Origin of the sequence: Prosthecodimorpha staleyi, assembly GCF_018729455.1 — a bacterium.
In the GTDB taxonomy this organism is placed as follows: Bacteria; Pseudomonadota; Alphaproteobacteria; order Rhizobiales; family Ancalomicrobiaceae; genus Prosthecodimorpha; species Prosthecodimorpha staleyi.
Genome location: NZ_JAHHZF010000014.1, coordinates 1 through 115,093 on the forward strand (window position 1 = coordinate 1; position 115,093 = coordinate 115,093).

The following is a 115,093-nucleotide window of genomic DNA, read 5'->3' on the forward strand; positions in this document are numbered from 1 at the left end:
CCCCCCCCCCCCTTGCCTGTTTCGACCGTACCGAGTAGGAGCCGAGAGCATTTCCGGATCGGATGGAATCATCCGATCCATAAGGAAATGCTCCAGTATCAACACCTTGAGCCAGCCCTTCTCGTCTGGATCGCTTCGATCCAGACGAGAAGGGCTGGCTCTAGAGCCGGCCGCAAGGCGGCCAGCGTCGTCCGGCGTCGGGGCTCAGGACGGATCCCAGGTGATGTCGACCCGTCGGTTGAGGATATCGATCGCACCACGCGGATAAATGTCGGTTTGCTCGATCGGGCGCGGCTCGCGCTTGCCCTGACCGACGATGTCGTATCGCGCCGCGACCCCTGCCGACGTCAGATAGCGTGCGACCGCTTCGGCCCGCCGCTTCGAGATCGCCAGGTTGCGGGCATCAGGGCCGCGGCCATCGGTGTGGCCGACGATTCGGATCACCGGCGTCTCGGCAGTCCGCAGCCTCGCCGCAAGGGCATCGAGTTCGCGGCGGGCTGCCGGCCCCAGAGCGATCGACCCGTTGCCGAAGAGAACACTGATCGCCCGGCGGGTGGCGTGGCAGCACCCGCACCGGCACCTCACATCCTGTGGGGCTTTCAGGTCGGCGCCCTGCCCGGCGGTGCTTGCCAACAAGTAGGTCTCCTCCGCACGGTTGCGCAGGAATTTCGTCTTGGAAAGGTGATCGGCCGGCAATTCTGCCAGACTGTCGAGCCTTTCGATCGCCTGGCGAAAGGAATGATGGGCCGCCGCGTAGCGGCCGATCCGAAGATCGAGGTCGGCGAGCCGCCACCAGGCATCCCACAGGCCGCCATGTTTGGCGGCCTGTTCGACCAGGGGCCGAATGCGATCGTCGCCGGCGCCGCGTGCGGACATGTCGTCGACCTCCCGCAGCAGCATCGCGCCATAGGCGTGTCGGGCCTTGGCGGCGATTCCCTCAGGGCAGGCGTCTGCGATGGGGGCCAGCTGCGCCAGGGCATCGTCCCGGGCCCGCGTCTTGACGGCGGTGGCAAAGACCTCGAGCACGTCCCTGCAGGCGGCCGCATCGGCCGGCCCCGGCGCCAAGAGAAGGGCGCCGAATGCGATTCCCGCCAAGCCAAGTCGCTTTTGCATGGGCTGTCTCCTGGACGATACCGTCTGTCGGCAGGATCGCAGCCTTGCCGCCATCGCGTCCGGCCGCAAGTCGGTCGCGGATGCGGTGCCTTTGCAGGGTGACATTTCGATTGGCGGGGGGCGTCGGAATCGGTCGGCCGGATCGCCAAGCGTAAAAATGCAGAATAACCGTCCATACACGATATAGATATTCATAAAAATCGTAATATGAAATGTAAATATATGTAAACATGTCTTGTGTGCGAGCTTATAAGCGTCAAACAATAGCATCAATACATATTTATTTTTTTAATTTTGGTAGGAGATTGTGAAATTACTGGAAGTTCAAGGCATAAGAACGAACGGATCGATGAATGGAAGGCAAGAAAAATGCCGTGTTGTTTATTCTATAGCTCCGGGGCCTGTCTTGCCGGTTGCGCGGGTTTGGGCTCATAGTCTGGTCCAGCGGAGAGGCGCGGAGGTCGTGCCGGCTTCGGACAGAATTCAGGCCTCCAATCGAGACCGGGGGGACGACGATGGACGTGAAGCAGGTTCTGGGAACGGGCCGGCGCGCCCGCAAGGCGGCGGTGCTGGGCGTCGCATTGGTGACGGGCCTTGCCGCAGGCGAGGCGATCTCGATGCGCACCGGCGTGGCTGCCGAGGCGGATGCGGGCCTGCTGCGCATGGCGCAGGCGGACCCGATGCGCGGGCTCGGGCGGACGTCGAATTTCGACGAGGAGCCGAGCATCGACGATCTGGCGCGTAGCCGGACGCGCACCGACCGCATCCTCGACGGTACGCAGGCGGAGGCCGGCAAGTGGCCGAGCATGGCGGCGATCTTCATCCAGCGCCAGGGCGAGAAGCCGTTCAACTTCTGCGGCGGCACGGTCATTTCGGAGCGCTGGATCTTGACTGCGGCCCATTGCGCCGCCGCCATGAAGAAGCAGAGCAATGCCAGCTTCTTCATCCGCGAAGGCACCAACGATCTGAACGGCGGCAGCAAGAACGACGTGCAGGTGGCCGAGATCGTCGCCCATCCGGACTATGACGGCTCGCGCACCCTGAACGACGTGGCGCTGCTGCGCCTGTCCGGTACGGCCAAGTCGCCGCGGCAGAGTCTCGCCAGCGGGCCGCTGATGGGACAGCTGGTGGTGCCGGACCGCAAGGGCACCGTGATCGGCTTCGGAGCCACCTCGGAAGGTGGCGACGCCTCGGCCCAGCTGATGCAGGTCGACGTTCCGGTGGTCAAGCAGAACCGCTGCCAGGAAGTCTACGGCAACGACCGTATCACCAATGCCAATTATTGCGCCGGCTACGACAAGGGCGGCAAGGATTCCTGCCAGGGCGACTCGGGCGGCCCGATGTTCGTGCCCGGTCGCAACGGCGAGTTCCTGCAGGTCGGCGTGGTCAGCTGGGGCAAGGGCTGCGGCCGTCCCAACCTGCCGGGCGTCTATGCCTCGGTCGGTCATTTCGAGCGCTGGATCCGCGAACGCGTCAGCGATGCCGACTTCCAGGCGCAGCCGGGGCCGGAAAAGCCGGTCGTCGCCGGCACCGAACAGGCGCTCGGCTCCGTCACGCAGGGCGCCCAGACGACCGACAAGCCGAGCCAGAATGCCCAGGTCAAAGTCGAGATCGTGCAGGGTCTGCGGCTGAAGGTCGGCCAGTTCCTGGATATCCGCGTGATCTCGTCGGTGAGCGGCCGGCTCGCCCTGTTCAACCAGGACTCCAACGGCCGCTCCTACCAGATCTTCCCGTCCAAGGGCATGCCCAGCGGCCAGGAGAACGGGGCGATCGCCCGCATCGACGCCGGCCGGCTTCTCGGGGTTCCCTCCGCCAAGCAGCGCCAGCAGGGCTTCCGCTTCCAGGTCACCCCGCCGGTCGGCCCTAACCGTCTGATCGCGCTGGTCCTGCCCGAGCGCGTCAAGGTCGACGATGTGCTCGGCCGCTATGCCGACGGCTCGGACATTCCGAATCTCGACCAGATGCTGGCCGAACTGGTCGATCGTGAGGTCCGCACCCGCGGCATCCAGGCCGTCAAGGTCGAGGCGCCGACCGACCGTGCGGTGTCCGAGTTCGAATACGAGATCGTCCAGTGAGCCGCCCGGCGCGGCGCCCCGGAACGGGCGCTGCGCCGCCCCGCCGCCCCTGGCCCGCAGACCGGGCCGGTGCGGCGGCTTGTCTGGTCCCGAGATGAAGACAGAGCCGCGGCGGATCAGGTCCGACCGTTTGGCCCCCGACGGAGACGACTCATGAACCGCACATCGCTGTGGCTTGCCGGAGCCCTCCTGATCGCCGGCACCTCCGCCGGCCTGTCCGACGATGCTACGCCTGCGCCGGCAGCACCGCCGCCGGCCGGCACGCCAGCCCCTGCGGCAGCCCCGGCCCCATCTGTTGCCGCGACCCCGGCGCCGGCCGCCATCACGCCGGCACCGGCGACCACCGCAGCCCCGCCTGCCACGGCAGCCGCCGGGTCCGAGCCCGGCTGTGCGGCAGGCGGTCCGAGCGGATCCGTCGCCTGGCCGATCGGCGCCGCCGAGAAGGCCGTCGGCACCTCTCAGACCGGCCTCGCCCTCGGGCTCCTGGCCAAGCTGGCGCCGGCCGGCTCGGCCGAGACCGTGACCGTCTCGCCGACGGGTCTGACCGCGGTGCTGACCGCGCTCGAACTCGGTGCCGACGAGCCGATGCGCAAGGGCATCGAGAAATTTCTCGGCGGGGAGAAGACCCCCGCCAAGGCGGCCGAACTGCGCCGCGCGCTGCGCCGGTTGGGTGCCGACAAGCCCGGCACCGGGCCGCTCGCCTCCGCCGATGCGCTGTTCGTCGACGAGGGGCTGGGCCTGAAGCCTGGCATCGGCGAGACCCTGCTGGCCGAAGCCGGCGTCCCGGTCCGCACGGTCGCGCTGACGACCGACGCGGGCGTCAAGGCGGTCAACGGCTTCGTGTCCGAGGCCACCAAAGGGTTGATCCCGACCATCCTCGACACGCCCGGCGCCAACACGGCGATGGTCGCCGTCAACGCCTTCCACTTCCGCGACTGCTGGGCGGTGCCGTTCGATCCGGCCGATACGCGGCCGATGCCCTTCACCGGTGGCGACGGCAAGAAGGCCGAGGTGCCGACCATGCGGATCGACGGCAAGCCGTTCGCCATGAAGGTGCAGGGCCGCTTCGCGGCGGTCGAACTGCCCTATCGCGATGCGCGCTATGCCATGACGCTGGTCACCACAACGGATGCTCCGGCCGACGCCACCGCCTTCGCCAAGGCGCCGGCGCCCGCCCTGCTGGCCGGCGAGGGCCTCGCCGAAACCGAGATCGAACTGTCGCTGCCCGGCTTCTCGGCCGAGAACAGCCGCGATCTGCTGCCGCTCCTGAAACAGGGCGGTCTTGCCGCCGGCCTCGCCTCGCCGAAGAGCCTGGCCGGCTTCGCCGACGGCCTGTCGCTCTCCGCCATGCTGCAGAAGACGGTCGTCGCGGTCGACGAGGCCGGCACGGTGGCGGCCGGGGCGACGGCTGCGGTCGTCACCCGCTCCGCCGGCCCGCGCCTGCCGCGCGTCACCTTCGACAAACCGTTCGTCTTCGCCCTGCGCCACAAGCCGACCGGTCTCGTGGTGATGGCCGGCTATGTCGGCCTGCCCAAAGCAGCCGCCAAGTGAATGACGGCCGGACGGCGCGCGTGCGCCGTCCGGCCCCGCCACCAAGCCCCGCCACCAAGCCCCGCCACCAAGCCCCGCCACCAAGCCCCGTCACCCGGTCGAGGCCCGAGCGATCATGATCCCATCAGTCCGGAACGTCGTTCTCGCAGCCTTCCTGGCCGCCCCCTGGGCATTGGCCGCCGCGCCGGCGGCCGCGCAGGATGACTGGATGCGGTGCCGGGGCAGCGATGCGGCCGCCGCGATCGAAGCCTGCACGCGGATTGCGGACAGCGCGTCGCTCTCGGCCGAAACCCGCGCCCGCGCCCTGTTCAACCGCGCCGTCGCCTACGGATCGCGCAAGGACCGCGACCGGCAGAAGGCCGATCTCGACGCCTCGATCCGCCTGCATCCGACGGCGAGCGCCTATTTCGGGCGCGGTCTTTGGCATCGGGACGTGACACGGAGCGCCGAACGGCAGATCGCCGACTACGACGCGGCTCTGGCACTCGATCCCCAACTGGTCGGCGCTCTGATGAACAAGGCGACCGTCCTCGGCGATGCCGGCCGCACCCGCGAGGCGATCGCGCTGCTCGATCGGGCGATCGCTGCCGAGCCCGCCAATGCCGGCGCCTGGAACAATCGCGGCAATCTGAACGGCCGCGTCGACCGGGCCGCCGGCCAGCGGGACTGGAACCGCGCCGCAAAGCTCGATGCCAATCTGGCGGATCTCTACAAGCAGGGCATGCGCACGGTGGTCATTTCGGCCCCGGCCAAGTTCTTCGACGTGCCGGGCGACCTCCAGGTCGCCAAGGCGCCCGATGCTCCCGCGCCTGGACCGTCGCGACCGGAGACCGGCGTGGCCGCGGCTCCGCCGCCGGCCACCGGCAATGCCGTCGCGCCGGTGGCCGGCGCCGTCGTGCCGCGCGCCGGCCGGCGGGTCGCGCTGGTCATCGGCAACAACAACTACGTCCATATCGATCGCCTCGAGCGGGCGGTTTCGGATGCTGATGCTGTTGCCCGGGTGCTGACGGCGATCGGCTACGACGTTCGCAAGGGGACCAATCTCGACCGCAGCGCGATCAATCGCCTGGTGGCCGACTTCGAAGCCACGATCGGCAAGGCCGAGGTGGCCCTGATCTACTATGCGGGTCACGGCGTCTCGATCGACAATGCCGGCTATATCCTGCCCGTCGACATGCCGAAGGTCCCGGCCGGAGCCGCGGGCCTGATCCGCGACGAGGCCGTCTCGATCGATGCGCTCATCCAGCGCACGCGTCGCGCCGGCGGGGCGAAGGTGGTGGCGATCATCGATGCCTGCCGGGACAACCCCTTCACGATCGAGGGCGCACGCGGCGGCGTGCCGACCCGTGGCCTCGGCCGGATCGAATCCCAGAGCGGGACCTTCGTCCTGATGTCGGCCGGCTATGGCCAGCTTGCGCTCGACCGGCTGTCCGAGACCGACCGCGATCCGAACTCGATCTTCACGCGACGCCTGATCCCGCTGCTTCAGAAGCCCGGGCTGACCCACCTCCAGATCGCCAAGCAATTGCAGCGCGAGGTGCGCGACCTGGCGCAGAGCGTCAAGCACGTCCAGCAGCCTGCCTTCTATGACGAGATTGCCGAGGATGTTGTGCTGAACTGACCCGATGCCAGCACCCGGCCTCGTCCGCCGGGACCCCGCGGCCGATTGCCGGAACGGCCGCGCTGGCGACCCAAGTCCTTGTTTCCCATTGCCGCGTCGTGTCGGAATGTTTCCGTCCGGCGAGAACTTGCGCTAGGCTCGCGGCGCATTCGCCGGATGGGATGCGGCCCGGATCGCTCGGCCGCCGTTCCATCCGGTGGCCCGGGGGGAGGCGATGAGCGACAACGACATCTTTGCCGATCAGCAGGCGATCGCGGCCGATCTCGATCTGCTCGAAGGCCTGCTGTGGTCGCGGGCCACACTCTCCGAGCGGCTTGCCTCGGCGAGCCTGTCGCGCGATCCGGACGTGCTCGACACGCTGCGCATCGAATCCATGTACCAGTTCGCGGAATTCTTCTTCTTGCTGCGCGCGCGGGGGATCGAAGAGGTCGAGCAGATCGAACAGCTTGCAGACGTGCACAATGCCCATATCGTCGGGCTGACCAAGGATGCCGAGAAGATGCGGCGGCTGGGTCTGCGCAAGCAGCGCCTGCTCGACGCGATGTTCACGTCCGATACCCTACCGCGGCTGCTGCAGAACTGGCGCGATCGGCCCGGGCAGCTCGATCAGTCGAATCTCGCGCGCTTCCTGGTGACGGTCATGTCCACCGAAACCGCCCGCAAGCTGGCGGTGGCGGCCGCGGAGGGCGGCTTCCTGGATCGGGTCAAGTCGCCTTACGGCACCGTGCTGGTGCGGTCGACCGGCGTCATGGAACAGATCTTCGGCGCCACCGTGCGCGACCTGCGCACCAAGATCCTCGCATCGCGCGCCGGCGCCGGCGTCTGATCGGCGGCAAACGGCAACGGCCGCCGATCAGGCGGCCGTCGAGAGCGGTGCGGGCATGCGGTCCGGATCAGTTGCACATCCAGACCGGGCCGAAATAGCCGGGGACCCAATGGCAGGTCGGATGATAGAAGCCGTAGATATCGTAGTATCCGGCTTCAGCCATGCCGGCGGCAGCCAGCATCATGGCGGCGGCGGCGAAAGCAATGGTGGCGTATTTGCGGGTCATGGTCGTCTCCCTCAAGTGATCAGGTCGGGATCCTGTGCCCGATCCTTGGAGACGACTATGCCGATGGCTGCCGAGCGGCGGAAGGCCCGCCGGCTCCTATCGGATTGGCGGGTTCCTCGTGATTTCCCGGCGCCAGGGCAGAGGCCGGCAGACGATCAGGACTCGGTCGTCAGCCGCTTGCGGGCGAAACGCTCGAGCGCGAAGCCGATCACCGCGATGCACAGCATGGTGGTGAAGAAGTAGCCGAGGTCGACCGACTTGCTCTCATACTGGCTGTAGAAGGCTGATCGTGCCAGTTCGATCGGATGCATCAGCGGATTCCAGACGATGATCTCGCGCATGGTCGGCGGCATGTAGTCGACCACGAACATCTTACCCGAGAACAGGTACTGGGCACGGCGGACGATCGAGTAGGCCTTGCCCCAGACCGGGAAGAAGACCTCCAGCGAAGCATTGAAGACGCCGAGGACGAATCCATACAGACCGGCCATCAGGATGGCGAAATAGACGCGGAGGATATCTTTCGGCCATATGACCTGGTCGGGATAGAAGCTCTGAATGAAGAAGTTATGGCTGACCAGGAAGACATGATAGATCGTCAGCATGACGAACATGGTCATGATGAATTCGGTCGCATAGATATCGAACGGGGTGATCACCGGGAAGGCGAGGATGACCTTGTTCTTGGTCATCGAAGCCGAGATGTCGGCTTCCGTACGGTTGAAGCAGTAGAAAACCACGACGCCGTTGAGAAAGAACAGCATCATGCTGCTGCCGAGCGGCGGTGCCGGGTTCATCTCGTAGCGCAGCAGCGACATTCCGACGATGAAGGCAAGCGGTTCGATGAAGATGCCCGCAAAGCCGAGTCGTCCCCGGCTGCTCATCATCAATTCGCGATGGAACAGAGCCTTGATGTTATTGTATAGTAGTAAGGCCGGTGAGCCGTAAGGAGATTTGTGGCTCTTGGCGTGTCCCATGTGATGCGATGCTCCTCGGACAAGAGACGAGCGCCGCTTCTATCATGCGAGGACTTGAGTACAAAGCATCGAAGTATGAGATTTCGATAACATGAGATGACCGAATTGATAACTTGATTGGCCCGGACGGCGTGTTCACGGTCAAATCTGCTGTCAATTCTGCGGACTTGCGGGCAGGCAGCCCGTTCCGGTATCGCCGCAGGGCGCTCGCGCATCACCGGGTTCTGATCGGATCGGGCTCGTCCGGCCGTCGGCCGCCGATCCGGGCGGCTCAGTATCGGTAGGCGGTCCGGAAGCCGCCCCAATGACGGCCGTCGATCAGGATCGGCACGTCGATCTCCTTCATCATCACGATCTTGCCGCCGCCGAGGTCGCGCGGATAGCTTTGCACCAGGAACGGGCGCATGTTGCGCGCGGCGAGGAGGCCGGCGCGATCGTCGAAGATGCGGCGGTTGCGGGCGTTGGCCGCGTTCCAGACCGGATCGCCGCGGCGCTGCGGATGGGAATAGACCCGATTGTGTACCGGCAGCCAGCCGTTCACGTCGACGGCCGCCGCAAAGGTCATGCGCGCATCCTCCGCCAGCAGCGGCTCCTGGATCGGCGGCAGCAGTCTGTCGAGGCTGCCCAAGGCCCGGTTGGCATATTGCTGCGGGTCGCTGTCCGGGATCGGGGCATAGTCGGTATCAAACAGGTCGGCGGACGACATTTCGCCGCGCCGGATCGCGGCGGCCAGCGTCTCGCCGATCGCGCCCGCCCCGCGCTTGGCGCGCTCGATCCCCTGCTCGAAGTCGGCCGCGACCTTGACGACGCACGCCGCAACGGCGGCCGGGACCGGCGTCCGAAAGGCGATGTGGCAGCCGAGCGGACTGTTCGCCACGACATGCCCATCGACCGGTCCGATACCGGCAATGTCGAGCGAGACCGGCTCGCCGACGCGGGGCGCCTCGCCGGACACGGCAACGAGCACGCCGCCGAGCGACAGGTCGACCGTCTTCACGGTCGCGGCGTGGCGTCCGCGGAACTGGCCGGCCAGTTCGACCGGCCAACGGTCGAAGCGTCGGCGATCGGCCTCCGGCGTCTGGCGCAGCACCGTGACCAGCTGGCGCGTCATTTCCTGGACCGAGCGGCCGATCGCGTTTCCGGCGGTCTCGACGTCCTGGACGACGCGGACGGCCTGATCGGTCGCGGCCCGGATCGAATGCGCCCGTGCTGCCACGCCTTCGGTGAAGCCGGTGGTCTCCGTCGCGCTGCGGCTGGCCTCGGCGACCCGCGCCTCCTGCGCGGCGACCGCGCTGGCCACCGCGGCTGCGGCCGGGCGAATGCGGCCGATGGTTTCGATGACCCGCGATACTGCGGCAATCGAGGTCTCGGCGGTCTGGTGCAAGGTCGCGATACGGCGGGAAATCTCGTCGGTCGCCTTGCGCGTCTCGACCGACAGGGCCTTGACCTCGCTTGCCACCACGGCGAAGCCGCGGCCGGCGGCACCCGCGCGCGCCGCCTCGATGGTGGCGTTGAGGGCGAGCAGATTGGTCTGTCCGGCGACATCGGCGATCAGCGTCACGACGGACTGGATTTGTCCGACCGCCCCCTGCAGATCGGCCACGCTGCGGGTCGCCGCGGCTCCGGCATCCTCGGCCTCGGCGACGAGACGGTCGGATTGCTGGGCCTGCCGGCCGACTTCGCCGTTGGCCGCGGCGAAACTCCCGATGGCCTCGGCCAGTCCGACCATGTCGCTGCGCGCCGTCTCGGTCTCTCCGGCCAGCCTTCCGGCATCGTTGCGGATCGCGGTTGCGGCTTCCGCGCTGGTGCCGGCGGCCTGCAGCATGGCCTGCACGACGCCGGCGAGTCGGCTTTCCGCGCGCTTCAGATCCCCCTCGATCAGCGCGACGACTTCGGCGATCGCAGCCTGGGAGGCGGCCGGGCGATCCGGCGCGCCGGAATCCTCCTGCGCCGGAGGATCGGCTGCAGGCATACCGGGGGAGTGCGACCGGAAGGCGAGGAATCGTCGGAGCATAGACGGACCAGGGCAGAAGGAGGCCGAGTCAGGGTCGACCGATATGGTAAGGGAACAGTTAAGAGAATTCGAATGTACTGCCTAAGATTGTGGCATACTCGCGGGACTTATGGCCCGGACGCTACGGCATTGGTCGAATTGCATCCTCCGCTTCTTCATCCGCACGGAGAACCGACGGTGTGGGCACCGGGCCTGACCCGGACCCACTGGCCCGCGGCGGCGGGCTGGAGTATGGAGAGCCGCCGGCATCGGGCCGGCGATCGGCAGGCGGTCGGATGGCATGAGTGCGGAATTGAAGCGGAAGGCGGCCGAGGTTGCGCTGACCCATGTCCGTCCGGGCATGCGGCTTGGCCTGGGGACCGGCTCGACCGCGGAGGAGTTCGTCAAGCTGCTCGGGCCGCGCGTGGCCGCTGGGCTCGACGTGATCGGCGTGCCGACCTCGGAGCGCACGGCCGCACTGGCGGCCTCGCTCGGCATCCGCTTGGCGACGCTGGACGAACTGCCCGAGCTCGACCTGACCATCGACGGCGCGGACGAAATCGGGCCGCGGCTGGCGCTGGTCAAGGGCGGCGGCGGGGCACTGCTGCGCGAGAAGATCGTCGCCGCGGCTTCGGCCCGCATGATCGTCATTGCCGACAGCGCCAAGGTGGTGGCCGAGCTCGGCGCCTTTCCGCTGCCCATCGAGGTGGTGCCCTTCGGCCTGGAGGCGACGCGTCGCGCCATCGTGGCGCGGGCCGCGGCACTCGGCCTCGAAGGTCCGGTGCGACTGCGGATGGCCGGCGACCGACCCTACCTGACTGACGGCGGTCATCTGATTCTCGACGCATCTTTTCGCCGGATTCCGCAGCCAGAAGCGCTCGCACTGGCGCTTTCCGGCATTCCGGGTTGCGTGGAGCATGGCCTGTTCATCGGCCTCGCCAGTCTCGCCGTCGTGGCGGGACCGGGCGGGGTCTCCCTTCTCGAGCCCTGACCATCCATCGGAGTGACATCGATGATCCGAACCCTCGCCAAGCCTCTCGCCGTTCTGGGCGTTCTCGTTGCGCTCTCGAGCGGCGCCGCGGCCCAGGAGTTTGCCAAGGACCACATCGCCTCCGCCCGTGCCGCCATTGAGGCGTCGAGGGTTTCCGAGGGCTTCGACAATATCCTGCTGGTGGTCGCACAGCAGACCAAGGGCCTGTTCCAGCGCTCCAATCCGGCGCTGATGCCGACCATCGAAGAGGTCACCAACAAGGTCGCCATCGACATGGCTGCCCGTCGCGTCGACCTCGACAAGGAGATCCAGCGGATCTGGGCCTCCAAATTCTCGAAGGCCGAACTGGATGAGATCGCCAAGTTCTACAACTCTGCGGTCGGCAAGAAACTCGCCAACGAAACCCAGGGCATGGTGGCGGCCTCGGCCCAGTTCGTCGTGAAGTGGCAGCAGCAGCTGTCCCAGGACATGGTGGCGAAGGTGCGCGAGGAGATGAAGGCGCGCGGTCACGCGCTCTGACCTGATCTTCTCCAGGTCGCCGGCCGGCGGGAGGACCATCGGATTCCGGTGACCTGCCATGCCGGGCGTGAAAGTCGCATCGCCCGGTCGTAAATGAGGGCTTGGCGCCGGTTATGCGGCGCCCGGCGGATCTATTCCCGCGCCGTCGGCACGAGCCGGGCGGCCCGCTGCCCGACGGGCCGGCGGGCGATGGGGCAGCCGGACCGGTTCGGGGCAAGCGTGATGAGCCATGACTACGACCTCTTCGTGATCGGCGCCGGGTCCGGCGGCGTGCGCGCCGCCCGGATCGCGGCCCAGCACGGTGCGCGCGTCGCGATCGCCGAGGAATATCGCATCGGCGGCACCTGCGTGATCCGGGGCTGCGTGCCCAAGAAGCTGATGGTCTATGCGTCGCGCTTTGCCGACGAGTTCGCCGATGCGGCCGGCTTCGGCTGGACCGTCGGGGAGACCCGCTTCGACTGGGCGACCCTGATCGCCAACAAGGACCGCGAGATCGCGCGGCTCGAAGGGATCTACCGGTCCAATCTCGCCAAGGCCGGCGTTGTCATTCTCGAAAGCCGGGCCGTGGTCGCAGGGCCGCACGCGGTCGAACTGGTTGCCACTGGCGAGCGGATCACGGCGGGTACCATTCTGGTCGCGACGGGCGGCCGGGCCGAGGTCGACGAACGCCTCCCGGGCGTCGAGCATGTCGTCACCTCGAACGAGATGTTCCATCTGGAGCATCAGCCGCGGCGTCTGGTCGTGGCCGGCGGCGGCTATATCGCAGTCGAGTTCGCCTCGCTGATGGCCGGGCTCGGCACCGAGACGACGCTGGTCTATCGCGGCGAAGAGATTTTGCGCGGCTTCGATCGCGAGGTCCGCCGGCATGTCCATGCCGAACTCGAAAGGCGTGGCGTCCGCATCGTTTGCGGCGATATCTTCAGCCGGATCGAGAAGACCGCGGACGGTCTCGACGTGACCCTGCGCTCGGGCGGGCGGCTCGTTGCCGACACTGTCATGATGGCGATCGGGCGCCGTCCCAACACGGCCGGTCTCGGCCTGGAGGCGGCCGGCGTCGCGCTCGATGCCAAGGGCGCGGTGGTGGTCGACGCGCAGAGCCGCAGTTCGGTCCCGTCGATCTATGCGGTCGGCGACGTGACCGATCGGTTCAATCTGACCCCGGTCGCGATCCGCGAGGGCCATGCCTTTGCCGACACGGTATTCGGCGGCCGGCCGGTCACGGTCGACCACCAATTGGTTCCGACGGCGGTGTTCACCACGCCGGAGGTCGGCACGGTGGGGCTGACCGAGGATGCGGTCATCGAGACCGGCCGGGCCTACGACGTCTACCGCGCCACCTTCCGGCCGATGCGGGCGACGCTGTCGGGCCGCGAGGAACGCATGCTCATGAAGCTGCTGGTGGACGGGGAGACCGACCGGGTGCTCGGCTGCCACATCGTCGGTCCGGATGCCGGCGAGATGGTGCAACTGATCGGGATCGCGCTGAAGATGGGGGCCACCAAGGCCGATTTCGATGCCACCATGGCGGTGCATCCGACCGCCGCGGAAGAACTGGTGACGATGCGGGTCCCGTCGGAGCGGCACCCGGCTCGGATCCCGGCGGCAGGAGGCTGACCGGTCGGAGACGAAGCGGCGCGGTCCGAAAGGCCGAAGCGGGGGGCGTTGTCTTCCGCTCGCGAGCCTGCTATCAGCGCTGCGCTTGAGACGAGCCTCAAAGGAAGGCGTATGCCGGAACGCTCGAGAGCGTTCAGATGATCCGCAGCTGACGAGCGGAACCCAAAACCGAACATCGCGAAATTCGACAGGAGGTCCCGGTCCGACACGACCGGCGGCCCCTCGGCCGATCGATTTCCGGGTTCGGGCATTGTCCCGGCAGGGCTAGGAGATCAGCGCCCATGGCGCATACCGACATCGATACGGTCGCGGTCGACCCGGACCTCCCGCAGGGCGGTGCGGGCGTCGGCCCGATCCAGGGCGCCGCCGGCGCGGCCGCACCGGGTCTCGCCCATGGCGCGACGCAATCAGGCCTGCTGGCCGCGCTTGGCATCGTCTTCGGCGACATCGGGACGAGCCCGATCTACACGCTCGATACCGCCCTCAAGATCGGCGTCATCCAGCCGATCCAGGCCGACGTGCTCGGCTTCCTGTCGCTGGCCATCTGGTCGCTGCTGATCGTGGTCGGCGTCTGGTACGCGGCCTTCATCATGCGCGCCGACAATCGCGGGGAGGGCGGCATCTTCGCCCTGATGGCGCTGGCGCACCAGTCCGCCCCCAACATGGCCGGCTTCATCGCCGTGCTCGGCATCATCGGCGCCTCGCTGTTCTATGGTGATGCGGTCATCACCCCGGCCATCTCGGTGCTGTCGGCCGTCGAAGGCCTCTCGGTCACGGCGCCGGCCCTCGACCATCTGGTGCTGCCGCTCGCCCTCGTGATCCTGACCACGCTCTTCGCCGTCCAGCGCGGCGGCGCCTCGCGGGTCGGCGGCTGGTTCGGACCGATCATGATGGTCTGGTTCGGCGTCCTCGCCGTCCTCGGTCTCTGGCAGATCGTTCAGTATCCGGTCGTGCTGGCCGCCTTCGATCCGCGTTGGGGCCTTTCCTTCCTGCTGCATGCCGGCTGGGGCGCCTTCGCCATCCTGGCCGTGGTGGTTCTGGCGGTGACCGGCGCGGAGGCGCTCTATGCCGACATGGGGCATGTCGGCCGGCAGGCCGTGCGCAAGGCGTTCGTTTTCGTCGTCGCGCCTTCGCTGATCCTCAACTATCTCGGGCAGGGCGCGCATGCCCTGCGCGATCCGGTCAACGGCGCCCACGACACCTTCTTCCATCTCGTCCCGCCGGCCATGCAGCCCTTCCTGGTCGTGCTCGCGACGCTGGCGACCGTGATCGCCAGCCAGGCGGTGATCTCGGGCGCCTTCGCCGTCACCCACCAGGCGTCCCATCTCGGCTTCTGGCCGCGTGTCGAGACGCGCCACACCTCGGCCGCGGAACGCGGGCAGGTCTATGTACCGTCGGTCAATCTGGTCCTGTTCATGGCGGTGATCACCGTCGTGCTGGTATTCCAGAAATCGGAGAAGCTCGCCGAGGCCTATGGCTTCGCGGTCACCGGCACCATGGTGGTGACATCGATGCTGGCCTTCCTGGTGGCGCGCAAGGTCTGGGGCTGGCCGGCGTGGAAGGCGATTCCGGTGGTCGCCTTCTTCATGCTGTTCGACGTGTCCTTCTTCCTGTCCTGCGCCACCAAGGTGCTGCACGGAGCCTGGCTGCCGCTGGTGCTCGGCGTGCTGCTGATCCTGGTGATGGCCGGCTGGCGGATGGGCCGCACCCGGCTCGCCGCCCGGCGCCGGCATGAAGGCGTGCCGCTGAAGATCGCCCTGTCGGCCTTGCGCAGCCCGCGCGTCGAACATGTCCGCGGCACGGCGGTCTATCTGATGGAAGACAAGACGCTGGCGCCGCGCGCCTTCCTGCACAATCTGAAGCACAACAAGGCCTGCCACCAGCAGATCGTCTTCCTGTCGATCCAGACGACCGATACGCCGTGGATCGAGGATGCCTGTCGGGTCAAGGCGGAGACGCTTGGCGAGGGACTGGCTCTGGTCCAGGTCCGGTTCGGCTTCATGGAGGCACCCGACGTGCCGGCCGCCGTCAAGGCGACCGAGACCATGGGGGTCCATATCGACCGCAAGGATCTCAGCTATTTCGTCAGCCGCGCCCATCTGGTCGAGGGCGACGAGGGCGGTCTGTGGACCTGGCTGCGCGGTCTGTTCATCTTCCTCTACCGCAACCAGGCCGAACCGGCAGAATATTACAACATCCCGCATGGCCGCGTGGTCGATCTCGGCTCGCAGATCACAATCTGAAGGCCGGCGGGGTCCGATGGCTGACGACCGGCGGGGCAGGCGGCCCCGCCTTGCCCGGGCGGTCGGCGGACGGCTACACTCGGCACCTTCGTGCTGACGGCGGGCTCCAGGGCCCGGCGCCGCGGCCGGCGTTTCGCGCTCAGTCGACGAAGTATTCGGGCCGTTCGACGGAATAGCGGAGCAGGGCCTCGCCGAGCGTGTCGATATGCGCCGCAGCGACGTCGCTGGCAATCACGCTGTCATGCTTGCGCAGCGCGGCTACGATCTCCCGGTGATGCTCCTGGAAGGTCTGATTGAGCCAGATGTCGCTCGGCAGCATGCGGGCGGCGCGCGCCGTCATGGCCAGGCCGATATCGACCTGCGTGACGAGCTTTCCGAAGCCGCTGCTGCCGGCGATGGCGAGATGAAATGCGTGGTTGGCAGCCACGTATTTCGTCTCGTCACGGTTCTGGAGCGCCTCGTCGAGATCGGCCACGATGGCGTCGAGCTTGGCCAGGTCCGCCTCGGTCGCGCGCTCGGCCATCCGACGGGTGGCGTAGCTTTCGAGTGCGGCGCGAATGCCCAGGCTCTCGGCGATCGCCTTCCGGCTGAGCCGGGTGACGTAGCTGCCCCGCTGCGGCAGGACCTCGACTAGCCCTTCTCGCTCTAGCTGTGATAGTGCAGTCGTGACCGGTTGTCGGGATACGTTCATTTCTCGGCACAGGACGGACTTGTCGATGAAGGACCCCGGCGGCAGTTTCATTTCCACAATCATGCTGCGGATGGCGCGATAGCAAGATTCCGACTTCTTTTCATATCTATTTTCTTGAATAAAATCGGTATTCCCACGCGCACGAGTCATGACAAGAGACGCCCTTCTAAGTTCATTTTGTAAGAGTAAATTCCTTAAAGTTTATTGCGATGTCAACGCTGAATTGAAACTTGATAGGCTCGGATGAGGCTTTGGTCGTATAAATCTACTAGGCTCAGTGTTATTACGTTATATTGACAAGTGCCTATATGAAGTCTCTTCGGTGCTGACGCAGCGGCGAGGCGGCTGCGGCCGGATCGAAACGGGTGGCGGTAGCATCGCAGGGCCGTGGCGTGTATAAGCGTGCCCCAAATCAAGACGGGGGCTCGTTCAGGCCGGCCCGGGGTGGAGTGCGCTGTAATGACCGACAAAATGGCGGCGAGGGGTTGGTCCCCGGATAGCTGGCGGACAAAGCCGATCGTCCAGGTGCCGGACTATCCCGACAAGGCGATCCTGCACGCCGTCGAGGACGATCTCAGGACCTGGCCGCCGCTGGCCATTGCCGACGAGGCGCGCAAGCTGGAGTTGGCGCTGGCACGCGTCTGCGAACGCCGCGCCTTTCTGCTTCAGGGCGGCGATTGCGCCGAGAGCTTCTCCGAGCATTCCGCGAACAACATCCGCGACTTCTTCAAGGTATTCCTGTCGATGGCGGTCGTGCTGACCTATTCGGCGGCCTTGCCGGTCGTGAAGGTCGGTCGGATTGCAGGCCAGTTCGCCAAGCCGCGCTCGTCCAATGTCGAGAAGCGCGGCGACGTCGAACTCCCAGCCTATCGCGGCGACATCATCAACGGCTTCGACTTCTCGCCGGAAAGCCGGATCCCCGATCCGACGCGGATGCGCATGGTCTATCGGCAATCGGCCGCAACGCTGAACCTGTTGCGCGGCTTCGCGACCGGCGGCTATTCCAAGCTCGAGCGCGTCAACCGTTGGATGCTCGATTTCCTGATCGACAGCCCGGTCGCCGAGCAGTATCAGGAACTGGCGGACCGGATCACCGAGGCACTCGAATTCATGGCCTCCTGCGGCCTGACCGCCGACACGGTCCCGCAGTTGCAGGGCGTGCATTTTTATACCAGCCATGAGGCGCTGCTGCTGCCCTACGAGGAGGCGCTGACGCGCGAGGACTCCGTCGAGGGCGGCTGGTACGACACCTCGGCGCACATGCTCTGGATCGGCGACCGCACCCGCCAGCCGGATCACGCGCATATCGAGTATATGCGCGGCATCGAGAACCCGATCGGCCTGAAATGCGGCCCCTCGCTGACCCCCGACGGTCTGCTCGAACTCATCGACGTGCTCAATCCGTCGAACCGTCCGGGCCGCCTGACGCTGATCGCGCGTTTCGGCTCCGACAAGGTCGGCAAGCACCTGCCGGCCCTGATCCGCGCCGTCGAGCGGGAGGGGCGCAACGTCATCTGGTCCTGCGATCCGATGCACGGCAACACCATCACGTCGTCGTCCAGCCACAAGACCCGTCCGTTCGGCCGCATCTTGGAGGAGGTCCAGGCCTTCTTCGACATCCATCGCACGGAGGGCACCTATGCGGGTGGCGTGCATCTGGAGATGACCGGCAAGAACGTCACCGAATGCACCGGCGGCGCGGTGGCAATCCAGGATGCCGATCTCGGCAACCAGTACGACACCCTGTGCGACCCGCGTCTCAATGCCCGGCAGGCGCTGGAACTCGCCTTCCTGATCGCCGCCGAGTTGAAGAAGGACCGGTCGATGCGGCCGAGCACCCTGCTGGCGGCAGCGGAGTGAATCGGCCCGCGTGACGGCGTTCTCCGGCCCTTCGAACGGTTGACGTTGCGGAGGCCGGAGACGTAGCGGCAAGGCGCGGCGGCTCCGGCCGTAAACGGCGCCTTGTCCATACCGTTCATAAAGATTCCTGCATTTGTAAAAAATTGGTATTTTGGGCCGAGCCTCCCGGTGGAACGGGACTTTGCCATGGTCGACAGGGAAGCGCTCTACAGGGATATCGCGCTGTCGCTGGACGTCGGCTACTGGATGCTCGATTGCGCGCGCGAGAGCATCTACTGGCCGAAGGGACTGGGCGTCGAGAAGGTCCACAAGAGCTACGGGTGGACGCCGCTCGGCGAGGTGGCGCAATTCTACGACGAGCCGGAGCGGCTGCGCTTCTTCGGCTACGTGCGTGATCTCCTCGCCAATCCCAACAGCGACCGGCGTCTCGACATCGTGGCGCGCGGCCCGGCCGGTGCCCGGATTCCGCTGCGCATGTGCGGCCGGGCGGTCCGCGACGACCGCGATCTCTATATCTTCGGCATGATCGAGGTATCACCCGTTCCGCGCGAACGCGACGACGGGGCCCGGCAGTCCAGCGCCCTGCTCGACAGCGTCCTGGCCGCTACCGACAGCGGCGTTATTCTGTTCGACGAGTCCATGACCCTGCGCCGGGCCAATGCCGCAGCGCTGCAGATGTTCGCACCGGCCGGGGAGGGCGCGGCGGCACCGGCGGCGGTAGCGGAGCGGTTGCCGGCGGAGATGATGAAGACCGTCGCCGAGGCTTTCGCGCGCCGGGCCGGGACGGCCGGCCGGATCATCCTCGCCGACGGGCGGCGGGCGATGTGGCGCGCCACGCCCTATTGGCTCGGTCCCCAGGGACCGCGCGGCGGACTCCTGGTCGTCAATGCCGCGGGTGCGGCGCGCGCGCCCGCGCCGGCCGCGCCGGCCGGCCGCTTCGACGTGCTCGAAAACCTCGCCCATCCGGCGGTGATCGTCTCGGCGACCGGGGCCGATCTGAAATTCGCCAACCGGCCGGCACGGCATATGCTGCATCTGGCCGACAATGCGCGCTATCGCGTGCGCAACCTCTTTGAGGTGGCCGGCCCGATGGCTGTCGCCCGGGTGCAGCCGCCCGATCCGCGCGCCGACATCCTGCCGGTCGCCCTGCCGATGGGCGCGCGCATCGCCCGCATGGGCGAGGCCGACGAGGATTTGTTGTTCGTCGAGTATCTCTACCGCTAGGGTTCGGGACCGTCGCCGTGCGCGATGGCCGGCGGCCGGCTCAGCCGTAGTCGAAATCGATCAGTTCGTAGCGGTCGAAACGCGTCGGGGCGCTTCCGGCGGCCTCGGCGGAACCGTCGTCGCGAATGTGCAGCGTCAGCGGCGATCGGCGGAGCGCGGTCGGCACGGTGAATCCCGGAACGGCGCCGATGGCCGGATTCAGGCCCGCATAGATGAAGGCGGGGCGCCGACTGCGTCGGCATGCGGCCGCGATCGCGCCCCGGATCTCGCTGCCCACGGTTTCGGCGCCGGGCCGGGCGAACAGGCCCAGAATGCACAGGACCGGCAGCCCGCCCATCCGTGCGCGGCGGGACAGCAGGAGGACGTTGTCGGTCGCCTCGATGCCGTAGCGGTGCCGGGGTTTGCCGAGGCGGCGCAGAAGAGTTTCGGCCGTCCAGGCAATCCCGTCGCCCCGTTCGTCGGCGAGGCGGCTCTCGAACAGGGCCAGAATCTCGGCGCCGCCGAGGCGGTCGAGATCCTGCGACAGGAAAACGGCTCGCGTCGAGCCGAGCCCGAGGCCGATCCGAGCCTCCAGCCGGTGACAGGGCGGCGCCTTGGCGAAGCGCTCGACGACCGGCGCGGCGGTCGCATTGGGCACGCCGAGCATGAAGCGGATGCCTTCGGCCCGGCACTGCGTCATGCCCTCGCGATACATCCGGATCATCAGGGGACCGGAGCGATGGTCCGCCTCGACGCATTGGTCGACCACCAGCACGCCCTGATGCAGGCCGCCGCGGTGGCGGATCGTCTGGCGCAGCAGCACCAACTGGCCGACCTTGCGCTCGGCCGTCGAGACCCCGATGACGATCGCACCCTGCGAGAAGGCGTCCCGGTAGAGCCATTCCAGCGCCGCGGGCGAGAAACTGCGGCCGAAGGCTGCCGAGGCCATGCGGGCGGTCGCGGCGAAATCGACGCGCGGTTCGCGGGCGATGGTCAGGGCTGCGGTCATCGAGGCGTTCCGGTCGGTCTGAGGCCCCAACCGATAGCGCAACCGTCGGGCGCAGTGTGAAGATCCGCATTTTTGCCTTAACGGATCGCCGCGCCGCGCTCTTGCCGCTCCCGCGCCGGCGCGATAAATCCGAGGCCATGACCGACCGCCTGAAGATCGCCATCGCGCAGCTCAACCCGACCGTCGGCGATATCGCCGGCAACCTCGTCAAGGCGCGCCGGGGCCGTGCCGAGGCGGTCGCGCTCGGGGCCGATCTGGTCGTGTTCACCGAACTCTTCATTGCGGGCTATCCGCCGGAGGATTTGGTGCTGAAGCCGGCCTTCCAGGCCGCCTGCATGCGTGCGGTCGAGGATCTGGCCGGCGACACCGCGGACGGCGGGCCATCGGTCCTGATCGGCTCGCCTTGGCGTGACGGCGAACGGCTGCACAATGCGGTGGCGCTCTTGTCGGGCGGGCGCATCGATGCGGTGCGCTACAAGGTCGACCTGCCCAATTACGGACCCTTCGACGAGAAGCGGGTCTTTGCGGCGGGGCCGCTGCCCGGGCCGGTCACGGTCAAGGGTGTCCGGATCGGCGTGCCGATCTGCGAGGACATCTGGACCGACGAGGTCACGGAGTGCCTGGCCGAGACCGGCGCCGAGATCCTGATCGTACCGAACGGCTCGCCCTATTGGCGCGACAAGACGGACGAGCGCATCCAGGTGGCCGTCGCGCGCGTGGTCGAGACCGGGCTGCCGCTGATCTACGCCAACCAACTCGGCGGCCAGGACGAACTGGTCTTCGACGGCGCCTCCTTCGCGCTCAATGCCGATCGCAGCCTTGCCTTCCAGATGCCGGCCTTCGAGGAGGCCGTGGCGCTGGTCGTCTACGAGCGGGACGGGGAGGGCTGGCGCTGCACCGAGGGGCCGATGGCGCGCCTGGCCGAGGGGGCTGAGGCCGACTGGGCCGCCTGCATGCTGGGTCTGCGCGACTATGTCGACAAGAACCGGTTTCCGGGCGTCGTGCTCGGTCTCTCGGGCGGCATCGATTCCGCTGTCGTTGCCGCCCTTGCGGTCGATGCGCTCGGGCCGCAGCGCGTCCACTGCATCATGATGCCCTATCGCTACACCTCCGGCGAAAGCCTGAGCGATGCGGCCGCCTGCGCCGAGGCACTCGGCGTGCGCTACGACACGGTGCCGATCGCCCCCGCGGTTGAAGGCTTCCTCGAACTGCTGTCGCCGCTCTTTGCCGGAACCAACAGCGGGATCACGGAAGAGAATTTGCAGTCGCGCACCCGCGGCACGATCCTGATGGCGGTCTCCAACAAGTTCGGCGCCATGGTGCTGACCACCGGCAACAAGTCCGAGATGTCGGTCGGCTACGCGACCCTATACGGCGACATGAATGGCGGCTTCAACCCGATCAAGGACCTGTACAAGATGCAGGTCTTCGCGCTCGCCCGCTGGCGCAACGCGCAAGTTCCGGCCGGCGCGCTCGGCCCGGGCGGCACGGTGATCCCGGTCAACATCATCGACAAGGCGCCGTCGGCGGAACTGCGCGAGAACCAGAAGGACGAGGATTCGCTGCCGCCCTATCCGGTGCTCGACGCGATCCTGGAGGCGCTGGTCGAAAACGAGACGCCGATCGCCCAGATCGCCGCCGCCGGCTATGACCTCGACACCGTGCGCCGGGTCGAGAGCCTGCTGCGGGTGGCCGAATACAAGCGCCGGCAGGCGGCGCCGGGCGTCAAGATCACGCGCAAGAATTTCGGCCGCGACCGGCGCTACCCGATCACCAACGGCTTCCGCGATCCCGGCCTGCCGGTCGCCTTCGGCCGCAGCGTCAAGGCGCGGCTGCCGCGCGGCGATGCAGGCGATTTTTGAGGGTCGCAGCCTGGCCGGGTCGGATCGGGCCGACGCCATCCGAAATGCGGGGAGCGCCCGAAGCCTTTGGGGCCTGCGCATTTCGGCTCGCCGGCGACGGTCGCGCATGTGCGAAATGTGCGGGCGCCGTCGTCCTTCGGCAGCAAGGGTGCTAACGTCCGGGCACTCGCCGCGCCGCGCCCGGAGATTCCCATGTTCGGCCTTTCGTCCTGCACCACCTCGATCCTGCTGATCGCCGCCCTGTTCCTGCTCGCCGGCTTCCTGTTCGTGGTCGTCGGCATGGGCGGCCACCGGCTCGTCCGCGAAGCCGGGGCCAACCATTCGGTGATGATGGTCCCGCTGAACCTCTATCGGACCGGTCACTACGGCGCGAAATGCGAGGTGCCGCGCAGCCGTCTCGCCGGCCTCAACAACATTGCGATCGTGATCCTGATCGTGGCCATCCTCTGTCTGTTCGCCCGTTCGCCGGCCTGCTGATCCCGCAGGATCGCCGGCGGCGAATATCCTCCAAGGCATCCCATCCGTGACCGTCACCGTTCGCTTCGCGCCGTCTCCGACCGGCCGCATTCATATCGGCAATGCCCGCGCGGCCCTGTTCAATGCCCTGTTCGCGCTGCGCCTGGGCGGCCGCTTCGTGCTGCGCTTCGACGACACCGACCGCGAACGCTCGCGCGAGGACCTGAAGGTCGCGATCGCCGACGATCTCGGCTGGCTCGGCATCCGGCCGGACATCATGCTCAGCCAGTCGGACCGCACCGACCTCTACGATCAGTCGGCCGAACGCCTGAAGGCGGCAGGCCGGCTCTATGCCTGCTACGAGACGCCGGACGAACTGGAACGGCGCCGCCGCCGCCAGCTGGCGCGCGGCCTGCCGCCGATCTACGACCGCGCCGCGCTCAAGCTGACCGACGCCGAGCATGCCGCGTTTGCCGCGGAGGGCCGCCGCCCGCATTGGCGCTTCCGGCTCGACGGCCGGCCGGTCGGCTGGACCGATCTGGTCCGCGGCGAACAGATCGTCGATACGGCCTCGCTGTCGGATCCGGTGCTGATCCGCGAGGACGGCAGCTATCTCTACACGCTGCCCTCGGTGGTCGACGATATCGCGCTGGGCATCAGCCATGTCATCCGCGGCGAGGACCACGTCACCAATACGGGCGTCCAGATTGAGATCTTCGAGGCGCTCGGCGGCCCGGTCCCGACTTTCGGGCACTACAACCTGATCTCGACCGTGTCCGGCGAGGCGCTCTCCAAGCGGCTCGGCTCGCTCTCGATCGGCTCGTTGCGCGCGGCCGGCTACGAGCCGATGGCGGTCGCTTCGCTGTCCGTGCTGATCGGTTCGGCTGAGGACATCCACGCCTACCGGTCGCTCGCCGAACTGGCCGGCCACGTCGATCTGGCGCGGGTCTCGATGTCGACGGCGAAATTCGATCCCCACGAACTCGACATGCTGAACGCTCGTCTGGTTCACGGCCTCGCTTTCGAGGCGGTCGCGGACCGCCTCGCCGCGCTCGGCATTCCGGGCGCCAGCGGGATCGATCCGCGCGCCTTCTGGGAGGCGGTCCGGCCGAACCTCGTGACCGTGCCCGAGGCGGCGCAGTGGTGGCGGATCGTCATGGAGGGTCCGCAGGCGGAACCTCCGTCGCAGGGAGAAGCCGGGACCGCACCGATGGCGGCCGACAGGGCGTTCCTGGCCGAGGCGCGGGCGATGCTGCCGGCGGAGCCCTGGGACGAGACCACCTGGGGCACCTGGACCAAGACGCTCCAGACCGCGACCGGCCGCAAGGGCCGCGACCTGTTCCTGCCGCTGCGCCAAGCCCTGACCGGGGTCGACCACGGCCCGGAGCTCAAGAAGCTCCTGCCGCTTATCGGTTGGCGAAGAACTTCGGCCCGACTACCCTGACGCTGCGCGGCGCGTTGCCTTCGCCACCCGGGCCGCCCGCGGTCGGCGGCCGGATCGTCGCGATCGGCGCCGGGATGAAGCTGGCGATCGTGTTCAGGCGGGTATCGGGATCCTCGTCGAAGCGCGGCTTGGCGCGCGGGATCGGCAGATCGTCACGCACGTCGCCGACACGGACGGTGTTGGAGCCGGAATTGGCGCCCTCGTCCGAACTGGCGTTGACCGGCAGCATCGCCGGATCCGGCCGGCCGCAGCCGCAGCCGGAAACGACTTCGGAGCGGTAGCGCAGCGCATTGGGGATGCGCGTATAGGGCGTCTCGCCGTCGTCGGCGGAGACCGCCGCCTCGCTGTCCAGGCCGGTCTTGTGGACGAACAGGCGGGTCTCCGCACCCGGGCAGCGCGCCCGGCAGATGTCGCCGTCGAGGCTGAAGCGCGAGCGGCTGGTCGAGTAGGAAATCGGGAAATAGTAGCCGTCGCACATGCGGACGCAGAGGGTGCGGTAGGCACCGCCGTCGTCGAGCGGCAGGCCCTCGCCGTCGATCGGCTCCGGTCCGCGCGCATAGGGATCGTCCGGATCGGCCACGCCCGGCGGGCGCTCGCCGAAGATCGAACTGAAGAAGCCGCCGCCCGGGCGCGACGGCGGGACGGCGGCAACCCGCGCCCGCGGCACGCTGTCGACGCGCGTGACCCGGCCGCTGGCATCCTCGCGATAGGTTTGCGGGCCGCTCGGCCCATTCAGCGTGAAGTAGCGTTCGCCGGGACCGGCGACGATCGGGGCCGATCCATTCTGGGCTGCGCGGCCGGGTCCGGCCGCGATGGTGCCCGGCGGAATCGGGCCGCCGGCCGTCGCGGATCGCCCGGCGCCGCAGCCGGCCTGGCGCATGGCGGTCAGGATGCGGGCACGATCCTCCCCGGCAGGCGGCACTCCGGCGCTGGTGGGGCGGGCGCCGCGCGCGCGGGCTTCGAGTTGCTCGAGGTTGCGCTGCATCTCGGCAAGCTTCGCCTGGATCGCGGGACACTGCGGCGCGGCCGGCGTGAAGAAGCCGCCCTGGCAGCGGCGCTGATAGTCGGCGACGCCGCGCTGGAGCGAATCGCGCTGGCGCATGATCGCGTCCGACAGCGGATCGACGGTCGCCCCCGACTTGTCGAGCCGGGCGAGTTGCGCGGCGAGGCCGGCACAGACATCCCCCTGCGCTTGTGCCGAGGCGCCGAGCGCAAAAAGAAATCCGGCGAACAGGGCTGAAACGAAAGGTGACCTCATCGACGATCGTCTCCGCACGACCCTTTGAACGCCCCCGCCCGAAAGTCGCCTGTCGAGGGGATCGGCCTCGCTGCTCGGCCGCCGACGACCCGATATTCTACCGCTTCGCGCGCGGCAATGCCATGGCGCGCGGAGGCGGCTATCGCCATGTCCGGCGCGTGCGGTGCGCACCCGGCCCTCAACGCCGCCGGGCCCCGTCGCCGACCGGGTCGGCCGCGGCCACCGGGGCCACCGCCGCGGCGATCCCCGCGAGCGTCCGCTCGAACCCGATCCGCTCGGCCGGATCGAGCCCCGCGGCCAGCAGGGCCTCGAGGCGCTTCTCGGCTTCGCCGATCAGGCGATCCGCCTGTCGGCCCTTCTCGGTCGCGGTGAGGAAGGCCTCGCGCAGGTCGGCCCGGTTGGGGCGCCGTTCGACGAGACCCTTTCCGATCAGGGCCGCAACGGCGCGGGACACCATCGTCTTGTGCAGGCCCTCGTCCGCGGCAACCGTGCGGGCCGTAGCCTCGCCGCGCCCGACAAGGGCCGCCAGCACCCGGCGCTCGGCAAAGCCGATGCCGCCGCGCTCGACGGCGATGCGGGCCAGGGTGAAGGCGATCGCCTCGCCGGCATCGATCAACGCCAGCGCCAGTCCGCGGGCAGCGCCTGGCCCTGCGGTCGGCGCCGTCGGTTCCTGCTCTCTTGGCACCGCAACACCCCTGCTTAACCAATCGGGCAATGGAAAGGCCGGTCTGCCGGTCCCGTTAACGATCCTTACGGGGGTTTTCCGCAGCATGCTACGGCAGTGGACAAGGTGGTCCTATGCACGACGAAATTCATTGCGATGACCTGGAACGGCATCTAAGGACGCCGGAGAACAGGCAGCTTCTCGAGCGATGGCGCGCGGCTTGGCAACGGTGCGGCGCGGTCCCGACCCTGTCTCATTTCAACCAGAACCACTTCACGGTCCCCGAGATGGCCGCCGTCCTGGAGCGGCTGGTGGACGGAGAGTTCCGCTACGTCTATTTTGGCCGCGACCTTGTCCGCGCGATCCGGACCGATCTGACCGGTCGGCGCCTCGACAGCCTCGGCCGCGATGTTCCCGACAGCGTACCGGGCGCCTACAGAATGGTGGCGGAGCGGATGGCGCCGGCCTTGGCGATCTGTACCGCCGTCCGCAGCCACTCGGTCTACACCTGGGAGCGCCTGATCCTTCCGGTGCATGACGACCGCGGCCCGGTTCTTCTGGCACAATCGATGCCGCTTGTGATGCGCCTCGACCTCCTGGAGGCGATCCTGCATTCGGGACCCTCTGCCATGGTGGCCGGGACGCCCGATCGATCGCCGGACGGCGCCATGGTCGATCTCTCCCTCATTCTCGGCAATCGGGCGGCGGTCAATCTGTTCGGCTGGGATGACGACCGGCCTTACGGGATCAAGTTGAGCAGCATTCTGGTCAATCTCGACGAGCTCGAACTGATGGACTTCTGCAACCTGGTCCTGTCGACCGGTGCGGCGTCCCGGCTCGAGGCGGATTGCATCATCGGCGGGCGGCGTGGAACCTTCGAGATCGCGATATCCCGCTTCGAGGGCGGCGTCACGCTGACCTTCTCCGACCTCGGCGAATTGCGCAGCGCCTACAACGCGCTCGAACAGCAGAAGACCGAACTCGTCCTCGCCAATCGCGCCCTCGAGGCGCAGAAGGCCGAACTGGCCGCACTGGCGGAGGAGATGCGCGCCGCGCGCAGCGCGCTGGACGAGGAGATGGCACAGCGCATCGCCCTCGAAGGCGAATTGCGTCGTCTCGCGAGCGTCGACGATCTGACCGGAGCGATCAACCGGCGCGCCTTCATGGAGATTCTGCAGCGCGAGGTCGCGCGCAGCGTCCGCTACGGCCACCCGCTGTCGTTGATCACGCTCGATGTCGATCACTTCAAGAGGATCAACGACGCCTACGGCCATGCCGTCGGCGATGACGTCCTGCGTCAGGTGGCCGGCGCGCTGGTCGGAGCGGTGCGCACCGGTGTCGACGAGGTCGCCCGGGTCGGCGGCGAGGAATTCGCGGTCATCCTGCCGGAGACCCACATGGAGGGGGCCTGCATTCTGGCCGATCGCCTGCGCGAGCGCCTGGCCGAGATCGAGATCGACGGCTGCGACGCCTCCCCCGTCACGGCGAGCTTCGGCATCGCCACCTGGGACAATCGCTTCGAGACCATCGAGAGCTGGCTGGCGGGCGCCGATGCCGCGCTCTACCGGGCCAAGCAGGGCGGGCGCGACCGGGTCGAGATGGCCATGTTGCCACCGGCAGCATCGCAAAGCCGCGCGGCCTGAACCGCGACCTCTCGATTTGGCGGCCCGGATACCCCATATCCGGACCATGGAGCCGGCGGCAACCCGTCTTCACCGGGCCGCGGGGCTGGTGTCGGCGCGGTCAGGCCACCGGCCACGGAGCCCGATCATGACCTTTCGTCCTGCCGTCCTCGTCGCAACCCTGCTGGCCCTGGTGTCCATCGGCGCCGCGCGGGCCGAGGAGCCGGACCTGATCTTCAAGAAGTCGACGGTCTGGAAGCTGCTCACACCTGACCACAAGCTGGCCGTCTACGGCATCGACGATCCCGACGTGGAGGGCGTCGCCTGCCACTATACGGTACCCGAGAAGGGCGGTCTGGAAGGCATGTTCGGCGTCGCCGAGGAGGTCTCCGACATCTCGCTCGCCTGCCGGCAGATCGGCCCGATCCGCTTCAAGGCCAAGACCGAGCAGGGCGCGGAAGTGTTTCGGGCCCGACGCTCGCTGATCTTCAAGAAGATGCAGATCGTGCGTGGCTGCGACGCCAAGCGCAACGTGCTGGTCTACATGGTCTATACGGACAAGATCGTCGAGGGCAGCCCGAAGAACTCGACCAGTTCGGTCCCGGTCATGCCCTGGGGCAGCGACGCGCCGCCGCGCTGCGGTGACTGGATCAAGTGACGACCGGCTGCGGCGCAGCGTGGCCAGGCCGCCGTCGCGGCGCGGCCCCGCTGCCGGCCGGCGTTTCGGGCCGCGGCCGGCCCTTGACGGCACCGGACAAATCCATCACACCAGCATCATGACGACCGGTCACGGCATCGACGCGATCAGCAAGATCGCCAACATCATTTGCGGCTAGCGCTCGCGCTGGCCCGGTTCCGTCTGCTCGCCCTGAAGACCAGATGAAACCCCGGCCAGCCGGCATGGGAGGTTTCTGCATGGTTCCGCGGTTCTACAACACGCTGACGCGCGACAAGGCGGATTTCCGCCCGCTCGATCCCTCGCACGTGCGCATGTATGTCTGCGGTCCGACCGTCTACGACCGCGCCCATATCGGCAACGCGCGCCCGCTGATCGTCTTCGACGTGCTGTTCCGGCTGCTGCAGGAAATCTACCGGACCTCGGCGCGCGTCACCTATGTCCGCAACATCACGGACGTGGAAGACAAGATCAACGCGCGCGCCGCCGAGCGCTTCCCCGAGATGGAGCCGGTCGCCGGCATCCGCCGCCTGACCGAGGAGACCTACCAGGGCTTCCGCGAGGATGTCGGTGCGCTCGGCTGCCTGCCGCCGACCGTGGAGCCGCGCGCCACCGAGCATATCGCCGAGATGATCGCCATCAACGAGCGGCTGCTCGCGTCCGGCAACGCCTATCTGTCCGAAGGCCATGTGCTGTTCAGCGTGCCGTCGATGGCCGACTACGGCCGCCTGTCGCAGCGCCCGCTCGACGAGATGCAGGCGGGGGCCCGCGTCGAGGTCGAGAGCTACAAGCGCGATCCGATGGATTTCGTGCTCTGGAAGCCGTCCAGCCCGAACGAGCCGGGCTGGAACTCGCCCTGGGGCTACGGCCGGCCGGGCTGGCACATCGAATGCTCGGCCATGGCCTGGAAGCATCTCGGCGAGACCTTCGACATCCACGGCGGCGGCATCGACCTGGTCTTCCCGCACCACGAGAACGAGATCGCCCAGTCGCGCTGCGCCTTCCACCAGCCGGTGATGGCCAGTGTCTGGATGCATAACGGCTTCCTGCAGGCCGAAGGCGAGAAGATGTCGAAATCGCTCGGCAACTTCGTCACCATCCGGGAGCTGCTGGCCGACTGGCCGGGCGAGGTGCTGCGCCTGACCATGCTCAAGACGCACTATCGCCAGCCGATCGACTGGACCCTGAAGAGCCTGGAGGAGAGCGCCCGCACGCTCGACGACTGGTATTGGTTCGCCCGCGATCTGACCGCGTCGTCCCCCGACCACGCCGTGCTCGAGGCGCTCGCCGACGATCTCAACACCCCGAAGGCGATCGCCGAACTGCACGGCCTGCGCAATGCCGCGCAGCGCTCGGGCTCGGAGGCCGATCTCGCCCGCTTCGTCGGCTCGCTGCGCTTCCTCGGCTTCCTGGGCGAAAGCGCGGAAGCCTGGGCGGCGCGCAAGAAGGAGGCCGCCGGCGTCGACCAGGCGGCGGTCGAGGCGCTCGTCGCCGCACGCCTCGCCGCGCGCAACGCCAAGAACTTCGCCGAATCCGACCGCCTGCGCGACGAACTCGCCGCGCTCGGCGTCATCCTGAAGGACTCCAAGGACCCGAAGACCGGCGCGTTCCGGACGGAATGGGAGGTCAGGCGATGAGCGAGGCGGAACGTCTCGAGCCGGCAGCGGAACGCGAGCGGGCGGTGCGGCGTGGGGATCCTGCCGCACGGCCGCCGGAGGCCGTTGCCGTGCGGAACGGGTTCGCGCGGTCGTCGCGCGCGCGGCCGCCGTCCTGTCCGAGTTCGGTCGGCTGATCGGTCCCGACCTCCAGCCCGGAGCCGCCCCATGACTCTCCCATCTCCCGTCACCGGCGGGTGCCAGTGCGGCGCGGTGCGGTTTGCCGCGCCGGCGCTCGGGCGGGCCTCGATCTGCCATTGCCGGATGTGCCAGAAGGCCTTCGGCGGCTATTTCGGACCGCTGGTTGGCGCGCCCGGACTGGTTTGGACGCGCGGCGCTCCGGCCGAATTCCGCTCCTCCAACAAGGTCCGGCGCGGCTTCTGTGCCACTTGCGGCACGCCGCTGACCTACCAGGCCGACGACTCGACGGTGGTCGACGTGGCGCTCGGCGCGCTCGACCGCCCCGAGGACGTGCCGCCGACCGTGCAACTGGCCGTGGAAAGCCGTGTCTCCTTCTTCGCCGCCCTGGCCGGCCTGTCGGAGGAGCGCACCGGCGCCGATCCGCGCGATGCGCCGTTCCAGGACGGCCTCGTCTCGTATCAGCATCCCGACCACGACACCGCAATCTGGCCGGCCGCCCGGCCGCCGACCGACGAGATCTGAGATCCGACATGAAGTCCCGCGTCCATCTCTTTGATACGACGCTGCGCGATGGGGCGCAGACCAGCGGCATCGACTTCTCGCTCGAGGACAAGTGCCTCGTCGCGCGCATGCTGGACGAGTTCGGCATCGACTATGTCGAGGGCGGCTATCCGGGCGCCAATCCGCTCGACGATGCCTTCTTCGCGCAGAAGCGCACCCGCCGCGCGGCCTTCACGGCCTTCGGCATGACCAAGCGGCCGGGCGTCTCGGTCTCCAACGATCCGGGCATCGCGGCGCTTCTGGCCGCCTCGGCCGACGCCATCTGCTATGTCGCCAAGTCCTGGGACTACCACGTGCATGTGGCGCTCGGCACGACGCTGGAGGAGAATCTCGACGGCATCCGCCGCTCGGTCGAGGCGGCCGTGGCGCGCGGCCGGGAGGTGCTGGTCGATTGCGAGCACTTCTTCGACGGCTACAAGGCCAATCCCGACTATGCGCGCGCCTGCGCGGTGGCGGCCTCGGAGGCCGGTGCCCGCTGGGTCGTGCTGTGCGACACCAATGGCGGCACCCTGCCGCACGAGATCGAGCGGATCGTCGGCGAACTGACCGCGCATGTGCCGGGCGACCGGCTCGGCATCCATGCCCATGACGATACCGGCCAGGCGGTCGCCAATTCGCTCGCGGCCGTGCGCGCCGGCGTACGCCAGATCCAGGGCACCCTCAACGGCATCGGCGAGCGCTGCGGCAACGCCAATCTGATCACGCTGATCGGCACCCTGAAGCTGAAGCCCGACTATGCCGACCGCTTCGAGATCGGCGTGCCGGATGCCAAGCTGCGCGAGCTGACCACGCTGTCGCGCGCCTTCGACGAGGTGCTGAACCGCGCGCCGAACCGCCACGCGCCCTATGTCGGCGCCTCGGCCTTCGCCACCAAGGCCGGCATCCATGCCTCGGCCCTGATGAAGGACCCGCGCACCTACGAGCATGTCGAGCCGGAGGCCGTCGGCAACCGGCGCCGGGTGCTGGTCTCCGACCAGGCCGGCAAGTCCAACCTGATGGCCGAACTGGCCCGTTTCGGCATCGCGGCCGACCGCGACGATCCGCGCGTCGACCGGCTTCTCGCCGAAGTCAAGGAACGCGAGGCGCGCGGCTTCGCCTACGAGGCCGCCGACGCCTCGCTCGAACTGCTCGCCCGCCGGCACCTCGGCGGCGTGCCGAACTATTTCGATGTGCAGAGCTTCCGCGTCATGGTCGAGCGCCGCCACAATGCGCTCGGCGAACTGGTCACGGTGTCGGAGGCGACCGTCAAGGTCCGGGTCGGCGACCATGTCGTCTTCTCGGCGGCGGAGGGCAACGGCCCGGTCAACGCGCTCGACGGCGCCCTGCGCAAGGATCTCGGCGGCTACCAGCCCTTCATCGCCGATCTCGAACTGGTCGACTTCAAGGTCCGCATCCTCAACGGCGGCACCGGCGCGACCACCCGCGTGCTGATCGAATCCAAGGACGGCGACGAGAACCGCTGGTTCACCATCGGCGTGTCCGAAAACATCATCGACGCCTCGTTCCAGGCCCTGATGGATTCGATCGTCTACAAGCTGGTCAAGAGCGGCGCGGCCCTGGTCGCATGAGGTGCCGCCGGCGGGCCGGTGCCCGCCGGCCTATGGCCGTCAATCGCGAAAATCGAGCACGATACGGCCTTCGATCGTCCCCTGGCGCATGCGGTCGAAGATGCCGTTGATGTCCTCGAGCCGCCCCCAGGCATAGTGGCTCTTCACCTTGCCCTCGCCGGCGAAGGCGAGCGCCTCGGCGAGGTCGGCGCGGGTGCCGACGATCGAGCCGCGCACGGTGATGCGCTTCAGCACCGTATCGAAGATCGGCAGGGCGAACGGTCCCGGCGGCAGGCCGACCAGCGCCATGGTGCCCTTCGGACGCAGCATGTGGAAGGCCTGTTCGATGGCGGCCGGGGACACGGCGGTGACCAGAACGCCATGGACGCCGCCGACCGCCTTCTGCACGACCGCGGCGGGATCCTCGGTCCGGGCATTGACGGCAAGGTCGGCTCCGACAGAACGGGCGAGGTCAAGTTTGTCGTCGGCGACATCGACAGCGACGCAATGCAAGCCCATCGCCTTGGCATATTGCACGGCCATGTGGCCGAGGCCGCCGATGCCGGAGACCGCAACCCATTCGCCGGGCCGCACCTCGGTCTCCTTGAGACCCTTGTAGACCGTGACGCCGGCGCAAAGCACCGGAGCGGCCGCACCGAATTCGAGGCCGTCCGGCAGATGCCCGACATATTTCGGATCGGCGAGCGCATATTCGGCGAACCCGCCGTTGACCGAGTAGCCGGTATTCTGCTGCTGGCCGCACAGCGTCTCCCAGCCGGTGTAGCAATAGGGGCAGGCGCCGCAGGCGGTGTGCAGCCACGGCACGCCGACCCGATCGCCTTCCCTGACGGCCGTGACGCCGGCGCCGAGCGCGGCGACGATCCCGACGCCCTCATGGCCGGGGATGAAAGGTGGGTTGGGCTTCACCGGCCAGTCGCCGTCGGCGGCGTGAAGGTCGGTATGGCAGACCCCCGAGGCCGCCACCTTGACCAGGATCTGACCCGGCCCGGGCGTGGGGACGGGAACCTCGCGAATGACCAGAGGCTTGCGGAAAGCCTCGACCACGGCAGCACGCATCATCTGAGCCATGATGACCTCATCGACCGAATGCACAGAGTCAGACCACCCAAGAGCCGGCCCGCTTCGGCGCAGCAACCCCGGGTGGCCCGCTGGTGGGCGAGATCATCATTCGCCGAGCGGGCGGTCGTTGATGAAAATCAATCCTTCGAACGATTGGAAATGTTCGAAAGTCATGTATGCAGGCTCATCGGTGTGATTCCGGCAAACAAAGCGCCAGTCATCCGGCAGATTTTTTCTCGGCGTTGATGTCCCGGGCAGTGCTGGATTGATCAATATTGCGGCAGGCGCTGTTCGCGATGACGGAGCGTCAGCGCAGCGACGATGCCGAATACGACTATGATCAGCCCGAGGCCGCGGAAGGCTGCGACGTAGCCGCCGAGGTCGACGGCGCTTTTCATCAGGATCGGGCCGGTGCCGTTGCCGAAGAACAGGCAGCAGGCGAAGACCGCGACCGAGGAGCCACGGGCTTCCGGCGCCATCTCGGTGGCGCGGGTCTGCAGGTTGTTGTGGATCAACGTGAAGGCGAAGCCGACCCCGGCGGAGGCGAGCATGTGGCCGGCAACGGGAAGCGGCAGGGCCATCGCCTCGACGGCGAGGCCGCCGATCAGGCCGCCGGCGGCGATCATGCCGTAGGTGCCGATCAGCCGCAGGATCGGCTTGACCACCAGCGTCAGCGCCATGCCGCCGACCGCATAGGAGGCGATGACGAAGCCGATGTCGCCGGGCGACAGGTGGCGCATCTCCGACAGGTAGGCCGGCGCGAAGGCCAGGAAGCCGAAGAACAATCCGCCCTCGACGAAGACGATCGGCAAGAGCGCGCGCGCCTTGTCGCCGGTCAGGATGCCGGCATAGCGACGAAGCGTGCCGCCGAGCGTCAGCGGTTCGGACGAGGCGTCGGCGCCGGCCCGGATCGTGAAGAGGCCGAGCCCGATGCCGAGGGCCAAGAGCGCGTAGCCGCCATAGATCAGCCGCCACGGCATCACCTCGGCCAGGATGCCGGTGATGAAGGAGCCGGCGATCTGGCCCGAGAAGGTCGCCACCATGAAGCGCGACAGCATGACCTGGCGGTCGGGCAGGGCGAAGCGGTCGCCGATGGTGGCGAGACCGAGCGGAATGACCGCGCCGCCGAACATCCCCGACAGGAAGCGCAGTGTCAGCATGGTCGGATAGTCGGGGGCGAGTGCCGACGCCGCGATCATCGCGGCCAGCGCCAGCACGGCGAGCCGGATCACCCGGGTCTTGCCGAAACGGTCGCCGAGCGGCCCGAAGACCAGTTGGAACAGCGCATAGGGCAGGGCGAAGGCGGTCGCGAACAGGGCGATCCGCGTCGGCTCGACGGCGAAATCATGGGAAAGCGGCCCGACCACCGGGTCGGTCATGCGCATGACCACGGTCGACATGAAGGCGGCGGCGCCGAGCGCGAGGAAGAACGGCATGGAACGGGTCCCGGGGATGGCCGCCCCTGCAGGCCGGACCCGCCGATCCGCCCAGGCCGGGCGGGCGCGCGGAACCGGTCGGACCGGGACTGGGCTGAAGGCAGGAAGGCACGGGCGGCGGCGATCGGCGGGACTGGCGCCGTCCGCACCCACGAGCCGGATAGCTGTGGCGCCGCGGCGGCTGGGTCAAGCAGCCGGCACCGCATAGCCTGCATGTGCGCGGCGCGGGCGGGCGGTGGCTCACCCTCGGTCAGCCAGCCTTGGGTTGCCGCCCCCGGCACGCCGCTGTGGCCATCCACCCGCGGCCCTCGGTCGGCCACCGGCGCGGCAGGACCCAGGTATGGCGATCCGGCTGCCCGGTACCGTGGCGGTGCCGGGCGACGCGATGCCGGGGCGCCGCCGTGCGGGACTACTTGGTCACGCGGGTCAGGCGCGCGCAGACATGGACGACGCCCGGATTGGTGCCGACGGCGTTGCCGAGCCTGGCCTCGACCTTCTTGTAGGTGCACCATGCGCCCGGCGTGCCGGTGCCCTGGAACTGCGCGTCGGCCGGATAGCCACCCCGGCGGTTCGACCAGCAGACCGCGATCTGGCCGACATTGCCGGCATCGCACTTGGCGGTCGGCGCCTTGCCGCCGGTCCAGCCCTCGTCCTCGCCGGCCCAGTCGGCGACATAGCGGGTGTTGACCCAGCCATAGGCCTCCTGTGCGTTCAGCCAAAACATCAGCAGCAGCGCCCCGATCGAGACGGTGCCGAACACGAACAGAAAGAACAGCCGGATCGCCCCGAAGCCCTTCTCGCGGGCGACGAAGCCGGTCAGTACGACGGCGGCGAACAGGGCCACGATCCCGGCCAGCGTGGCGAGCGGAAACAGGCCGTCCTTGTCGGTCGAATGGATCGCGGCATTCAGGAATTCAAGCATGGCCACAGCCCCCCGGAGCCTTGCGGATCAGGCCCCTGGCGATATGCGGCGGCGCCTGCGCATTGAAATGTTAACGTATAGGCGAGGACGACGGTATGACGGAATGGGCCGTGCCGGGCCGGTGATCGCGACTTGCGACGCAACCCTGATGCGGCGCGATCGATCGGACCGGGTCAATCTGGAGATTAGGACGAAGCAGCCGATTGACTTTTCTCCAATTTCGCGAGTACTATAATTTCAAAATTGAAAGTTAAATTCCGTGTTGTGTCAAATGTCTGCAGCCCGCTCGATAAATATTTGAGGATGATGGGGAAGTTGATCAGATGATTAAGAAAATCAAAGCTTTGTTGCTTGTTGTTTTGGGTGTTACCTTCAGCTGCGATTGGGTGCACGGGGCGGGTTCAGTTGATTTTAGTGGTCCAGGAGCCTACGGTTCATACTCTCACTCTGGCGAGTTTATAGCTTTGTACCGAAGGGGAGATCGGTATGTCACTTTCTATAAGATCTCCGACGCGACAAAGGTAACCCGTATCGATACTGGTTCGAGCAACATTTTAAGCCTATCCCACACAGATGACGCGAAATATATGGCCTTTTTTGACGGGAATCAGGTTGTTCTGATGGATGTATCAAAGGGAAAAATTCTGCGCAGAATTAGTCGAGTAACTGAAGATGGAGACATAGAAATGGAGTCGCATCGTGACGGGAAGTCACTTCAGTTATATTATTATAATCAATCTGGAGATAGGGTAAGAGAAATTATTACGTTTAATACCGGAGAGACTCTTTTTAAGATCACGAGGACTTCGAATTAATAGCAGTAAACAATTGATGATTGAATCTATTTATGCATTAGATGTGCCAGGCAAGGTGGAATTCCTTTTGAGAATGACGGCATGAATTGAATTTTCCATTACGCGCAGTCGGCATGGTCCTCTAGTAGGGTGCTGCCTTCAATGACAAAGCATCCCTCGGGTGAGGGGAAACAAAACACGGTTCTCCCGCCATCAAAGTTAGATCACTTGGCCATCGACAGTGCGACTGACCGACCGCAAATGACCGAATTGGTTGGAAGTGATGACGATATCCGCCTCGGCCGTGCCCGCTTGATCCGGGCCGATTGCTTCGACTGGCTGGCCGCGCAGCCGGAGCGGTCGATCGAGGCGGTGGTGACCGATCCGCCCTATGGGCTGGTCGAGTATACGGCCAAGGAGACCGCCAAGCTCAGGGCCGGGACGGGCGGGGTCTGGCGCATTCCGCCGAGCTTCGACGGCCATCGCCGGGCGCCGCTGCCGCGCTTCACGGTGCTGACGGATCAGGACCGGCAGGCGCTGGAGGCCTTCTTTCGGGAATTCGGGCGGCAGGTCGCGCGGGTCTGCGTGCCCGGCGCGCATGTGATGGTCGCCGCCAATCCGCTGCTCGCCCATATCGTCGCCACGGCAATGACCGGGGCCGGGCTCGAACTGCGCGGCTATATCGCCCGACAGGTCATGACCATGCGCGGCGGCGACCGGCCGAAGAACGCCCATGAGGAATTCGACGGCGTCTCGGTGATGCCGCGCTCGCAATGGGAGCCCTGGGTGGTGCTGCGGGTGCCGCTCGACGGTCGCGTCCAGGACACGTTGCGCCGCTGGGGCACCGGCGGCTTCCGGCGCCCGTCGCCCGACCGGCCCTTCGGCGACCTGATCCGCTCGCATCCGACGCCGGCGGCGGAAAAGCGGATCGCCCCGCATCCCTCGCTGAAGCCGCAGGCCTTCATGCGCCAGATCGCGCGCGCCGTGCTGCCGCTCGGGCGCGGCACGGTGCTCGATCCCTTCATGGGCGCGGGCTCGACGCTCGCCGCCTGCGAGGCGGTCGGCTACGACAGCATCGGCATCGAGCGCGATCCGGACTATTTCCGCCTTGCCGTTGAGGCGGTGCCGAGGCTCGCGGCGCTGTCGGTCAGGATCGACCCTTGAGGAGCCGCCGCCTCGGCTTCAGGCGCCGAGATCCGCGACCGTCTTGAGCGCCGCGCCGACGACCTGATCCATGTTGTAGTAGCGGTATTCGGCGAGCCGGCCGACGAAGGAGACGCGCGTCTCTGCCGCGGCCAGCTTTCTGTAGCGCTGGGCCAGGGCCTCGTTCTCCGGGCGCGGGACGGGATAGAAGGGCTCGCCGTCGGCGCAAGGGTATTCGCGCATGATCGAGGTGCCGGCGGCCTGCTGGCCGGTCAGGTGCTTGAATTCGGTGATGCGCGTGAAGGCGTGGTCGTTGGGGTAGTTGACTTGGCCGACCGGCTGGAAGGTCTCGATGCCGGCCAGATGCTCGTGCTCGAAGCGCAGCGAACGGTAGGGCAGGCGGCCGTAGCGGTGGCCGTAGAAGCCGTCGAGCGGACCGGTGAAGATCAGGTGATCCCACGCGATCGCGTCGCGAACCTGGAAGAAGTCCGTCGCCAGCCGGACCGTGATCCGCGGGCTCGCCAGCATCGCCTCGAACAGGCGCGTGTAGCCGGCGGCCGGCATGAACTGGAACCGGTCGGTGAAATAGCGGTCGTCGTCGCCGGTGCGCGTCGGGATGCGGGCGGCGACGCTCGCCGAGAGATCGGCCAGGTCGAGGCCCCATTGCTTGCGGGTGTAGCCGCGGAAGAAGCGGTCGCAGAGATCGGTGCCGACGCTCGCCAGCACGGCGTCCTCGCTGGTCCGGATCGGGTCGATCGGCACCCGGACGGCGTCGAGATGGGCGCGGATGCCGGCCTCGTCCAGGGCCCAGCCGTAGAGCCCGTTGATGGTCGTCCGGTTGATCGGGATCGGCAGCAGCCTGCCGTCGACCGAAGCCAGCACCCGGTGCTCGTAGAAGCGCCAGTCGGTGAAGCGGCTCAGATAGGCGAAGATGCGCTCGGCATTGGTATGGAAGATGTGCGGGCCGTAGGGATGGACCAGAATGCCGTGAGCGTCGGGACGGTCATGGGCGTTGCCGCCGATATGGTTGCGCCTGTCGATCACCAGCACGCTGCGGCCGGAGGCGGCCAGACGCTCCGCGCAGACCGCCCCGGCGAAGCCGGCGCCGACGACGAGGCAATCGACCTTCACGGCCGGCCCCCGTCGATCGATCCGCCCGCCCGCGCCGCCATGACGGCCATGGCCGGCCTCAGAGCCGGTCGAGCGGCAGGCCGGCGCCGACGGCGATTCGGGTTTGCGCCTGCACGGCGCGCGCGGTCGGGATCACGTCCTCGATCCGGCCGACCACCGAATAGCTGACCTCGAGACCGGGTCGGATGAAGCCGGAGCGGCGCATGTGCTCGAGCAGTTCGGCGAGCGGGTGCCAGAAGCCGCCGATGTCGGCGAGCACGATCGGCTTGGCATGCTGGCCGAGCTGGACCCAGGTCATCTGCTCGACGACCTCCTCCAGCGTGCCGATGCCGCCGGGCAGGGTGACGAAGGCGTCGCACTGCTCGAACATGATGCGCTTGCGCTGGTGCATGTCCTGCGTGACGACCAGTTCGCTCACCTCCGGCAGCATCACCTCGCGGTCGACCAGGAACTGCGGGATGACGCCAAGCACCGTACCGCCGCCGTCGAGCACCGCGCGGGCGACGGTGCCCATCAGGCCGATCGAGCCGCCGCCATAGACGAGGCGGATCTGCTCGCGCGCCATGGTTTCGCCGAGCGTGCGGGCGGCGGCCTCGAAGGCCGGGTCGGCCCCGAGCGCGGAACCGCAGAAAACGCAAATGGATCGAATCTCGCTCATTCTGTTTCTGTGGCGGCAGGCCACGGTCCCGTCAAGCATGCCCGATCCCGCGGGCGGCCGCCCGCGCCCCGGTCGATCTGTGACATGCCGGCTCCTCGCCGCGGGCGGCTCGGCCCGTGGCATCGGGGCTTTTCCAAGCAGAAGCCATGCCGCCGGATCAGGCGCCCGGGCCGACACCTCCGTCGGGGCGTGTCCATGGCGGCACAGTTTTCCCTCTCCGCCCCTTATGGCGACGGTTTGCAACGTCTATATACGGCCGGCGCGCATACCGCGTCCCCGCCCCAGGATTTGGACCTCCACGATGACACCGCACCAAACGGCGTCCGCGCCGAAGATTTCGGCGGACAGCGGCCGCACCTTCCAGTCGCTCAAGGCACTGTGGCCGCATATCTGGCCGCATGATCGCGGCGACCTGAAGCTGCGCGTCGTCATCGCGATGGCCTTCCTGCTGGTCGGCAAGGTGCTGACCGTCCTGCTGCCCTATGCCTACAAATGGGCCACGGATGCGCTCGCGCCCGGGGCGACCACGCCCACCCCGGTGCAGTTCCTCGCCGCGCCGGTGCTGCTGGTCATCGCCTACGGGGTGATCCGGATCGTCTTCAACGGCTTCAACCAGCTGCGCGACGCGCTGTTCGCCTCGGTCGGCCAGCATGCGGTGCGCCAGCTCGCCAACCGCACCTTCCGCCACCTGCATGAACTGTCGCTGCGCTTCCACCTGCAGCGGCGCACCGGCGGCCTGTCGCGGATCATCGAGCGCGGCGCCAACGGCATCGAGACGATCGTCCGCATGACGATCCTGGCCGGCATCCCGACCATCCTCGAATTCGCCCTGATGGCCGGCGTGATCGCCTGGCAGTTCGACTGGACCTATGTCGCCGTCATGGCCGTGACGGTCTGGCTCTATGTCTGGTTCTCGGTCAAGGCCTCCGACTGGCGCATCCGCATCCGGCGCGACATGAACGACGCCGATACCGATTCCATGTCGAAGGCGGTCGACAGCCTGCTCAATTTCGAGACGGTCAAGTATTTCAACAACGAGCCGATGGAAGCGGAGCGCTACGACCGCGCCACCGCCAAATACGAGAATGCCGCGACCCGCACCTATACGTCGCTCGCCTGGCTGAACTTCGGGCAGGCGGTGATCTTCACCGTCGGCATGGTGGTCACCATGGTGATGTCGGCCAATGCGGTGCTGGCCGGCACGCAGACCATCGGCGATTTCGTCATGATCAACGCGCTGATGACGCAGCTTTCCATGCCGCTTAACTTCATCGGCACGCTCTATCGCGAGATCAGCCAGGGCCTCGCCGACATGGAGGCGATGTTCAAGGTGCTCGACGTGCCGGCCGAGGTCGTCGACAAGCCGGGCGCGCCCGCCCTCGACGTGAAGGCCGGCGTGATCCGTTTCGAGGACGTGCATTTCTCCTACGACCCGGACCGCGCCATCCTGCGCGGCATCTCCTTCGAGGTGCCGGCCGGCCGGACCATCGCCATCGTCGGCCCGTCGGGGGCCGGCAAGTCGACCATCTCGCGGCTCCTGTTCCGCTTCTACGATGTCGGCGCCGGACGCATCACGATCGACGGGCAGGACATCCGCGACGTGACCCAGGCGAGCCTGCGCCAGCGCATCGGTATGGTTCCGCAGGACACCGTGCTGTTCAACGACACCATCGCCTACAACATCCGCTACGGCCGGCCGAGCGCCAGCGAGGCGGAGGTGCGCGAGGCGGCCCGCATGGCCCAGATTTCCGGCTTCATCGAGCGCCTGCCGAAGGGCTTCGACACCGAGGTCGGCGAGCGCGGCCTGAAGCTCTCCGGTGGCGAGAAGCAGCGCGTCGCCATCGCCCGCACCATCCTCAAGGCGCCGCCGATCCTGATGCTCGACGAGGCGACCAGCGCGCTCGACACCCACACCGAGCGCGAGATCCAGACCGCGCTCGACCAGGTCTCGCTCAACCGGACCACGCTGGTGATCGCCCACCGGCTGTCGACCGTGGTCAATGCCGACGAGATCATCGTGCTCGAGCACGGCGTGATCGTCGAGCGCGGCCGGCATCAGGACCTGCTCGACCTTGGCGGCCTCTACGCCTCGATGTGGGAGCGCCAGCGCGCCGTCGACGAGGCGCGCGAGCGCCTGCGCGCGACCGAGGAGAGCGACACGCTCGGCCTCGCGGTGAAGACGCGCCGGACCGATGCGGCAGCCGAATAGCGCATCGGCGGTTTGCCGCCTGTCAGGTCACTGGCTAACCCGGGGCCGATCCGGTATGATGGCAGTTCTGTAACGATAAACGTGCCGAGGACGGATTGGTGACCAGGCGTGCGAATGCGGCCGAAGCGGCCATGATTTTCGCGGCGCCCGAGCCGATCGCAACGTCGATTGCGGCGGCGGGAGGCTCCTCTTGAACATTGCTGCCGCCGTGGCCAAGCGCCAGAACGTCCTCATCGCGCTCGCGATTCACGCCTTCACGGCGTCCGGCATCGTGCTGGCGATGCTCGCTGCCGTCTCGGCCTACAAGCTCGACTGGCAGGCCTTCTTCGCCTGGCTCGGCATCGCCCTGTTCGTCGACGGCGTCGACGGGCCGATCGCGCGGCGCTTCCATGTCGAGCGCAACCTGCCGACCATCTCGGGCGCGGCCCTCGATTTCGTGGTCGACTACGTCACCTATGTGTTCCTGCCCGCCTTCGCGCTGGCGACCGGCGGCTTCACTTCGGCGCCGATCGCGCTCGCCCTGGCCGGCGTGATCGTCTTCACCAGCGCGCTCTATTTCGCCGACACGCGCATGAAGATGAAGAACAACGCCTTCCGCGGCTTTCCGGCCGTCTGGAACGGCGTCGTGTTCCTGTTCTTCGTCTTCCGGCCGCCGACCGAGGTGATCGTCGGCGTGACGCTTCTCCTCGCCGTGCTGACCTTCCTGCCGGTCGCCTTCGTGCATCCCGTCCGCGTCGAACGCTGGCGTCCGCTGACGCTGGCCGTCACGGTCGTGTGGTTCGTCCTCGCCGGCATCACGCTCGCCGAGAGCCTGGCGCCGCCGGCCGTGGTCGCCTGGAGCCTGCTTGCCACGAGCCTCTATCTTGCCTCGGTCGCTGCCGTGCAGCAGGGTCTCGACTGGTTCGACCGAGCCCGCCGCGGGCTCTGAGGCCGGGTCCGCGCCGGAACGGCCGGGCATCGCCGGCCCGGTCCGAGGGAGTCCTGCACCCGATCTTCGGCCTGTGCGCCAGTCCTCGTCTCAGCTGATCCCCGGGGTCTTCGACGCTGCTGTTCACGTCGTCTTCGACCCTGCCGCAGGCGCCGCCCCGCATTGCGCGCGCCGCACTTGATCTTTTTCCGATCGTCGTCAGGCTTCGCCGCGGCCGCTCCCCGGCCTGTCGTCCCGGCTCATTCTGGATGGTTCCGCCCCATGCACACGCTGTTCTATTCGCCCGCCGCCTGTTCGCTCGCGCCGCATATCGTGCTCGAGGAGATCGGCAAGCCGTTCGGCCTGGAACTGGTCAGGGCGGGCGTCGACACGGTCAAGCCGGATTGGTTCGCCCGCAATCCGAAGGGTCGCGTGCCGGCGCTGACCGGCGTGCCGGGCTCGATCGCCGGCGGACCGGATCTTCTGACCGAATGCAATGCGATCATGATCTATCTGGCGCGCACCAACCCGGAGGTTGGGCTGGTGCCGGCCGACCCGGCGCGCGAGGCGCGCATGATCGAGTGGATGAACTGGCTCGCCGCCTCCTTCCACGCCGCCGCCTACGCGTCGGTCCGCCGGCCGGGGCGCTTCCTGGACGATCCGGCCCTGCATCCGCAGATGCAGGAGAAGGGCATGCGCACCGTCAAGGAGCATTGCGCCCTGATCGACCGCATCCTGGGCGACGGGCGCGACTGGGCTGTGCCGGGCGGCTATACGCTGGCCGATCCCTATCTCTTCACCTTCTATGTCTTCCTCTACCGCTTCGAGGGCTTCGACCGCTCGCCCTATCCGGCCTGGACGGCGCATGCCGCCAAGGTCCTGGAACGCCCGGCGGTGCGCCGTGCGCTTGCCCAGGAGGGGATTGCCATGGAACTGCCGGCCTGATCCGACGCCGGACGGGAATGCCGGCCGTCAGACCGGACGGCATCCTCCCGTTGGTGGCCTCGCGGATCAGAGCGGACCCGGCCCCTCGGAGGTCGCCCCGGCCGCGTGTGACCTGACTTTCCAACGCCGCCAATCCGTGCCAAGTCTGCCGCTCCGTCGGCGTATTTCTGCGCCAGACGCTGACGGGGCGTGTGGGCTCGTTCCGCGCGGCCGTCTATTCGTTGCCCGCTCCGGCATGGAGGGACCCGTCCCCGATGAATTCCGTCGTCAAGTCGATCGCCGCCGCCATTCCGAAGGTCAACCGGGAGGGCTATCCCTTCGTCGCCATCGCGGCGGGGCTGACCCTGGTCGCCAGTTTCATCTGGTCGCCGCTCGCCTGGATCCTGTTCGGCCTGACGATCTGGGTCGTCGCTTTCTTCCGCGATCCGCCGCGCGTGACCCCCGTCGCGCCGGGGCTGGTGATCGCACCGGCCGACGGGCGCGTGTCGCAGATCGGTCCGGCCGTGCCGCCGCCCGAGCTCGATCTCGGCCATGAGGGCTGGATCCGCGTCTCGATCTTCATGAACGTGTTCAACTGCCATGTGAACCGCGCTCCCGTCGGCGGCCGGATCACGCGCATCGCCTACAAGCCGGGCAAGTTCCTCAATGCGGAACTCGACAAGGCGAGCGAGCACAACGAGCGCAACGGCCTGGTCATCGCGACCGACGACCGGCCTGGTGCCGGCGTAACCATCGGCGTCGTCCAGATCGCCGGCCTGGTGGCGCGGCGGATCGTCTCCTGGGCGAAGGAAGGCGAAACCATTGCGCCCGGCGACCGCTTCGGCATGATCCGCTTCGGCTCGCGGCTCGATGTCTACATGCCGGCAGGGACGGTGCCGCTGGTGGCGATCGGACAGACTACGATCGCCGGTGAGACCGTGCTCGCTGATCTGTCGCGGCCGGGCAGCGGCCATGAGGTGGTTCGGGTCAGCTGATCCGGCCACGCCCGTCCGCCGAGCTTCTGGAGGCGACCTTGGACGACCTGTTTCCGCCCGTGGTGCACGAATCGACCAAGACCGGCCGCCGCTTCGCGCGCCTGCGCGCGGTGCCGTTCCGCATCGTCCTGCCCAACCTGGTCACGCTCCTGGCGCTGGTCTCCGGGCTGACCGCGATCCGCATGGCGCTGGAGGCACGGTGGGAATGGGCCGTCGGCGCGGTGGTGGTCGCCGCCCTGCTCGATGCCGTCGACGGCCGGGTCGCGCGCTGGGTCAAGGGCACCTCGAAATTTGGCGCCGAGCTCGACAGCCTCGCCGACTTCGTCAATTTCGGCGTGGTGCCGGGGCTGCTGCTCTATATCTGGATGCTGAGCGAGGTCCGCTCGCTCGGCTGGCTGGCCGTGATCGCCTTCGCGATCGCGATGGCGCTGCGGCTGGCGCGCTTCAACGTCATGGTCGACAAGCCGAAGCCGGATTGGCACGCCAATTTCTTCACCGGCATGCCGGCCCCGGCCGGCGCCATCACGGTCCTGTTGCCGCTCTATCTGAACGATTTCATCACGATCCCGCACAATCGCGCCGTCGCGGTGGTGCTGTCGATCTACGTGCTGTTCATCGCCTTCATGGCGGTGTCGACCATTCCGACCTTCTCGGGCAAGAAGATGGGCACGCGCGTGCCGCGCGAGCGGATCATCCCGCTGTCGGTGCTGTTCGTATTGTTCGTTGCTGTGCTGGCGACCTATCCGTTCCCAGTGCTGGCCCTCTTGGCAATCGTCTATCTCGCCTTCATTCCCGTCGGCTGGAACTGGTATCGCCGGCATGAAAAAAGAGATCGCGAGGCGGCCGCACAAGCGCCGACTGGCGATGTGGCTCCGGACGGCACTGCTCCGGTATCTCCTGCCGAGGGCGTCTGAGCGCCGTTCAATATCGATTTCGGAAGGTCGGAAACCTCTCCGACCCACTTCTCATGGCTTCGCAGCTGAAATTCGAGTAGCGATTGGCGAAGGAGGCTTTACGTTTCGAAGCCAGGGCGTCACGGTGTCGTGATCGGGAGCCGCGGCGTCATGACCCAGACAGGTGTCAGGGCGTAAGGGTTCCGCCGTGCAGTGCGGTCCAGAGCCGGATCACACTGTAAAATATCAGTGAGTATAACCAGAGCCGTGCCGGGTTCGACATGAACGCCCACTTCAAGGACAGCCAGTCTTCGTCGCCGATGAGCGTCCGGGCGCAGATCGAGGCATTCAAGCTCGAGCAGTCCAGCCATTCGGACCGGATCGCGCATGCCAAGATGCTGTTCGATACCGAAGGGCCGACCAACGAAGTGGTCGACCGGGTGCGCGAGATCGCCGGAAGCTTCGGCTGGTTCGGCGAGAAGCTCCGGGATCGGACCCGCTGTATCCTGGCCAATGTCTATGCGGAGCGCGGCGATTGGATCGGTGCCTATCGGGCTCTCGGTTCGGTCCGCGGGCGGGGTTGGCCGATGGTCGTCCAATACGGCTCGACGGCGTGTCTCGCGGCCTTGCACGAACTCGGTTACGCCGCCGTTCCCGTGATCGCGGAATGCGCCAGGCTGATGCCGATTGGCGACCGGCGGATGCTCGAATTGCAGCAACTGCTTTCGGACCGCTCGAAGACGATCGCGGTGGTCGGCAATTCGCCGGTTCAGATCGGCCGCGGGGCCGGTGCCGAGATCGACGCGCACGATATCGTCATCCGCTTCAACAATTTCTCCGAGGACGACCGCTTCACGGTCGACTACGGCCGGAAGACCACCATCTGGGCGCGTAGCGGCGGCCATATCGATGTCTGGCGGCGCCCGCCGGGCGGCTTCGAATTCGTCCTCTTCTCCGGAGCCGACCGGCGCTACCACGGCGCACAGGCCTGGGATGTCCTGGAGACGGAACGTGCGGGCGGTCGTGCGGCCTTCGTGCCGACCCGGATCTTCGTCGAACTCGTCAAGGCCCTCGACCGCGTGCCGAGTGCCGGGCTTTTGATCCTGCACTGGCTGCGCAAGATTCGCGGTCCTCTCGCGGCCGGCGGCGTCTCCTATTACGGCTTCAAACTGACCGACCAGAACGACGGAACCAACCGGCACTATTTCGCCAATCCGACCCAGGCGAAGGGTCGTCACGATTGGGATGCCGAGGCGGCCTATCTGGCGACCGTCATTCTCGGCTGACGCTTTCGCCCCTGCGAAGCGATCGCGCCGCAGTCACCCCGCGGCGGCCACGCTGCCGTGCCCCCCGATGCTGCAACGACTGTTGCGCTCCGTGTGAGCGGTGTCCGATCCGGCTCCACGGATCCGGGCCGTCGCAACGTGCTGCTGCCGGACATGCGATTCGAAGCATCATCTGTGCCTGATTCGCTATTGAAATTTCACAAGAATTGCCGCTGAGCGCACTGTCCTGCGCTGCGCCGGATGATCTGACTCCGCGCCGTTGTGGCGAGGGGCCTTTCTCTCGTTTTCGGGTTCCGGCTCTCGGTCCGCGTCACTTCCGTCGGTTGGCGCCCCAATGCGGCGACAGGATTTCGACAACGGGACAGAATTCATACGAGATACTACGAAGCATTTTCTCATGCATTTGCCATGCCGATGCCAAAGATAGGCTGTTGAATGAATGCGCCAGGGCTCATTTTAGGCAAATTGCTTGGGGTCTGAGAAAACAAAGACTCTTTTATTGTGCCTTGCCAAGGAATGTAAACAAGTGTAGAGAGTCCAAAAAATGAGGATCCTGGAAGTTAAAATCGATTTCATGAACGTCACGTGTGAGTGTCATGCCGCAATGTAAGGTCGCCATACTTTTTGTCAATTTGAAGGGGAATATTGGCGATTTTGCAATTCTGCATTCTATGCTTGAAATGCTGTCCATTCGCCATCCGGATTGTAGCTTGCTTGTCATTCCGGCCCGCTACCTTCCGAGGGACGAAGCGCGAATGGCGGCATTTGCCGCGGCACTGGGCCGGTCGTTCGACCTGGTCGACATGCCGATCCGCGAGCAACGGCCGCCCCTCTGGCGCTGGCTGGTGCGGAGAGGCTTTCCGGCGCTTGCGCGCGCTCTCTATTATCGCCTGATGCAATTCCGGGCGCTGCGGATCATTCCGCATGTATCCGGGGCCCAGGCGATCTACTGCGAGAACGGAGATCAGTGGAACGGCTTTGTCGGTCTCGACATGCTGGCCACGGTGACGGCGCTGAAGCGGTTCGTAAAACCGATCCGCACCTTTCCTTTTTCGATCAACCCGGCAACCCCGGCTTTCCTGACGCCCGCCCTGCTGCGGAGCGGCTTGGGTGGTCTCGACCTGCCCTTGACCGCGCGCGATGTGATCTCCCTGGAGGTGATCCGTTCGCTCGATATCGAAGCCCGCCTTGTCCCGGATTGCGTGCACTGGCTGGCGCCGATGGCGGCGTCCGTCACCCCCAGGGCCGGCCGCGATCCGGAGCGCATTCTGATCGCCGCGACGGGAACGCCATCGAAGCTGAAGTCTACGCTGGACGCGGCCGTCCGGCGGTTCGAAGGGCGGCCGATCTGCCTCGTGACGACATGCGAGCGCGAGGACGGGGCGATCTATGCGGAGATCGCCGCGCATCACGGCATCGAATGGATAGCGCCGATGACCTGGCAGGATCTGGTGGCCGAGTTCAAGATGGCCCGGGTCGTCGTCACCAATCGGCTGCATGGGCTGATCCTGGCCGGCCTGGCGGGCGCGCCCGTCCTTCCGGTCTGCGACCGCAAGAAGGCGGAGGCCTATGCGATCGAGACGGGGGTCCCGCATGCCGCCCGCGATCTCGACGCGGTGGAGCCGGAACTCGTCGAGGCCGTCGCCCGCGACCGCGAGGCAGTCCTCGCCTGCACCGTGCGCTATCGCGAAACCTGCCGCGCCGCGCTCGAAGCATGGCTGCTGTGAAGCCCGGCGGTCGGGTGGCCGAAGCGGCGCGGCCCGAAATTCGGGCGTCCGGCTGAGCCCATGCGAATATGCGCGTCGGGACGTCGGCGATGCCTTGCAGGCGCCGCCGGCACGACGCGCGGCCGATCCGGCTCAAGCAGGCCGTCCGGGAACACGATCGAGAGATTGGCCGGAGCGCGCGAGAGAAAGACCCGGCGGGCGATGGCCGGCAGAGCGATGACGGTTCGGGGGTGTCCGCTGCGACCGGGAAAGCTTTGCAAAAACAAATTCATACACGGCATCATGCGGCTTGTAGTGACCGGGTGACGCTGGGCCCGCGCCGGATCGGAGCATCGGTGAGCACCGGTCACATCCCGAGCCTTTCGGGGCGGTATCAGGGGTCGAGCGCCTGGACGCGTTCGGCCAGCGAGGCATCCGGAAAGGCTTCGCGAAGTGCCCGCAGGGCTTCGGCATGACTGCCCGGACGCGCCATTTTCAGGATCAACCGCATCGCGGCAATTCTGCCGTCGATCTCGTTGCCGGTTGCTTCGACATCACGCCGTTTCGTCGTGGCCATGTGACGCTGGGCCCTGGTCATCCAGACCTCCCGTCGCGAATCACCCCCCGATCATTATGGACACAACTTGCGTCATGACCATAAGGAACCTGATCGGGGCTCGGACTTTCCCGTCTCGACCGCATGCGACGGTGCGGTTAGATTCCCGCTACGAAGTCAACGCGCGTAACCGGCGCGGGTTCCTGGATGGCGGAGGGTTCGATGTCCGAAATGTCTCAACGGCCCGAAATGCGGCGCAGCCGGCCGGACCCGCTGCTGTCCCTTCTCGCCTGGAATTGGCTGGCCGGAGCGGTGATCGCGCTGGTCCTGGCCGCGGCGGTGCTGGCAACCGACGTGGCGCATCTGCGCACATTGATCCTGAACTCGGACGAGCCCTGGATCGCCGTTCTGCTGTTGGTGTTCGGCTTCCTGGTGACCATGTGCAGCGTCACCATGGGCACTGCGATCATGGCGCTCGGGCGTGACCCGGAGGCCGGTTCGCGTCCGCGCGGCGGCGTTCCTGCGCTCCTCGGCCGGTTCGCGCCGGCCCGCGCGCCGGCCGCGCGCCGCCCCGGCGGCGGTGCGGCAAGATCTTGAAATCCCGGCGGCTTCGGTCCAGCTTCGGGCGCCATCGGAGATATTCAATATGATCGCACCCGCCTATCCGCGCGACATGATCGGTTACGGCCGCACGCCCCCGGATCCGAAATGGCCCGGCGGCGCGCGCGTCGCCGTGCAGTTCGTGATCAACTACGAGGAGGGCGGCGAGAATGCCGTGATCCATGGCGATCCAGCCTCGGAAGCCTTTCTGTCCGAAATCGTCGGCGCCGCGGCCTGGCCCGGCAAGCGGCACATGAATATGGAATCGATCTACGAGTACGGCTCCCGTGCAGGCTTCTGGCGGTTATGGCGCCTGTTCACGGCGCGCGGGATCCCGGTCACCGTCTACGGCGTGGCGCATGCATTGATGCGCAATCCCGATGTGGTTGCGGCGATGCGCGAAGCCGATTGGGAGATTGCGTCGCATGGGCTGAAGTGGATCGACTACAAGGACTTCACGGAGGCGGAAGAGCGCGCCCACATGCTCGAGGCGATCCGGATTCACACCGAAGTCACCGGATCGCGTCCGCTTGGCTGGTATACCGGGCGCTCGTCGATCCACACCCAGAAGCTGGTGATGGAGGAGGGGGGCTTCCTCTACGATTCTGACTCCTATGCCGACGATCTGCCCTATTGGGTCGACGGTGGCCGGGGCCCTCATCTCGTCATTCCCTATACCCTCGACGCGAACGACATGCGCTTCGCCACCCCGCAGGGCTTCAACTCGGGCGACCAGTTCTTCACCTACCTGAAGGATAGCTTCGATCTTCTCTATTCCGAGGGCGAGACGGCGCCGAGGATGATGTCGGTCGGGCTGCATTGCCGCCTGGTCGGACGCCCCGGGCGCGCCGCGGCCCTGGCGCGGTTCCTGGACTATGTGCAGAGCCACGACGCGGTCTGGTGTCCGCGCCGCATCGACATCGCCTGGCACTGGCATGCGCATCACAAACCGGCCTGATGCGCGGCCTGTTTACGTTTTGAAATCAGAGTGGCCGCGGTCGAACACATTTCGGGCAAGGTCCCGCGTCATGGTGCGGCGCAAGCGGAAGCGTTGGTTCGGGCAGCTGCGTTAACCGGTGGTTATCGTTTCGAGGCCGAGGATCCGCGCAGTCCTTGCGCTGCCTTGCGGGTGACGGTCATCGGGCTTCTGGAGCGCGAATCGCAGCCGCAGCGGCCCGGGAATGGGTGCCGGGGCTTTCGCGCGAAAGCGGACGGCCGGAACCGGCGTTGGGCAGCTGAAGCATTTACGGGTTGTTGCGGGCGGGCTAAGTTCGCCCGGCGCAGCGGGGGTGGGTCCAGCCGATGAATGTCGCAGTGCGGCCGAGATCCGGGCCGATCATCACGTTCGACGACGTCGTGAAGACCTACGGAGCGGGGAATCGCTCCAAGGTCATCATGCGCCGCGGCAATTTCGACATTCCCGGCCGGCGCGCCATCGGTCTGATGGGCGGCAACGGCGCCGGCAAGTCGACCTTGCTGCGCCTTATCGCCGGAACCGAAAAGCCGACCCGTGGACGCATCCGCCGCTGGGGCAAGGTGTCCTGGCCGCTCGGTTTTGCCGGCGGCTTCGAGAAGAGCATGACTGCCCGCGAGAACGCCGTTTTCGTCGCGCGGATCTATCATGAGGATCCGGACCGGGTTTGCGAGTACGTTCTGGAGTTTTCCGAACTCGGTCATTATTTCGAAATGCCTGTCCAGACCTATTCGAGCGGCATGAAACAGAAGCTCGCATTCGGTCTGTGCATGGCGATGGACTTCGACTGCTATCTGATCGACGAAGTCACAGCCGTCGGCGACGACCGGTTTCGCGAGAAGTGTCAGTTGGCCTTTGCCGAAAGGCGCGAAAGATCGGGCCTGATCATGGTGTCGCACAGCTTCGCGACGATTCGGGCCTATTGCGATATGGCAGCCATCCTGGTGGACGGCGAGCTCTTCTTCTTCGACGACTTGGAAGAAGGGATCGCGGAGTTCAAGTGTCTGCTGTTCGCCAAGGAGCGTGCCTAGGTGGTCGATCTGATTAACCCGCCCGACGATATGGAAGCCCGCCGGCAGGAAGCGCGGCGTCGCCGTGCCAATCGCGAAGGGCTGGACTTGGGCGAGCCCGTTCAAGATATCGACGCGATCGAGGAGACGCGGCGGCGCTCGGCTCCGCCTCCGCCCGCGCCATTCGATGCACCTCCGCCGCCCGCGGGCGAAGAGGCGCCCGGTCGACTGGTCGAGTTCCGCAAGAAGGACAAGAAGAAGAAGGAACAGGAGCTTCGGCCCGAGGAGGACAACTATCCTGGTGCCCTGCCGGTGCCGGAAGTGTCGAAATCGCGGCTGGTCTCCCGACTGGGTGAGATCAAGAAGTCGGTTGCTGCCAAGCAGGCCGGCAAGAAGAAGAAATCGGCTTTCAACCTGACCTTCTGGACCTTCGCCGTCGCGGTGCTGATCCCAGCCGTGCTGGTGACGGTCTATCTCTATGTCTGGGCGATCGACCAGTACGCGACCGAGATGCGCTTCACCGTGCGCAATATGCAGAGCTCGACCTCGGCGGCCGCCGCGGCCCCGACCATGCTCGGCAGCGCGACCGTCAACGACATCTCCGATTCCTATGTGGTGGTCGAGTATCTCAGCTCGCGGGAATTCGTCGAGGATCTGTCCAAGCAGCTCGATCTTCACAAGATCTATTCTCAGCCGTCCGCCGACTGGTGGTATCGGATGAAGCCCGAGATCTCGATCGAGAAGATGACCGAGTATGTCAAGGGAATGACCTTCGTCGCCTTCGACATGTACACCGGCATCATCTCGGTAAAAGTGCGGGCCTTCAGCTCTGCCGATGCGAAGACCATGGGCGACCATGTGATGGCGCTGACCGAATCGGTGGTGAACCGCATTTCGGAGCGGGCGCGGCGCAACGTCGTGCGCGATGCCGAGGCGGAGGTCGCCCGCGCGGAGGCTCGCCTTCGGCTGGCGCGGGCCGGCATCGCCAAGTTTCGCAGCGAGGAGGGGCAGGTCGACCCGAATGCCGGGGCGCAGGGCTTCTCGACGACGATCAACCAGCTCGAAGGCGAACTGACCCGGCTGAAGGCGGAACTGAACCAGTTGACCCAGACGATGTCGCCGTCGGCGCCGCGCGTCCGGGTTCAGCAGAGCCGCGTCGATGCGCTTGAGAAGCAGATCGACGACGAGAAGATCAAGATTGCGCTGAAGAACCGCTCCGGTGCGGCGATCTCCTCGCAGCTCGCGCGCTACGAGGAACTGGTGACCGAGCGCGACTTCGCGACCCAGACCTATACGCAAAGCCTGTCGTCGCTGGAGCGGGCGCGCATGGATGCCGAGCGCAACCAGCGCTACCTCGCCATCGTCGTCTCGCCGCGGCCGGCGCAGGATTCCGAGTATCCGGAACGGGCGCGCTACAGCTTCCTGAGCTTCCTGGCCCTGTTCGCGATGTGGGCGGTCTGCTCGCTGGTGCTCGGGTCCATTCGCGATCACATGCAGTAGGGGAGAAGCGTCGACCGAAGGCCTGGCCGTGGGGTCGATCCGAGTCGGAAATCGACCCGGGTCTGTCATAGGGTCACGGAATGTTTCTGTGGTTGCGTTGGACTGCTGCCTCTCGGCTTCATCGGCTTGGAGCAGGCGGCCGAGAATCAGCGGCGGGTGCCGCGGAGACGGGGCAATGAAATCAGTAGCGAAGTTGCGTATCGGCTGCAGCGCGGTCCTCGCGCTTTGGCTTGCCGGCTGTTCGAGCCTGCCGTCGGACGGGCCATCGGCGATGGCCATCTCCAGCGAAAAGGTGGAGACCTCGCTCCCCATCGACAGCTATCTGATCGTGCAACTGGACGAGCCGGTCGTCCGTACGGTCGGTCCGTGGCGGCCGCACACCTTTGCGGACCGCTTCGCGATCCGCTCCGGTCCGCGCGGCCAGCCACTCGGCATCGGCGATACGCTCGACATCCGCATTCTTGAAGCCGGCGACAATGGGCTGTTCGCCAATACCCAGACCCGCGGCACACAGTTCCAGGTCCAGATCGACGAGACCGGCAATATCTTCGTGCCCTATGTCGGCCGGATGCGCGCGGCGGGGCGGTCGAGCGAGGCATTGCGCCAGGCGATCCAGGATGCGCTGGCCGACAAGGCGATCCAGCCGCAGGTGATGCTCGGCGTTACCGGAAACCAGGCCAATGCGGCCGTGGTGGTCGGCGATGTGGCGAAACCCGGCAAGTATCCGCTCAATGTCGGCGGCACCAGGCTGCTCGACATGGTCGCGCTGGCCGGCGGCTCGCGCTTCACCACCTACGAGACGACGGTCACGCTGAAGAGAAAAGCGGAATCGGCCTCGATCCTGCTCGAGGACCTGGTCCTCGTCCCGAACAACAACGTCTATCTCGTGCCGGACGACGAGATCCTGCTCACCTTCGCGCCGCAGACCTATACCATCCTCGGTTCGGTGGCGCGCCCGAGCGAGATCAAGTTCGAGACCAAGACGGTCACGCTCGCGGAAGCCGTGGCGCGGGGCGGCGGCCTCAACACCTTGGCGGCCGACGCCAGCGGCATCTTCGTGTTCCGCTTCGAGGAGCCGCATCTGGTCAAGGCGATCCGGCCGGACTGGCAGCCCAAGGGGCCCGGCAAGATTCCCGTGGTCTACCGGTTGAACCTGCTCGAGCCGAAGGGCCTGTTCCTGGCCCGGCAGATGTGGCTGCGCGACAAGGACATCGTCTACGTGGCGACCGCGCCCGCGGTCGAGTTCGCGAAGTTCCTCGACATCGTCGGCAAGACGACCGCGGTCGTGCGCGGCGGCACGGGTGTGGCGCGCGATATCCAGGTGCTCAACAAGAACTGACCGGCCCGACCCGGCGGCGCTTCACAAGGCGCCGCCGCCGCCCTATGGTCCGCGCCATGTCGACCGAACGCGCCGTCGCCGATCTGTCCCGCCCGGGACCCGTCGCTGCCGGCGGGCAGGGGCGGCGGCGCTTTCTCTTCCTTCTCGGTCCCTGCTCGCCGTTCCAGGCAAGGCTTGCCGCAGCGCTGCAGGCGCGCGGGCATGCGACCCACAAGATCCTGCTCCATGCCGGCGACGCGCTGTTCTGGCGCCGCCCGGCCGAGGCCTATCGCGGCGGGCTTGACCGCTGGCAGGCGCATATCGGGTCAGCCTTCGACCGGCACGGCATCACCGACCTGATCGTCCATGGCGAGAGCCGCGAATACCATCGTCTGGCCGCCATCGAGGCGCGCGCGCGCGGCATTCGCGTGCTGGTGTTCGAGATGGGCTATTTCCGGCCGGACTGGATCACGCTGGAGCGCGACGGCCTGTCGGCCCTGTCGCATTTCCCGCGCGAGGCGGCGCTGGTCCGGGCCCTGGCCGAAACCGCGCCGGAGCCGGATTTCACGGTCCGCTTCCGCACGCCGTTCCTCAAGTTCGCCGTGAACGATCTCGCCTATCACCTTTCGGAAGTGGCCGGAACGCCGTTCTACCCGCGCTACCGGCGCTACGCGATCGACCATCCGGTGGTCGAATACCTGCTCTGGGGCTGGAAGCTCCTGCGCCAGGCCAAGCCGGCCGCGGCCGCGCGGGCGACGGTTGAGCGCGTCACCGCCGGCCCCGCGCCCTGGTGGGTGCTGCCGCTGCAGCTCTCCGGCGACTTCCAGATTCGCGCCCATTCGCGTTTTGCCGACATGCCGGCGGCCATGCGCGAGGTGGTCGCCTCCTTCGCGGTCCGGGCACCGGCCGGCGACCGCCTGGTGATCAAGGCCCATCCGCTCGACAACTGGCGCACGCCCTGGGCGCGGCTCGTCGCCGAGGCGGCAGCAGCGTCCGGTGTCGGCGACCGGGTCGACTATATCGACGGCGGCGATCTCGACCGGCTGATCGTCGGTGCGCGCGGGGTGGTGACGGTCAATTCGACCGTCGGCATCGCGGCGATCCAGGCCGGCGCGCCGACCATCGCGCTCGGCGGGGCGGTGTTCGACATCCCCGGCCTGACCTTCCAGGACGGGCTTGACCGCTTCTGGCAGGAGGCCGCGCCGCCCGATCCGGAGCTTGCCCGCGCCTTCGTGCGCGCGCTCGTCCACGAGACGCAGATCCGCGGCGACTACTATACCGAGGCCGGACTGGCCGCCGCCGTCGCCGGCTCGGTCGAGCGCATCGAGGCCGGTCTCCCGGATCTGCCCGAGCGGGTCGAGCGATTGAAATCCGAACGCGCGAGGACCGCATGAGTGCTTCCGCCGATCCCCGCTCCATCGTCATCACCGGTGCCTCGTCGGGCATCGGGGCGGCGCTGGCACGGGCCTATGCGGCGCCCGGCCGGGTGCTCGGCCTGACCGGCCGCGATGCCGCCCGGCTTGCCGACACGGTCGCCGCCGCCCGGGCCGCCGGTGCGGAAGTCGTCGAGGGGCTGTTCGACGTGCGCGAGACGGCCGCGCTGACCGTCTGGCTGCAAGCCTTCGACGACGCCCATCCGATCGATCTCCTCGTCTCCAATGCCGGCGTCGTCACCGGTCTGCAGGCCGGGCGCAGTGCGGAGGTGACCGAGAGCGCCTTCCGGCTGGTGGACGTCAATCTGAAGGGCGCCATCGCGACGGCTTCGGCGGTGGTCGAGCGGATGCGCGCGCGCCGGCGCGGCCATATCGTGCTGGTGTCCTCGCTGGCCGGGCTCTACGCCCATCCGGACCTGCCCTCCTACTCGGCCAGCAAGGCCGCGGTGCGCTTCTACGGCGATGCCCTGCGGCAATGGCTAAAGGGCAGCGTCGAGGTGACCGTGGTCTGCCCGGGCTTCGTCACCTCGCCCATGTCGAGCCGCCATATCGGCCCGAAGCCGTTCGAGATTTCGGCCGACAAGGCAGCCGGGCTGATCCGCCGCGGCATCGCGCGCCGCAAGGCGCTGATCGCCTTCCCGTGGCCGCTGGTCGTGCCGATCTGGTTCGCCAATCTGGTCCCGGCGCGGGTGGCCGATTTCTTCATGGGCGGCTTCGCGGCCGAGATCGAGCCGGATGCCGAGACCGCCCGCGAACGCGCCGGCGGCACCGGAACGCCATGACCCCTCTGTGCGATCCACCGCCCGGGCCGGATCTGGATCGGGCCGGCCTGTTCCTGCCCGAGCATTGGGCGGAGGCGCCGTGGATTGCCGCGCTGGCCGGGGCTCGTGCCGTGGTGAAATGCCCGACCGATGCCGATGCGGGGCGGCTCGATGCGGTCGTGACGGTGGAGCAGGGGCCGCATCTCGATCGCGCCCGCGACTATGCCCGCCGCTGGCGATTGCCGGTCCGCGTCCTGCGCGAGGTCGCCGATCCCGTCGCCCCATTGCGTCTCGGCATTGCGCCGCTTGCCCTGCTCGCCGGGGAACTGACATCGGACGGGACGGTTTGCTTTCCCGCGGCGACCCCGGATCCCGTCGCGCGACCCGGCGTCCGCTACGTGAACCCGTTCACGCTCCAGCAGGTCGCGCCGGACGAGGGCATCGCTCTGATGGCCGCGATCCGCGCGCGCTATGCGGCGCGACGGGAGACGGTCGTCGGCTTCGGCTTCTCGGCCCAGAAGGCGCGCACGGCGACGACCTTCCTCGCCGGCTGGTCGAACGAGGTTGTTTTCGAGACCCGGCGCTGGGCAGTCCCAATCGCGGCGCGCAAGGGCGCGCGGCTGGTCGCCTGGGGCGCACGCGGGGGGCGGGCGCTCGAGACAGAGGCCGCCGCGGCCGGCGTGCCGGTCTCGCGCATCGAGGACGGCTTCGTCCGCTCGGTCGGCCTCGGCACGCAGCAGACCATCCCGGCCTCGCTCGCCCTCGACGATCTCGGCCTCTATTACGACGCGCACCGGCCCTCGCGGCTGGAACGGCTGTGCCTGGAGACGGATTTCGCGCCCGATCTGGTCGCGCGGGCGGGCGCCTTGCGCGAGCGGCTGGTCGCCACCCGGGTGACCAAGTACAACCTGCCGGCGCCGAAGCTCGATCTCGCCGGTCAGGCCCGCGGGCGGCCGGTCGTGCTGGTCATCGGTCAGGTGCCGGACGATGCGGCGATCCGGTTCGGCACCGCCGCGGTGACCGGCAATCTTGCCCTGCTCGACGCCGTGCGGCAGGCCCGGCCGGATGCCTTCGTGGTCTACAAGGAGCATCCCGACCTCGTCACCCGCAGCCGGGCCGGCTGGCTGCCGGAGCGCGCGATTCGCGCCCGCGCCGATCTCGCCTTGCGCGAGGGCGACGCCATCGCCGCCATCGAGGCGGCCGACGAGGTCCATGTGCTGACCTCGCTCGCCGGCTTCGAGGCGCTGATCCGGGCGAAACCGGTCGTGACCTGGGGCATTCCCTTCTATGCCGGCTGGGGGCTGACCGACGACCGTGCGCCCGTCGCCCGGCGCGGCCGGCGCCTGTCGCTCGACGAACTCGTCGCCGCCGTGCTGATCCTCTACCCGGCCTATGTCGACCCGGTCTCGCGGCTGCCCTGCGAGGTCGAGGACGTGGTCGCCCGCATCGAGGATGTGCGGGCCGGGCGGATCGCGGTGCCGTCGGCGGTGCGCAATCGGCGGCTCGTCCGGGCGAGCGTGGTCGCGGAAGCCTATTGGCGCCACTGGATCGGCCATTTCGGCCGGCCCCGATGACCGTTCCGTCAGGCTCGGAAACCCGGCAAACCGGCCAAATTGACCGGCCCGGACGGGGTCGCTATACAGGCTCGCCCGACCGATCCGGGCGCGGTGTCGGATCGGTTCCAGGGCGGAGTGCAGCCGGTCGATGTCCGAACGCCGCGTCTTTCTGTTCCTGCAAGGGCCACCCTCGCGGTTCTGGTACGAACTGGCGAACGGGCTCGAAGCGGCCGGGCAGAAGACGGTCCGTGTCAATCTCTCGGCCGGCGACTGGCTCTACTGGCTGAAATCCGGCGCCTACAATTATCGCGGCAGCTTCAAGAACTGGCGCGGCTGGCTCGAACAGCTGATCGAGCGCGAGGGCGTCACCGACATCCTCTATTATGCCGACCGGCTGCCCTATCACGTCGTCGCCCAGGAGATCGCCAAGGCGCGGGGCCTCTACGTGACTGCGGTCGAATTCGGCTATCTGCGCCCCGACTGGATCACGGTCGAGCGCAACGGCATGTCGACCTACTCGCATTTCCCGAACGATCCGGAAACGATCCGCGCCATCGCGGCTGCCGCACCCGACCCGGATCTGGTGATCAAGTATCCCTACACCTTCACCCAGGAAGCGACCGCCGAGGTCATCTACAATCTCGTCGCGCTGTTCTTCTCCTGGATCTTCTTTCCGCGCTACTTCGCGGACAAGTACTATAACCCGCTCAAGGATTATCTCAGCACCCTGCTGCGGCTGATCCGCGAACGCTGGCAGCGCAAATATGCCAAGCGCGTCATGCGCGAAGTCATCCTCGGGCCGCGGCCCTTCTACATCTTCGCGCTGCAATTGCAGAGCGACTACCAGATCCGCGACAACAGCCCCTACAAGCGGCTGCACGAGGCGATCGACCAGACCGTCGCCTCCTTCGCCCGCTCCGCGCCGCCCAATACCGTGCTGGTGTTCAAGGTCCATCCGCTCGACAACGGCATCGAGCGCTGGAACAAGGTCGTCATGGCGGCCGCCCGGCGCCACAATGTCCGCCCGCGCGTACGCCTGATCGACGGCGGCAATCTCAACCGGCTGGTCGAGACCGCGCGCGGCACCGTGGTGGTCAATTCCACGGTCGGTCTCTATGCGATCCGCGCCGGCTGCCCGCTGATCGTGCTCGGCGTCGCGGTGTTCGACATTCCGGGCCTGACCTTCCAGGGCTCGCTCGACCAGTTCTGGACCGAGGCCGAGGCGCCCGACGAGGAATTGCGGCTGCAGTTCATCCGCGCGCTCGCCACCACCACCCAGGTCAAGGGCAGCTTCTACAACAAGGCCGGCCGCAAGGTCGCCATCGCCGAGGTGGTGCAGCGGCTCATCGAGCGCCGGGTCAACGAGCCGGGCGGCTTCATCGACCCCCCGCCGCGCATGGAAAAGGCGCGCCGGCTCGGCATGAAGGTCTGACGGCTTCGGGGCGGCCGCGCCCGTGCGGGCGGCCGGAGACCTTCGCCACCGCCGCATGGCTCGATCCCGAATTCGGCGTCCGGCGGCCCTTGCCGAAGCGGCCGGTCCGGACAATGGTTCAGACTTTCCGAACGAGCCCCGAAGCGGGCGACGATGTGGAGGGGAAGCGATGGTCAAGGCGATCCAGGTCCGGGAAACCGGCGGTCCGGACGTGATGGTGCTGGCGGATGTCGATCTGCCGGCGCCCGGCGCCGGTGAGGCGCGTGTCCGCCATGCGGCGATCGGCGTCAACTTCATCGACTGCTACTTCCGCTCCGGCCTCTATCCGTCGCCGACCGGCCTGCCGTTCATTCCGGGCAGCGAAGGCGCCGGGGTGGTCGAGGCGGTCGGCCCGGGCGTCACGCTGGTCAAGCCCGGCGACCGGGTCGCCTATGTGGCCTCGCCCGGCTCCTACGCGGCCGAGCGCATCGTGCCGGCCGACCGGCTGATCATCCTGCCCGAGGCGATCTCCTTCGAGACCGGCGCGGCGATGATGCTGAAGGGCATGACGGTGCAGTATCTGCTCAACCGCACCTTCAAGGTCGGGCCGGGCACCACCATCCTGTTCCACGCCGCGGCCGGCGGCGTCGGCCTGATCGCCGGCGCCTGGGCCAAGGCGCTCGGGGCGACCATCATCGGTACCGCCGGCGGCCCGGACAAGTGCGCGCTCGCCAAGTCGCGCGGCTACGATCACGTCATCGACTACCGCTCGGAGGATTTCGTCGCCCGGGTCAAGGACCTGACCGGCGGCGCCGGCGTCGACGTGGTCTATGATTCGATCGGCAAGGACACCTTCCCGGCCTCGCTCGACTGCCTGAAGCCGCTCGGCATGTGGGTCACCTTCGGCAACGCCTCGGGTCCGGTGCCGCCCTTCTCGACGCAGATCCTGTCGCAGAAGGGCTCGCTCTTCGCGACCCGGCCGACGCTCTTCACCTACATCGCCAAGCGCGCCGACCTGGAGGCGACCGCCGGCGACCTCGTCGCCCGGGTGGCCGACGGGACGGTGCCGATCGAGATCTCGGCCCGCTATCCGCTGGAGAAGGCCGCCGACGCCCATCGCGACCTTGAAGGCCGCAAGACCACCGGCGCGGTCGTGCTGATCCCCTGATCGATCCGCCACACTGCAGCGCCCGGCAACCGACACCCGGCACCCGGCATCCGCGCGGGTGCCGGGCCGCCGCAGGGCGGCGCTGGGGATGGCCCGGCGTCTGCCGGCGTGCCTTGGCGCGCTGAAGACGCGGGCCGGAATTCGTGCGGCGCGTGCGGGCGTGAGGCCCGCGGCCGAGATGGGGCAGGGCGGCTATTCGGCCGCCGCGAGCGACGTCTCGTTCAGCCAAACGTCGAGATCGGCCAGCGCCCGGCGGCTCATCGCGCGCTTCTTCTCGATGGTCTTCTCGTTGCCGCGCAGGCGTTTGCCGTCCTTGGTGGTCGGCGCCACGATCGGCGGGAACAGGCCGAAATTGACGTTCATCGGCTGGAACGAGCGCGGCGCGCCGGCCTCCTCACCCTCGACGGCGATATGCCCGCCGGTGATATGGCCGAGCAGGGCGCCGAGCGCGGTCGTGACCGGGGGCGGGGCGGGGGGGCGACCGAGGGCCTCCGCCGCGGCGAAGCGGCCGGCGAGGAGCCCGACGGCGGCGGACTCGACATAGCCTTCGCAGCCGGTGATCTGGCCGGCGAAGCGCAACTGCGGGCGCATCTTCAGGCGCAGGGTGGCGTCGAGCAGCTTCGGCGAGTTCAGATAGGTGTTGCGGTGCAGCCCGCCGAGCCGGGCGAATTCGGCCTGGCCGAGCCCCGGGATCATGCGGAACACCCGCGCCTGCTCGCCGTGCTTCAGCTTGGTCTGGAAGCCGACCATGTTCCACAGCGTGCCGAAGGCATTGTCCTGGCGCAACTGCACGATGGCGTGCGGCTTCACGTCCGGATGGCGCGGATCGGTCAGGCCGACCGGCTTCATCGGGCCGAAACGCAAGGTCTCTCGGCCACGCTCGGCCATCACCTCGATCGGCAGGCAGCCGTCGAAATAGGGCGTCTTCTCCCAGTCCTTGAAGGAGGTCTTGTCGCCTGAGAGCAGCGCGTCGATGAAGGCCTCGTACTCGTCGCGGTTCATCGGGCAATTGATGTAGTCGGCGCCGGTGCCGCCCGGGCCGGCCTTGTCGTAGCGCGACTGCCTCCAGGCGATGCCCATGTCGATCGAATCGAAATGGACGATCGGCGCGATCGCGTCGAAGAAGGCCAGTTCCTGTTCGCCGGTCAGCCCGCCGATCGCCGCCGCCAGGCCGGGGGCGGTGAGGGGGCCGGTCGCCAGGATGGTCGATCCCCAGGATTCCGGCGGCAGGCCGTCGACCTCCTCGCGCCGGATCGTCACCAAGGGATGCGCCGCCAGCGCCGCGGTGACGGCGGCCGAGAAGCCGTCGCGGTCGACCGCCAGCGCGCCGCCGGCCGGCACCTGATGGGCATCGCCCGACGCCATGATCAGCGAGCCGGCGCGGCGCATCTCCTCGTGCAGCAGGCCGACCGCATTGGTCTCTCGATCGTCCGAGCGGAAGGAGTTGGAGCAGACCAGTTCGGCCAGGCCGTCGGTCTGGTGCGCCTCCGTGGCGCGCACGGGCCGCATCTCGTGCAGAATGACGGGCACGCCGGCGCTTGCGATCTGCCAGGCGGCTTCGGAGCCGGCGAGGCCGCCGCCGACGATATGGACGGGAGGAGACTGGGTCATGGGACGACCCGGTAGCATTCCGGCCGGGCCCGGTCAAAGCGACAGCCGGATCACGATGCGGTGTCGAGCCGGCAACAGGTTGTGGCTTGCGGCGCGCCGAGCCTTCGCGGTCTGCCGATTCCGCTATATGGTGCGCCGACTCTCACCCGGAGGTGCAACGCATGGGTCGATCCAACACCCTTCTGCTCCTCGCCGCCCTGGCGCTCGCCACGCCGGCGGCTGCAGTCGCAGCCGGCACGGACGGTGCGGCGGATGCCGGCGCCCCAGCTTCGATAAAGGTCCGGCCTGCCACCAGCGGCGACGTGACCGGCGCCCTGCCGTCGGCAGCCAAGCCCAAGGCCGCGGCCAAGGCGAAAAGGTCCGCCGCCGGCGCCACTGCCGCACTGACGCCGATCCCGGCTCCGATTCCCTTCGAGCCGTCGCGTGACCTGGTCAACTGGTTCGTCGAACGCGGCAATGTCGGCATGCCGCGCGGCAATCGGCTGGTCTATTGCCACGGCTTCGAATGCCGGCTGCGCACCATCATCGCGCTGAGCGATGCCGACGAGAAGGCGATCGCCAACATCTTCGCCACCCGCCGCGGTTCCGCCGCCGAGGAGCGCGACGCGATCGATCATCTCGTCCAATACTGGGAACAGCGGGCCGCGCCGCAACTCGGCGGCCCGCCCGACATCCGCGGCTCCGAGCCCGATCAGGCCAACCAGCCCGGCCAGACCGATTGCCTGGACGAGGCGACCAACTCCACCACCATCCTGATCTACGCTCAGCAGCACGGTCTTCTGCGCTACCACACGGTGGTGCGTCCGGACTCCCGTGGCGGCTTCATCTACGCCCATGCCACCGCGGTCTATCGCGAGATCGGCGGCGAGGAATGGGTGGTCGATTCCTGGATGCGCGATTCCGGCGACCCGAACGACATCATGCTGAAGTCGGAGTGGGATTCGAAGCACTGAGCGACGGTCACGGGCGGCGATCCCGCGTCCCCCGCATTGATGGCCGGGCTCTCTATTGCCGCGATCCGGCCGGGCCGGCAGGGATTGCCTGTTGGATCGGAAGGGCCAGGCGGATCGGAAGGGCCAGGGCCGCTCGCAATGCACGGCGGTGCCGCGCCAACATGCGGGCACCGGTTCATCCTGCTGTAGCGAAACGCGGAATTGGAAACGCAACCCAGTGAATCGAAACGCCCGCCGGTGGGAGGAGAACCGGCGGGCGTTCGATTGTCCGATCGGGGTGGGAGGAGAAGCCCCGTCGGTAGGACGGCCAGGGGAGGACAGGCCGTCCGAAGTGGCGACGCTCACGCAGGGGACCGGGGCGAGCGAGTCTGGGAGGAAACAGCTCGGTGCCGGTGCTGCCTGCGCGGCCGACCGGTCGTCATCTCCAAAGAACTGTCCTAAACATCAGGAAAGCTTGAAGAGCGGGTCAGGCCTCACGGCGTCGTCCATGGCCGGAAGATAGGACATGACCCCTGTCCCAAGCCAGAGGGCGGACCGCATGTCCGACATGCGTGTTGTGCAATGCAGCACGAAAGGCTGCTGCCCTGAGGCGAATTCGCCGGTCTTCCTCATCCTTGGATCGGTCGGATGTGCTGCAATGCACAATTCGCATCGCAGCATGACCCAGAGGAATGCCTGGTAGCGAGCGGCCGCGCCGATCCCCGGCGGACACAAGGGCGAAAGCGAGAGGCCGATCGGGTCTGCATTGCCCGAGCCGCCCGCTTCCGCCTGGGTGTCATTCCGCAGCCGCCGGCCGCCGGCGCGGCCGCCGTTCCAGAAGTTCGGCAAGGAATCGACCGGTATGGCTGCGCGGTTCCTTGACGACATCCTCGGGGCGGCCCACGGCGACGATCTCGCCGCCACCGTCGCCGCCCTCCGGGCCGAGGTCGAGGATCCAGTCGGCCGTCTTGATCACCTCCAGATTGTGCTCGATGACCGCCACCGTATTGCCCTGGTCGACCAGTTCGTGCAGCACTTCCAGGAGCTTGGCGACATCGTGGAAATGCAGGCCGGTGGTCGGCTCGTCGAGGATGTAGAGCGTCTTGCCGGTCGAGCGGCGCGACAGTTCCTTGGACAACTTGACGCGCTGCGCCTCGCCGCCCGACAGCGTGGTCGCCTGCTGGCCGACATGGATATAGCCGAGGCCGACGCGCGACAGCGTCTCCAATTTCTCGCGGATCGCCGGCACGGCCTGGAAGAAGCCGACGGCCTCGTCGACCGTCATGTCGAGCACGTCGGCGATCGACTTGCTCTTGAACTGCACGTCCAGCGTCTCGCGATTGTAGCGCTTGCCCTTGCAGACATCGCAGGTCACGTAGACGTCCGGCAGGAAGTGCATCTCGATCTTGATGACGCCATCGCCCTGGCAGGCCTCGCAGCGGCCGCCCTTGACATTGAAGGAGAAGCGGCCGGGCCCGTAGCCGCGCGCCTTGGCTTCCGGCAGGCCGGCAAACCACTCGCGGATTGGCGTGAAGGCGCCCGTATAGGTCGCCGGATTGGAGCGCGGCGTCCGCCCGATCGGCGACTGGTCGATGTCGATCACCTTGTCGAGGAACTCCAGCCCCTCGACACGGTCGTGCGGGGCGGGATTCTCCTTGGAGCCGTTGAGCTTGCGCGCGACGGCCCGGAACAGGGTATCGATCAGCAGGGTCGACTTGCCGCCACCGGAAACGCCGGTGACGCAGGTCAGCGTGCCGAGCGGAATGTCGGCGCTGACGGATTTCAGATTGTTCCCGCGCGCTCCGACCACGCGCAGGCGACGGACCTTGTCGATCTTGCGACGTTTGACCGGTAGCGGGATCTCGCGGGTCCCGGACAGGTATTGTCCGGTCAGCGAGGCCGGATCGGCCAGAATCTCCGCCGGCGTGCCCTCGGCGATGATCTTGCCGCCATGGATGCCGGCGCCCGGCCCGACATCGACGACATAGTCGGCGGCCAGGATCGCGTCCTCGTCATGCTCGACCACGATCACCGTGTTGCCGATGTCGCGAAGGTGCTTCAGCGTGTCGAGGAGGCGCGCATTGTCGCGCTGGTGCAGGCCGATCGAGGGTTCGTCGAGCACGTAGAGCACGCCGGTCAGGCCGGAACCGATCTGCGAGGCGAGGCGGATGCGCTGGCTCTCGCCGCCCGACAGGGTGCCGGAATTGCGTGCCAGGGTCAGGTAGTCGAGCCCGACATCGTTGAGGAACTTCAGCCGCTCGCGGATTTCCTTGAGGATGCGGCCGGCGATCTCGTTCTGCTTGTCGCTCAGGTCCGCCGGCAGGCATTCGAACCACTGGCCGGCGCCGCGGATCGACATGTCGGAGACCTCGCCGATATGCCGGCCGGCGATCTTGACCGCCAGCGCCTCCGGCTTCAGCCGATAGCCGTTGCAGGCCCGGCAGGGCGTGGCCGCGAAGAAGCGCTCGATCTCCTCGCGCGACCAGTCCGATTCGGTCTCCCGCCAGCGCCGCTCCAGGTTCGGGATCACGCCCTCGAAGGTCTTGGTGGTGTTGTAGCTGCGCAGCCCGTCGTCATAGGAGAACAGCACCTCCTCGCTGCCCGTGCCGTAGAGGATCGCGCTGCGGGCGCGCTCCGGCAGGTCTCGCCAGGCGACATCGAGCTTGAAACCGTAGTGCCGGGCGAGCGCTTCCAGCGTCTGGGTCGTGAAGGGAGAGGTCGAGCGCGCCCAGGGCGCGATGGCGCCCTTGCGCAGGGTTTCGGATTCGTCCGGCACGATCAGCGCCGGATCGATCTTCTGCTCCGACCCGAGCCCCGAACAGGTCGGGCAGGCACCGAACGGGTTGTTGAACGAGAACAGCCGCGGCTCGATCTCCGAAATGGTGAAGCCGGACACCGGGCAGGCGAACTTCTCCGAGAAGATCAGCCGGCGCGGCTCGCCGTTCGGGTCCTTCTCGTCGGCGAATTCCGCGACCGCGATGCCGTCGGCGAGCTTCAGCGCCGTCTCGAAACTGTCGGCGAGCCGCGTCGCCATGTCGGGGCGGACGACGATGCGGTCGACGACCACGTCGAGGTCGTGCTTGAGCTTCTTGTCGAGTGCCGGCGCTTCCGCAATCTCGTGGAAGGTGCCGTCGATCTTGACGCGCTGGAAGCCCTTCTTCTGCAGATCCAGCAGTTCCTTGCGGTATTCGCCCTTGCGGCCGCGGATCATCGGCGCGAGCAGGAAGAGGCGCGTTCCCTCCGGCAGGGCCAGGGTGCGGTCGACCATCTGGCTGACCGTCTGGCTTTCGATCGGCAGACCGGTCGCCGGCGAATAGGGAATGCCGACGCGCGCGAACAGAAGCCGCATGTAATCGTAGATTTCGGTGACCGTGCCAACCGTCGAGCGCGGGTTGCGCGAGGTCGTCTTCTGCTCGATCGATATGGCTGGCGACAAACCGTCGATCTGGTCGACATCCGGCTTCTGCATCATCTCCAGAAACTGGCGCGCATAGGCCGACAGGCTTTCCACATAGCGGCGCTGGCCCTCGGCATAGATGGTATCGAAGGCGAGCGACGACTTGCCCGAACCGCTGAGGCCGGTCATCACGATCAGCGAGTCGCGCGGCAGGTCCAGGTCGACATTCTTCAGATTGTGCTCGCGCGCCCCCCGGATCGAGAGCATCTTGGTCGGGTTGGCGGCGGGGCGGCGGTTCTCGGTCATCGATCGTTTCCGGTCCGGATCGGACGCACGGCGGGATGGGACGACGCCTCGCGACGCCGATCGTCTACGGTTCGCGCGCGACGGCGGATGTCCGCCATGCACGGAAGGCTATGCGCAACGGGCCGTGCACGTCAGGCGTTGCGTGACGCGCCCGCACGCCGTGCAAGACCGGGGCCGCGCGCGACAGGATCGGGCTTGCAACCGATCCGGACGCAAAAACCCGTCCGGCAGTGCCCGTCATGCCGCGCAAGCGGACACGGCGATCCATATCGCGCGGTCCATATCGGGCCGTCCGTCCGTGATCGGCCCGCCCGGTCCCGGACCGCACGCCGCGCCACCCTATCGGCGGGAACCGGCGGTCACAATCACCGATTCGAGCCGGGGGGACTTGCGAATGGCGCGGGAGACGCTTAGAACGGAACAGGAACAATTGCAAGCCTTGCCGGATCGATCGGAGCAAACGGGGGCGGTCCGCCGGGCGGGGGTAGGCGAGGCGGAGCGGCGGACAAGGCCGACAACGGTGGATAAGCTGGCGCGGCGCTCGGTCGGACGGGACCGTGCGGTCGCCCGGGCGCCGGCGGCGGCGTAAGGTGACGCGCCCACGGGGCCGGGCGGACGGGACACTGCCGAAGCTGCATATCGGGTTCCGACGAACGGGACGGTGCGGAAGCGGCGTTCGGGACGTTATGGAAGGAGCGCCGCCCCAGTGGCGTTTCGGGTCTGGTCGGATACGGCGCCGTGGATGCGGCGTGCGGGGCCGGTCTGGGCCGAGGGAGGCAGCCGGCACCGGTGGGGCCGGCGAAAGTGTTTGGAGATCGAGATGGCCGGAAGCGTCAACAAGGTGATCCTGGTCGGCAATTTGGGTGCCGATCCCGAGGTGCGGCGGACGCAGGACGGCCGGCCGATCGTGAATTTGAGCGTGGCGACCTCGGAGTCCTGGCGCGACCGGCAGTCCGGCGAGCGCCGCGACAAGACGGAATGGCACCGGGTGGTGATCTTCAGCGAGCCGCTGGCCAAGACAGCCGAGCAATATCTGCGCAAGGGCTCCAAGGTTTATCTGGAAGGCCAACTGCAGACGCGCTCCTGGGAGGACCAGCAGGGCCAGAAGCGCTATTCGACCGAGGTCGTGCTGCAGAATTTCAACTCCACCATGGTGCTGCTCGACCGGCCTGCCGGCGGGCAGGGCGGGGAGGATTTCGGCGGGGGCGGCGACGATTTCGGCGCGCCGCCGGCGCGCAGCGGCGGTGGCGGTGGCGGCGGGCGCAGCTTCGAGCGCGGCCAGGCCTCGGGCGGCTTCGGCGGCGGTTCCTCCGGGCCGCGTGGCGGCGGCGGTGGCAGCCGGCCGCAGCCCGTCGCCAACGACATGGACGACGAAATCCCGTTCTGACGGCTCTCCGCTCCGACGGCGCCCAGGCAGGTCGCCGTCGGAGCGGACGGAAATTCCGTTGGGGCACTTGCGAGGCTTCCGGAATGTTGGTACTGGACGGTACCGACATTCGGAGCCTGCACGATGAATCCGTCCTTCGCACCGCTGCTTGCCGCATCGCCGGCCATCCAGATCCATGCCGTCCTGGCGCTGCTGGCCTTCGTGGTCGGGCTCGCGCAATTCGCAGCGCCGAAGGGCACGCCGCTGCATCGCGGGCTTGGCTGGCTGTGGGTGATCGGGATGGCGGTGGTCGCGCTATCGTCCTTCTTCATCCATGAGATCCGGCTCTGGGGCGCCTGGAGCCCGATCCATATCCTGTCCGTCTGGGTGCTGTTGATGCTGGTGGTGGCGATCCACGCGGCGCGGCACGGCGCGATCGGGCGGCACCGCAAGACCATGCGGGGACTGTTCGTGGGCGCGCTGGTCATTGCCGGCCTGTTCACGCTGATGCCAGGCCGCATCATGCATGCCGTGCTGTTCGGCGCCTGAAGCCGCGTTTTCGGCCGGACACCGTGCCGAGCCCCGTGCGCTTGGCCTCGCCCTCGGCGCCACATGCGCGGTGCCGATGCGCAGCCGTCGCGGGCGATACCGACGCCGGCCTTGAGCGGCCTCCGTGCGCGGGCCGCCTTTGCCGTCGCCGCCGTCTTCGGACGATCCGGCGCTACCGCCCGGGACCTGCCGGCGTGAACCTCGCGACGAGCCGCTGCCGGTCGCCCGGATACCAGACGCGGACGGCGGTCAGGGCCGCGCCCGATCGCCAGGTGGTGCGTTCCAGCACGAGGCAGGCGGTGCCGACGGGCAGGTCGAGCAGGTCGGCGATACGCTGGTCGGCGCCCGCCGCCGAGATGTGATGCTCCGCCTCGTGCCAGGCGACATGATGCAGCAGCCAAGTACCCGGCGGTTCGACAGAGAAATCGACGGCACGCGCATCCGGCACGTTGTCGAGTGCGATGATCCGTTCCTCGCAGGCATAGGGCGTGCCGTCGGCCAGATGCAGGCAGGTCAGCAGCAAGAGTTCGGTGCCGGCCGGGACCGGGATCGCCGCGCGATCCTCGCGGGTGGCGCGCCGGCGCTTCTCGGCAACGCATCGATAGGCATAGATCTCGCCGCGGGCGGTGACCTCGGCCTTGATGTCGGGGATCTGCAGCACCGCCGATTGTGCGCTCGGTCGACGGACGAAGGAGCCGGCCCGCCGCCGCCGTTCGATCAGTCCGGCCTCGGCGAGTGCGGACAGCACCTTGCTGACCGTCATGCGCGCGCAGCCATATTCGGCCATCAGTTCGTGCTCGAACGGAATCCGGTGGCCCGGGCCCCATTCGCCGGTCAGGATCTTCGCCTCGATGTCTGCACGGATGCGCTGGTTGAGCGAATCCGCGCTGCCCTTCGCCGTGCCGCCCTCCATCCGCGCCGCCACCCTGTCGCCTCCGCCGCGGTCCCGCTTTGAGGATCATCCGATCCGAAGGGATCGGATGATCCTCTGCATGTTTTTGTCTGCGCAAGCTTTTTCCGGTCAGAGCGGGCTGCTCTGATCGGAGCTTGCTTTAGCCGAAAGCGAGCGCCGCCACAATCGAGAGGCCGATGGTGCTCCAGAAGGCGACCGTCCGAACCTGCCCGAGCCGCGCCGCAAAGCGCGCATTGGCGACCGCCGGATCGGGATCCGGCTTCCAGTAGAGCAAAGCCGCCAGCACCGGCACCCCGAACTGCAGCCCGAGAAACGCCATCAACCCGGCGATCCATCCCTGCAAGACCCAGACGGCCAGCCCGCCCAGCAAGGCGGACAGGCCGAAGATGCCGGAAATCATCGCAGTCCCTCGTCGAAATCAGGCCGCAACTGGACCACACCGCCGAGGCCGACGCCACCGGGTTGAAGGCCCATCTGGCCGGTCACGCCCCGATCGCCGCTGAAACCCTCCGCCAGCATGCTGGCCGCCGTGTCGTCTTTCACCCGCGCGGCGGGACGCCAAGGTTCGTGGTGCGGACGGCGGGAGTCGAACCCGCACGCCTTGCGGCGCAAGATTTTAAGTCTCGTGCGTCTACCGGTTTCGCCACGTCCGCAGGACGGTCTTGGGTAGCCGTCCCGGGGGCGGATGGCAAGCGGGACGGCGGATGCGGCTGCGGGATGTCGTTCGGGCCGGTTGAACGGGCTGCTCAGGGCCGGTTCAGGGCCGCGGAGGCAGACTTCGGGTCAAGTTGGACGACATGGGCCAGGAGGCGCCGCACCCCTCTTTCGATTGCGCGCCACCGGTCGTCGTCCCCCGAACCGGAGTGACGATGATGATCATGGTGTTCACAGCCTGTGCGATTCTCGCCGGCGATTGCCGGGAGATCGTCATGCCCCTGAGCGACGACGTGCAGACGCCGTTCCGCTGCATGCAGGTCGGGCAATTCGTGATGGCTGAATGGCAGCGCGAGCATGGTGCCTTTAAGGTTGCCGGCGGCTGGCGCTGCATGCCGCCGTCGCGCTTGGTGCAGGCGATCTGAAGCGGCCGGCGGCGCGACCCACGAACGATGCCGGGCCTCGGCCTGCAGCCGGGCCGGGGAGAGATCCGAGGACCCACCAGCGGGGAGGGGATCCACGCCCCCTGGGTGCGGCGGCGGTCCCCATCCGATGGCCGCGCGAAACGACCCCGCGACCCGCCGGCGGGCGCTCCGCCGCCACAATCCGCGCGGCATCCGCCGGAATTCCGACGTCATGCGGCCGAACGGAACTCGCGATCGGGGCTCAGGCTCGACCGTGTCGGGTTGGTCGGGGGTCCATTCGACGGCTCCGGGAGGGGCCAGAGGGAGAGATCGCATGAACAGGTTCATCATGGCGACCGGCCTGGCCGGCGCGCTCGTGGCCGCACTTGCGTCGGGCCGTGCCGGGGCGACGGGGATCGCCGAGACGGTGCCGGGCCAGGAGCCGCCCGGGCTGGTGCTCAGCGGGCCGTCGCGGATCGAGGTCGTCTTCGTGCTCGATACGACCGGGTCCATGTCGGGGTTGATCGAGGGGGCGAAGAAGAAGATCTGGGCGATCGCGGACGAGATCCGCAAGACCAACCCGAATGCCGACCTGCGCATCGGCCTCGTCGGCTATCGCGACCGCGGCGATGTCTATGTCACCACGAAAACCGAGCTGTCGAACGACATCCACTCCGTCTACGGCCAATTGATCCAATTCCAGGCCGGCGGCGGCGGCGACTGGCCGGAATCGGTCAACGAGGCGCTCCATGTCGCCGTCACCAAGATGGGGTGGAGCCAGACGGGCGAGAGCCGCCGGATCGTGTTCCTGGTCGGCGATGCGCCCCCGCACATGGACTATGCGCAGGACATTCCCTTCACCGACACGCTCAAGATCGCCGAGCGCGAGCATATCCTGGTCAACGCTGTCCAGGCCGGCAATGCGCGGGACACGGCGATCGTCTGGCGGACCATCGCGCAGCTCGGCCACGGCCGCTATATTCCGATTCCGCAATCGGGCGGCGTGGCGGTGATCGAGACGCCCTACGACCAGCAGATCTACAAGATCCAGATCCAGTTGAACGCCACGGTGGTCCCCTACGGCGCACCTGCGCGTCAGTCCGAGGTCAAGGGCAAGCTCGAGCTGAACCGGGCTGCGGCGCCCTCGGCGGCGTCCGACATGGCCAGCTACTCCTCGCGCGGCGTCAAGTCCGCCGACCGCAAGGTGGTCACCGGGGAGGGCGATCTGGTCGCCGACCTGCAGGCGAAGCGCGTCGAGATCGAGACAGTGAAGACGGAGGATCTTCCGGCCGACCTGCAGGCGGTCGCCGCATCGGAGCGGCGCAAGGTCGTCGAGGCGAAGGTCGCCGAGCGCGAACGGCTGCAGGCGCAGCTGCAGGACCTGGTCCGGCAGCGCGACGCGCATCTGGAAGCCGAACGCAAGAAGGGCGGCGGCGCGAAGGACGGCTTCGACGAGGTGGTCTCGAACCTGGTCCGCGAACAGATCCGCTGACGGCCCGTCCGGAATCCGTCCGGCGACGGGCCGTTGCGTCGGCTCGAGACGTGGCCCGGCACCCGAGGGGGTCGGGCCGCGGTCGAATGGCGGCCGGCGCGGGCCTTTCCGGCCGGCGGCCGACGCCGGGGGCCCGGGCAGGGTGCCGCGGGCCGTCCGGTTCAACGCGTCGGCGTCAGCCCTGTTCGCCCTCGCCCATGACGCTGCGATAGCTCTCGATGAACTCGGCGGCGCCCTTCTTGGAATCGCGGATCAGGTCGGCGATGTCGCCGCCGAAGCGGTCGAGTTCCAGCTTCAGGCCGGCCACCGACGGCTTCTCCGTCTCCATCATGTAGGACGACATCTGCAGCGAGACGGCAATCTGGAGTAGCGTGAAGACGGCCGTCTGGTCGGGAACCTCGTTCTCCTCGACATAGTCGAGAACGATGTTCTTGATCTCCTCGGCGTGCTCGTCCTGCTCCGCCTCCCAGGCTTCCATTTCCTGTTCGGTTTCGAAGCCGAGTTCGTCGTGACGTGCCATGTCGGGTACTCCTCGTTGCGGCCGCGCGGCGCACGGCCCTGTCGTGGAACCGGGCGGTCAGCCCGCGGCGGCGCCGGCGATCGGCGGCTGGAAGCTGAGGCCCATGTCCCAGGGGAAATAGATCCAGGTATCCTGCGAAACCTCGGTCACGAAGGTGTCGACCAGAGGGCGGCCCATCGGCTTGGCATAGACGGTGGCGAAATGCGCCTTCGGCATCATCTCGCGCACCACCCGGGCGGTCTTGCCGGTGTCGACCAGGTCGTCGACGATCAGGATGCCGGCGCCGTCGCCGCCGGCGAGCGCGATCAGGCTCGGCGACACATCCTTCAGGACGCGCAGTTCCGACTGGTTCTTGTAGTCGTGGTAGGAGGCGACGCCGACCGTTTCGATCAGGCGGATGTCGAGTTCGCGCGCGACAATCGCGGCCGGCACCAGCCCGCCGCGCGTGATCGCCACGATCGCCTGCCACTGGCCCTGGCCGGACAGTCTCCAGGCGAGGGCACGGGCATCACGATGGAACTGGTCCCAGGAGACCGGGAACGCCTTGGGCTGGGGCTGCGACATCGAAGGTCCTCGGAAGGGCGGTCGGGCGAAGGGATCGTCAGGTGGCCGGCGCCAGGGCGGCGACCATGGCGCGCACCTCGTCGGCGACCGTGGCGAGCAATGCGGCATCGCGCGCGCGGATCACCAGGTTGGTGGCGTGGCGGGTGCCGTCGAAATAGGGGTAGCTGCCGATGATCGTGTCGGGATGGGCGGCCTGGATGCGGCCGAGCGCGCCGGCGACGGTGCCCTCCGGCAGGGTGGTCGGCACGGTCTCGGACAGCATCTTGCGGCCGGTCTTCAGGGTCGGTGCGACGGCGTCCATCATGGCCTGCATGATCGACGGCACGCCGGCCATGACATGGACGTTGCCGATCCGGAAGCCCGGCGCGCGCGAGACGCGGTTCTCGATCAGATCGGCGCCGGCCGGGATGCGCGCCATGCGCAGGCGGGCCTCGTTGGACTCGATGCCGCGCTCGGCGAAATAGGCCTCCAGGATGGCCACCGCGCGCGGGTCGTGGCCGATCTCGACCTCGAAGGCGGCCGCGATCGCGTCGGCGGTAATGTCGTCATGGGTCGGGCCGATGCCGCCGCATGTGAAGACATAGGTGTAGCGGCGGCTGAGCGCGCGCACGGCGTCAACGATCTCGGCCTCAATGTCCGGCACGATGCGCGCCTCGCGCAGGTCGATCCCGATCGCGGTCAGATAGTCGGCGATGAAGCCGATATTCTTGTCCTTGGTCCGGCCGCTCAGGATCTCGTCGCCGATGATCAGCACGGCGGCGGTGACGATCTCGTCGTCCCGGCCTTCGGAAGCGGGCTGTGCGGCGCCGTCGGGAGCGGCCATCGGGACCTCGAATGTTCGGCAGATGGCTTCCCGTAGCGCATGGCCCGCCCCGGCTCAAGGGGGCCGGCGACGATCCGGTCGGGGAAGGCAGCCTTGCCGGTCCGATCGGCGCTTAGTCCGGCTTCCAGCCGTAGATCCAGGCCTGCCGGTCGATCAGGCGGCGGCCGGCCAGAGCGATGCCTGCATCCCTGAAGAGGGCGAGCGCATCGCCCATATGGTAGATGCGGCCGTTCGAGACGGCCTGATCCCAGATCGCGGTCGTCCGCCGCTTGCGTGCCTTCTCGTAGGCCGCGAAGGCATCGGCCACTTCGGCGTGCCGATCGAGACTGCGGGCGAGCACGGCGGCATCCTCGATCGCCATGCAGGCGCCCTGGGCGGCGAAGGGAAGGGTCGCGTGGGCAGCGTCGCCGAGCAGGGTGACCGGACCGGACGTCCAGTCGAAATCCGGGCGGATGCCGGCCAGCGCCCAGCCGGTCCAGTGCTGCGGTGCGAGGATCAGGGCACGGGCGGCCTCGGGCCAGCGGGTACCGGAGACCGGATCGAAGCGGCGCACGACTTCGTCGCGCTCGACCGGCACCGACCAGTTGTCGTCCTCCCAGGCGGCCTCCGTGACGGCGACGAGGTTGAGCAGCCGTCCGCCCGCGATCGGGTAGTGCACCAGGTGGGCACGCGGCGCCATCCACAGGCCGACGGCATTGCGGTAGTCCGGCGGGGTCTCGTCGATCGGGATGGTGGCGCGCAGGGCCATTCGGCCGGTGTAGCGGGCCGGCGGCGCGCCGAGCGTGCCGGTGCGGATCATCGACCAGACGCCGTCGGCGCCGACCACGCCGTCGGCCTCGATGGTGTCCGGCCGGCCGTCCTGCTCGATCGCGACCACGACCCGGCCGGGCTCGGCCTCGATGCGCTTGACCGCGATGCCGAGGCGGATGGAGACCGACGGCAGGGCGGCGACCTCTGCGGCCAGTGCGGTTTGCAGGTCGGCGCGATGAATCACCCAGTAGGGGGCGCCGAAGCGGGCCGCGATCGGGGGGCCGAGCGGCATCCTGGCGATCTCGCCGCCGGCGCGGGTCGAATGGATCCGCAGGCTGTCGGGCGTCACGGCGCGCGCCTCGAGCCGGGGCTTAAGGCCGAGTTCGACCAGGATGCGCGAGGCATTCGGGGAGATCTGCAGGCCCGCGCCAACCTCGGCCAGGACCGCGCTGCGTTCCAGCACGGTGACCTGATGGCCGCGCCGGGCCAGCGCGAGGGCGGCCGTCAGGCCGCCGATGCCGGCGCCGACGACGATCAGACGGCGCTGAGCGGTCATGGCGGGCGTCCGGAAGGGCCGATCAGGCGGCGGCCTTGTCCACGAACAGGCAGCCGGCCGGCTCGGTCTCGGTCGCCTTCAGGCTGTGGTCGTAGACATAGAGCGTGGAGCAGTAGGGGCAGACATGCTCGTCGTCGTCGCCCATGTCGATGAAGACATGCGGATGATCGAAGGGCGGTCGCGCGCCGACGCACATGAATTCACGGACGCCGATGCGGATGCGGGCATGGCCGGCATCGTTGGCGAAATGCGGGACGACGGCGTGCGCCATGTCGGAATTCCTCTGCTGCCTTTCGCGGCGCACCCTATAGGACCGCGTCTGCGAAGGGTAGTGCGGATTTGGACGGAAGCGGCCGGCCCGGTCAGCGGCGCCAGAAGCCCGGCACGCGGCCGTTGACCAGGATGCGGTGCTCGCGTTTCCGCTCGATCACCCAGCGGCTGCGACCGTCCGGATCCTTGTCGGCGAGCGCCTGCGCGGCATAAAGCCCGGTCAGCACCATGGCGGTGCCGGGCGGGGCGCCGGGGGCGGAGAGCCCGGCGAGGATCCGGTCGAGCCCCTCGGCGGTGACCGTCGCCTTGCCGACCGGGACGCCGTGCTCGACCGTGAGCGTGCCCTCCCACGCCACGTCGTAGCCGGGACCGCGGACATGGCCCGGCGGCAGCGTGATGGTGACATTGGCCTCCGCGAGGGACGCGCGAATCGCCGCCAGGGCATCGGGGCCGAGCGGTGGGTCGTTGGCCACGTCGAGCGACTGGATCGCATAGCGGGCGGCGAAGTCGAGATCGAGCCCGGCGACCTTGAGCCCGAGGCTCAGGCTCTGCGGGATCAGCCCGGCGAGCGGGATCGGACCTTTGACCGTGAGGCCGGACAGGTCGAGACCGAACTCCGCCTCCGCGCCGGCGACCGGACCCGTCGCGGCGACACGGACGGTGCCCGTCTCCGCGCCGATGGTCAGGTCCGGGGCCTTCAGTTCGAAGCCGTCCATCGACGAGACCACGCTCATGCGGCGGAAGACCGGCAAGGCGGCTTCGAGCCGGTCGAGCAGGGCGGAGTCCGGGGCGGCCAGGTCGGCCCGGGTCGGGTGGGCGACGAGGTAGGACCACAGCGCCAGCAACGGCCCGGACGCCAGGCCCTCGACCGTCACGTCGGTCAGCTCCCGGTCCGCCCGATAGTCGACCGCGTCCGTCGAGGGGGCGGCACCGGGCGTGACCGCGGCTTTGCCCTCGATATCGCTGCGGTCGCTGGAGAAGCGGTAGGTCAGGCTGCCGTCGGCGGCCACGTCGCTCGTCTGTTCGAACCGGATATCCCGCGACGTCTCGGTGGATTCGACAAGCGAACGCTTCTGCGCGACCGTCGCCCGGGTAGCCGTGAAGGTACTGTGGATCATGCGCTGCATGTCGGCGGTAAAACGCATGCCGTCCACAGCGCCCTCGAGCCGCGTTTGGCTCGAGATCCCGAAGGCCGAGACCGTGGCCGGCGGGCGCTCCACGTCGTAGGCGCGCCACGTGCCGTCGGCCTGCCGGACCTGCTTCCAGGTCATGGTGCCGAGGTCGGGCTTCAGGCCGAGAATTTCGAGCGGCTTCAGCAGGCGCTGCGTTCTGACCGTCACCCGGTAGTGGTCGCCCGCCGGCTCGATGGTCGTATCCGGCGCCTCGCCGGGCGCCGGCGGCGGCATCGCCTGGTTGGCAAGCGCGGTCAGCCGCGCCGCCTCCTCGGCGGTGGCGGTCTCCGCGCGGGCCCGGCCGGCCAGCGGCGGGGCGGCGAGGATCAGGCCGGCGACCAGCGGCACGACGGCAAGGGTTCGGCAGGACGGCATTCTCGGCACGGACGGTTCTCCGATCGGGACACCAAGAGACTAGTCGCGACCGGCTGCAACGGGGAGTCGAAAGCTCAGGCAGTCCACGTTCCGGTCATCACAGCCTCGTGGCCGGCCGGCCGGTCGTCCCGCCGGCTCTCGGTCGCGACCTGCCGAGCGGGAACCCGGCCGGCAGGCCGCATCGGATGTCGATCCGGTCACGGCTTGCCGGCCTTGCCGTCCTGGCCGTCTCCGTCCCCATCCGCATCGTCGTCCTTCTCCTCCGGCACGGCCTCCTCGGTCGGCTTCTGGACGACATTGTCGTTGACCAGGATGGACCCGTCCGGCTTGAACCGGACGACCCATTTCAGCGCGCCGTCGGTGTCGGCGGCGGCCAGCGCCTGCGCGCCGTAGAGGCCGACCAGGGCACCGGCGGCGATCTTGTCGCCCTTGGCCGCGCCGAGGGCGGCGATCGTCTTGTCGAGCCCGATCGCGCGCACCGTGATGGTGCCGTCGATGCGCTCGGAGGCGACTTCGAGGCCCCCGTCCCAGGCCACCTCGTAGAGGCTGGAGCGCAGACGCCCGGGCGTCAGCGTCACCATGAAGCGGCCATCCGGCATGATCTTCTCGGCCAGGATCGAGGGGATCAGATCGGGATCGTCGCCGGCCGTCGCGGGATCGACCAGATCGATCAGCGCGCGGGCGGCGCCGTCGAAGTCAAAACCACCGGTGTTGAAGCCGATGTCGATCATGCCGGGGATCAGCGGCTCGACCCAGGTCGGGATCAGGTCCGATTTGACCATCAGGTCGGTCGCCTGCAGCGTCATGCCGCCGCCGGCCGGCTTGACCAGGCCGTTGAGGTCGATGCCGAACTGGAGCTTCGACATCGAAGCCGAACCACTGGGGAACTGGATGGCGATGCCGTCGAACTGGCTGTTGCCGCCGATGCGCTGGAAGACCGGCAGGCTGTCGGTCACGGCCTTGCGCAGGTCGTTCTTGGCGGCGGCGAGCGCGTCGGGCGAAACGCCCGTGGCGACCAGCAGGCGCCAGAGGCCGAGCAGAGGCTTGACCTTCAGGGCTTCGATCGTCGCCTCGCTGCGCTGGCTGGCAACGGTGACGCCGAGTTCGATAGTCGAGCCGCCGCCGAGTTCCGCCGGCCATGCGAACCGCATGGTCTGGCTGAGGTCGCGGAAACGGTCGCGGCCCTGCATCGTGACCGCATCCGGGCCGGCCGGCACCGCGGTCGACACCGCCTCATAGTCGCTGTAGCTGGCGCGCGACTGACCATCCTTGTCCTGGCTTTCGGAATCGATCCTTCCGATGGTGACGGTCGAGCGGGTCGCCACGCCCAGAGCCGGATCGAACAGGCTTTCCCCGCCCGGTTTGGTGAAGGACCAGCGTGACCGACTGTCCGCAAAGGTCGCATCGAAGGTCGGGAAGGTCGCATCGAACAGGCGCCACAGCCCGTCCGGCGTGCGCGCGATTCGCAGGCTGAACGGCGCGGGTTCGACCTTCAGGCCGTGAACGGCGAGCGGGGCGGCGATCTGTTCCAGATTGACGGTGACGCGGTAGCCGTCCGCTTCGGCGGTGACGGCCACTTTCGGCGGGGCGTCGGCCGCATTGGCGCCGACATAGCTCTCGAAGAGCTGCGTCAGCCGGGTCGCTTCCTCCGCGCTGCCCGGCTCTGCCCGAACCGGCATGAGGCCTGCCAGGACCAGTCCGAAGGCCAGCGTCGTTCTCTTCGCAATCATCCCGTTTCCCTCGATGGTCGACACCCCGGAAACGCAGGGCAACATTGCCTTGCGGCAGCACGATGACGCGACGCGCCGATCGGCTGTCGTCGACAGCGATCGCATCAGTTTGGAAATCTTCAAATTCTCAAAGTCAGTGTTGGCCTTCTTGGAATATTTCTATAGTCGCCGGTCAGGAGTATTTTGTATTGAAGGCGACAAGTGCTGGGTCTATACGCCCGATGTCGGTTTCACTACACGCTCGTCCATCGTCTGCATAGCCTGACAGTCAGCCAACAAGCGCCGTGAACTGGTGTCTTTGAGGGGAATTGGATCGCCGTTCGGCATTCGGCACGGCCGTTGCACGGAAGGCGTCACCAGATCGAGAGGGGGTCCCGTCCATGGTCCGCATTCCATCGCTTGCGCTTGCCGCATTTCTGGTCGCCGGTTCGGCGTCGGCTCCGGCCCTGGCCGGCCCCGCACCCGAGGCCGAAGCCGTGATCGGCACCTATGCACAGATCGGACAGGCCGCATTCGAGGATGCGTTCCTGGCCGGCAAGTCCGTCAAGGCGGCCGTCGATGCCTTCCTGGCCGACCCGACCGAGGCCAAGCTCGCGGCTGCCCGGCAGGCCTGGAAGGATGCCCGCCCCTGGTACCAGCACACCGAAACCTTCCGCTTCGGCAACAAGATCGTCGACGACTGGGAAGGCAAGGTGAATGCCTGGCCGCTCGACGAGGGGCTGATCGACTATGTCGATACCTCCGTCTACGGCGAGAGCTCGGACGAGAACCCGCTGTTCCGCGCCAATGTGGTCGGCTCGACCTCGGTGCGCATCGGCAAGACCAAGGTCGACGTGCGCAAGATCACCAAGAAGCTGCTGTCGGAGAAGTTGCAGGAGGCCGGCGGCGTCGAAGCCAACGTCGCGACCGGCTGGCACGCGGTCGAATTCCTGCTCTGGGGCCAGGATCTCAATGGCACGGGGCCGGGCGCCGGCAACCGCCCGGCGAGCGACTATGCGCTGAAGGGCTGCACGCATGATCATTGCGACCGCCGCCGCGCCTATCTGTCGACCGTGACCGACCTGCTCGTCGACGATCTCGCCGAGATGGCGGCGGCCTGGAAGCCGAATGGCGCGGCCCGCAAGGCGCTTGCCGCCCGCAAGGCCGGCGGCCTCGGTGCCCTGGTCACCGGCATCGGCTCGCTCTCCTACGGCGAGTTGGCCGGCGAGCGGATGAAGCTCGGCGTTCTGCTGCACGACCCGGAAGAAGAGCACGATTGCTTCTCCGACAACACGCACAACTCGCACTATCACGACCAGGTCGGCATGATGTCGATCTATACCGGACGCTATGCGCGTCGCGACGGCTCGGTCGTCGAAGGGCCGGGCTTCGCCGCCTTCGCGGCCGCCAAGTCGCCCGAGAAGGCTGCCCGTCTCGATGCCGCGATGAAGACCACGCTCGAACGCCTCGATGCGATCCGCACCAAGGCCGAGACCGGCGGCATGGCCTACGATCAGATGCTGGCCAGCGGCAATGACGAGGGCAACAAGTTGATCCTGGATGCGGTCGACGGCCTGGTTGCCCAGACCCATGCGCTCGAGGCGGTCGTCGCCGATCTCGGCATCGACCTCAAGCTGAACGATTCCAAGAGCCTGTCCGATCCGGGATCGGTCGCCAAGAAGTAGAGGACCGTCCGATGGTTGCCCGCCTCCTCTCTCGCAGAACCTTCGCCCGCGGCGCCTTGGCGGTTGCCGGCGCCGGGATGGTGACGGGGAGCCTCGGGGGCGGCGACCTTCTCGCTGCGCGCGCCGCCGCGGCGGCGCCGTGGCGCGCCGCCCCGGAACCGGGCTCCGGCCGGCTGCACGAGATCGCCTTCGAGGCGGCCGAACGGGAGATGGCTCTGTTCGGTCCCGACGAAACGCCCGTCCGCGTCTGGAGCTATGCCGACAAGCCCTTTCCGGTCGTGCGGATCAACCGCGGCGACCGGGTCCGGGCCGAGGTCCACAACCGGCTGACCGAGCATGTCTCGGTCCACTGGCACGGCCTGCGCATCCCGAACGCCATGGACGGCGTGCAGTATCTGACCCAGCCGCCGATCCAGCCGGGCGAACGCTTCACCTACGACTTCACGCCGCCCGATCCGGGTACCTTCTTCTTTCATCCCCACTGCAACGAGAGCGGCCAGGTCGGGCGCGGCCTCGCCGGCATCATGGTGGTGGAGGGCGACGAGCGGGTGAAGCCGGACGGCGAGCTGATCCTGGCCGTCAAGGATTGGCGGCTCGGACCCGACGGTCGCTGGCTCGAATTCTCGACCCCGCAGGGGGCCAGCCGGGGCGGCACGTTCGGCACCAGGCGCTCGACCAACGGCCGACGCGCCTTCTCGGCCGAGGTGCCGGCCGCGGCCGATCTGCGGGTGCGCCTGCTGAACCTCGATTCAAGCCGCGTCATGGAAATTGGCATCGAGGGGGCGACGGCGGCGATCGTGGCCGTGGATGGCCATGCCGTCCGCCCGATCCCGCTCGACCGTTCGGGCCAGGAGACGTGGCGGATGGGGCCCGCCATGCGCCTCGATCTCCTGGTCCGGACGCCGAGGCCGGGTGCGGTCGCGAAGATCATCGACTATCAGTCTGCCGAGCCCTGGACGGTCGCGGCGCTTGCGGCGGCCGGCAAGCCGCGCCGACGCGGCGCGCTCGACGCCGATATTCTCTACCGGCCGGTCTTTCCCGAGCCCGATCTTGCCCATGCCGAGGCGCTGAGCTGGACCTTCATGGCGGCGTCCGACTCCGTCGCGAGCTTCGCCGACGCGGCCGGCTCTGATCCGGCGCAGCGGCTTCTGATGGATTCGCTCTGCGTCTCGGAACGCACCTATTGGTCGATCAACAAACTGTCCTGGCCGAATGCCGCCGATCGTCGTCTGCCGCCGCCGCTTGGCGTGCTGACCGCCGGCCGCACCTACCGCTTCGAACTCGTCAACGCGACCCCGCATCCGCATCCGATCCACCTGCACGGCCATGTGTTTCGCGTGGTTTCCTCGTCCGAACGGGCGCGCATGCCGGCCTATGCGGCCGACACCGTGCTGCTGTCGCCCAAGGAGCGGGTCGAGATCGCCTTCGTGGCGACGGCCGGCGACTGGATGTTCCATTGCCATATCCTGGAGCATCTGGAGACCGGCATGATGGGCTATCTGAGGGTCGTGTGATGCGCCGCGTGCGGAGGGCCATGATCGGACTTGCAATGGCCTGCCAAGCGCTGGCGGCCGGTGCGGCGCTGACGACCGGACTCGCGCTCGCCGGCGACACCGCGACCGCCGCCGCGGGTGCAGGGTCAGGTCATTCCGTATCCGCCGGCGCGGAGACGGCACTCGATGCGGCGATCGGCGAGCGCCTGTTCCGGCGTGCCTGGGTGCCGGGCCAATCCTCGACCAAGGCGGCCGACGGACTCGGTCCGCTTTTCAACGCCCGCTCCTGCCTCGCCTGCCATGAGGGGCTTGGCCGCGTCGCGGCGCGCCATCCGGACGCGCTCGACCGCGGTCTGGCGGTTCGGCTCGGCGATGCGGACGGCCGGGCCGATCCCGCCCTCGGTCGGCAGATTCAGCTCGCCGCCGTCGCCGGCGTCGAGCCTGAGCCACGGCCACGGATCGAGTGGGTGGACACGCGCGCCGACGGGTCGGCCGGCCGGCCGGACAGTCTGCGGCCGCGCTTGGTCTGGCCGGACGGAGGCGCCCGTGCCGGATCGATCCGCGCCGCGCCGGCTCTGGCCGGGCTTGGCCGTCTTGCGGCCCTGACCGATGCGGCCATTCTGGGCTTCGCCGAAGAGCAGTCGCGGGCCGGGCAGGGCGTCGCCGGTCGCCCGCATCGGACGGCCGACGGGCGCCTCGGCCGCTTCGGCTGGAAGGCGACGGCGCCGACCATGGCCGATCAGGTCGCCGATGCCTTCTCGATCGACATGGGGCTTTCGACCCGGCGGCATCCGGAGCCTTGGGGTGACTGCACCGCGTCCGAGACGGCCTGCCGACTGGCGCCACACGGGTCGAAGGCTTCGGAAGGCGGCGTCGAGATGGACGACGCGATCGTCGCCCGGCTGGCCGCCTATCTGATCTCAGTGACCGTCCCGCCGGCCCCCGCGGACGGACGCGGCGCGGCTCTGTTCGCCGCCACCGGCTGTGCCGCCTGCCATCGCGCCGACCTGCCGTCGCCGGACGCCCCCGCGCTGACCGACCTCCTGTTGCACGACATGGGACCCGGTCTCGATGACGGTGTCGGCGACGGCGCCGCGCGGCCGCGCGACTGGCGCACGGCACCCCTGATCGGGCTCGGGGCGGCGGAAGCGCGCGGATTGCTTCATGATGGCCGGGCGCGCTCGATCGCCGAGGCTGTCGCCTGGCATGGCGGGGAGGGGGCGGGCGCGCGCGCGCGCTTCCGGGCCTTGCCGCCCGCCGACCGCGACCGGCTGATCGCTTTTCTCCGAAGCTTGTGAGGCCCCATGCGACCCGTCTCTCGCGCCCTGTTTGCGATCGCCACCCTGTCGGCGGCTGTCGTCGCCGCAGCACCGAGCCGGGCCGAGCCGCGGGGAACGCCGGACTTCGATGCGATCTTCGCCTCCGTGGTCGAGAAATTCGCCAAGCCGCGCACGGCGGCCTTTTCCGAGGCTGCCGATTCCGGGGTCAAGGCCTGGACGGCCTTCTGCATGTCGGCGCGCAAGCCGTCCGAGATCGAGGGGCTGAAGGCCGCCTTCGCCCGCACGGCCGATGCCTGGGTGGCGATCGAGGTGCTGCGGTCGGGTCCGGCCGCGCAGGCCAACCGATACGAGCGGCTGGTGCATTGGCCCGAGCGGCGCAATGCCATCGGTCGCGGCCTCGCCCAGCTCTATGCCGGCACCAATCCGGCCGACCTTGAACCTGCCGCTTTCGCCAAGACCAGCGTCGCCGTGCAGGGCCTGAATGCGATGGAGCGGGTACTGTTCGAGACCGATGCCGTCAAGGCGCTGACTGCGCCGGGGCCGGCGGGGCAACGGCGCTGCGCGGTCGGCAGCGCGATCGCTACGGCGATTGCTGCGACGGCGGGCGAACTGCGCGACGGCTGGGGACGTGATCCGAAGGTGATCGCGGCCGAGACCGGTTCCGGCGAGCCGGGCCGGGAGGCGACCACCCGCATCCTGACCGATCTCTTGACCGAGTATCGGGCGATCATCGAAATGAAGATCGACCAGCCGGCGGGCAAGTCGCTCGAGCAGGTCAAGCCGGCTTCGGCCGAGATGGCGCGCTCGCAGCGCTCCACGCGCACCATCGTGCTGGCGCTCGACGCCCTCGACGCGTTGACCCGCCTCCTGGTCGATCCCGACTGGGCGGAGGCCGACAGCGTGCTCGCCACCATCGCCTCGGCGCGCTCCATCGCCGCGACCGAGCCCGGCGAGATCGGCCCGCTCGCCGCCGACCCGAAGACCCGTTCGCGGGTGATCCTGCTGCGCGCGGCAGTCGACTCGGCCTATGAGACGGCCGTCGAGGCGGTTCCGGCAGCGCTCGGCCTGACTGTCGGGTTCACCTCGCTTGACGGAGACTGAGCCGATGCCGATCGACCGTCGCAGCCTCATCCTGTCGCTCGGCGCTGCCGTCGGAGCGAGCCTGTTGCCGCGCGGTGCCGCAGCGGTCGGAGCGCCGCCGCTCTTCGCCGGCTGCCAGTTCGATGCCAGCGGCGGCGGTCGGCTCGCCCTGTTCGATCCCGACGGGCGCCAACTCATCGCCTCCGACCTGCCGGCGCGCGGCCATGACGTTGCTGTCTCGCCGGACGGCCGCGTCGTCGTCGCCTTCGCGCGCCGTCCCGGAACCTGGGCGGCGGTGATCGAACGCGCCACCGGCCGCGTGCTGACCACCATCCTGGCCGCGCCGGAACGCCACTTCTACGGCCACGGCGTGTTCTCGCCCGACGGCCGGATGATGATGGCGACCGAGAACGACACGCGGGGCGGCGACGGCCTGGTCGGTCTCTACGATGCGGCCGACGGCTTCCGTCGCCTCGGCGAGGTGCCGAGCCGCGGCGTCGGTCCGCACGACATGGCGCTGATGCCGGGCGGTGATCTGGTGGCGGTCGCCAATGGCGGCATCCGCACCCATCCGGAGACCGGCCGCGACATTCTCAATCTCGACGCCATGCGCCCCAACCTGGCATTGCTGCGGCGCGACGGCAGTCTGGCCGACGCCTTTGAGCTGCCGGAGGCTTTCCGGCTGTCCAGTCTGCGCCACATCGCGGTCGCCCCGGACGGCACCGTCGGCTTCGGCTGCCAATTTGCCGGCGACGCCGAGGCGGCGCCCGAACTGGTCGGCGTGCTGACGCGGACCGGGCGGCTGGACCTGCTGCCGGTGCCCGAAGACGCCAACATGCTGTTCGAGAACTATATCGGCTCGGTCGCCTTCGACGCCTCCGGCAGCATCCTGGCGGCGGCGAGCCCGAAGGGCGGGGCGGTCGGCTACTGGGACGTGCCGGGACGGCGCTTCCTCGGCATGAGCCGCCTGACCGACGCCTGCGGGCTGGCGGCGGCTCCCGATCGGGGCCTGTTCATGCTCTCCGGCGGCGCCTCCGGCCTGCGCCTCGCCCGGGCGTCGGCCGGGGATCTCGCCCGGCTCGGCGGCAGCGATGCAGGCCGCTGGATGTGGGACAACCACCTCCTCTCGCTCTGATGCCGCCGGGCAGGCCCGGCTCCCCCGCTGGCCGCCATGCGAGCCGCGCGGCTCAGGACATCCTGCATCCGCGCCTCTCGAAACCCCGTCCGCCCGGCCCCGGTCGGCCCGGCTTCCGGGCGACCGGTCGTCAGATGTCGAGGTCGATGTCGTTGGCGAAGGCGGCGCGCTCGGTGATGAAGGCGAAGCGGGCCTCCGGCTTGTTGCCCATCAGCCGTTCGACCGAATCCCGGGTCGCATCCTCCTGGCCCTCGATCACCTGCACGCGCAGCAGCGTGCGGGACTTCGGGTCCATGGTGGTTTCCTTCAACTGGAACGGCATCATCTCGCCGAGACCCTTGAAGCGGCCGACCTCCGGCTTCTTGTTGCGGTAGACCGTCGCCAGAAGCTCGTCCTTGTGGGCGTCGTCGCGGGCATAGATGGTCTTGGAGCCGTGCGTCAGCCGGTAGAGCGGCGGCACGGCCAGGAACAGATGACCCTTGCGGATCAGGTCCGGCATCTCGCGATAGAAGAAGGTGATCAGCAGCGAGGCGATGTGGGCGCCGTCGACATCGGCATCGGTCATCACGATGATCTTGTCGTAGCGCAGGTCCTCCTGCCGCCAGGCCTTGCCGACGCCGCAGCCGAGCGCCTGGACCAGATCGGCCAGTTGCTGGTTGGCGCCGAGCTTGTCGCGCGTGGCGTTGGCGACGTTGAGGATCTTGCCGCGCAGCGGCAGCACTGCCTGGCTGCGCCGGTCGCGCGCCTGCTTGGCCGAACCGCCGGCCGAATCGCCTTCGACGATGAACAGTTCCGAGCCCTGCGCGGCCGTGTCCGAGCAATCGGCCAGCTTGCCGGGCAGGCGCAGCTTGCGGATCGGGGTCTTGCGCAGAACCTCCTTTTCATGGCGCCGGCGCAGCCGCTCGTCGGCGCGCTCGATCGACCATTCCAGGAGCCGGTCGGCCTGCACCTTGGAGCCGCCGAGCCAATGGTCGAAGGCATCCTTGATCGCCGTATCGACGATCCGGGTCGCTTCGGCGGTGGCCAGCTTGTCCTTGGTCTGGCCGACGAATTCCGGCTCGCGGATGAAGACCGACAGCATCGCGCCGGCGGTGGTCATCACGTCGTCGGTGGTCAGGATGGCGGCGCGCTTGTTGCCGACCAGATCCGCATAGGCGCGCAAGCCCCGCAGCAGGGCGACGCGCAGGCCCTGCTCGTGGGTGCCGCCCTCCGGCGTCGGTACGGTGTTGCAGTAGGAAGAGACGAAGCCGTCGCCGGCGAACCAGGCGACCGCCCATTCGACCGCGCCGTGACCGGAGGTCTTGGCGGTCTTGCCGGCGAAGACGTCGTCGGTGACCAGCCGCTCGTCCTTCAGCCGCTCGGCCAGGAAGTCCTTGAGGCCGCCGGGGAAATGGAACACCGCCTTGTCGGGCGTGTCCTGGCCCTGGACCAGTTCGGCCGCGCAGGACCAGCGGATTTCCACCCCGCCGAACAGATAGGCCTTCGACCGGGCCATGCGGAACAGCCGGGCCGGATCGAAGCGCGCACCCTCGCCGAAGATCTGCGGGTCCGGCCGGAACCGCACCGTGGTGCCGCGCCGGTTCATGACCTCGCCCAGTTCCTCCAGCGCGGTCGTCGGATGCCCGCGCGAGAAGCGCTGCCGGTAGAGCCGCCGGTTCTTGGCGATCTCCACTTCCAGCCATTCGGACAGCGCATTGACCACCGAGACGCCGACGCCGTGCAGGCCGCCGGAGGTCTCGTAGGCCTTGCCGTCGAACTTGCCGCCGGAATGCAGCATGGTCATGATGACTTCGAGCGCCGACTTGCCCGGGTATTTCGGATGCGGGTCGACCGGGATGCCGCGGCCATTGTCGGCCACCGACAGCGTGCCGTCGGCCTCCAGCCGCACCTCGATGAAGCTGGCATGGCCGGCGACGGCCTCGTCCATCGAATTGTCGATCACCTCGGCGAAGAGGTGATGCAGCGCCTTCTCGTCCGTGCCGCCGATATACATGCCGGGACGGCGCCGGACCGGCTCCAGCCCTTCGAGAACCTCGATATGCGAGGCGTTGTAATCCGCCTCGCCCGGCATGGTGCCGCGGGCGGGCACCGACCGCACGGGCTTGGGCGGCGGGGGCGCCGGTACGGGCCTGCTGGCTTCGGGCCGGTCGGATTCGGGCAGCTTGGCGAAAAGATCCTGCGGCTTGGCCATTCGGGCTTTCGGTCGATGATGTCGTCGGCGCGGTCTATCACGAATCGCCCATGATTGTCGCACGGGCGAAACCGGACCGGAAGCATTTGTTCTCTGAATGTTCGCGACGGGCCGGCCCGTTCCCACGGGGCCGCATGGCCGCAACGGGTGCCGCATGGCCAGCGCCGAGGGCCGCATCGCCCGCCGCCGGAGGCTCTCACCGCGCATCGGGCGGTCCAGGGCATCCGACGAGCACCGCCCCGGCCGGCGTCAGACCGGGGCGACGACCGTGATGCGTTCAGCGGCCGGCATAGCCCGGCTCGATCGCGTCCAGAGTCTGGGCGCGGCTCGAACCGGTCGCCCGGAACACGGCGATGGCGAAGACCAGCATCGCGCCGATCGTCAGCAGCGAACCGGCGATGGCAACGGCCACGCCCCAGTCCTGGCCGGTCACGCTGCCGGCGATACCGACCGACAGCGCCACCGCTCCGGGCAGGGCGAGGGTGAAATGCAGACCGGCCAGCCAGCCGGACGCGCTCGGCACGACCCGGTAGAATAGGCCGGCCAGAAAAAGGGTCGTGAACCCGACCAGGTTGACGTGGGCGTGGACGGGCGACAGCGTGAAATCGTGCACGATGCCCATCCGGATGCCGAGGCCCATGCCGGCGAGCGCGAACAGCACGGCGCAGCGCAGGAACCAGTTTCCGATCATAGTCCAACTCCGATGTTCAACCGGCGCGCTTCGGCGCCGGGCCCCCTGACCATCGGAAGGCGCGGCTGATAGCCGAGCCGGACGGCGGTTGCAACCGTTTGCGTGCCAACAATCGAGCCGGCCAGCGGTCACGTTCCCGTGAGGAGAACTGCGTAAGATGCGTCGCGCCCGGCCGCCGCGGCGCCTAGCGTGACCCCCCTGGGGAGGTCTCTTAAGGCGGCCGTCCCGGCAGCCGGGCCACGAGCGGATCGACCAGAGCCGCGAGCAGGCGCCGTCCGACCGGTTCGACCCGCGTCGCGATCAGCCAGGACGCGGCGAGGAGGGCGGCGCCCGTCATCGACAGCGCGATACCGGGTTCGATTCCGGCCGCCGCGAGCCGGGCGAGCGCGACCGTGCCGATATTCTGGTGCAGCAGATAGGCCGGATAGGTCATCAAACCGGCCGTCCGGAAAAGCCTCGCCGCCGTCGCGCCGGTGCGCAGCGGCACGGCCAGCGCGACCAGGGCGAAGATGGCCAGATGCAGCAGGGCGACGACGCGCGGATCCGGCACGACGCCGTACTGGCTCGTCAGATCGGCCGCGTTGACCATGCCGTGGGCGACCTGCACCGCCATGGCGGCGGCCAGCATGGCGAGACGCCCCGCGCTCGGTCCCGACGACCAGAGGCGGAAGAGCAGGATGCCGGCGAGGAATTCGCCGGCGAAGCTGGCCAGGACCAGCCGGTCGTAGGCGACGCTGCCGAGCTTCAGGTTGACCGCCGAGAGGGCGAGCCAGCCCCAGCCGAGCAGGGCCGGGCGCCGTCGCCACAGCCCGGTCGCCAGCGCCAGGAACACCCAGCCGTAGAAGACGAGTTCGACGACGATCGACCAATAGGCCGAATCGACGAAGCGCTGGCCGAACAGATGCGGCAGGAAGGTCAGGTTGGCGAGCCATTGGGCGGCCGTGACCGGCAGGCCCGGATCAGCGGCCCAGGCCAGGACGACCGCCGTCAGGCTGGCCGAGACCGCGAAGGCCGGCCAGAGCCGGAGCAGGCGAGCCCGGGCGAAGCCGATCGCGTCGCGCGCCTCGGCCGACCAGGCGATGACGAATCCCGACAGGGTGAAGAACAGGTCGACCCCGAAATAGCCGTAGACGGCGATCTGCTCGAGCGCCGGAAAGCGGGCCGGCCCGCTCACCCCGAGGACTGGCCCGCGAAACAGCCAGTGGAAGGCGATCACCGCCAGTACGGCGGCGATGCGCAACAGGTCCAGCCCCGGCAGGCGGGCGGGGAACGCCACCCGCATCGATCCGTTGGCGGGTCCGGTTCCGGGTTCGGTGGCGGTCCCGGCGGCCCTACCTCCGCCCCGGGGGTGCCCGGCGGTCTCGCTGCTCAATCCGTTCATGCCCGGATCCACGGATTTCGGCCGCATCCCGGCCCCGGTCGCGACCATTCCGGAATCGGCCGCGCCTGTCGACGGCAACGGCGTCTTAACCTTAGTGCCGGTGCTGTGTGCGCTGCAGCATGGCATGTTGGCCACAACATGACCGAATTGTAAGGAAGCCCTTGTCCTGGACCGCAGCCTCGCCTATGTGCGAGAGCACCAGGCCGGGCCCCTCTGGCGGTTCGTTCGCGAACCGCGATGTCGGACTGGACATCCCGTCGAGTGGCCCGGCTGCCGTGCATCGCCGAAGGACACTGACCGATCCGGGCTCGAGCGGACCGGCCGCGTGCGATTGGCGCGGTCGTCCCGACGGCTTGTCGGATGGTCAGTGCCCTTTGTCGTTCGTCCGACCTCCGGCCGCTCCCTGCGGTTCAACGAAGAGGATGGACCATGACCGAAATCTTTTCGGCCGACGTGCTCACGGCTCTGCTGCAAGTGATCATGATCGACCTCGTACTGGCCGGCGACAACGCGATCGTCATCGGCCTGGCGGCGGCCGGGCTGCCCAAGGACCAGCGCAACAAGGCGATCCTGATCGGAATCATCGCCGCGACCATACTGCGCATCATCTTCGCCGGCCTGACCACCCAGCTCTTGCAGATTGTCGGCCTTCTGCTCGCCGGCGGCATTCTGCTGCTCTGGGTCTGTTGGAAGATGTGGCGCGAACTGCGCACCACGCATGCCGAGGAGGTCGAAGCCGAGGCGGCGCTGGAAGGGACCGACACCAAGGACGCCGGCCCGCCGCGCAAGACCTTCGCGCAGGCCGCCTGGCAGATCGTCGTCGCCGACATCTCCATGTCGCTCGACAACGTGCTCGCAGTCGCCGGTGCGGCCCGCGAACATCCCTGGGTGCTGGTCTTCGGCCTCGGCCTCTCCATCGCGCTGATGGGCGTGGCCGCGAGCTTCATTGCCAAGCTGCTGCAGAAGCACCGCTGGATCGCCTATGTCGGCCTCGCCGTCATCCTCTATGTCGCCGTCGACATGATCTGGCGCGGCGCCCACGAGGTCGCCCCCCTGGCCGGCATCGCGCTCTGATCGGGCAGTTCTGAGCATGACCGGCCCGCTGCGTCTCGATCGCGGCGGGCCGGTTCTCGTTTGTCGAGACCCCTGCCCAACCGGCCTCATGCCGGCTTGTCCGGATTGTCCCCGGCCGCGTAACAGGCTACCGGAGGCGATCGGCGGGCGCAGCGAAGGGCGATCGGCATGGCGGGACTGACGGCATCGGCACTGGTCGTCCTGGCCGGACTGCTCGGATCGGATTCGGGTGCGGACGCGGCTGCCCGGCAGAAGGACGCCGATTCGGCGGTCAGCAGTCTGGCGACCGCACAGGGCTGCAAGATCGAGCTGTCGGCCGCCCTGCGACGGCTGCTGCTCCAGAAGGCCGGTCGCGTCTACAAGACAAGGGCGGCGCTGGATGCGGCGATCGCCGAGGAGGCGACGCTGTTCGCGGCCCTGCCCGAGGGGACGCGGACGGAACTCTGCGCCGCGCTCGCCGGCGCCTTGAAGTAGCAGAGCGGTTCCGGCCGGCCGGCCCGGGCAAGGCTCCCGGACCGGCCTGACCGGATGGCCGGCATCACGCCTTCGACACCGCCTCGACGATGTCGGCGAGCGCCGCCAGTTCGTCCCGGTTCACGGCATGGCCGAAGCCGGGATAGATCCGTTCGTCCACCATTGCACCAGCCCGGCCGAAGAGCACGGCCGTCTCGCGGACATGGTCGAGCGGAATATGCGGATCGGCCTCGTTGCAGCCCAGGAAGACCGGCAGACCGTCGAAGGTGCCGGGTGTGACGGCATGGCTGCCGAGCGGGCCGATCAGGCCGCCGGACAGGCCGACCGCGGCGCCGATCCGGCCCGGATGCCGCCAGGCATATTCGAGCGCCAGGCAGGCGCCCTGCGAGAAGCCGCCGACCAGGATGCGCTTCGCCGGATGTCCCGCCGCTGCGGCGGCGCCGACCAGACCGTCGACCAGCGCCAGGGCCGAGCCGAGCCAGGGCTCGTTGCGGGCGACCGGCTCCAGGAACCGGCCCGGATACCAGGTGTTTCCGACCGCCTCGGGCGCCAGGAACGCGAGATCGGCGCGGCCGAGATGCCGGGCGAGGCCGAGCATGTCGTCGGCATCGCTGCCGCGGCCATGGACCAGGATGACGACGGCAGCCGCCTTGTCGATCGGGGCGCCGGTGGCGGCGATCCGGGCGCGGGCATGGGGTCCGGCCGGAGGATGATCGAGAAGCAGGGTCATGGCGTCCCTCACAGCGGCTTCAGGTTGCGTTCGATCGCGGCGCGGCGTGGCTCCAGGAAGGGCGGCAGCGACAGGGCCTCGCCGAGGGTCTCCATCGGTTCGTCGGCGGCAAAGCCGGGGATATCGGTGGCGATCTCGAACAGGATCCCGTTCGGCTCGCGGAAATAGAGCGAGCGGAAGTAGAAGCGTTCGACCTCGCCGCTCGACGGCACCCGGAAGCCGCGCAGACGTTCGGTCCAGGCGCTCAAGGACTCGTAGTCGGGCGTGCGGAAGGCGACGTGATGGACCCCGCCGGCGCCCTCGCGGGCCGGGGGCAGGTCCGGCTGGACGGCGACATGCAGTTCCGCCGCGGCCCCGCCCGGACCCATCGCATAGGCGAAGACCGGCCCGCCGGGGAAATCGGCATCCTGGTATTCGGCCTCGCGGCGCATGTTCATCAGCCGGGTCAACACCGCGTCGGTCGGGTCGAGCTTCGGCACGCTCAGCGTGATCCGGGCGAGGCCGCGGATCTGGTGCTCGGCCGGAACCGGGCTCTTCGACCAGGGATGGGTCTCGTCGCGATCGTCGGCGACCAGTTCCAGCCGCTGCCCCTCGCGATCCTCGAAGGCGAGCGTCAGACGGCCGCGCCGCTCGGCGATCTCGGAGACGATCAGTCCCTCGGCGAGGAGCCGCTCGCGCCACCAGCCGAGGCTGTCGGCGGCGACGCGGAAGCCGGTGCGCACGATCGAATGCGTGCCGCGCCGAGCCGGTGCGGTCGGCCAGTCGAAGAATGTGATGTCGGACCCCGGCGAGGCATCGCCGTCGCCGTAGAACAGATGATAGGCGCTGGTGTCGTCCTGGTTGACGGTCTTCTTGACCAGTCGCAGGCCGAGCACGCGGGTGTAAAAGTCGAGATTGCCGGAGGCATTCGACGTGATGGCGGTCAGATGATGGATTCCACCGAGAGCGAGGTCCATGGCGTCCTCCTGGGACTGGGAAGGATCGGAACTGTTGCGGCCAATATCGGTGTTCCTGCCCGAAAGACAATTCGACGGATCGTTCGACCGGATTGAACAGTCGGCGTCGGACGGGTCGGCCCGTCCGGCGATCGGGAGGCCGCCGCCGATGTTTGCGCCCAGATCCGCGCCTGCGCCCGAAGGTCCGCCCGGGCTCGGGCAGATGGCCTGAGCCGGGGAACGCGGGGCGCGATGCGGGCGCGCTTGACCATCTCCGCGGCTGGCGGCACGGCGATGCAGGGCAGGTCTGCGGTGAGGTCCGCCGGCATGCCGGCTAGAATGCGCGTGCCACTCCCAAGTCCGTCATCCGTCGAGGAAAGTCCAACCATGGATCCGCTTCTTGCCGTTCAGGCCATCGCGGCCGGCATCGTCTATGTCGTCACGCCGGGACCGGCGACCTTGGCGGTACTCGGGCTGACGGCCGCGCATGGGCGGGGGCGCGCGGCGCGCTTCCTCATAGGGCATGCGGTCGGCGACGTGACCTGGGCGGTGCTGGCGCTGGCGGCGCTGGTCGGGGCGAGCCGGATCGGGCCGGGTCTGTTCCAGGCGCTCGGCGTCGCCTGCGGGCTCTATCTGATCGTGCTTGGCTGGCGTGCCCTGACCACCCGATCGGACGCCGAGGCGCCGCCGGTCGGGGCCGGCGCGCCGCTCCGGACCGGCATCCTGTTCGGCCTGACCAACCCGAAGGCCTATCCCTTCTCGCTCGCCATGTTCGGCGCGCTCGCCGTCCAGTCCCAGGCCGGCACGATGACGCTCGGCGATGCCGCTGCACTCCTGGCGGCGGTCTCGGCCGGCTTCGTGATCGGCAGCGCGATCTCGATCGGCTGGACCGGCCTGCCGCCGGTGCGCCGGCTGTTCGCCCGCTTCCGCGTCTGGATCGTCCGCCTGACCGGCCTGATCTTCATCGCCTTCGGCGCCAAGGCCCTGGCGGATGCGTCCGGGTTCGTTCGGGCGCGGTGATGGGGAGGGTGGCGTCTTGCCACCGAGCATGGCCGGCGCGACCTTCCGTCCTGTGGACTCTCGGTCACACTGCCGCATTTCGGCAACAATTGGGGCTGAGGTATGGTTCGCCGTCCACGGGGCGGTCCCGCGGGAGGCGGCCGGATTCGCCGGCCGGCGGGCGGACGATCCAGCGGGACGATCCAGCAGGCGATGACGGACAGCACGGCCGAACCGATTCTGACCCTGCCGAAGCATGTCGCCGCGCCGATCGGCGAATACGGCAAGTTCGTTCGCATGATCGGGCTTGTCCTGGTCATCCTGTCGCTGCTGTCGGTGCTGGTTTCCTTCGCCATCCTGACCGGCATCACGCCGATCACGCCGTCCGATCAAGTGCTCAAGGTCGCCATGGCGGTCAACGCCGTGCTGCTCCTGGCGCTGACCGGATTGATCGGCTGGGAACTGGTCGGTCTCTATATCGCCTGGAAGGACGGCCGCGCCGCGGCCCGGCTGCATTGGCGCATCCTGACCCATTTCTCGGTCATCGCGGCCGCGCCGGCGGTGATCATCGCCGTGCTCGCCTCCGTCACCCTCGACCAGGGGCTCGATCGCTGGTTCGAGACCCGCACCCGGACCATCGTGCAGAATGCGGCCAAGGTCGGGGCCGCCTATCTTCAGGAACACGCCCGCGTGCTGCGCGGCGACGCCATCGCGATGGCGGCCGAGATCGATCAGGCCAAGCCGCTCTACGATGACGAGCCGACCCGCTTCGATCAGTTCTTCGAGACCCAGTGCAGTCTGCGCCAGATCCCGGCGGCGTTCATTCTCCGGGCCGACGGCACGGTGGTCACCTCCGCGAAGCTCGACGAGGCCTGGGACAGCCCGCTCATGCCGCCCCCGGAGGCCTTCCGGCAGGCGGAGAACGACGAACCCGTCGTGATCGCCCCCGGCCAGTCGAACCAGGTCGGCGCGGTCATGAAGCTGAAGGAGTTCGAAGGGCTCTACCTCTACGCGACCCGGCCGCTCGACGGCCGCGTGCTCGATCAGGTGCGTCTGGCTCAGGCTGCGGCCGGGGACTACGGCAAGCTCGAATCCAGCCGTTACGGTGTGCAACTGGCCTTCGCGCTGATCTTCGTCGGCGTGGCTCTGATCCTGCTGCTGGCCGCCATCTGGGCCGGCATCGGCTTCGCCAACCGCCTCGTCGCCCCGATTCGGCGCCTGATCCTGGCCGCCGACTACGTCTCCAAGGGCAATCTTGCCATCCAGGTGCCGGTCCGCCCGAAGGAGGGGGACCTCGCCCATCTCGGCGAGACCTTCAACACCATGACGGCGGAACTGCGCACCCAGCGCTCGGAACTGATCGCCGCCAAGGACCAGATCGACCGTCGCCGCCGCTTCACCGAGGCCATGCTGGCCGGCGTGACGGCCGGCGTGATCGGCCTCGATGCGGAGCGGCGGATCACGCTCGCCAACCGCTCGGCGCTCGCGCTGCTCGATACGGCCGAGGCCAACCTGCTCGGCAAGTCGGTCGACGAGGCCGTCCCGGAACTGGCCGCCGCAACGGCGGAAATGAGCGCCGAGCCGTCGCATCGCGCCCGCCAGACCCAGGTGACGCTGCGCCGGGCCGGCCAGGAGCGGACCATCAATGTGCGCTTCACGACCGAGACCACGGCGGCGGGTGGCGGGTTGGTGGTGACGCTCGACGACATCACCGATCTGGTGACCGCGCAGCGCTCGTCGGCCTGGGCGGATGTGGCCCGCCGCATCGCCCACGAGATCAAGAACCCGCTGACGCCGATCCAGCTTTCGGCCGAGCGCATCCGCCGGCGCTACGCCAAGCGGATCGAGGACGACCGGCAGGTGTTCGACCAGTGTGTCGACACGATCATCCGGCAGGTCGGCGACATCGAGCGGATGGTCAACGAGTTCTCGTCCTTCGCCCGCATGCCGAAGCCGCAGAAGGAGGCGGGCGATCTGCGCGAACCACTGCGCGAGGCCGTCTTCCTGCAGAGCGTCGGCAACCCGGAGATCGACTTCGTCTCGCGCCTGCCTGATACGCCGCTGGCCGGCAAGTTCGACATGCGCCTGATGAATCAGGTGTTCACCAATCTGGTCAAGAACGCCGCCGAGGCGATCGCGGCGGTCGATCGCAGTGCGCCGGGCAGCGCGAAGGGGCGCGTCGAGGTCGTCGCCCGTGTCGAGCAGGGCGAGATCGTGATCGACGTGATCGACAACGGCATCGGCTTCCCGCAGGAGAACCGGCACCGGTTGCTCGAACCCTATGTCACGACGCGCGAGAAGGGGACCGGCCTTGGTCTCGCGATTGTCAGAAAAATCCTGGAAGAGCATGGCGGACGCATCGAACTGCTCGATGCGCCCGCCGTGGCGACCGGCGGGCAGGGCGCCATGATGCGTCTGATCCTGCCGGCGGCGGAGGCGGGCGCGCAGGGGGTGCCCGTGGAAGCCGGCGGCGACGGAACGGGGACCGCCAAATCGGCGTCCGTGCCCGTCGCATGAGGCATCCGAGGGGACGACAAGCAGAAGAACGGGCTCATGGCATCTGACATCCTGATCGTCGACGACGAAAACGACATCCGCGAACTGGTGGCCGGCATCCTGGAGGATGAGGGGCACGGTACGCGGACGGCCGGCAACAGCGACGAATGCCTCGCGGCCATCGAGAAGCGACGTCCGTCGCTGATCTTTCTCGACATCTGGCTGATGGGCTCGAAGCTGGACGGGCTGGCGCTGCTCGACATCATCAAGGAGCAGCATCCGGACTTGCCGGTGGTGGTCATCTCCGGCCACGGCAATATCGAGACCGCCGTCTCGGCGATCAAGCGCGGCGCCTACGACTATATCGAGAAGCCGTTCAAGGCCGATCGGCTGGTCCTGATCGCCGAGCGGGCGCTGGAGGCCTCGAAGCTCAGGCGCGAGGTGAAGGAACTGCGCGAGCGCTCTGGCGAAACGGAGGATCTGGTCGGAGCGTCGACGATCATGAACCAGTTGCGCCAGCAGATCGAGCGCGTCGCGCCGACCAACAGCCGGATCATGATCTCCGGCCCGTCGGGGGCCGGCAAGGAATTGGTCGCCCGGCTGCTGCACCGCAATTCACTGCGCGTCAACGGCCCCTTCGTGGTCCTTAATGCGGCGGCGATCACGCCGGAAAACATGGAGACCGAACTCTTCGGCACCGAGCCGATCGAGGGGCGCCCGCGCAAGGTCGGCGCGCTCGAGGAGGCGCATGGCGGAACGCTCTATCTGGACGAAGTCGCCGACATGCCGCGCGAGACGCAGAACAAGATCCTGCGGGTCCTGGTCGAGCAATCCTTCACCCGGGTCGGCGGCGCCACCAAGGTGCAGGTCGACGTGCGCATCATCTCGTCGACCGGGCGCGATCTGCCGCGCGAGATCCAGGAGGGGCATTTCCGCGAGGATCTGTTCCATCGCCTCGCCGTGGTGCCGCTGCGCGTGCCGGCGCTGGCCGAACGGCGCGACGACATTCCGAGCCTGGTGCACCATTTCATGGAGGCGATCTCGCGCACCAGCGGGTTGCCGAGCCGCAAGATCGGCGAGGATGCCATGGCGGTGCTGCAGGCGCATGACTGGCCCGGCAATATCCGCCAGTTGCGCAACAACGTCGAACGACTGATGATCCTGACCCGCGGCGATGCGGATGCGGTGATCACCGCGGATCTGCTGCCTTCCGAGATCGGCGCCATGCTGCCGGCCCTGCCCAATTCCACCGGCGGCGAACATCTGATGTCGCTGCCGCTCAGGGATGCCCGCGAGATCTTCGAGCGGGAATATCTGGTCGCACAGATCAACCGCTTCGGCGGCAACATCTCGCGCACCGCTGAATTCGTCGGCATGGAGCGTTCCGCGCTGCATCGCAAGCTCAAGTCGCTCGGCGTCAACTGATCCTTCGGAGCCCCCATGGCCCGCATCGCCTATGTCAACGGCCGCTATCTCCCGATGACCGACGCCTCGGTCAATGTCGAGGACCGCGGCTACCAGTTCGCCGACGGCGTCTATGAGGTCTGCGAGATCCGCAAGGGCGACCTGATCGACGAGACCCGGCACCTGGCCCGGCTGGAATATTCGCTCGGCGAACTCCGCATCGCGATGCCGATGGGCCGGGCGGCGCTCGGCATGGTTCTGCGCCAGGTGATCCGGCGCAACCGCGTCCGCAATGGCTACGTCTATCTGCAGGTCACCCGCGGCGTCGCCCCGCGCGACCATGCCTTCCCGACCCGGCCCGTCCGGCCGGCCCTGGTGGTCACCGTCAAGCCGCTGGACCCGGCCCTCGGCGCAGCCGTGGCGGAGGACGGCATCGCGATCATCACGCTGCCCGACAATCGCTGGGAGCGCGTCGACATCAAGACCGTCGGCCTGCTGCCGAACGTTCTCGCCAAGCAGGCTGCCCGCGAGGCCGGCGCGCGCGAGGCCTGGTTCGTCGATGCGGACGGTTTCGTCACCGAGGGCGCCTCGACCAATGCCTGGATCGTGACCGGCGACGGCGTCCTGGTCACGCGGCCGGCCGACCATGGCATCCTGCGCGGCATCACCCGGGCGGTGGTCATGGAGACCGCGGCAGCCGAGGGGCTCAGGGTCGAGGAGCGCGCCTTCACGGTGGAGGAGGCCAAGCGTGCCCGCGAGGCCTTCGTGACCGCGGCGACGCAGCTGGTGATGCCGGTGGTCCGCATCGACGAGGCGACCGTCGGCAACGGCAAGCCCGGCTCGATCGCCGCGACCTTGCGCGCCCGCTTCCACGACCATGCAGAGGCCGCCCCGGTCGGCTGAGGCCGGGCGAGGGCGTCGGTTGCGCCGGGGCGATGGCAAGTGCTGGGGCGATGGAAAGCGCTCTGGCGTCAGTCCAGGGTCTTGACCATGGTGTGGACCTTGCCGTGGTTGAAGTAGCGGCCGACCAGCGGCAGGCTGAAGGTCCGGGTGATCCGGTAGCCGCGCTGCCGATAGAAGCGCAGGCCGGTCTCGTTCTCGTGGTCGACATGGAGCCGGATGACCCGCTTTCCGGCGGCGCGGGCTTCCGTCTCCGCCAAAGCGATCAGGGCGGATCCGAGGCCGCTGCCGCGGTGGGTCGGTCGCGTCCGGAAGCTCTCCACATAGAGTTCGTCGCTCCGGCGCAGGCTTCCGATCGCCATCACGGCGGCGTAGCGCAACGTTCCGGCGAACCAGCCGTTCAGCGCGACGAGACCCTGCCGGTCGAATCGGACCGGCCCGCGGCCGTCCATGCGGTAGGTGAGGATCGACACCGGTTCGTCGCCGGCATAGCCGACCAGGATCCGTTCGACATCCAGCCGTTCGCGCAGATAGCGCGCCCGCTCCTTCTTGCGTCCGAGCACCCACTCCAGCCAGGCCATGCCGCTTGCGATCTGTTTCAACTCGCCGTCGCTCAGGCTGCCGGCCGAGCCCGGATGGGCGATACGCATGCGGGGTGTCCCGTTGGCTGGGGCGGGCGGATTGCGCCGGGGCCGGATGGTCAGGCCTTGAGGACCGACCGGCCGGCATAGCGGGCGGCGCTGCCGAGATGCTCCTCGATGCGGAGGAGCTGGTTGTACTTGGCCAGCCGGTCGGAGCGGGCGAGCGAGCCGGTCTTGATCTGCCCGCAATTGGTCGCGACCGCGAGATCGGCGATGGTCGAATCCTCGGTCTCGCCCGAGCGGTGCGACATGACGGCGGTGTAGTGCGCCTTGTGGGCGGTCTCGACCGCGTCGAGCGTCTCGGTCAGCGTGCCGATCTGGTTGACCTTGACCAGGATCGAGTTGGCGACGCCCTGGGTGATGCCATCGCGCAGGCGGGCGGAGTTGGTCACGAACAGGTCGTCGCCGACCAACTGGACCTTGGCGCCGATCCGGTCGGTGACCAGCTTCCAGCCATGCCAGTCATCCTCGGCCATGCCGTCCTCGATCGAGATGATCGGGTAGTCGGCGGCAAGCTTGGCCAGATAGGCGGCCTGCTCCTCGGGCGAGCGGACCACGCCTTCGCCCTCGTAGTGATAGGCGCCGTTCTTGAAGAATTCGGTCGAGGCGCAGTCGAGCGCCAGATAGACATCCTCGCCGGCGCGGTAGCCGGCCTTCTCGATGGCCATCATGCAGAAGTCGAGCGCGGCGGTGGCCGAGGCGAGGTTCGGGGCGAAGCCGCCCTCGTCGCCGACATTGGTGTTCAGACCGGCATCCTTCAACGCCTTCTTGAGCGTATGGAATATCTCCGCGCCCATGCGCAGGCCTTCCGAGAAGCTCGGCGCGCCGGCCGGCATGATCATGAATTCCTGGAAGTCGATCGGGTTGTCGGCATGCACACCGCCATTGACGATGTTCATCATCGGCACCGGCAGCAGGCGGGCGTTCGGACCGCCGACATAGCGGTAGAGCGGCAGTCCGGCGGCCGCTGCGGCGGCCTTGGCGACGGCCAGCGAGACGCCCAGAATGGCGTTGGCGCCGAGCCGCTTCTTGTTCGGCGTGCCGTCGAGCGAGATCATGATCTCGTCGATCTCGACCTGGTTCTCGGCGTCCATGCCGCCGATGGCATCGGCGATCTCGGTATTGACCGCGTTGACGGCGCGGATCACGCCCTTGCCGAGATAGACCGACTTCTCGCCGTCGCGCAGTTCGACCGCCTCATGCGCCCCGGTCGAGGCGCCGGAGGGGACCGCCGCGCGGCCGAGCGAACCGTCCTCGAGGCGGACATCCACTTCCACCGTCGGGTTGCCGCGGCTGTCGAGGATCTGGCGGGCGACGATGTCGATGATGGCGGTCATGGCGGGCTCTCTCCGGTTCGGCCTCGGCCGCCGTTTTAGCGATCGTACCGGCAAGGGCAAGACCCGGGGCTGCGATGAAGGCGCGCGGGACCCGGATTCGGGCTTTTCCCGACCCGGCGATTTGACGGCCGGCCTGCGGCGGGCCTATCTCGCCTGACCAGACATTCCGCCTCGCGCGGATACCGCCCCACCCCGGATGCCGCCATGACCGCCTTCGATGCTTCTTTGCTGCAACTCGGCCACGAGACGATCTATCCGAAGAGCCCCGAGGAGGCCCGGCTCGACCGCGTACCGAACCCGCAGGCCGACACGCTCTATCTGGCCCGCTTCACGGTGCCGGAATTCACCTCGCTGTGTCCGGTCACCGGCCAGCCGGATTTCGCCCATCTGGTGATCGACTATGTGCCGAAGGACTGGCTGGTCGAATCGAAGAGCCTGAAGCTCTACATGACCAGCTTCCGCAACCACGGCGCCTTCCACGAGGATTGCACGGTGGCGATCGGCCGGCGTCTCGCTGACCTGCTCGATCCGCATTGGCTGCGCATCGGCGGCTATTGGTATCCGCGGGGCGGCATCCCGATCGACGTCTTCTGGCAGACCGGCGAGCCGCCCAAGGCGGTCTGGATCCCCGACCAGGGCGTCGCCTCCTATCGCGGGCGCGGCTGAGACGGAGAGCAACCGAGATAGAGGCGCGGCGCTGCGACCGGGCCGGCAGCGGGGGTGCCCGCCTCCCGGTCCCATTCCAGGTCCGCACGCCGACCCCGATCAGGCCTTGGCGCCGGCGGCGGTGATGTAGCGGCCCGCGCGCGACCGAAACAGGTCGAGCGCCTTGTCGGGAACACGGATCAGGAGCGTCACCGCCTCGGCGCCGTCCTTGCGAGCGAGCACCTCGGTCGAGCGGTGCAGCCAGGCGAGCAACTCGCCTTCGGTCGGCGGAACGCTGAGCCGGAAGCTGGAGCGGTCGCGGTTGAGCCGTTCCTCGATCAGGCCGAGCAACCGGTCGAGACCCTCACCGGTCGCCGCCGAGGCCGGCACGGTCACGAGCCCGTCCGTCTGGGCGCGCTGCCCGTCGGCGACCAGCTTGTCGCGGTAGTCCGGTTCGAGCAGATCGATCTTGTTCAGGACCTCGATCATGCGCTGCGGATCGCGCGGATCGACGCCGAGCTGCCGAAGCACGTCCTCGACGTCGCGCGCCTGGGCGAGGGTATCCTCATGGGCGATGTCGCGCACATGCAGGATCAGGTCGGCCTCGATCACCTCCTCCAGCGTCGCCCGGAAGGCGGCGACCAGGTGGGTCGGCAGATCGGATACGAAGCCGACCGTGTCGGAGAGGATCATCTCGCCGCCATGGGGCAGGCGGACCCGGCGCAAGGTCGGATCAAGGGTGGCGAAGAGCAGGTCCTTGGCGAAGACGCCGGCATCGGTCAGCCGATTGAACAGGGTCGACTTGCCGGCATTGGTGTAGCCGACCAGCGCGACGACCGGATGCGGCACCTTCTTGCGCGTCTTGCGATGCAGCGCGCGCGTGCGGGTGACGCCTTCCAGCTCCTTTTCGAGCTTGGCGATGCGCTCGGTGATGACGCGCCGGTCGGCCTCGATCTGGGTTTCGCCGGGGCCGCCGAGGAAGCCGAAGCCGCCGCGCTGGCGCTCCAGATGGGTCCAGGAACGCACCAGGCGACTCTTCTGGTAGTTCAGATGTGCCAGTTCGACCTGCAGCCGGCCCTCGCGCGTGCGGGCCCGCTCGCCGAAGATTTCCAGGATCAGGCCGGTGCGGTCGAGCACCTTGGCGTTCCAGGCCTTTTCCAGGTTGCGCTGCTGGATCGGCGAGAGCGGATGGTCGACGATCACCAAGCCGACGCCGTTGGCCTCGACCGAGGCCTTGATCTCATCGACCTTGCCCTGGCCGATCAGCGTCGCCGGGCGCGGCTGGGCGAGCCGCACGACCACGCTTTCGACCACGTCGAGGTCGATCGCCGCCGCCAGGCCGACGGCCTCCTCCCGGCGCGCCGCCACGGAGCGCTGAGGGCGCGGCGTCTCGCCGGTCTCGGACGGTTCGGCGCGTTCGCGGATGTCGGTGCGGACCGGGACGACCACGATCGCGCGCACGGCTTCGGCCAGCCGCGACTGCGCAGTCCGGCCCGCGCTGCGGCGGCCGGTCGATTCGATCGGGTCGGTATCGGAGATGTCGCTGTCGGAGGCGCTTCCGTCGGGCGGGACGGGGGCTTGGCCGGCCTGCGGCCCGATCCCCGTCCGGTTGGCGTCGTCGCCGGGGCTGCTACCGCTACCGCCGCCGGCGCGCTTGCGCGTCAATCGTTCACCCGTCCGCCGGCTTCGTCAGGTTCGAAAAGTTGCAGCGGCGCGCCCGGCATCACCGTCGAGATGGCGTGCTTGTAGACGAGCTGCGAATGCCCGTCCCGACGCAGGAGAACGCAGAAGTTGTCGAACCAGGTGACGACTCCCTGGAGCTTGACGCCATTCACCAAAAAGATCGTGACCGGTGTCTTGTTCTTGCGAACGTAATTGAGGAACGTATCCTGAAGGTTTTGTGCGCGGTCTGCCATTGTTGTTTCGACCTTATGTTATGATGATTGCTGGTCGTGATTTTTGTCGAACCACCGGCATCGCAGGCAAGGGAACGGTCAGGCGAACCAACGCGCCACGATGCGGTGCCATTATAACGGCAGCCCGGGGTCTTCGTCCAGAACATGCAAGGCTGCTTCCTCTTGCAGATTGACGGAGGCCAGCCATGCCGCGCCGACGGTCGGGACCGTCGGCCGGGTTGAACAGGTGCCGACGGACAGCCGCGCACGGTTTGGCACCCCGGGACCTGGGCGGTCCGGGGCGGCCGGGCTGCGGGCCGGCGACGCCGGCCTCGACAGGCGGACCGGACTATTTGCCGGGTGGCTGGCCGACATAGCTCGCCGGCGTGCAGGCGAGGCCGGCGCCCTTGGCGGCGATGCAATATTTGAGCGCCTCGGCCGGGGACGGGAACGGGCCGCCGACCAGCCGCACCTCGATCCCGTCGCCGGTCTCGCGCGCCTGGGCCAAGGGGTGGTAGCCCTTGGTCAGCTTCGGCAGGCGGGCGTCGATGTCGAGCCAGGCCTTGCGCAACTGGACCAGCGACCGGTACCCGCCGAGATCGACGCCGTAATCGCCGCGTCCGGGGGCGACCGTCGGGACGGTGCCGGTGGTCTCCGGCGCACGGCCGCCGGGATCGGGTGCCTGGTCCGACCGAACGCCGATCGTGATGGAGGGATTGGCGGTGATCCGCCCCGGCGCGGCGGATGCGGATGGCGCGGCGGGCGCCGGAAGAGCTGCCTGCGGGGCACCGCCCTGGCCCTGCGGGGCGGGCGGCAGGGCCGGCACCGGCGTCGGCGCGGCCGTCGAGGCGCCATTGCCGGACGCCGGCGGGCCACCGCTGGCGGGCAAGGTCGCGGCTGACGGGCCTGCCGGGAGCGACGGGCGGAACTCGCCCGGCTTGATGTCGCCGGGTCGAGGATCGACACGCGTCAGACCCGGGTCCGAGGCCGGATGGCGTCCCGGCGCCGGCGGCCTGGAAGGGTCGGGCCGGATGTCTGAGGTCGCCGGCGCCGCGGCGGCACCCTCCGGCGCCCTGGCGGCGTCGGGGACTGGCCGGCGGGCGACGGAGGTCAGGCCGGCGGTCAGAATGGTCGCCTGGTCCTCGAGCAGAGTGACGCGCTGGCTGAGGAGATCGAACTTCTGGTCGGCCCTGCCGACCAGACGGCGCAGATCGAGCACCTCCTGGCGCAGCATTTCGACTTCGCCGGCCAGCGCGATCGGGTCTCCGCCGCCGCCCGCACTCGGCCGCGTGCGACCATGGAACTGCGGGTTGACCGGTGTGCCGATCGTGCCGGTATTCTCGGGCCCGTCCTGGCGGCTGGCCGTGGCCGGGCGCTGCGGCGCATATTGCCAGGCGGCGAACCCCGTCAGCACGGCCATCACGGCCACGAAACCCCATGCGGCGAGCGTGAAGACGCTCGTCGCCGCATAGGCCCGCTCGGCCTCGATCTGCTTCAAAGGGTCCTGCAGCAGGGCCGCCACGGGCGCCGATCCTTCCCCGAATCTCTCCGGGCGAGGATATCACCAAGCCCGCAGGCCAAGTCAGCCGAAGACGAAGTCGATGATCAGCTTGATGTTCAGGGCGATGATCACCGCGGCGATCACCCCGGCGGACACCGACAGCCACCGGGGGGCGACCAGCGCACCCATCTTGGCCCGGTCGGCGGTGAACAGGACCAGTGGCACGACCGCGAAGGGAAGCTGCAGGCTGAGGATCACCTGACTGAGGATCAGGAGCTTGCCCGTCCCGGCCTCGCCATAGGCGATCGTGACGCCGGCCGCCGGCAGAATGGCGAGCGACCGTGTGACCAGGCGGCGCAGCCATTGCGGCAGCTGGATGCGCAGGAAGCCTTCCATCACGATCTGGCCGGCCAGCGTTGCCGTGACCGTCGAGTTGAGGCCGCAGCAGAGGAGGGCGATGGCGAACAGCGTCGGTGCCATGCTGCTGCCGAGGAGCGGCGCCAGCAGCGAATGCGCGTCGCCGAGTTCGGCGACCTCGCTGCGGCCGGTGGCGTGGAAGGAGCCGGCGGCCAGGATCAGGATCGATGCATTGATGGTCAGTGCGAACATCAGCGCGACGGTGGAATCGATCGTGATGTAGCGCAGTGCCTGCCGCTTCTCGGCCAGGCCATCGCCGAACTTGCGCGTGCCAACGATGCCGGAATGAAGATAGAGATTGTGCGGCATCACGGTCGCACCGATGATGCCGAGCGCCAGATAGAGCATGTCCGGATCGGTCACGATGCGCGTCGTCGGCGCGAAGCCGCGAATGATGTCGCCGAGGTTGGGCTGCACCATGGCGATCTGTACCGCAAAGCAGGCCGCGATGATCCCCAGCAGGGCAATGATGAAGGCTTCCACCCAACGGAAGCCGAGCACCTGCAGATAGAGGATCAGGAACACGTCGAGCGCCGTCAGCACCACGCCGATCTCGAGCGGGATGCCGAACAGCAGATTGAGGCCGATCGCGGTGCCGATCACCTCGGCCAGGTCCGTGGCGCAGATGGCGAGTTCGGCGAGCAGCCAGAGCGGGCCGCTCAGCCAGCGCGGATAGGCGTCGCGGCAGGCCTGCGCAAGATCGCGTCCGGTGCCGACGGCGAGACGCGCGCAGAGGGACTGCAGCACGATGGCCATGATGTTGGAGAGAAGCGCCACCGTCAGCAGCGCATAGCCGAACTTCGATCCGCCGGCGATCGAGGTCGCCCAGTTGCCCGGATCCATGTAGCCGACGGCGACCAGATAGCCCGGTCCGACGAAGGCGACGGCCTTCCGGAGGTTCGAGCCCGTATTCGGGACCGCGATGGTGCCATGCACCTCGATCAGCGACGGCGTTCCGCGCTCTTCTCTCCAGGCCATGCTGTCTCTCTTTTCCGGATGTCGGCCTTCGCGGGGCGGCGAGGTTCGGCATGATGCGATGGAGGAAGAGGCTAATGCATTTGCAACTCATTCGCAATAAAAACTGTTGCGGCATTGGGGTGCCGCTTCGCAACGTCCGCAGGCAGTGGTGTCGCGATTGCCCTTCCGGCTTGGTGGACAGAGCGTCGCCGCCGTCTTTGTGACTGGCCTGCAACACCGTTTTTCAATGACTTGCCGGCTAGTGTCGACGCCTGCAAATGCCGCTATTCGGACACAAAGCGCCACGAGCGTGCCTGATGGAAATTCCGTATGGCGCGGGCGTTCTATCCGGTGGCCGAAGCCGGCCGAAGGCATTCCCCGCCGTCCATCCGGCTCGAAACGAGGCGGAAGCGACGGGGAGGCGGATCGGCGGCACGAGACGACCGGGGTGCGGCAGTCGGAAGACCGGTTGGCACGAGGCGTCGCAGAGCGGCCGTGCCGAGGGGGATCGGATGGGCGTGGATTCACCGCAGGCCGGCCGGGCGGGCGCCGGCATGGCGGGGTTGCGAAGCCGTCGCATCGTGGCCGAACGGGGTCAGCTCCGGTTTCGGACGATACCGGAATCCGAATCGATTCCGGGTCCTGGATTTCGACCGGCAGGCCGGGCGCCCGGCGCAATGCCGATGGACGCCGGAGTCGTGATTGAGTTGTCGGAAGTCGTCGGCGCCGTTGCGGGCGGGGCCGGCGGGTCCTGGACCGGCCTTCTTCATGGCGAATGCGTGGCCGGGACCGGCCGTACTCTTGCCGAAAACCTCGGTCATGGTCCGGCCAGTGAACTTAAGGACGTTGTTCGCCCCGCCGATCGGCCGCTCCCGCGATCGGGCGTCATGTCCGGCCTTGCAGGCATCCCTGCTTCGACGATCGCGGTCCTGGCGGCCGCGCGGAGAGGGTTCGCGTGCGATGCGGGCCGGAGATCACGCTTCGATGCGGCTGGACCGGCGGCGGTTTCGGACCGGTATCGCTCCGGCACGCCGGCCGACCGCCGGAATGCTGGCGGATGCGGCAGGATAGGACAGGTTGCCGGCATGGCCCATGGCCTGCCGGTGGTGGACGGGATAACGACCGCGGGACGCGGAATGGGGTCCGACGCAGGCCGAATTTCGGTTCGGACGGACGGTGCGGCGCGACATGGGGCGGCGACGTTTCCCGGCGGAAAGGGTGAAGCGATCTGTTATGCGGACGTGTGAGTTTCTTCGCATAGCGAGCCTGTCGGCGGTCGTTCTGGCCGGCGGCGTTCTCTCGCCTGTCTCGGGCGCGGCGGCGCTCGACCCGAGCACCACCGCGCGACCGCCGGAGACCTCGCCGGACGAAGCCTTCAACGCGGGGCGCCGGCTCTACTACCAGGGCAAGAAGGCGGCGGCGGTCTCGGAACTGCAGCGGGCCGGCGAGCGCGGCCATCCGGGCGCGCTCTACCTTCTCGGCCGCATCTATCGCAATGGCGAGGGCGTGCCGCCGAACGACCTGAAGGCGTTCCAGATCTTCAGCCAGATCGCCAACAGTCACGCCGAGGACATGCCGGGATCGCCGGCGGCGCCCTTCGTGGCCAGTGCCTTCGTGGCGCTCGGCTCCTACTACATGACTGGGATCGAGGATTCGTCGATCAAGCCGGATGTCGGCAAGGCGCGCGAGATCTTCACCTATGCGGCGTCGTTCTTCGGCGACGCCGACGCCCAATACAATCTCGGGCGTCTCTATCTCGACGCCGCCGGGCCGGATCGCGATCCGAAGCAGGCGGCCCGCTGGTTGAAGCTCGCCGCCCGCAAGGGGCATCCCGGCGCCATGGCCATGCTCGGCCAGATGCTGTTTTCCGGCGACATCGACATGCCGCGCCGTTCGGTGCAGGGGTTGATGTGGCTGACCATCGCCCGGGCGCGCGCCCAATCGGGAACCGACGAGTGGATCCGCGACGCCCAGGAGCAGGCCTTCTCGGTCGCCAGCGAACCGGAACGACGGCAGGCGGTGCAACTGGCGCAGGACTGGATCGCCAAGAACGGCAACTGAGACCCGGGGCGGGCGAGCCCAACGGGCCTGCTTCCGCCCCGCGAGCGGGGCCGGCTGCCGCAACGGCGATGCCGCCCGGCGCGGCGTCTGTCTTCGGTGGGCCGCCGCCTGCCAGACTGCGGCATCGCGCGAGGCCGGAACCTCGGTTGGCGAGCCTCGTCTATTGGCCGCGGCCGGCGCTGCTGGCGAAGCGCACGGCCTCCTCGGCGGCCCGGAACAGGGCCTTTGCCTTGTTGACGCATTCCTGGTTCTCGGAGGTCGGGACAGAATCGGCCACGATGCCGGCGCCGGCCTGGGCGTACATGACGCCGTCCTTGACCACCGCCGTGCGCAGACAGATGCAGGTATCCATCGCGCCGTCGGCCGAGAAGTAGCCGACGCAGCCGGCATAGAGCCCGCGCTTCTCCTTCTCCAATTCGTCGATGATCTCCATGGCACGGACCTTCGGGGCGCCGGAGACCGTGCCGGCCGGGAAGCCGGCGGCCAGCGCGTCGAGCACGTCGTTGGACGGATCGAGCCGACCGGTCACGTTCGAGACGATGTGCATGACGTGGCTATAATATTCCAAGAAGAAGCGGTCGGTGACCTTCACGGTGCCGATCTCCGCGACCCGGCCGACATCGTTGCGTCCGAGGTCGAGCAGCATCAGGTGCTCGCTGAGTTCCTTCGGATCGGCCAGCAGTTCCGCGCCGAGGGCCTTGTCCTCTTCGGGCGTCCGCCCGCGCGGTCGCGTGCCGGCGATCGGGCGGATGGTCACGTCACCGTCGCGCACGCGGACCAGGATCTCGGGCGACGACCCGGCAACCGCGAAGCTGCCGAAATCGAGGAAATACAGGAAGGGTGCCGGGTTGACGCGGCGCAGGGCCCGGTAGAGCGCGAAGGGCGGCAGCGCGAAGGGCGCGGAGAAGCGCTGCGACAGCACGACCTGGAAGATGTCGCCGGCGCGGATATAGTCCTTCGCCTTGGCGACCATGCCGAGATAGTCCGCCTCCGACGTGTTGGAGACCATCGGCACGTCGAGGGCCACGTCGCCAAGCTGATAGGCGGCCTTGTCGATCGGGCGGTCGAGCGTGTCGATCACGTCGGTCAGCCGTTCGACGGCGCGCGCATGTGCCTGCGGGGCAGAAAGACCCGCCTCCGGGCGGACCTGAGTCACGACGGTGATCTCGTCCTTGATCGCGTCGAACACCAGAATGGTGCGCGGGCGGACCAGGATCGCGTCGGGGATGCCGACGGGATCTGGATTCGGAGCGGCAAGGTCCTCCATCTGGCGGACCATGTCGTAGCCGAGATAGCCGAACATGCCGGCCGCCATCGGCGGCAATCCCTTCGGCAGCGGAAACTCGCTCTCGTGAATGAGCGCGCGCAGCGCATCGAGCGAGCAACCCGGCACCGGCTCGAAGGCGTCCCGGTCGCTGGCGAAGCGGCGGTTGACCGCGCCGGCCTCGCCGACCGCGCGGAAGACCAGATCCGGGTCGAGCCCGATCATCGAATACCGGCCCCGCACGGCGCCGCCTTCGACCGATTCGAGCAGGAAGCAATGGTCGCGCGCGCCGCAGAGCTTCAGATAGGCGGAGACCGGGGTTTCGAGATCGGCGACCAGCGTCGTCCAGACCACGGTCGGCCGACCGGCCGCATAGGCTTCGACGACGCGTTCCTCACCCGGTTCGATGCGCATGGAGCGGATCCGTCACTGGTTCGGGCTGTTGCCGACCAGGCGGGACAGCACTTGCTGGTTGACCGAGAAGCCGACATCGCTGCGCAGCTGGCGGATATATTGCTCCTGCAGCGAGTTCTGAATGTCGGTGGCGATCTGCTTGTCGAGCGCGCGGCTGGTGTCGGTGTCGCCGAAGAAGACCGCCTCGTTGACCTCCTTGACGCGGATCACGAAGCGGCTGCCGTCCTCGCCGAGGGCCGTCGTGGCGGTGCCCTCGGGACCCGAGAAGGCGGCCGACACGACGCCGGCACCAAGGCCTTCGGCAGGCTCGCCCCGCTTCAGCGCCGGCGAGGTCTTGACCTCCAGCCCCGCCGACGTCGCGACCTCTTCGATCGGCTCGCCCTTTTCGATTCGCGCGGTCAGTTCCACCGCTTTGGCGGCGAGCCGGGCGCGCAACTGGTCGGCCTTCCAGCGGGCCGTGGCCTCGGCGGTCACTTCGTCGAGAGGGCGGTCGCGCGCGGGCGTGATGGCGGTCACTTCAAACCAGACGAAGCCATTGGCGCCATGCGGGATGGTGTCGTTCTCGACGCCGACGTCGCTTTCGAACGCCGCCGGAATGAGCTTGGCCGCCTCGGGCAGCCCGGTCGGCGAGGATCCGTCCGGCGCGCGGCCGGTGCGGTCGAACTCGACGGTCATAGCCTTCAGATCGAAGCGCTTGGCGACCTCGTCGAGATGGGCGCCGCCGGCGCGGGCATCTTCGATTTGGTCGTGCCGGGACATGATCTCGTTGACGGCCCGCTCGCGTGCGACTTCGGCCTTGAGCTGATTCTTGACCTCCTCGAACGGCTTCTGGCCGGCCGGCTTGATCTCCATCAGACGCAGCATCACGGTCCGGAAGCGGCCCTTGACCACGCCGGTCACGTCGCCGTCCTTGGCCAACGCGAAGGCTGCATCGCCGACCGCCGGATCGAGGAAGCCGGCCTTGCTCAAGAGCCCCAGATCGGCATCCTCGGCCTTGATCGAGCGCTCGGCGAGCAGATCGTCGAAGCTCTTGCCGGACTTCAGAAGCGCGGACGCCGCCTCGGCCTCCTCCGGCTTGTCGAAGGCGATCTGCTGCACGCGCCGCTTCTCCGGATCGCCGAAGCGGCCGGGATTGCGCTGGTAGGCGGCCTTGGCGTCGTCGTCGGTCACGTCGCCGGGCCGGGCGATGGTCTCCGGGTCGATCGCAAGCGCCACGACCTTGCGGTATTCGGGCGCCCGGAACTGGACCTTGCGCTCCTCGAAATAGGTCTTCAGCACGTCCGGCGCCGGATCGGCGATGTCTCCGACGATGGCCGGAGTCAATTGCATATAGGAAACGACCCGCTCCTCGTTGCGGTAGGCATTGGCGGCCTCCAGCAGCATCTTCGGTGCCGGCATCGGGCCGGCGACGGCCTCGATCAACTGGCTGCGGATGGCGCTGTCGCGGGCGAGGGCGACATATTGATCTTCCGACCAGCCGTTGCTCTGCAGGATCTGGCTGAACCGGCCGCGCGAAAACTGGCCGCCGGCCTGGAAGGTCGGGTCGGCCTGGATCTGTCGCACGAGTTCAATGTCGGACACGCCGACGCCGAGCCGACGGGCGGTATCCAGAATCGCGGCGTCGGTCACCATCTGGCTGATCAGCAGCCCCGGCAGGCCGGCCCGGTTCGCCTCGTCACGGGTCATCGGCTTGCCGCGGCGCCGGCTGATCGTGTCGAGCTCGCGCCGATAGGCCTGGTCGAAGGCCGTGGTGGTCACCTTCTGACTGCCGACGGTGGCCACGGTATTGCCGCCGAAGCCGCGGAACACGTCCGAGACGCCCCAGAAAACGCCGAAGCTGACGATGAGAAGCGCAAGCAGAAGCTTGGCGATCCACGTGGAGGCGCCGCGGCGCATGGAGTCGAGCATGGACTGGGACCGGTTCCTGGTCTGACGAGCGGGGACCCCCGCGAGCGGCGCGGATCATAGGGAGACCGCCCGACAAGGGCAAGGCGCGCCGAACGTGCACGGATCCGCGGGGTACCGGGGCCTCGCGAGCGGGCTCGTGGAGGTCTTCGGTCCGGCCGGCACGCCTTTCGGCGGCCTTCCGACCGTCGGAGCGGTCTGGTAAGCCGGCGGCATCAGAAGACGCGTGGAGGAGATGGGCATGAAGCCGCTGGTCGCCGGGAACTGGAAGATGAACGGGCTCTCGGCCTCGCTGGCCGAGATCGACCGGATGGCCGCCGGCTTCGACGCCGCGCTGGCTGGACGGATCGACCTGATGGTCTGTCCACCCGCGACCCTCCTGGCGGCCCTGGCGGCACGCGCGGCGACGACCGGGATCGCGGTCGGCGGGCAGGACTGCCACCCTGCGGCCTCGGGCGCGCATACCGGCGATATCGCTGCGGAGATGATCGCCGATGCCGGCGGCACGGCCGTGATCGTCGGCCATTCCGAACGCCGCTCCGATCATGGCGAGTCCGACGCCGTCGTGAAGGCCAAGGCCGAGGCGGCCCTGCGCGCCGGCCTGACCGCCATCGTCTGCATCGGCGAGACGCGCGCCGAGCGCGAGGCCGGTCGCACGCTGGATGTGGTCGGCGGCCAGTTGGCCGGCTCGCTGCCGGACGGGGCCCATGCCGGCAATCTGGTGGTCGCCTACGAGCCGGTCTGGGCGATCGGCACGGGGCTGACGCCGACGCCGGCCGACGTGGCGGAGGTGCATGGCTTCCTGCGCGGCCGCCTCGTTGTCCTGCTCGGTGCGGAGGGCAGCAATGTCCGCATTCTTTACGGCGGCTCGGTCAAGCCGTCGAATGCGGCGGAGTTGATGGCCGTGCCGGACGTGAACGGCGCGCTGGTCGGCGGCGCCAGCCTGAAGGCGGCGGATTTCCTGGGAATCGCCGCCGCCTATCGGTGACGGCACCGAGGCGCCGGCGCATTGTTGTGCGCCGTCCGCGCTTGCCGCATCGCGCGGGTTGGCAACCGGCCGCGCGATCGTGTATGACGCATCCGAATTGCGCCGCCGCTGGCGGCTCCCTATCTGATGCCGAGCGGGATCGAACCACGGTCCGGCTCGGCATGCGTTCGTGCAATCACATCCCCTGGACGCCAGCGGCCCACGGGACTACCGGGACGATTCGATGGAAACCGTCATCATCGTCATTCATCTGATGATCGTGATCGCGCTGGTCGGCGCGGTTCTGATCCAGAAGTCGGAGGGCGGCGCGCTTGGCATCGGCGGCGGCGGCGGCTTCATGTCGTCGCGCGGCACCGCCAACGTGCTCACCCGTACGACGGGCTTCCTCGCGGCCGGCTTCTTCGCGACCTCGCTGCTTCTCGGCGTGCTGGCCTCCAGCCATCGCGGCGAGCGGCCCTCCTCGATCCTCGACAAGGCCCCGGCCGCAGCCGGCGCTCCGGCGACCCCGGGCACTCCGGCGGCTCCCGGCGCCACGCCCGCACCGGGCACCGGCCAGGGCGGCGTCCTCGATCAGCTGATGCAGCAGCAGCAGCGCGGCCCGGCAGCGCCCGCCAACCCGCAGTAGCGGGAAGGCGGCCTCGGGTCCGCGTACGGGATGCCGGCCGGTCGGCCGGCGTGCCGGACCGGGTCGCCGGCGCTGGGCAGGATGCTCGCGTGAGTGGCCTTCGGGCCCGCGCGGGCGCGGCGTTTTGGAATGCGACTCATCGTCGGATGGCGCAACCGGGCCCCGGAGGGCTGACCGGCGCCCTCCATGTTTTTATTTTGAACGTTGCGGCGCCTCTTCGCGAATCGGCCCGCACGTGGTTAGGTCGAGGCCCATGGCGCGGTACGTCTTCATCACCGGCGGCGTGGTTTCTTCCCTGGGCAAGGGCCTCGCTTCAGCGGCTCTCGGAGCCTGTCTCCAGGCGCGCGGCTACAAGGTCCGCCTGCGCAAGCTGGATCCCTATCTCAACGTCGATCCCGGCACGATGTCGCCCTACCAGCATGGCGAGTGTTTCGTGACCGACGACGGCGCCGAGACCGATCTCGATCTCGGCCACTACGAGCGGTTCACGGGGCGTCCCGCCAACCGCCAGGACAACATCACCACCGGCCGGATCTATCAGGACATTCTCGCCAAGGAGCGCCGCGGCGACTATCTCGGCGGCACCGTCCAGGTGATCCCGCATGTCACCGACGCGATCAAGGATTTCGTCGTCACCGGCAATGACGGCTACGATTTCGTCCTGGTCGAGATCGGCGGCACCGTCGGCGACATCGAGGGCCTGCCCTTCTTCGAGGCGATCCGTCAGCTCGGCAACGATCTGCCGCGCGGCCATGCCGTCTATATCCACCTGACGCTGATGCCCTATATCCCGAGCGCGGGCGAGCTGAAGACCAAGCCGACGCAGCATTCGGTCAAGGAACTGCGCTCGATCGGCATCCAGCCGGACATCCTGCTGGTCCGCGCCGATCGGGAGATCCCCGAGTCGGAGCGCAAGAAGCTCTCGCTGTTCTGCAACGTCCGCCCCTCCGCCGTGATCCAGGCGCTCGACGTTCCCTCCATCTACGACGTGCCAATCGCCTATCACCGCGAAGGGCTCGACGACGAGGTGTTGGCCGCCTTCGGGATCACCGGCGCGCCGAAGCCGAATCTGGAGCGCTGGCAGGACATCTCCCAGCGCATCCACAATCCGGAAGGCCGGGTCACCATCGCGGTGGTCGGCAAGTATACCGGCCTCAAGGATGCCTATAAGTCGCTGATCGAGGCGCTGACCCATGGCGGCATCGCCAACCGGGTCAAGGTCGACATCGACTGGATCGAATCGGAGATCTTCGAGAAGGAGGATCCGGCACCGTTCCTGGAGCATGTCCACGGCATCCTGGTGCCGGGCGGCTTCGGCAAGCGCGGCACCGAAGGCAAGATCGCGGCCGCCGGCTACGCCCGCC

At 68.1% G+C, this 115,093-nt stretch carries 96 protein-coding genes and 1 tRNA gene (1 of these 97 cut by a window edge); 58 read left to right on the top strand and 39 right to left on the bottom strand.

The genetic code is table 11. The features are described 5' to 3' along the window. Positions 1-204: 204 nt before the first annotated feature. Positions 205-1,113, bottom strand: a complete 909-nt coding sequence (locus KL771_RS23935) for an OmpA family protein (RefSeq protein ID WP_261971029.1) — start codon at positions 1,111-1,113, stop codon at positions 205-207. A 515-nt stretch (positions 1,114-1,628) separates the two neighbouring features. Between KL771_RS23935 and KL771_RS23940 the strand changes: the two genes are divergently transcribed. From KL771_RS23940 to KL771_RS23955, 4 genes are all read left to right on the top strand, one after another. Then, complete coding sequence (locus tag KL771_RS23940; RefSeq protein WP_261971030.1) at positions 1,629-3,188, top strand: trypsin-like serine protease; 1,560 nt, start codon at positions 1,629-1,631, stop codon at positions 3,186-3,188. A 153-nt stretch (positions 3,189-3,341) separates the two neighbouring features. Beyond that, a complete protein-coding gene (locus KL771_RS23945) occupies positions 3,342-4,739 on the top strand; it encodes a serpin family protein (protein ID WP_261971031.1) in 1,398 nt (465 codons plus the stop codon). 115 nt (positions 4,740-4,854) lie between these two features. Beyond that, complete coding sequence (locus KL771_RS23950) at positions 4,855-6,360, top strand: caspase family protein (protein WP_261971032.1); 1,506 nt, start codon at positions 4,855-4,857, stop codon at positions 6,358-6,360. Positions 6,361-6,574: 214 nt separating this feature from the next. Further along, positions 6,575-7,186, top strand: coding sequence for a hypothetical protein (locus KL771_RS23955; RefSeq protein WP_261971033.1), 612 nt, complete (start codon positions 6,575-6,577; stop codon positions 7,184-7,186). Between the two features lie 67 nt (positions 7,187-7,253). On the opposite strand, the gene KL771_RS23960 is transcribed toward KL771_RS23955, so the two are convergent. The 3 genes from KL771_RS23960 to KL771_RS28325 form a co-directional block, all read right to left on the bottom strand. Next, positions 7,254-7,412, bottom strand: coding sequence for a hypothetical protein (locus KL771_RS23960; RefSeq protein ID WP_261971034.1), 159 nt, complete (start codon positions 7,410-7,412; stop codon positions 7,254-7,256). 155 nt (positions 7,413-7,567) lie between these two features. Next, complete coding sequence (locus KL771_RS23965; protein WP_261971035.1) at positions 7,568-8,389, bottom strand: ABC transporter permease; 822 nt, start codon at positions 8,387-8,389, stop codon at positions 7,568-7,570. Between the two features lie 271 nt (positions 8,390-8,660). Further along, positions 8,661-10,361 (bottom strand): methyl-accepting chemotaxis protein, encoded by a 1,701-nt coding sequence (locus KL771_RS28325; protein WP_315901524.1) that lies wholly within the window; start codon positions 10,359-10,361, stop codon positions 8,661-8,663. Positions 10,362-10,683: 322 nt separating this feature from the next. On the opposite strand from KL771_RS28325, the gene rpiA reads away from it, so the two are divergent. The 4 genes from rpiA to KL771_RS23995 all read left to right on the top strand — a co-directional run bounded on the left by rpiA (position 10,684) and on the right by KL771_RS23995 (position 15,749). Then, positions 10,684-11,373 carry a ribose-5-phosphate isomerase RpiA gene (rpiA, locus tag KL771_RS23980; protein ID WP_261971036.1) on the top strand — a complete coding sequence of 230 codons (690 nt, stop codon included), beginning with the start codon at positions 10,684-10,686 and terminating at the stop codon, positions 11,371-11,373. A 21-nt stretch (positions 11,374-11,394) separates the two neighbouring features. Continuing rightward, positions 11,395-11,892: a DUF2059 domain-containing protein gene (locus tag KL771_RS23985; protein WP_261971037.1), complete on the top strand. Its 498-nt coding sequence runs from the start codon at positions 11,395-11,397 to the stop codon at positions 11,890-11,892. 219 nt (positions 11,893-12,111) lie between these two features. After that, positions 12,112-13,506, top strand: coding sequence for a glutathione-disulfide reductase (gor, locus tag KL771_RS23990; protein ID WP_261971038.1), 1,395 nt, complete (start codon positions 12,112-12,114; stop codon positions 13,504-13,506). A gap of 281 nt (positions 13,507-13,787) precedes the next feature. After that, complete coding sequence (locus KL771_RS23995; protein ID WP_261971039.1) at positions 13,788-15,749, top strand: potassium transporter Kup; 1,962 nt, start codon at positions 13,788-13,790, stop codon at positions 15,747-15,749. 139 nt (positions 15,750-15,888) lie between these two features. On the opposite strand, the gene KL771_RS24000 is transcribed toward KL771_RS23995, so the two are convergent. Next, positions 15,889-16,590 (bottom strand): GntR family transcriptional regulator, encoded by a 702-nt coding sequence (locus KL771_RS24000; protein WP_261971040.1) that lies wholly within the window; start codon positions 16,588-16,590, stop codon positions 15,889-15,891. 309 nt (positions 16,591-16,899) lie between these two features. On the opposite strand from KL771_RS24000, the gene KL771_RS24005 reads away from it, so the two are divergent. Both KL771_RS24005 and KL771_RS24010 read left to right on the top strand, forming a co-directional pair. Beyond that, positions 16,900-18,300 carry a class II 3-deoxy-7-phosphoheptulonate synthase gene (locus tag KL771_RS24005; RefSeq protein ID WP_390867605.1) on the top strand — a complete coding sequence of 467 codons (1,401 nt, stop codon included), beginning with the start codon at positions 16,900-16,902 and terminating at the stop codon, positions 18,298-18,300. A 186-nt stretch (positions 18,301-18,486) separates the two neighbouring features. Further along, on the top strand, positions 18,487-19,524 hold the full coding sequence (locus tag KL771_RS24010; protein ID WP_261971041.1) for a PAS domain-containing protein: 1,038 nt from the start codon (positions 18,487-18,489) through the stop codon (positions 19,522-19,524). A gap of 40 nt (positions 19,525-19,564) precedes the next feature. Here the strand turns inward: KL771_RS24010 and KL771_RS24015 are convergent, their stop codons facing one another. Then, entirely contained in the window at positions 19,565-20,512 is a 948-nt protein-coding gene (locus tag KL771_RS24015; RefSeq protein WP_261971042.1) for a GNAT family N-acetyltransferase, read from the bottom strand. Between the two features lie 137 nt (positions 20,513-20,649). Here KL771_RS24015 and KL771_RS24020 point away from each other — a divergent pair, with 137 nt between their 5' ends. From KL771_RS24020 to gltX, 3 genes are all read left to right on the top strand, one after another. After that, positions 20,650-22,374: an NAD+ synthase gene (locus tag KL771_RS24020; protein WP_261971043.1), complete on the top strand. Its 1,725-nt coding sequence runs from the start codon at positions 20,650-20,652 to the stop codon at positions 22,372-22,374. Between the two features lie 192 nt (positions 22,375-22,566). After that, positions 22,567-22,851, top strand: a complete 285-nt coding sequence (locus KL771_RS24025) for a hypothetical protein (RefSeq protein ID WP_261971044.1) — start codon at positions 22,567-22,569, stop codon at positions 22,849-22,851. Positions 22,852-22,897: 46 nt separating this feature from the next. Continuing rightward, complete coding sequence (gene gltX, locus KL771_RS24030; protein WP_261971045.1) at positions 22,898-24,274, top strand: glutamate--tRNA ligase; 1,377 nt, start codon at positions 22,898-22,900, stop codon at positions 24,272-24,274. On the opposite strand, the gene KL771_RS24035 is transcribed toward gltX, so the two are convergent. Next, positions 24,237-25,532: a DUF2865 domain-containing protein gene (locus KL771_RS24035; RefSeq protein ID WP_261971046.1), complete on the bottom strand. Its 1,296-nt coding sequence runs from the start codon at positions 25,530-25,532 to the stop codon at positions 24,237-24,239. The two genes, gltX and KL771_RS24035, sit on opposite strands and share 38 nt — an antisense overlap. A 178-nt stretch (positions 25,533-25,710) precedes the next feature. After that, on the bottom strand, positions 25,711-26,217 hold the full coding sequence (locus tag KL771_RS24040; protein ID WP_261971047.1) for a MarR family winged helix-turn-helix transcriptional regulator: 507 nt from the start codon (positions 26,215-26,217) through the stop codon (positions 25,711-25,713). A gap of 266 nt (positions 26,218-26,483) precedes the next feature. Here KL771_RS24040 and KL771_RS24045 point away from each other — a divergent pair, with 266 nt between their 5' ends. The 5 genes from KL771_RS24045 (at position 26,484) to cimA (ending at position 32,419) form a co-directional block, all read left to right on the top strand. Further along, complete coding sequence (locus KL771_RS24045) at positions 26,484-27,839, top strand: GGDEF domain-containing protein (RefSeq protein WP_261971048.1); 1,356 nt, start codon at positions 26,484-26,486, stop codon at positions 27,837-27,839. Between the two features lie 127 nt (positions 27,840-27,966). Then, a complete protein-coding gene (locus tag KL771_RS24050; RefSeq protein ID WP_261971049.1) occupies positions 27,967-28,476 on the top strand; it encodes a CreA family protein in 510 nt (169 codons plus the stop codon). Positions 28,477-28,733: 257 nt separating this feature from the next. Then, positions 28,734-30,131, top strand: a complete 1,398-nt coding sequence (gene cysS / locus KL771_RS24055; protein WP_261971050.1) for a cysteine--tRNA ligase — start codon at positions 28,734-28,736, stop codon at positions 30,129-30,131. Positions 30,132-30,317: 186 nt separating this feature from the next. After that, positions 30,318-30,812 carry a GFA family protein gene (locus tag KL771_RS24060; RefSeq protein ID WP_261971051.1) on the top strand — a complete coding sequence of 165 codons (495 nt, stop codon included), beginning with the start codon at positions 30,318-30,320 and terminating at the stop codon, positions 30,810-30,812. 8 nt (positions 30,813-30,820) lie between these two features. Beyond that, positions 30,821-32,419, top strand: a complete 1,599-nt coding sequence (cimA, locus tag KL771_RS24065; protein WP_261971052.1) for a citramalate synthase — start codon at positions 30,821-30,823, stop codon at positions 32,417-32,419. 39 nt (positions 32,420-32,458) lie between these two features. On the opposite strand, the gene adhP is transcribed toward cimA, so the two are convergent. The 3 genes from adhP to KL771_RS24080 all read right to left on the bottom strand — a co-directional run bounded on the left by adhP (position 32,459) and on the right by KL771_RS24080 (position 35,836). Continuing rightward, a complete protein-coding gene (gene adhP, locus KL771_RS24070) occupies positions 32,459-33,487 on the bottom strand; it encodes an alcohol dehydrogenase AdhP (protein WP_261971053.1) in 1,029 nt (342 codons plus the stop codon). A gap of 260 nt (positions 33,488-33,747) precedes the next feature. Continuing rightward, positions 33,748-34,914, bottom strand: a complete 1,167-nt coding sequence (locus KL771_RS24075; protein ID WP_261971054.1) for an MFS transporter — start codon at positions 34,912-34,914, stop codon at positions 33,748-33,750. Between the two features lie 409 nt (positions 34,915-35,323). After that, positions 35,324-35,836, bottom strand: a complete 513-nt coding sequence (locus tag KL771_RS24080) for a hypothetical protein (RefSeq protein ID WP_261971055.1) — start codon at positions 35,834-35,836, stop codon at positions 35,324-35,326. Positions 35,837-36,891: 1,055 nt separating this feature from the next. Here KL771_RS24080 and KL771_RS24085 point away from each other — a divergent pair. Beyond that, complete coding sequence (locus tag KL771_RS24085) at positions 36,892-37,794, top strand: DNA-methyltransferase (protein WP_261971056.1); 903 nt, start codon at positions 36,892-36,894, stop codon at positions 37,792-37,794. An 18-nt stretch (positions 37,795-37,812) separates the two neighbouring features. On the opposite strand, the gene glf is transcribed toward KL771_RS24085, so the two are convergent. Then, the gene (glf, locus tag KL771_RS24090) at positions 37,813-38,904 is read right to left on the bottom strand and encodes a UDP-galactopyranose mutase (RefSeq protein WP_261971057.1); all 1,092 of its coding nucleotides are present in this window, start codon (positions 38,902-38,904) and stop codon (positions 37,813-37,815) included. A 58-nt stretch (positions 38,905-38,962) separates the two neighbouring features. Continuing rightward, positions 38,963-39,562: an LOG family protein gene (locus KL771_RS24095; RefSeq protein ID WP_261971058.1), complete on the bottom strand. Its 600-nt coding sequence runs from the start codon at positions 39,560-39,562 to the stop codon at positions 38,963-38,965. Positions 39,563-39,863: 301 nt separating this feature from the next. On the opposite strand from KL771_RS24095, the gene KL771_RS24100 reads away from it, so the two are divergent. From KL771_RS24100 to KL771_RS24130, 7 genes are all read left to right on the top strand, one after another. Next, positions 39,864-41,771, top strand: a complete 1,908-nt coding sequence (locus tag KL771_RS24100; protein ID WP_261971059.1) for an ABCB family ABC transporter ATP-binding protein/permease — start codon at positions 39,864-39,866, stop codon at positions 41,769-41,771. Between the two features lie 190 nt (positions 41,772-41,961). Then, on the top strand, positions 41,962-42,699 hold the full coding sequence (locus KL771_RS24105; protein WP_261971060.1) for a CDP-alcohol phosphatidyltransferase family protein: 738 nt from the start codon (positions 41,962-41,964) through the stop codon (positions 42,697-42,699). A 261-nt stretch (positions 42,700-42,960) separates the two neighbouring features. Then, complete coding sequence (locus KL771_RS24110) at positions 42,961-43,623, top strand: glutathione S-transferase family protein (RefSeq protein ID WP_261971061.1); 663 nt, start codon at positions 42,961-42,963, stop codon at positions 43,621-43,623. Positions 43,624-43,877: 254 nt separating this feature from the next. Then, complete coding sequence (locus tag KL771_RS24115) at positions 43,878-44,597, top strand: phosphatidylserine decarboxylase (protein ID WP_261971062.1); 720 nt, start codon at positions 43,878-43,880, stop codon at positions 44,595-44,597. Between the two features lie 38 nt (positions 44,598-44,635). After that, a complete protein-coding gene (locus KL771_RS24120) occupies positions 44,636-45,511 on the top strand; it encodes a CDP-alcohol phosphatidyltransferase family protein (RefSeq protein ID WP_261971063.1) in 876 nt (291 codons plus the stop codon). Positions 45,512-45,771: 260 nt separating this feature from the next. Further along, positions 45,772-46,776, top strand: a complete 1,005-nt coding sequence (locus KL771_RS24125) for a glycosyltransferase family 29 protein (RefSeq protein ID WP_261971064.1) — start codon at positions 45,772-45,774, stop codon at positions 46,774-46,776. Positions 46,777-47,372: 596 nt separating this feature from the next. After that, on the top strand, positions 47,373-48,503 hold the full coding sequence (locus KL771_RS24130; protein ID WP_261971065.1) for a polysaccharide pyruvyl transferase family protein: 1,131 nt from the start codon (positions 47,373-47,375) through the stop codon (positions 48,501-48,503). Between the two features lie 373 nt (positions 48,504-48,876). Here KL771_RS24130 and KL771_RS24135 read toward each other — a convergent pair whose 3' ends face one another. Beyond that, complete coding sequence (locus tag KL771_RS24135) at positions 48,877-49,080, bottom strand: hypothetical protein (protein ID WP_261971066.1); 204 nt, start codon at positions 49,078-49,080, stop codon at positions 48,877-48,879. 180 nt (positions 49,081-49,260) lie between these two features. Here KL771_RS24135 and KL771_RS24140 point away from each other — a divergent pair, with 180 nt between their 5' ends. The 10 genes from KL771_RS24140 to KL771_RS24185 all read left to right on the top strand — a co-directional run bounded on the left by KL771_RS24140 (position 49,261) and on the right by KL771_RS24185 (position 60,768). Beyond that, positions 49,261-49,635, top strand: a complete 375-nt coding sequence (locus tag KL771_RS24140; protein ID WP_261971067.1) for a hypothetical protein — start codon at positions 49,261-49,263, stop codon at positions 49,633-49,635. A gap of 49 nt (positions 49,636-49,684) precedes the next feature. After that, a complete protein-coding gene (puuE, locus tag KL771_RS24145; protein ID WP_261971068.1) occupies positions 49,685-50,596 on the top strand; it encodes an allantoinase PuuE in 912 nt (303 codons plus the stop codon). 377 nt (positions 50,597-50,973) lie between these two features. Then, on the top strand, positions 50,974-51,642 hold the full coding sequence (locus KL771_RS24150) for an ABC transporter ATP-binding protein (RefSeq protein WP_390867670.1): 669 nt from the start codon (positions 50,974-50,976) through the stop codon (positions 51,640-51,642). Beyond that, on the top strand, positions 51,643-53,121 hold the full coding sequence (locus KL771_RS24155) for a hypothetical protein (RefSeq protein ID WP_261971070.1): 1,479 nt from the start codon (positions 51,643-51,645) through the stop codon (positions 53,119-53,121). Between the two features lie 175 nt (positions 53,122-53,296). Beyond that, positions 53,297-54,460 (top strand): polysaccharide biosynthesis/export family protein, encoded by a 1,164-nt coding sequence (locus tag KL771_RS24160; RefSeq protein ID WP_261971071.1) that lies wholly within the window; start codon positions 53,297-53,299, stop codon positions 54,458-54,460. 56 nt (positions 54,461-54,516) lie between these two features. Next, complete coding sequence (locus KL771_RS24165) at positions 54,517-55,833, top strand: capsule biosynthesis protein (RefSeq protein WP_261971072.1); 1,317 nt, start codon at positions 54,517-54,519, stop codon at positions 55,831-55,833. After that, positions 55,830-56,654 (top strand): SDR family NAD(P)-dependent oxidoreductase, encoded by an 825-nt coding sequence (locus KL771_RS24170; RefSeq protein ID WP_261971073.1) that lies wholly within the window; start codon positions 55,830-55,832, stop codon positions 56,652-56,654. Before KL771_RS24165 ends, KL771_RS24170 begins: the two co-directional genes overlap by 4 nt. Further along, positions 56,651-58,207 (top strand): capsular polysaccharide export protein, LipB/KpsS family, encoded by a 1,557-nt coding sequence (locus tag KL771_RS24175; RefSeq protein WP_261971074.1) that lies wholly within the window; start codon positions 56,651-56,653, stop codon positions 58,205-58,207. The genes KL771_RS24170 and KL771_RS24175 overlap by 4 nt, the downstream gene beginning before the upstream one ends. A gap of 130 nt (positions 58,208-58,337) precedes the next feature. After that, positions 58,338-59,621: a capsule biosynthesis protein gene (locus KL771_RS24180; protein ID WP_261971075.1), complete on the top strand. Its 1,284-nt coding sequence runs from the start codon at positions 58,338-58,340 to the stop codon at positions 59,619-59,621. 169 nt (positions 59,622-59,790) lie between these two features. Next, entirely contained in the window at positions 59,791-60,768 is a 978-nt protein-coding gene (locus KL771_RS24185; protein ID WP_261971076.1) for a quinone oxidoreductase family protein, read from the top strand. A gap of 192 nt (positions 60,769-60,960) precedes the next feature. On the opposite strand, the gene trmFO is transcribed toward KL771_RS24185, so the two are convergent. Then, positions 60,961-62,379, bottom strand: a complete 1,419-nt coding sequence (gene trmFO, locus KL771_RS24190; protein WP_261971077.1) for a methylenetetrahydrofolate--tRNA-(uracil(54)-C(5))-methyltransferase (FADH(2)-oxidizing) TrmFO — start codon at positions 62,377-62,379, stop codon at positions 60,961-60,963. A 161-nt stretch (positions 62,380-62,540) separates the two neighbouring features. On the opposite strand from trmFO, the gene KL771_RS24195 reads away from it, so the two are divergent. Next, a complete protein-coding gene (locus KL771_RS24195; protein ID WP_261971078.1) occupies positions 62,541-63,332 on the top strand; it encodes a hypothetical protein in 792 nt (263 codons plus the stop codon). 775 nt (positions 63,333-64,107) lie between these two features. Here the strand turns inward: KL771_RS24195 and uvrA are convergent. Next, positions 64,108-67,014, bottom strand: a complete 2,907-nt coding sequence (gene uvrA / locus KL771_RS24200; protein WP_390867619.1) for an excinuclease ABC subunit UvrA — start codon at positions 67,012-67,014, stop codon at positions 64,108-64,110. A gap of 820 nt (positions 67,015-67,834) precedes the next feature. Here uvrA and ssb point away from each other — a divergent pair. After that, positions 67,835-68,401: a single-stranded DNA-binding protein gene (ssb, locus tag KL771_RS24205; RefSeq protein WP_261971079.1), complete on the top strand. Its 567-nt coding sequence runs from the start codon at positions 67,835-67,837 to the stop codon at positions 68,399-68,401. Positions 68,402-68,524: 123 nt separating this feature from the next. Continuing rightward, positions 68,525-68,929 (top strand): DUF2306 domain-containing protein, encoded by a 405-nt coding sequence (locus tag KL771_RS24210; protein WP_261971080.1) that lies wholly within the window; start codon positions 68,525-68,527, stop codon positions 68,927-68,929. A gap of 172 nt (positions 68,930-69,101) precedes the next feature. Here KL771_RS24210 and hutC read toward each other — a convergent pair whose 3' ends face one another. The 3 genes from hutC to KL771_RS24225 form a co-directional block, all read right to left on the bottom strand. After that, on the bottom strand, positions 69,102-69,842 hold the full coding sequence (gene hutC, locus KL771_RS24215; protein ID WP_261971205.1) for a histidine utilization repressor: 741 nt from the start codon (positions 69,840-69,842) through the stop codon (positions 69,102-69,104). Between the two features lie 139 nt (positions 69,843-69,981). Continuing rightward, positions 69,982-70,242, bottom strand: coding sequence for a hypothetical protein (locus tag KL771_RS24220; protein WP_261971081.1), 261 nt, complete (start codon positions 70,240-70,242; stop codon positions 69,982-69,984). Between the two features lie 168 nt (positions 70,243-70,410). Then, positions 70,411-70,495: transfer RNA gene (locus tag KL771_RS24225), tRNA-Leu, on the bottom strand. Between the two features lie 216 nt (positions 70,496-70,711). Here KL771_RS24225 and KL771_RS24230 point away from each other — a divergent pair. Both KL771_RS24230 and KL771_RS24235 read left to right on the top strand, forming a co-directional pair. After that, positions 70,712-70,921: a hypothetical protein gene (locus KL771_RS24230; protein ID WP_261971082.1), complete on the top strand. Its 210-nt coding sequence runs from the start codon at positions 70,712-70,714 to the stop codon at positions 70,919-70,921. Between the two features lie 313 nt (positions 70,922-71,234). Then, positions 71,235-72,392 carry a vWA domain-containing protein gene (locus KL771_RS24235; protein WP_261971083.1) on the top strand — a complete coding sequence of 386 codons (1,158 nt, stop codon included), beginning with the start codon at positions 71,235-71,237 and terminating at the stop codon, positions 72,390-72,392. 175 nt (positions 72,393-72,567) lie between these two features. Here KL771_RS24235 and KL771_RS24240 read toward each other — a convergent pair whose 3' ends face one another. The 7 genes from KL771_RS24240 to KL771_RS24270 all read right to left on the bottom strand — a co-directional run bounded on the left by KL771_RS24240 (position 72,568) and on the right by KL771_RS24270 (position 79,152). Beyond that, the gene (locus KL771_RS24240) at positions 72,568-72,912 is read right to left on the bottom strand and encodes a hypothetical protein (RefSeq protein WP_261971084.1); all 345 of its coding nucleotides are present in this window, start codon (positions 72,910-72,912) and stop codon (positions 72,568-72,570) included. Between the two features lie 57 nt (positions 72,913-72,969). Continuing rightward, complete coding sequence (gene gpt / locus KL771_RS24245) at positions 72,970-73,476, bottom strand: xanthine phosphoribosyltransferase (RefSeq protein ID WP_054361262.1); 507 nt, start codon at positions 73,474-73,476, stop codon at positions 72,970-72,972. A 37-nt stretch (positions 73,477-73,513) separates the two neighbouring features. Beyond that, positions 73,514-74,299, bottom strand: a complete 786-nt coding sequence (locus KL771_RS24250; protein ID WP_261971085.1) for a competence/damage-inducible protein A — start codon at positions 74,297-74,299, stop codon at positions 73,514-73,516. A gap of 112 nt (positions 74,300-74,411) precedes the next feature. Beyond that, entirely contained in the window at positions 74,412-75,605 is a 1,194-nt protein-coding gene (locus tag KL771_RS24255) for an FAD-dependent oxidoreductase (protein ID WP_261971086.1), read from the bottom strand. Between the two features lie 22 nt (positions 75,606-75,627). Then, the gene (locus KL771_RS24260; RefSeq protein WP_054361265.1) at positions 75,628-75,876 is read right to left on the bottom strand and encodes a zinc-finger domain-containing protein; all 249 of its coding nucleotides are present in this window, start codon (positions 75,874-75,876) and stop codon (positions 75,628-75,630) included. Between the two features lie 91 nt (positions 75,877-75,967). Continuing rightward, entirely contained in the window at positions 75,968-77,431 is a 1,464-nt protein-coding gene (locus KL771_RS24265; protein ID WP_261971087.1) for a hypothetical protein, read from the bottom strand. 188 nt (positions 77,432-77,619) lie between these two features. Continuing rightward, positions 77,620-79,152 carry a hypothetical protein gene (locus KL771_RS24270; protein WP_261971088.1) on the bottom strand — a complete coding sequence of 511 codons (1,533 nt, stop codon included), beginning with the start codon at positions 79,150-79,152 and terminating at the stop codon, positions 77,620-77,622. A gap of 380 nt (positions 79,153-79,532) precedes the next feature. Here KL771_RS24270 and KL771_RS24275 point away from each other — a divergent pair, with 380 nt between their 5' ends. Genes KL771_RS24275 through KL771_RS24295 form a run of 5 tightly spaced genes read left to right on the top strand, consistent with a single transcriptional unit; the run spans position 79,533 to position 85,804 of the window. After that, the gene (locus KL771_RS24275; RefSeq protein ID WP_261971089.1) at positions 79,533-80,816 is read left to right on the top strand and encodes an imelysin family protein; all 1,284 of its coding nucleotides are present in this window, start codon (positions 79,533-79,535) and stop codon (positions 80,814-80,816) included. 11 nt (positions 80,817-80,827) lie between these two features. Continuing rightward, complete coding sequence (locus KL771_RS24280; RefSeq protein WP_261971090.1) at positions 80,828-82,330, top strand: multicopper oxidase family protein; 1,503 nt, start codon at positions 80,828-80,830, stop codon at positions 82,328-82,330. 20 nt (positions 82,331-82,350) lie between these two features. Continuing rightward, positions 82,351-83,607: a di-heme oxidoredictase family protein gene (locus tag KL771_RS24285; protein WP_261971091.1), complete on the top strand. Its 1,257-nt coding sequence runs from the start codon at positions 82,351-82,353 to the stop codon at positions 83,605-83,607. A gap of 6 nt (positions 83,608-83,613) precedes the next feature. Continuing rightward, the gene (locus KL771_RS24290) at positions 83,614-84,690 is read left to right on the top strand and encodes an imelysin family protein (protein WP_261971092.1); all 1,077 of its coding nucleotides are present in this window, start codon (positions 83,614-83,616) and stop codon (positions 84,688-84,690) included. A gap of 4 nt (positions 84,691-84,694) precedes the next feature. After that, the gene (locus tag KL771_RS24295; protein WP_261971093.1) at positions 84,695-85,804 is read left to right on the top strand and encodes a DUF1513 domain-containing protein; all 1,110 of its coding nucleotides are present in this window, start codon (positions 84,695-84,697) and stop codon (positions 85,802-85,804) included. Positions 85,805-85,934: 130 nt separating this feature from the next. Here KL771_RS24295 and parE read toward each other — a convergent pair whose 3' ends face one another. The 3 genes from parE to KL771_RS24310 form a co-directional block, all read right to left on the bottom strand. Then, the gene (gene parE, locus KL771_RS24300) at positions 85,935-87,995 is read right to left on the bottom strand and encodes a DNA topoisomerase IV subunit B (RefSeq protein ID WP_261971094.1); all 2,061 of its coding nucleotides are present in this window, start codon (positions 87,993-87,995) and stop codon (positions 85,935-85,937) included. 277 nt (positions 87,996-88,272) lie between these two features. Next, positions 88,273-88,686 (bottom strand): hypothetical protein, encoded by a 414-nt coding sequence (locus KL771_RS24305; protein ID WP_261971095.1) that lies wholly within the window; start codon positions 88,684-88,686, stop codon positions 88,273-88,275. Between the two features lie 211 nt (positions 88,687-88,897). Further along, the gene (locus KL771_RS24310; RefSeq protein ID WP_261971096.1) at positions 88,898-89,962 is read right to left on the bottom strand and encodes an acyltransferase family protein; all 1,065 of its coding nucleotides are present in this window, start codon (positions 89,960-89,962) and stop codon (positions 88,898-88,900) included. A gap of 534 nt (positions 89,963-90,496) precedes the next feature. Between KL771_RS24310 and KL771_RS24315 the strand changes: the two genes are divergently transcribed. Together KL771_RS24315 and KL771_RS24320 are read left to right on the top strand one after the other, a co-directional pair. After that, positions 90,497-91,141: a TerC family protein gene (locus tag KL771_RS24315; protein ID WP_261971097.1), complete on the top strand. Its 645-nt coding sequence runs from the start codon at positions 90,497-90,499 to the stop codon at positions 91,139-91,141. Between the two features lie 168 nt (positions 91,142-91,309). Next, positions 91,310-91,615 carry a hypothetical protein gene (locus tag KL771_RS24320; protein ID WP_261971098.1) on the top strand — a complete coding sequence of 102 codons (306 nt, stop codon included), beginning with the start codon at positions 91,310-91,312 and terminating at the stop codon, positions 91,613-91,615. Between the two features lie 64 nt (positions 91,616-91,679). Here KL771_RS24320 and KL771_RS24325 read toward each other — a convergent pair whose 3' ends face one another. Next, positions 91,680-92,345 carry an alpha/beta hydrolase gene (locus KL771_RS24325; RefSeq protein WP_261971099.1) on the bottom strand — a complete coding sequence of 222 codons (666 nt, stop codon included), beginning with the start codon at positions 92,343-92,345 and terminating at the stop codon, positions 91,680-91,682. Between the two features lie 8 nt (positions 92,346-92,353). Beyond that, positions 92,354-93,301 carry a ring-cleaving dioxygenase gene (locus KL771_RS24330; RefSeq protein ID WP_261971100.1) on the bottom strand — a complete coding sequence of 316 codons (948 nt, stop codon included), beginning with the start codon at positions 93,299-93,301 and terminating at the stop codon, positions 92,354-92,356. Between the two features lie 366 nt (positions 93,302-93,667). On the opposite strand from KL771_RS24330, the gene KL771_RS24335 reads away from it, so the two are divergent. The 4 genes from KL771_RS24335 (at position 93,668) to KL771_RS24350 (ending at position 99,082) form a co-directional block, all read left to right on the top strand. Next, positions 93,668-94,300: a LysE family translocator gene (locus KL771_RS24335; RefSeq protein WP_261971101.1), complete on the top strand. Its 633-nt coding sequence runs from the start codon at positions 93,668-93,670 to the stop codon at positions 94,298-94,300. A gap of 192 nt (positions 94,301-94,492) precedes the next feature. Continuing rightward, a complete protein-coding gene (locus tag KL771_RS24340) occupies positions 94,493-96,796 on the top strand; it encodes a sensor histidine kinase NtrY-like (RefSeq protein ID WP_261971102.1) in 2,304 nt (767 codons plus the stop codon). Between the two features lie 36 nt (positions 96,797-96,832). Continuing rightward, the gene (gene ntrX / locus KL771_RS24345; protein WP_261971103.1) at positions 96,833-98,200 is read left to right on the top strand and encodes a nitrogen assimilation response regulator NtrX; all 1,368 of its coding nucleotides are present in this window, start codon (positions 96,833-96,835) and stop codon (positions 98,198-98,200) included. 15 nt (positions 98,201-98,215) lie between these two features. Next, positions 98,216-99,082, top strand: a complete 867-nt coding sequence (locus KL771_RS24350) for a D-amino-acid transaminase (RefSeq protein ID WP_261971104.1) — start codon at positions 98,216-98,218, stop codon at positions 99,080-99,082. Positions 99,083-99,150: 68 nt separating this feature from the next. Here the strand turns inward: KL771_RS24350 and KL771_RS24355 are convergent, their stop codons facing one another. After that, complete coding sequence (locus tag KL771_RS24355; RefSeq protein ID WP_261971105.1) at positions 99,151-99,729, bottom strand: GNAT family N-acetyltransferase; 579 nt, start codon at positions 99,727-99,729, stop codon at positions 99,151-99,153. A gap of 50 nt (positions 99,730-99,779) precedes the next feature. Further along, a complete protein-coding gene (gene eno, locus KL771_RS24360) occupies positions 99,780-101,057 on the bottom strand; it encodes a phosphopyruvate hydratase (RefSeq protein WP_261971106.1) in 1,278 nt (425 codons plus the stop codon). Here eno and KL771_RS24365 point away from each other — a divergent pair. Beyond that, positions 101,038-101,214: a hypothetical protein gene (locus KL771_RS24365; protein WP_261971107.1), complete on the top strand. Its 177-nt coding sequence runs from the start codon at positions 101,038-101,040 to the stop codon at positions 101,212-101,214. The genes eno and KL771_RS24365 overlap by 20 nt on opposite strands. Positions 101,215-101,261: 47 nt before the next feature. Then, positions 101,262-101,723: a preQ(1) synthase gene (queF, locus tag KL771_RS24370; RefSeq protein WP_261971108.1), complete on the top strand. Its 462-nt coding sequence runs from the start codon at positions 101,262-101,264 to the stop codon at positions 101,721-101,723. 99 nt (positions 101,724-101,822) lie between these two features. On the opposite strand, the gene hflX is transcribed toward queF, so the two are convergent. From hflX to KL771_RS24390, 4 genes are all read right to left on the bottom strand, one after another. Beyond that, entirely contained in the window at positions 101,823-103,175 is a 1,353-nt protein-coding gene (gene hflX, locus KL771_RS24375; protein ID WP_390867672.1) for a GTPase HflX, read from the bottom strand. A gap of 188 nt (positions 103,176-103,363) precedes the next feature. Then, positions 103,364-103,618: an RNA chaperone Hfq gene (hfq, locus tag KL771_RS24380; RefSeq protein ID WP_261971109.1), complete on the bottom strand. Its 255-nt coding sequence runs from the start codon at positions 103,616-103,618 to the stop codon at positions 103,364-103,366. 328 nt (positions 103,619-103,946) lie between these two features. Beyond that, complete coding sequence (locus tag KL771_RS24385) at positions 103,947-105,119, bottom strand: hypothetical protein (protein ID WP_261971110.1); 1,173 nt, start codon at positions 105,117-105,119, stop codon at positions 103,947-103,949. A gap of 60 nt (positions 105,120-105,179) precedes the next feature. Further along, entirely contained in the window at positions 105,180-106,493 is a 1,314-nt protein-coding gene (locus tag KL771_RS24390; RefSeq protein ID WP_261971111.1) for an Nramp family divalent metal transporter, read from the bottom strand. A 1,212-nt stretch (positions 106,494-107,705) separates the two neighbouring features. Between KL771_RS24390 and KL771_RS24395 the strand changes: the two genes are divergently transcribed. Beyond that, positions 107,706-108,533: a tetratricopeptide repeat protein gene (locus tag KL771_RS24395; RefSeq protein WP_054361291.1), complete on the top strand. Its 828-nt coding sequence runs from the start codon at positions 107,706-107,708 to the stop codon at positions 108,531-108,533. 160 nt (positions 108,534-108,693) lie between these two features. Here the strand turns inward: KL771_RS24395 and trpE are convergent, their stop codons facing one another. Together trpE and KL771_RS24405 are read right to left on the bottom strand one after the other, a co-directional pair. After that, on the bottom strand, positions 108,694-110,211 hold the full coding sequence (gene trpE, locus KL771_RS24400) for an anthranilate synthase component I (RefSeq protein WP_261971112.1): 1,518 nt from the start codon (positions 110,209-110,211) through the stop codon (positions 108,694-108,696). Positions 110,212-110,223: 12 nt separating this feature from the next. After that, positions 110,224-112,119 (bottom strand): peptidylprolyl isomerase, encoded by a 1,896-nt coding sequence (locus KL771_RS24405; protein ID WP_261971113.1) that lies wholly within the window; start codon positions 112,117-112,119, stop codon positions 110,224-110,226. A 232-nt stretch (positions 112,120-112,351) separates the two neighbouring features. Between KL771_RS24405 and tpiA the strand changes: the two genes are divergently transcribed. From tpiA to KL771_RS24420, 3 genes are all read left to right on the top strand, one after another. Further along, positions 112,352-113,104 carry a triose-phosphate isomerase gene (gene tpiA, locus KL771_RS24410; RefSeq protein ID WP_261971207.1) on the top strand — a complete coding sequence of 251 codons (753 nt, stop codon included), beginning with the start codon at positions 112,352-112,354 and terminating at the stop codon, positions 113,102-113,104. A 223-nt stretch (positions 113,105-113,327) separates the two neighbouring features. Beyond that, a complete protein-coding gene (secG, locus tag KL771_RS24415; protein WP_261971114.1) occupies positions 113,328-113,729 on the top strand; it encodes a preprotein translocase subunit SecG in 402 nt (133 codons plus the stop codon). A 253-nt stretch (positions 113,730-113,982) separates the two neighbouring features. Further along, positions 113,983-115,093: the 5' portion of a CTP synthase gene (locus KL771_RS24420; RefSeq protein ID WP_261971115.1), read on the top strand. 518 nt of this gene lie beyond the right edge of the window; the window shows 1,111 of its 1,629 coding nt (coding positions 1-1,111); the start codon lies at positions 113,983-113,985; the stop codon falls past the right edge of the window.

What these genes read in the sequence shown, in the direction of transcription:
- KL771_RS24180 (WP_261971075.1), top strand. Translation starts at nt 58,338, where the DNA reads ATGTCCGAACGCCGCGTCTTTCTGTTCCTGCAAGGGCCACCCTCGCGG.
- KL771_RS24130 (WP_261971065.1), top strand. Translation starts at nt 47,373, where the DNA reads ATGCCGCAATGTAAGGTCGCCATACTTTTTGTCAATTTGAAGGGGAAT.
- rpiA (WP_261971036.1), top strand. Translation starts at nt 10,684, where the DNA reads ATGAGTGCGGAATTGAAGCGGAAGGCGGCCGAGGTTGCGCTGACCCAT.
- queF (WP_261971108.1), top strand. Translation starts at nt 101,262, where the DNA reads ATGACCGCCTTCGATGCTTCTTTGCTGCAACTCGGCCACGAGACGATC.
- hutC (WP_261971205.1), bottom strand. Translation starts at nt 69,842, where the DNA reads ATGGAGGGCGGCACGGCGAAGGGCAGCGCGGATTCGCTCAACCAGCGC.
- KL771_RS24390 (WP_261971111.1), bottom strand. Translation starts at nt 106,493, where the DNA reads ATGGCCTGGAGAGAAGAGCGCGGAACGCCGTCGCTGATCGAGGTGCAT.
- KL771_RS24305 (WP_261971095.1), bottom strand. Translation starts at nt 88,686, where the DNA reads ATGATCGGAAACTGGTTCCTGCGCTGCGCCGTGCTGTTCGCGCTCGCC.
- KL771_RS24365 (WP_261971107.1), top strand. Translation starts at nt 101,038, where the DNA reads ATGTCGATGATGGCGGTCATGGCGGGCTCTCTCCGGTTCGGCCTCGGC.
- KL771_RS24235 (WP_261971083.1), top strand. Translation starts at nt 71,235, where the DNA reads ATGAACAGGTTCATCATGGCGACCGGCCTGGCCGGCGCGCTCGTGGCC.
- KL771_RS24290 (WP_261971092.1), top strand. Translation starts at nt 83,614, where the DNA reads ATGCGACCCGTCTCTCGCGCCCTGTTTGCGATCGCCACCCTGTCGGCG.
- KL771_RS24035 (WP_261971046.1), bottom strand. Translation starts at nt 25,532, where the DNA reads ATGAGGTCACCTTTCGTTTCAGCCCTGTTCGCCGGATTTCTTTTTGCG.
- tpiA (WP_261971207.1), top strand. Translation starts at nt 112,352, where the DNA reads ATGGGCATGAAGCCGCTGGTCGCCGGGAACTGGAAGATGAACGGGCTC.
- KL771_RS24025 (WP_261971044.1), top strand. Translation starts at nt 22,567, where the DNA reads ATGTTCGGCCTTTCGTCCTGCACCACCTCGATCCTGCTGATCGCCGCC.
- trpE (WP_261971112.1), bottom strand. Translation starts at nt 110,211, where the DNA reads ATGCGCATCGAACCGGGTGAGGAACGCGTCGTCGAAGCCTATGCGGCC.
- KL771_RS23965 (WP_261971035.1), bottom strand. Translation starts at nt 8,389, where the DNA reads ATGGGACACGCCAAGAGCCACAAATCTCCTTACGGCTCACCGGCCTTA.
- KL771_RS24405 (WP_261971113.1), bottom strand. Translation starts at nt 112,119, where the DNA reads ATGCTCGACTCCATGCGCCGCGGCGCCTCCACGTGGATCGCCAAGCTT.
- KL771_RS24320 (WP_261971098.1), top strand. Translation starts at nt 91,310, where the DNA reads ATGGCGGGACTGACGGCATCGGCACTGGTCGTCCTGGCCGGACTGCTC.
- KL771_RS24075 (WP_261971054.1), bottom strand. Translation starts at nt 34,914, where the DNA reads ATGCCGTTCTTCCTCGCGCTCGGCGCCGCCGCCTTCATGTCGACCGTG.
- KL771_RS23950 (WP_261971032.1), top strand. Translation starts at nt 4,855, where the DNA reads ATGATCCCATCAGTCCGGAACGTCGTTCTCGCAGCCTTCCTGGCCGCC.
- KL771_RS24195 (WP_261971078.1), top strand. Translation starts at nt 62,541, where the DNA reads ATGGGTCGATCCAACACCCTTCTGCTCCTCGCCGCCCTGGCGCTCGCC.
- KL771_RS24240 (WP_261971084.1), bottom strand. Translation starts at nt 72,912, where the DNA reads ATGGCACGTCACGACGAACTCGGCTTCGAAACCGAACAGGAAATGGAA.
- KL771_RS24280 (WP_261971090.1), top strand. Translation starts at nt 80,828, where the DNA reads ATGGTTGCCCGCCTCCTCTCTCGCAGAACCTTCGCCCGCGGCGCCTTG.
- KL771_RS24100 (WP_261971059.1), top strand. Translation starts at nt 39,864, where the DNA reads ATGACACCGCACCAAACGGCGTCCGCGCCGAAGATTTCGGCGGACAGC.
- puuE (WP_261971068.1), top strand. Translation starts at nt 49,685, where the DNA reads ATGATCGCACCCGCCTATCCGCGCGACATGATCGGTTACGGCCGCACG.
- KL771_RS24395 (WP_054361291.1), top strand. Translation starts at nt 107,706, where the DNA reads ATGCGGACGTGTGAGTTTCTTCGCATAGCGAGCCTGTCGGCGGTCGTT.
- KL771_RS24005 (WP_390867605.1), top strand. Translation starts at nt 16,900, where the DNA reads ATGACCGACAAAATGGCGGCGAGGGGTTGGTCCCCGGATAGCTGGCGG.
- cysS (WP_261971050.1), top strand. Translation starts at nt 28,734, where the DNA reads ATGGTTCCGCGGTTCTACAACACGCTGACGCGCGACAAGGCGGATTTC.
- KL771_RS24325 (WP_261971099.1), bottom strand. Translation starts at nt 92,345, where the DNA reads ATGACCCTGCTTCTCGATCATCCTCCGGCCGGACCCCATGCCCGCGCC.
- KL771_RS24160 (WP_261971071.1), top strand. Translation starts at nt 53,297, where the DNA reads ATGAAATCAGTAGCGAAGTTGCGTATCGGCTGCAGCGCGGTCCTCGCG.
- KL771_RS23935 (WP_261971029.1), bottom strand. Translation starts at nt 1,113, where the DNA reads ATGCAAAAGCGACTTGGCTTGGCGGGAATCGCATTCGGCGCCCTTCTC.
- hfq (WP_261971109.1), bottom strand. Translation starts at nt 103,618, where the DNA reads ATGGCAGACCGCGCACAAAACCTTCAGGATACGTTCCTCAATTACGTT.
- cimA (WP_261971052.1), top strand. Translation starts at nt 30,821, where the DNA reads ATGAAGTCCCGCGTCCATCTCTTTGATACGACGCTGCGCGATGGGGCG.
- KL771_RS24125 (WP_261971064.1), top strand. Translation starts at nt 45,772, where the DNA reads ATGAACGCCCACTTCAAGGACAGCCAGTCTTCGTCGCCGATGAGCGTC.
- KL771_RS24255 (WP_261971086.1), bottom strand. Translation starts at nt 75,605, where the DNA reads ATGACCGCTCAGCGCCGTCTGATCGTCGTCGGCGCCGGCATCGGCGGC.
- trmFO (WP_261971077.1), bottom strand. Translation starts at nt 62,379, where the DNA reads ATGACCCAGTCTCCTCCCGTCCATATCGTCGGCGGCGGCCTCGCCGGC.
- KL771_RS24165 (WP_261971072.1), top strand. Translation starts at nt 54,517, where the DNA reads ATGTCGACCGAACGCGCCGTCGCCGATCTGTCCCGCCCGGGACCCGTC.
- eno (WP_261971106.1), bottom strand. Translation starts at nt 101,057, where the DNA reads ATGACCGCCATCATCGACATCGTCGCCCGCCAGATCCTCGACAGCCGC.
- KL771_RS24350 (WP_261971104.1), top strand. Translation starts at nt 98,216, where the DNA reads ATGGCCCGCATCGCCTATGTCAACGGCCGCTATCTCCCGATGACCGAC.
- uvrA (WP_390867619.1), bottom strand. Translation starts at nt 67,014, where the DNA reads ATGACCGAGAACCGCCGCCCCGCCGCCAACCCGACCAAGATGCTCTCG.
- KL771_RS24220 (WP_261971081.1), bottom strand. Translation starts at nt 70,242, where the DNA reads ATGATTTCCGGCATCTTCGGCCTGTCCGCCTTGCTGGGCGGGCTGGCC.
- KL771_RS24135 (WP_261971066.1), bottom strand. Translation starts at nt 49,080, where the DNA reads ATGACCAGGGCCCAGCGTCACATGGCCACGACGAAACGGCGTGATGTC.
- KL771_RS24115 (WP_261971062.1), top strand. Translation starts at nt 43,878, where the DNA reads ATGAATTCCGTCGTCAAGTCGATCGCCGCCGCCATTCCGAAGGTCAAC.
- KL771_RS24060 (WP_261971051.1), top strand. Translation starts at nt 30,318, where the DNA reads ATGACTCTCCCATCTCCCGTCACCGGCGGGTGCCAGTGCGGCGCGGTG.
- KL771_RS24050 (WP_261971049.1), top strand. Translation starts at nt 27,967, where the DNA reads ATGACCTTTCGTCCTGCCGTCCTCGTCGCAACCCTGCTGGCCCTGGTG.
- ntrX (WP_261971103.1), top strand. Translation starts at nt 96,833, where the DNA reads ATGGCATCTGACATCCTGATCGTCGACGACGAAAACGACATCCGCGAA.
- KL771_RS28325 (WP_315901524.1), bottom strand. Translation starts at nt 10,361, where the DNA reads ATGCCTGCAGCCGATCCTCCGGCGCAGGAGGATTCCGGCGCGCCGGAT.
- adhP (WP_261971053.1), bottom strand. Translation starts at nt 33,487, where the DNA reads ATGGCTCAGATGATGCGTGCTGCCGTGGTCGAGGCTTTCCGCAAGCCT.
- KL771_RS24095 (WP_261971058.1), bottom strand. Translation starts at nt 39,562, where the DNA reads ATGAGCGAGATTCGATCCATTTGCGTTTTCTGCGGTTCCGCGCTCGGG.
- KL771_RS24080 (WP_261971055.1), bottom strand. Translation starts at nt 35,836, where the DNA reads ATGCTTGAATTCCTGAATGCCGCGATCCATTCGACCGACAAGGACGGC.
- KL771_RS24330 (WP_261971100.1), bottom strand. Translation starts at nt 93,301, where the DNA reads ATGGACCTCGCTCTCGGTGGAATCCATCATCTGACCGCCATCACGTCG.
- KL771_RS24140 (WP_261971067.1), top strand. Translation starts at nt 49,261, where the DNA reads ATGTCCGAAATGTCTCAACGGCCCGAAATGCGGCGCAGCCGGCCGGAC.
- KL771_RS24010 (WP_261971041.1), top strand. Translation starts at nt 18,487, where the DNA reads ATGGTCGACAGGGAAGCGCTCTACAGGGATATCGCGCTGTCGCTGGAC.
- KL771_RS24170 (WP_261971073.1), top strand. Translation starts at nt 55,830, where the DNA reads ATGAGTGCTTCCGCCGATCCCCGCTCCATCGTCATCACCGGTGCCTCG.
- KL771_RS24315 (WP_261971097.1), top strand. Translation starts at nt 90,497, where the DNA reads ATGACCGAAATCTTTTCGGCCGACGTGCTCACGGCTCTGCTGCAAGTG.
- KL771_RS24340 (WP_261971102.1), top strand. Translation starts at nt 94,493, where the DNA reads ATGACGGACAGCACGGCCGAACCGATTCTGACCCTGCCGAAGCATGTC.
- KL771_RS24230 (WP_261971082.1), top strand. Translation starts at nt 70,712, where the DNA reads ATGATGATCATGGTGTTCACAGCCTGTGCGATTCTCGCCGGCGATTGC.
- KL771_RS23945 (WP_261971031.1), top strand. Translation starts at nt 3,342, where the DNA reads ATGAACCGCACATCGCTGTGGCTTGCCGGAGCCCTCCTGATCGCCGGC.
- KL771_RS24110 (WP_261971061.1), top strand. Translation starts at nt 42,961, where the DNA reads ATGCACACGCTGTTCTATTCGCCCGCCGCCTGTTCGCTCGCGCCGCAT.
- KL771_RS23985 (WP_261971037.1), top strand. Translation starts at nt 11,395, where the DNA reads ATGATCCGAACCCTCGCCAAGCCTCTCGCCGTTCTGGGCGTTCTCGTT.
- KL771_RS23955 (WP_261971033.1), top strand. Translation starts at nt 6,575, where the DNA reads ATGAGCGACAACGACATCTTTGCCGATCAGCAGGCGATCGCGGCCGAT.
- KL771_RS24015 (WP_261971042.1), bottom strand. Translation starts at nt 20,512, where the DNA reads ATGACCGCAGCCCTGACCATCGCCCGCGAACCGCGCGTCGATTTCGCC.
- KL771_RS24000 (WP_261971040.1), bottom strand. Translation starts at nt 16,590, where the DNA reads ATGACTCGTGCGCGTGGGAATACCGATTTTATTCAAGAAAATAGATAT.
- KL771_RS24175 (WP_261971074.1), top strand. Translation starts at nt 56,651, where the DNA reads ATGACCCCTCTGTGCGATCCACCGCCCGGGCCGGATCTGGATCGGGCC.
- KL771_RS24355 (WP_261971105.1), bottom strand. Translation starts at nt 99,729, where the DNA reads ATGCGTATCGCCCATCCGGGCTCGGCCGGCAGCCTGAGCGACGGCGAG.
- KL771_RS24260 (WP_054361265.1), bottom strand. Translation starts at nt 75,876, where the DNA reads ATGGCGCACGCCGTCGTCCCGCATTTCGCCAACGATGCCGGCCATGCC.
- KL771_RS24335 (WP_261971101.1), top strand. Translation starts at nt 93,668, where the DNA reads ATGGATCCGCTTCTTGCCGTTCAGGCCATCGCGGCCGGCATCGTCTAT.
- KL771_RS23940 (WP_261971030.1), top strand. Translation starts at nt 1,629, where the DNA reads ATGGACGTGAAGCAGGTTCTGGGAACGGGCCGGCGCGCCCGCAAGGCG.
- KL771_RS24185 (WP_261971076.1), top strand. Translation starts at nt 59,791, where the DNA reads ATGGTCAAGGCGATCCAGGTCCGGGAAACCGGCGGTCCGGACGTGATG.
- ssb (WP_261971079.1), top strand. Translation starts at nt 67,835, where the DNA reads ATGGCCGGAAGCGTCAACAAGGTGATCCTGGTCGGCAATTTGGGTGCC.
- KL771_RS24295 (WP_261971093.1), top strand. Translation starts at nt 84,695, where the DNA reads ATGCCGATCGACCGTCGCAGCCTCATCCTGTCGCTCGGCGCTGCCGTC.
- KL771_RS24250 (WP_261971085.1), bottom strand. Translation starts at nt 74,299, where the DNA reads ATGGCCGCTCCCGACGGCGCCGCACAGCCCGCTTCCGAAGGCCGGGAC.
- gpt (WP_054361262.1), bottom strand. Translation starts at nt 73,476, where the DNA reads ATGTCGCAGCCCCAGCCCAAGGCGTTCCCGGTCTCCTGGGACCAGTTC.
- KL771_RS24045 (WP_261971048.1), top strand. Translation starts at nt 26,484, where the DNA reads ATGGCCGCCGTCCTGGAGCGGCTGGTGGACGGAGAGTTCCGCTACGTC.
- KL771_RS24285 (WP_261971091.1), top strand. Translation starts at nt 82,351, where the DNA reads ATGATCGGACTTGCAATGGCCTGCCAAGCGCTGGCGGCCGGTGCGGCG.
- parE (WP_261971094.1), bottom strand. Translation starts at nt 87,995, where the DNA reads ATGGCCAAGCCGCAGGATCTTTTCGCCAAGCTGCCCGAATCCGACCGG.
- secG (WP_261971114.1), top strand. Translation starts at nt 113,328, where the DNA reads ATGGAAACCGTCATCATCGTCATTCATCTGATGATCGTGATCGCGCTG.
- KL771_RS24020 (WP_261971043.1), top strand. Translation starts at nt 20,650, where the DNA reads ATGACCGACCGCCTGAAGATCGCCATCGCGCAGCTCAACCCGACCGTC.
- KL771_RS24275 (WP_261971089.1), top strand. Translation starts at nt 79,533, where the DNA reads ATGGTCCGCATTCCATCGCTTGCGCTTGCCGCATTTCTGGTCGCCGGT.
- KL771_RS24085 (WP_261971056.1), top strand. Translation starts at nt 36,892, where the DNA reads ATGACCGAATTGGTTGGAAGTGATGACGATATCCGCCTCGGCCGTGCC.
- KL771_RS23960 (WP_261971034.1), bottom strand. Translation starts at nt 7,412, where the DNA reads ATGACCCGCAAATACGCCACCATTGCTTTCGCCGCCGCCGCCATGATG.
- KL771_RS24210 (WP_261971080.1), top strand. Translation starts at nt 68,525, where the DNA reads ATGAATCCGTCCTTCGCACCGCTGCTTGCCGCATCGCCGGCCATCCAG.
- KL771_RS24270 (WP_261971088.1), bottom strand. Translation starts at nt 79,152, where the DNA reads ATGATTGCGAAGAGAACGACGCTGGCCTTCGGACTGGTCCTGGCAGGC.
- KL771_RS23995 (WP_261971039.1), top strand. Translation starts at nt 13,788, where the DNA reads ATGGCGCATACCGACATCGATACGGTCGCGGTCGACCCGGACCTCCCG.